Genomic DNA, 115,343 nt, shown 5'->3' on the forward strand with positions numbered 1-115,343 from the left:
TGCGCGTAGCCTGTTGGCGATAGGCAGGTAGATGAGGTTGGCAAACCCCACTCCATAGATGGTTGCCACAAATGCCACTGCGATCCCAGCTCCCAGTGCTGATGGGTCTTCGAGATGAAACATGGCCTGGATCAGGCCCAGCACGGCACCGATGATCCCGATGGTCGGACTGTACCCCCCCATGGCTTCAAATACCCTGGCGGCATGTTCATTACGCTCCTGCTCGATATCGATATCGGCTTCGAGCAACATGCGAATATCCTCCGTGGAGACCCCATCGACAATCATGCCAAGCCCTTGGCGAGTAAAGTTGTCTTCCTCCTGCTCGGCCTGATTTTCAAGGGCCAGCAGCCCTTGCTGGCGCGCAAAGACGGCCCATGACTGCAACCGTTCGGCCTGCGCCGCGAGATCTTGGTGGGGAGGGGTAAAAATCCATAACAGCTGGCGCAACGCCAGCAGAATGTACTTGGCAGGAGTCTGCAACGTGACAGCACCAACGGTACCACCCAGCACGATCAGAAAAGCAGGCCCGTCCACCAGCGTCAACAGGGAGCCGCCATGCCACAGTTGGGCAATGGCAATAGCCCCCAATGCCAGGAGCAGACCGAGCAAGCCCATGATTAGCGCCCCAACTCAACCAGAATACGCTGGGCCACCTTGTCCAGAGGGAGTGATTCGCTGGCAATCCCCGCTTTGGCTACTGCTTGGGGCATACCATATACCACGCAGGAAGCCTCATCCTGAGCCCAGATGGTTGATCCCTGCTCTTTCAGCAGTCTGGCGCCATCACGGCCATCTGCGCCCATACCGGTCAGCACAATCGCCAGTACCTTGTCGGCATAGGTTTTGGCCGCAGAGGCAAAGGTGATGTCCACACAAGGCTTGTAATTTACCTTGTCGTTGCCATCCACGATGCGAATGCGAGCCCCTGCACCACGACCTTCCAGCAGCATCTGTTTGCCACCGGGAGCAAGGTAGGCATGCCCTGGTTTAAGCACATCGCCATCTTCCGCTTCCTTGACGCCAATCTGACATAACCCGTTGAGACGGGCAGCAAATGCGGCAGTAAACGTGGCTGGCATATGCTGGATAAGCAGGATGGGATGGGGAAAATCCCCCGGCAACTTGGTCAGCACATTTTGCAAAGCAACAGGTCCGCCGGTAGAAGTACCGATTGCCACCAACTGATAACTCTTGCCACTGCGCTTGAATGAAGCACTTGGCACAGTACGTTGCAGGTCAGGCTGACGATCTGAAGTTCTGGGCGCAGTGCTGCCCAGAGGAGTACGAGCAACCGGTTCAGGTGCCTTGGGGCGAGCAGCGGATGTCATCAGGAAGCGCTTGCGAGAGATCTCCTTTACCCGCTGTTGCAATAGTCTGACCGCTTCATCTTTGTCTCTGGCAATGTCCTCAAACTTCTTGGGCAAGAAGTCGAGGGCACCGGCGTCCAGCGCATCAAGCGTAGCCTTGGCCCCTTCATGGGTCAGGGAGGAGAACATCAGAATGGGGGTTGGGCACTTGGCCATGATCTCGCGCACCGCACTGATGCCATCCATCACGGGCATTTCGATGTCCATGGTGATCACATCAGGGCGCAGCGACATCGCCTTGTCCACCGCCTCACGTCCATTCTGGGCCGTATCAATCACCGTCAGCATGGGATCCTGATTGATGATCTCGCTCACCCGACGGCGAAAGAAGCTCGAATCGTCGACAACTAATACCTTGACTGCCATTGTTGTTTTTCTAACTCCTTGGGCCTGAGCTATTAATGTCTACGCGCATATGCTTTGAGCAGACTCGGCACATCCAAAATAAGAGCAATTCCACCATCACTGGTAATGGTCGCCCCGGCCATGCCAGGGGTGCCTTGCAGCAGGTTATCGAGTGGCTTGATCACCACCTCTTCCTGACCAATCAGACTGTCTACCACAAACCCGATTTGCTGAGTGCCAATCTGCACGATCACCACATGTCCGGTATCCTGACGTGAACGCTTGTTGGCGCCACGAATCAACCATTTATGCAGATAGAAGAGCGGTATCGCCTTCTCGCGCACAATGATGGTGAGCTGGCCATCAACCATGTTGGCCTTTTTCAGATCCAGATGGAAAATCTCGTTCACACAACCAAGGGGAAGTGCGAAGGTCTGCTCACCCACTTCCACCATCAGCGTCGGCAGAATGGCTAGCGTCAACGGAACCTTGATTTCGAGACGGGTACCTTTCCCCCAGGTGGAATCGATGTGCACCGATCCATTGAGGCTGACAATGCTGGTTTTAACCACATCCATTCCGACACCACGGCCAGAGATATCGGAGATCTCGGCCTTGGTTGAAAAGCCCGGAGCAAAAATCAGGTTATAGGCATCGTTGTCGCTCATGCGAGCGGCAGTATCTGCATCCAGAACACCGCGACTGATTGCGATGGACTTGAGTTTCTCAGGATCCATCCCTGCCCCATCATCCTCGATGCAAAGCAGAATATGGTCACCTTGCTGGGAGGCGCTAAGGGTAATTGTCCCTTGCCGCGGCTTGCCCGCTTTCTCCCGCACATCCGGCATTTCGACCCCGTGATCGCAGGAGTTGCGAACGAGGTGAACCAGAGGATCGGCGAGCGCCTCTACCAGGTTTTTATCAAGATCGGTCTCTTCCCCCACCATCACCAGCTCAATCTCTTTCTTGAGGGTTCTGGCCAGATCACGCACCACGCGCGGGAAACGACCAAATACCTTCTTGATTGGCTGCATGCGGGTTTTCATCACCGCACCTTGCAGGTCAGCCGTTACCACATCCAGATTGGCAACCGCCTTTGACATCTCTTCATCATTACTGGCAATACCCAAGCTCACCAGCCGGTTACGAACCAGTACCAACTCACCTACCATGTTCATGATGACATCGAGGGTCTTGGTATCCACCCGCACCGTCGTATCGCTTTGCACGGCACTATTTTCTGCTGGCGCAGGCGCAGCCTTGGCGGCAGGCGCTGGTGCCTTGGCTGCTTCAGCGGGTTTTGCGGGGACTGCCGGTGCCGGTTTGGCAACAGGAGTGGCCGGTTTGGGCGGAGTCACCGCAGCAGGTGCAGCAGGTGCGGCAGGTGCGGCAGGTGCGGCAGGTGCGGCAGGTGCGGCAGGTGCGGCAGGTGCGGCAGGTGCGGCAGGTGCCATAGTACTCTGAGGCCCTTGACCACGACCATGCAATTCATCAAGCAGGCGTTCAAACTCATCATCATCGATAAGCTCGTCCACCTCTTTTTGCACGGACTTCAGAGGATTCACCTCTGGCGCCCCCATGTGCTGTCCCTGACCATGAAGCTGGTCCAGCAAGGCCTCAAACTCATCATCGGTGATATCGCCAGAGCCACCTGCTATCGGGGCTGCTGCAGCCGTCTTGGTCGGAGCCCCACCCACGCCGTGGAGCTCGTCCAGCAGACGCTCGAATTCGTCTGCAGAAATTTCATCGATCGAGCCGCCGCCATTGACAGGAGCAGGCTCGCTGCTGATGGCTGCGGGTTCAACAACTTCTGGAGCAACGTCTTCAACAACTACCGGTGCTGCAGGTTCAGATTCTACAGCAGCAGCCGCACTGGTAGCCGTGCGCAGTTGCTCTTCCCCTTCTGGCTTGCACAACTCATGGAGGTCATGAAGCAAATCATCTGACGCAGGGCTGGGTGCTTCGCGATTTTGAACCTGGGCGAACATGACATTGATGGCATCCAGCGCTTGCAGGATCACATCCATCAGCTCCGCAGTAACGGTTCGCTTGCCATTACGCAAGATATCGAACACGTTTTCCGCACCGTGGCATACATCAACCAGTTCACCGAGCGACAGAAAACCTGCCCCCCCTTTCACGGTATGGAAACCGCGAAAGATGGCATTCAACAGGTTCTTGTCATCGGGCCGCTTTTCCAAGTCGACCAGTTGTTCAGACAACTGTTCCAATATTTCGGATGCTTCGACCAGAAAGTCTTGCAGTATGTCTTCATCAACTTCGAAGGCCATGCGTCACTCCATTAGAATCCCAAGCTAGACAGCAGATCGTCCACATCATCCTGACCATTGACCACATCGGCACGAGCCTCGGGGTTCATGATAGGGCCCTCTGCTTCAATCCCGTTGACAGGAATACTACGAGTTGAATGCTCAGCAGAAGCCTCACCAAACATGGTCAGCATTTCTATTAATTTTGTTTCAACTTCCTGAACAAGCTTGATGACCTTGCGGATCATCTGACCTGTCAAATCCTGAAAATCTTGTGCCATCAGGATTTCTGTCAGCAGTTGCCGTAATTTATCGGCATCAGACTCTGAAGCCTTAATAAAATCATCAAGTTGGTGACATAAGGATTTGAACTGCCCCACGCTCATGTCACGAGACATTAGGGCATTCCAGTTCGGCATCACCAGCTGGATATTGTCATTCAGGCGATCCGCTATCGGCAAACTGGCTTCCACCGCATCCATTGTGCGATTGGCCGCTTTGTCGGTCATATCGATAACGTAGCTCAAGCGCTCCCGAGCATCGGGAATATCATGAGTAGCCAAATCGGGAATACGGGGATCGAGGCGAAATTCTTGAAGTGAATCATGCAGTTGTCGGGTCAGCTGACCTACTTTTTCAAACAGATCGGCTGCGTTGGGGGCACATACTTCGGCAAGCAGTTCATCGGCCAGCTCAAATTCGCCTTGCTCCAGATGAGCAACAAGCATCCTTGCCTGGTCGAGCGAAATCATTGCTCTCGTTTTGGCCATCATCCCTGCAGCTCCTTAGCCAATTCGTTCGAAAATTTTGTCGAGTTTTTCTTTGAGCGTTGCTGCGGTGAAGGGCTTGACGATGTAACCGTTGACGCCAGCTTGGGCGGCTTCAATGATCTGCTCACGTTTGGCTTCAGCGGTTACCATCAGTACCGGCAGATGCTTGAGCTTCTCATCGACACGGATGGCTTTAAGCAGGTCAATACCTTGCATGCCAGGCATGTTCCAGTCGGTAACTACAAACTGAAAATCACCATTTTTCAGCATCGGCAGCGCTGTATTGCCGTCATCCGCCTCATGGGTATTGTTGAATCCCAAGTCGCGCAGCAAGTTCTTGATAATCCGGCGCATCGTTGAAAAATCGTCAACAATGAGGATTTTCATGTTCTTGTCCAAAATTCCCTCCTAAATAGCCACCAGAGTGGCTCACTTACATGATGCTAAAAACGGGTTGTGTCGTGCGGATTATGCCTTAGAGTTTCATCTCAGTGTAGCCAGTACAAACACTTATAGATGCCAATCTCTCAAACGAGCACGCAATCTGTGCATTGCCTGACTGTGGATCTGGCTCACACGCGACTCACTGACATTCAAAACCTCGCCAATTTCACGCAAATTCAGCTCTTCATCGTAGTAAAGAGAGAGAACCAAAGCTTCTCTCTCTGGTAGACGACCAATTTGCTCGGATAATTGAATCTGAAATCGCTCGGCAGCCAATTCATCGAATCCCGAGCCGGAAGGGGCGTCATCGGGGTTGCCGATCACATCCTCGCTGACTCCCAAATCTTCGATGCCGATAATTTTGCCGCAGGAGACATCTTGCAGCATCGCATGGTAATCAGCGATGGATACCCCCATCTCGGCAGCAACCTCGGTATCTCGCGCGTCACGCCCGTGAGTCTGCTCGACATTCTCGATCGCCTCTGCAATAGCGCGACTGTTGCGATGCACAGAGCGGGGTACCCAGTCACCACGCCGGATCTCATCCAGCATGGCGCCTCGGATGCGGATCCCGGCATACGTCTCGAAGCTGGCCCCCTTGCTACCGTCAAAGTTGCGGGAGGCTTCAAGCAGCCCAATCATACCTGCTTGGATCAGGTCATCCAGCAAGACACTGCTGGGCAGGCGAGCCAACAAATGCTGGGCAATTCGCTTGACCAGAGGAGCATGACGCTCCACCAGCACGTAGGAATCCTGATGACGCAAGTACGCTTGGGCTTTATTCACGGGAACCTTCCTGTGTTGTGGCCGGTTTCTGCAACAAATTTTCCAGGAAAAACTCCAGATGGCCGCCCGGCTGGTTGGGAACCGGCCAGCTCGCCGCCTTGTTGGCAAGGGCCCGGAACGCCAGTGCGGCCGGTGACTTGGGAAACGCCTCGACAATCAGCTTCTGCTTGCGCACGGCGGCACGCAGATTGGTGTCATAGGGTACACAGGCGACCAGCTCCAAGGAGGTATCGAGGAAACGATCCGTTACCCGGGTCAGTTTGGCAAAGAGCTCCTGCCCTTCACGCAGACTGCGCACCATATTGGCCACCACCTTGAAACGAAACACGCCGTGATCCTTGGATAGGATCTTGATGAGGGCGTAGGCATCGGTGATGGAGGTCGGCTCATCGCAGACCACCACCATGATGTCCTGAGCTGCTCGGGTGAAGCTCAGCACCATGTCGGAGATCCCCGCAGCCGTATCCACCAGCAGGATGTCGACCTGGGTCTTCATCTCGCTGAAGGCGCGGATAAGCTCGGCATGCTGCACCGGAGAAAGCTCGACCATGGACTGGGTGCCCGAGGTCGCAGGCACGATCATCATGCCGTAAGGGCCTTCGACGATGATGTCGTCGATGGTGCATTCACCCGCCAGGACATGAGAGAGGTTGCGATGAACCCGCAGCCCCAGCATGACGTCGACGTTGGCCAGACCCAGGTCGGCATCCAGCACCATCACCCGCTTGCCTTGGGCGGCCATGGCTCCGGCCACGTTCAGGGTCACGTTGGTCTTGCCCACGCCACCTTTACCACCGGAAACGGCGATTACTTTTACTCGATTGTTTTGACGCATTTTGCGCAGACCACTCGCCTGATCCATATACATGTTACTCATAAAACTCCGAATCTTCGGCCTCGCCAAAGCCTGCGCCCCAGAAATAGGGCTCCTCTGTTTCTCGCTCCAGCGAGCCCATGGCAGCCCCGACGAGCTGCGCCGCATTGGCAACCTGAATATCTTCCGGAACCCTTTGTCCGTCAGTGATATAGCTGATGGGCAATGAATTCTGGATACACACGTTAATCACTTCGCCAAGATTCAGACTTTCATCCAATTTGGTAAGTATGCAGCCGCTTAATGGAATACGCCGGAAATGGTCAACCGCCTCCTGCATCACCCGACGCTGGGAAGTTGCCGACATCACCAGATAACTGCGGATCCGTACCTTGGCATTCTTGACCAGGGTATCGAGCTGCTCGGTCAACCGGATATCCCGTTGGCCCACCCCGGCCGTATCGATAAGTACCAGCCGACGGTGGCGGAACTGATAAAGGGCATTTGCCAGCTCTTCGGCATCACGCACCTGCCGTACCGGGCAACCCATGATGCGGCCATAGGTCTGCAGCTGTTCATGGGCACCAATCCGGTAGTTGTCGGTGGTGATCAGCGCCACCTGCTCGGCGCCATACTTCATGGCGAAACGGGCAGCCAGCTTGGCGATGGTGGTGGTTTTGCCCACCCCGGTCGGACCAAGCAGCGCAACCGCGCCGCCCTGACGCATGATCTCGTCCTCACTAATCTTGAGCTGAGCCGTCAGCACTTCGGCCAACTGGGCCATCGCCTGATGGATGGACATATCTTCGGGGATCAGTCCCGCAAGTTGATCGGCAAACGCATCATCAAAGCCCAGTTTCTTGAGCTCCTTGATCAACAGGGCCCGCATCGGTTCGCGGCGCTCCACCTCTTGCCACATCAGTCCGGAGATCTGGTGCTCCAGCAATTTACGGATGCTGGCCATCTCCTTGCGCATCCCTTCCATCTCCTGATCCCGCTGGGCAGGTTGAGGGGGGCGCTGGCCGGACGCAACCCGGGCTTTGGGCTTGGCAGGTTCGGGAGCTGCGCCCCACTGCCCCTGCTCGGCCAATGTTCTGGGCGCAGCATTGGCAGCGGCCAGACCGGCCGATTGGGTATTACCCAGTGGCGCCCCATTGCCCGGCTTGAGCTTCTGCTGGCGCGCCAGCAAGGCGGCCAGGGTATCGGCATAATGTTCGTTCTGCTCCTTCGCCGGCGACGGCTCGGGGCGGATCATCTGCCGTGCAGCAGACGAAATATTGACGCTCTCATCGTTCAGCTGACGACGAACCGGCGCATCTTTGGGCCCCGGGACCTGGGATTGATAATCGACTGCGGCGACTATCTCTACCCCTCCGGTGACCTTCTTGTTGGACATGATGACGGCATCCGGCCCGAGAGTCTCCTTGACCTCGGCCAGAGCCGTTCGCATATCCTTGGCAAAAAACCGCTTAATCTTCACCCGTCGTCTCCGCTAACTAGTTCTGCCCTACCGCACTGACGATGCGGATCTGCTTGTCGTCGGGCACTTCCTGATAAGACAGAACGCGCAATCCAGGAATGGCATTCTTGACAAATTTTGCCAGGGTATTGCGCAAGATCCCCGATGTCAGAAGCACGGCCGGTTGGCCTTCCAATTCTTGTCGTTGAGTGGCTTCCACCAGCGAACGCTGCATCCGCTCTGCCAGACCCGGTTCAATACCGGCACCATCACCGCCACCAGCCTGCAGGGATTGATGCAATATACGTTCCAATTCCGGCGCCAAGGTAATCACCGGCAGCTCGGGATCGGGGCCTGCAATCTCTTGCACAATCAGGCGACGCAGGGCAATCCGGCAAGCGGCCGTGAGCACTTCCGGATCCGGACTGCGCGGCGCGTATTCAACCAGGGTCTGCAGGATAGTGCGCATATCGCGGATTGGCACGCCTTCATTGAGCAAATTCTGCAATACCTTCACAAGGTTACCCATGCTGATCACTTCCGGCACCAACCCTTCGACCAGCTTGCTCTGATGTTTGCCAATCATGTCGAGCAGTTGTTGTACCTCGTCATGGCCCAGCAGCAGAGCCGCATGGTTGGTCAGGATCTGGCTCAGATGGGTAGCCACCACGGTCGCGGTATCCACCACCGTATACCCCAGCGTCTGTGCCTGAGAGACCATCTCCTTGGCAACCCAGACCGCTTCCAGCCCGAAGGCGGGATCCCGGGTCGCTATCCCCTGGATCTGGCCGAACACCTGCCCCGGATTGATGGCCATCTCCTTATCATGGTAGACATTGGCCTCGCCGGTACTGACTCCCATCAAGGTGATGCGGTATTGGTTTGGCGCCAGATCCAGGTTGTCGCGAATGTGGACGGCAGGGACCAGAAAGCCCAGCTCTTGCGAGAGTTTCTTGCGCACCCCTTTGATCCGGTTGAGCAGTTCGCCACCCTGATTGCGATCCACCAGCGGGATCAGCTGATAACCCACTTCCAGCCCGATGATGTCCACCGGCATCACATCGTCCCAGCTCAGCTCTTTCTGTTCATGAGGCTGCTCGGCTGTGGCAGGCAACAGCTCACCCTTGGCCGCTTTGGCGGCCGCCAGTTTCTCGCGGCGCAGCAACCACCAGGCGCCAGCGGCGGCAAGAGCCCCCAGACTCAGGAAGGCGAAATGCGGCATCCCCGGCACCAGCCCCATCATCAGCAGAATCCCGGCCGAGATGATCAGCGCCTTGGGATTGTCAAACAGCTGGCCTAGTACTGCGGTACCCATGTCCTGATCGGTATTCTGACGGGTCACTATGATGGCGGCAGCGATGGAGAGCAGCAGGGAGGGGATCTGCGCCACCAGACCGTCACCGATGGCCAACAGGGTATAGATCTCGGCCGATTCGCTGAAGGTCAGCTGGTGCTGCATCATCCCGATGATGAAGCCGCCGATGATGTTGATAAAGAGGATCATGATGCCCGCAATGGCATCCCCTTTGACAAACTTGGAGGCACCATCCATGGAGCCGTAGAAGTCGGCTTCCTGGGTCACATCCTGACGACGCTTCTTCGCCTCTTCCTGATTGATGAGACCGGCGTTCAAATCGGCATCGATGGCCATCTGTTTGCCCGGCATCGCATCAAGGGTAAAACGGGCACTCACTTCCGCGATCCGCCCGGCACCCTTGGTAATGACCACAAAGTTGATGATCATCAGGATGGTGAAAACGATGATGCCGACCGCATAGTTGCCGCCGATCACCACGTTACCGAACGCCTCGATCACATGGCCGGCCGCCGCACTACCATTATGACCTTCCAGCAACACCACCCGGGTCGAGGCGACGTTCAACGCCAACCGCAGCAAGGTAGCGAGCAGCAGTACGGTCGGGAAGGCAGCAAATTCGAGGGGGCGGCGGGTATAGACGGATACCAGCAGCACCACGATGGAGAGAGCAATGTTGAAGGAGAAGAGCACATCCAGCATCAGCGGCGGGATGGGCAACACCACCATGCCGAGCGCGGCCAATACCAGCAGAGGGGTGCCAAGGCCTTTGCCAAAAACTCCTCGGTACTCTTTGAACTGGCCCAATACTGCCTTGAATTCCATCGCGCTTCTCAATTTCAACCTGCTGGTGCCAGATTAAAGCAAACATCAAGCCAACAATACAAGACATTGAAATGCAATGGATTTATTTTAACTACGTCAGAACTTTGTCATTTGCGATATTCGGTCGGAATGGGGAGATCTTTAGCCAGCGGCTGGGGACGGCGCCCCTGACCACGGCGGAATTTCTTGAGCTGGAAGACATAGGCGAGCACCTGGGCAACCGCCGCAAACAGCCCTTCCGGGATCTCGTGGCCCAGCTCGGTTGAGTGGTAAATAGCCCGGGTCAAGGCTGGTGACGGCATTATGGGGATCTCGTACTCTCTGGCGATCTCCCTGATCTTCATTGCAATTTCATCTGTGCCCTTGGCCACGACCTTGGGCGCGGCACCGGGTTTGCCCGCATCATACTTGAGCGCTACCGAGTAGTGGGTCGGGTTGGTGATCACCACATCGGCCTTGGGCACATCCCCCATCATCCGGCGCATCGCCATCTGCATCTGCAGCTGACGGATCTTGCCCTTTACCTCGGGCTTGCCTTCGCTGTCCTTGAACTCGTCCTTGACCTCCTGTTTGGTCATCTTGAGCTGACGCATATGGTTCCACTGCTGGAACGGCACGTCGATGGCAACGATGGGAAGCAGGGCGCAGCAGAGGATGATCAACATCCAGAGAAACAACTCCAGCGCATCGATAATGCCGCCGGGAAACCCCTCCATTGAGAGGTTGAGCAGATGATTAAACTGACTGGATAACATCCACCAGGCAAACAGGGTGATGAACACCACCTTGGCGATGGATTTGACCAGCTCGATCAGCGACTGCACCCCGAACATTCGCTTGAGGCCACTGAGCGGACTCAACTTGCTCATCTTGGGCATCATGGCTTCGGTGGAGAAGTTCATCCCCCCCATCAGGGTGTTGCCGATAAACGCGGCAATCGCCACCAACGCGAACAACAGCCCCAGCGGAAGAACCAGTTCCCCCAGCAGCGCCGGCACCATGGCGATCATGGCATTGGGATCGAAAGCCTGCTCCCTGTCCAGAGTAAAGCCCATGGTGACAACCTTGATCATGGCAGTCGCCAGCGAGCCCTTGAGCATCAGCAGGCCAAAGACCGCCGAGAGCAGAACGCTGGCGGTCCCCAACTCTTTTGAACGTGCAATCTGCCCCTTTTCACGGGCCTGTTGCAGTCGTTTGCCCGTGGGTTGTTCGGTACGTTCCTGGTCGGTATCAGCCATGAGCGCCCCCGAAGCACTGGGTGTTGATCAGCTCGCAGCTGACCTCCTGCACCCGCTCCCACATCATGTCGAAGTGACCGAGGAACCCGCCGATAGTGAGCCAGAGGATGAGCAGACCCGACATCATGCTGACCGCAAAACCGATACTGAAAATGTTGAGTTGCGGCGCCGCCCGGGTCATGACACCAAAGGCGAAGTTGATTAAGAGCAAGGCGACGATGGCTGAGAGCGACATCACCAAAGCAGCCTGATACATCACACCCAGAAACGCACTCAGGGTTTTCATGGATGAAACCGAGAGGCCGTGCTCGGAGACAGGCAGTGTCTCGAAACTAAGAATGACCAGCCGCAGCATCACCAGATGACCATCCAGCGCCAGAAACACCAGGGTCGCCAGCATCAGATAAAACTGACCCACTACGGGGGCCGACTGGCCATTCATCGGGTCCACCAGGGTGGCAAAACCCAGACTGGTCTGCATGGCGATGACCTGACCGGCCATCACGAAGCTCTCCATCAGAAACTGGGTCATCAGACCAAGGGCAATACCGATCAGCAATTGCTGGCCCAATACCAGAAAGCTGCCGGCAGAGAAGAGTTCAATGGGGGGCATTTTCGGGAGCAGCGGGGCAATCAGAAAGGTGATGGCCAAAGCCAGCCCCATCCGTACCCGCGCAGGAGCGAGGCGACTGCCGAACACCGCCATCACCATCAGCAGGCTGCTCACCCGCGCCAGCGGCCAGAGGATGGAAGACAACCACTCCATGATCAGAGCGGTTGTGTAGGTCATCCCACCACCTCGGGGATTTGATTGACCATCAGTATGAAGAAGTCCATCAGACTCTGCATTCCCCAGTGAGCACCAATTCCCAGGGCTAGCAGGGTCACGATAAGACGGGGCAGAAAGCTCAGGGTCTGTTCGTTGATGGAAGTGGCCGCCTGAAAGATGGCTACCACCAGCCCGATAGCGAGGCTGGGCAGGATCACGGCGCTGACCATGATATTGACCAACCAGAGCGCCTCGCGAAAGACGTCGACAAAGGTTTCAGGACTCATGTTCGGGCTCCTTGCGCTCGACCGGCTAACCGGCACCCAGTCCGAAACTGTTGGCCAGTGACCCCAAAATGAGGTTCCAGCCATCCACCATCACAAACAGCATCAGCTTGAAGGGCAGCGAGACGATCATCGGCGAGAGCATCATCATCCCCATCGCCATCAGAATACTGGCGACCACCAGATCGATGACCAGGAACGGCAGGAACAGCATAAAACCAATCTGGAATGCGGTTTTCAGCTCGCTGGTGACAAACGCCGGGATCAGCACCCGTAGCGGCACATCGGCAGGTTTATCCACCTGCACGTTGGCGATCTCCATAAAGGTGTTTAGATCCTTGATCCGGGTCTGGGCCAGCATGAACTGGTGGATGGGCAACTCGGCTCGCTCCAGCGCCTCTTTTGCCTGAATGGTCTCGGCCAGATAGGGCTGCAAAGCCTCATCATTGATGCGATCCAGCACCGGCGACATGATGAAGAACGACATGAACAGGGCAATGCCGATCAACACCTGGTTGGAAGGGCTCTGTTGCAGACCGATCGCCTGGCGCAAGATACCCAACACCACAATGATGCGGGTAAACGAGGTCATCATGATCACCATGGCCGGCAAGAAGGAGAGCGCGGTCATCAGCGCCAGCACTTGCAGGGTCAGGCTGTACTCCTGAGAGCCATCCCCCATGGTCTTGACGGTCACCGCCGACATGGCGTCCTGTGCCAGCGCAGGCCAGGAGCAAAACAGTGGTATCAGCAGGCTGACCAGCAGCCCCGTTTTCAGCCATAAGCCGTTAGCTTTTTTCATGCTTGCCCATCAATTTGCCAAGCTGCTGGGAAAACGCCTGCGGCTGGTTTTCATCCAGCGGCTCCTCCAGCCGGTAGAGAAAGTTGACCTGCTGCGGTGTTACGCCGACCAGCAGTTGCTGTTCGCCCACCTTGACCACCAGCAGCTTCTCTTTGTAACCCACCGGCAACGAGGCGATGACCCGCATCTGGCCGCCACCCATGGCGGTCGCCAGCTTGCTCTTCTTGAGCAGAAAGCCCAGCACCAGAATGAGACCAATCACCATCAGACTGGAGAGCAACCAGGAGCTCAGACTAGGCACGTTGGCAGATGCCGCTGTCTCGGCAAAGGCCGGAACAGGCAGCAATAACAACAGGAGGCGCATCATTTGAGCTTCTTGATCCGTTCAATCTGGCTGATGACGTCAGTCAGGCGGATACCGAACTTGTCGTTAACCACCACCACCTCGCCATGAGCGATCAGGGTACCGTTGACCAATACATCCAGCGGCTCGCCTGCAACCCGATCCAGCTCCACCACCGAGCCCTGGTTCAGCTGCAACAGGTTGCGGATACTGATCTGGCTGCGGCCCACCTCCATGGCGATAGTGACCGGAATATCGAGAATGGTGTCGAGCTTGCGACGCTCCTCGGCACTGATGGGGGCATCATCTTTCAACTCTTCCAGCGGGGCTGGCTTGGCTTCCGCCGTCACCTGCTCCTCCAGAGCCGCAGCCCAGGCATCAGCCATCAGATCCTCTTCCTCAGTTCCGCTCATCTTGTTTCCTTATGCTACTTCGTGACCGTTTACCGTAATAAACCGTCAATTATCGCTGTTGATCTTCGATACTGCGCTCGAGCTCTTCCAGCTCGGCCTCGCCATCAATTCGTACCCCGCCCCGGGTAACCAGATGCATCTCCGTCTTGACCCCTTCCGGACGTTTGAGCTTGTCGGTGATCTTGAGCGCCACATTATCCTTGGTGCGGCCCATCTTGGCGTGGAAAGTGGGCAAGTCCTCCACAAAAACCAGCAGATTTTCCGGCATATCGACCGGAATGATATCGCCGGGTCGCAGCTCCATCAGCTCACGCAAAGTGAGTTCGGTCTCCAGCAGCTTGGCCCGCAGCTCCACCTTGACGTCCATGATCTCGTCACGCAGCGCCTTGCTCCAGCGTACGTCGGTATCCCCCTTGTCACTCTGCACACCGGCGTCCAGCAGCTCGCGGATCGGCTCCAGCATGGAGTAGGGCATCGCCACGTGGAAGTCGCCGCCGCCACCATCGAGCTCGATGTGGAACGAGCTGACCACGATCACTTCGGTCGGGCTGACGATGTTGGCCATCGCCGGGTTCACTTCGGAGTCGAGATACTCGAACCCCACATCCATCACTGGCGCCCAGGCATCCTTGTAATCCTCAAACACCAGTTTGAGCAGCATCTGGATAATGCGCCGTTCGGTCGGGGTAAATTCGCGCCCTTCAATCTTGGCGTGATAACGGCCATCGCCACCGAAGAAGTTCTCTACCAGGATGAAGACCAGTCGAGCCTCCATGGTGATGAGTGCCGTCCCCTTGAGCGGGCGGAAGCGCACCATGTTGAGACTGGTCGGCACAAACAGGGTATGAACATACTCGCCAAACTTGAGCATCTGCACGCCGTTGATCGAGACCTCGGCGGTACGACGCATCATGTTGAACAGACTGATCCGCATATGGCGGGCGAAACGTTCATTCACCAGCTCCAGCGTCGGCATGCGACCACGGACGATGCGGTCCTGGGAGGAGAAGTCAAACTGGGCTACGCCGGGGTCTCCAGCGCCGCCTATCTCTTCCTCTTCGACATCATCGACACCGTGCAAGAGGGCATCAATTTCGTCCTGACTTAACAGATCGCTCACGCTTCACCTACTGCATTACAAAGCCGGTAAACAGCACTTGTTCGATAACGGGGGAAGAGACCAGGTCCTTGAGCACCCGACGGCACTCTTCCAGTGAATCCTTGCGCAGCTTCTCCTTGCCTTCAAAGGTCATCAGCTGTTCGGCACTGGCTGCGCTGAATACCCGCAGCAAGGTGCCTTCAATCAGGGGGATATTCTGTTTGGCCAGCGTCTCGTCGGCGGTACCGCGCACCATCAGCTGGATCTTGATCTGCACCAGTCGATCTCGCTGGGCACCTGCGACGTTGAAGACAAAGGGGCGCGGCATACCGACATAGAGGGAAGGTTTAGGCGCTTCCTCCTTGGGTGTGGCCTCGGCTCCTTCCGCCGCTTCAGCGGGCGGTTTATCGGAGCCGGAGAGCATCAGGAAGGCGCCAGCACCACCTCCGCCCAGCAAAATAACCGCCAGGGCAATGATAATGATCAGCTTCTTTTTCTTGCCCGCAGCCGGGTCTTTTAGCGTCAACTCGTTATCGTCAGCCATCCCTTGTCCACCCTAGTCTCAAACTTGTTCGATATCATAAACTTACTCGGGATTGCATCAAGCATAGAAATCAATTCCGGAACCGTTTGTCGATTCCACCAGCAAACTGGGGTTGGAAGTGGTGAGTTCCCCTTCAACCAGCCCGTTACCGGAGCGCGGCTGACCACTACTCTGACCTTGCTGCCCCTGCCCGTTAAAGGTGGGCTGGCCCTGTTGCTGCTGTTGTTGCGACTGCTGCTGCACCTGCGTCTGACCAAGCTGGATCCCCTGCCCTGCCAGCATGTCACGCAGCCGGGGCATCGCCTGCTCCAGCATCTCGCGGGTCTGTCCATGTTGTACCACAAAATGGACGTTGGCCTGGCTGTCGGCTCCCATCTGGATCTGGATTTTCATCTTGCCAAGGCCGAGGGGGTCGAGCTGAATTTCCGCCTGTTGCAGTTTTTCGGCCAGCATCACATTGACCTTCTGGTGCAATTCGGCAGGCGCTTCCTGACTGGCCAGTTTCAAATGGGGTAAATTCTGCGGCTCACGGCGCAGTGTCGTCTCAGCGGCGGGCGCCCGGTTATCGGCTACCTGTGGCTGAGTCTGGCTATTCTGGCCATGCTGAACGGTCTGGTTCTGGCTGCTATCACCGCTCGATGTCGTCGCAACCAGGCTATTCTCCGCCTCACCGGCCTTCGGTTTTACCTCAAGCGAAACCGCTTTGCGCACCTCGTCGGAGCCCGTCACTTCCATCTGCTTGATGCCGGCTGAAATGGTCGACAGCGGTGCTTGCGGCCCCTGAGATTCAGCCTGTGCCAACACCTGCTGCGGCGCCACCATCACGGGGGCGGCAGCACTATCGGTCTGAGCCGTTGCATTTGCCGTCACGCTGCCTTGGGCTGCGGCACTTTCTGCGGCACTTTGCGCCGTCCTCACGGGCGCCGAACCTTGATTGGCGGCGGTGGCTGGCTGCTGGCTACCCTCGGCGGCACCCTTTTCTGTCCCCTTGCCAGCTGCACCACTGCCCTCAGCCGTGGCTGTAGCTGTAGCTGTAGCTGTGCCAGCCTCAGGCGGCTTGAGCCCCTCGCTGAAGGCCTTGAGCGCAGCCCCCTGAGTCGCGGCTTGCGTCGCCTGCCCCTTGTTAGTCAAAGCATTGCTGGCGGCGAGATCGGATTTGCTGTCGCCAGCCTCTTTTGCAGCGAGTGACTCAGCGGATTTGGCGGTGCTTGCCGACTCATCGACCGGCAGCACCTTGGCCAGCTGGGCCATTCGCTCTGCCCCCGTGAGGGGCTTGGTCTGCTTGCCATCTGCTCCGAGGGTTTCGCCCTTGGCAGAGGCTTTCTCCCCGGCCTGCCCATCCGCAGTAGTGGCGGCATCTTCACCTTCAGAGGAGAGAACGGCAGCAGAGGCATCGCCCTTCGCCACCACTCGCGCCGCTGAGGAGGATACGGTGGTTTCTGAAGTCGAATTGGCGGTCGTCGCCAGCGGCGACTGCGCCCCGGTCTGACCGGCAAGCTGTTGGGCAATCCTGGCAGCGGCAGGAGTCTGCTCGCTTTCATCAAGCGCAATCCCCTCCAGCTCACCCTCTTGCGGCAACGGATTGCCGTCTACCGCAGTGGCGCTCTGTTGGGCCGCCACCGCCAGCTGGGGAGTCACTAGCGAGGTATCGAGCTTGAGGGAGTCTTGCAGGCGCAGCAGAAAGTCGGTGGCAGGGACCTCCTCCACCTTGTTATCGGCGTCAGGATCCTGCTCCTTGCCGGTCTCCTCTTTGGGAGAGGCGCTCTCGGTCGCCAAAGATTTGGCTGATCGGACATGGTTACCGCCCTGAGTGGCCTCGGCAGCGCCCTGTTCGCTGTTCCGGGCCTTGGCAATCAGGGTGGCGAAATCACCCTTGCTGTCGCTGCCGGTTCCACCATCGATGCTTTTGCTCTCGACGGAACCGCTCAGAGGCGCTTTGTCCAACCCGTTGGCCGGAGCCGAAGGCGTTTGTGTCAACAGTGTCTGCATCATGATGGGATCCCTGAATTCTGGTGGCCCCCAAAGAGATGGCCGCCGACAATGTCCAGATCAAAGCAAGTTACAGGCCAGATTGATGAAAGCGTCGCAACATGGCGTACTCATCCAGCATCTTCTGCTCCTGACGCTGGGCTTTCTGCTGCTCGCGGCTCGCTTGCTTCTCCAGCAACAGCTCTACCGCCTTGCGCCGCTGCTGGGCTGCCAGCCACTCTTCACGGCGCTGTTCCAGCGCCTGACGCACCTGCAACACCCCTTCGTACTGCTGGGTCGCTGCCTGTTCGAGCTTGTTGATAAAGGCGTGATACTGGGTATTTTGCTGGGGCGAAATCCCCTGCAGGCCGCGATCGGTCCACTGCTGGTGATAGATCTGGCGGTACTGGTTGAGGGCATTTTGCTGATCCATGAACAGCTTGAGATCCTGCTGCGCCTTCACCAGAGCCAGCGCACACTGCTGCTCCGCCTCCACCAGCCGATCGGCCAACAATACCAACCCTTTACTCATCGTCGACCTCTCTGTTACCGACCATCATCAGCGCATCAATGGCATCGCCACCATCTGCAAGGCTTGCAGGCCATCATCGTAGTGAATAACCTCGCGCATCCCCTGCTGCAAGAACTGATCCAGATAGGGTTTTTGAATGATGGCGCGATCAATGCGCGGATCGGAACCCTGACTGTAGGCACCGATGGTGATGAGATCCCGGTTCTGCTGATAGAGGGAGTAGAACTGCTTGAGGGTGCGCGCCAGATCCATATGTTCCGGCGAGGTGACCATGGGCATAACCCGGCTGATGGACTTCTCGATGTCGATGGCCGGATAGTGGCCCGCATCGGCCAGCTCGCGCGACAGCACTATGTGGCCATCGAGGATCGCCCGCGCCGCATCGGCAATGGGATCTTGCAGGTCATCCCCCTCGGTCAGGACGGTGAAGAAGGCGGTGATGGAGCCCTGGCCGTCACTGCCGTTACCCGCCCGCTCCACCAGCGCCGGTAATTTGGCAAATACCGAGGGCGGATAACCCTTGGTCGCCGGCGGCTCGCCCACCGCCAGCGCGATCTCACGCTGGGCCTGGGCATAACGGGTAAGAGAGTCCATCAAGAGCAACACGTTGAGCCCCTGATCGCGGAAATACTCGGCGATGGCGAGCGCCGTTTCACACCCCTTGAGCCGCATCAGCGGCGAGGCGTCGGCGGGAGCCGCCACCACCACGGAGCGGGCTCGCCCCTCCTCTCCCAAAATGTCTTCGATAAACTCTTTCACCTCACGACCCCGTTCACCGATGAGGCCGACCACCACCACATCCGCCACCGAGCCGCGAGTCATCATGCCAAGCAGCACCGATTTACCGACACCGGAACCGGCAAACAGCCCCATCCGCTGGCCCTGCCCCACCGTCAGCACGGCATTGATGGCGCGTACCCCCACGTCCATCGGCTGATGGATCGGGCGGCGAGAGAGCGGGTTGATGCGGTGCTGGGCAAACTGCACGGTCTGGGAGGAGAGAATGGGGCCGAGGCCATCGAGTGGCTGACCGATGCCGTCGATGACCCGACCAAGCAGGTTCATCCCAACCGGAATGCCGTGCTCTTCGGTGATGGGCACCACCCGGGCACCGGGGATCACCCCCTTGAGCTGCTCGCTCGGCATCAGATAGAGGCGATCGCCAGAAAAACCGACCACTTCAGCTTCCAACGTCCCATCAAGGGTATCGATGCGGCAGAGGGCACCGATGGCTGCGCGGCAGCCAATGGCTTCGAGGGTCAGCCCCACCACCCGGGTCAATTTGCCGGCGACCGGCGGTTTGGGGGCGCTGTCGCGTACCTTGTACCCTTGCAACCGGTTCAGTAGCGAGCCGCTCATCTGGCCTCCTGAGAGCTAAAAAGTGCAGCCGGACGGCAACGTCCGGCATCGGTTATGGGCGTGAGTCCTGCGAAGCCGGATTCTGAGACGCATTGTCCCGCAAGAAGTTGCGCAGCAACTGATCGATGCGACCGGAGAGGGTCAAATCGATGCTGGATAGCTCGGTCGCCAGTTGCAGATCGCCGGGGGAGAGGGTGGGATCGCTTTGCAATCGCCAGTGGCGCTTGGCGCACTCTTCGGCGCCAAATGCCTGCTCGATGCGTGCGATATCGTCGGGATGCAGCATCAGAGTCACCCCCTGTTCGGCGGCGGGCAGCAAGGCCAGACCCTCTTTAAGCGCCTCCAGCAGAATGCGGGGGGAGGTCTCCGCTTCGTGACGAATAAGCGCGCGGGCCAGTTGCATCACCAGCGAGACCAACTGCTGCTCCACCGCCTGATCCAGCTCGTTAAGCGGATTGGCAAGGCGGGCGGCAAGCCCCTGCCAGTGGGCGATCTCCTGCTCCACCAGCTCGCGCCCCATAGCCAGCCCCTCCTCGCGCCCCTGTTCGAGACCGGCAGAGTGGCCCTGTTGCAATCCTTCCAGCTTGCCCTCTTCCATACCCTTGGCATAACCGGACTCGCGCCCCTCAGCCATTCCCTCTTCCCAGGCGGCCTGACGGATCGCTTCAAGCTCTTCGGCGGTGATGCTGGGGGTCGGCTCCTGTTCGGGCTCCGGCTCCACCACCTCCTCTTCCTGCTGATACCAGTCAGGGGCCAAGCCAAGAGCATTGGTAGGCGCTCCCGCCTCTACCTCGACCTCCATCTCGGGCCAGCCCCAAGTCTCAACCCGGGCATCATCACCCTCGGGGCGCACATAACCACGCAGTTTGTTGTTCATGCTTTGCGCGGCTCCTCACCACTGCCTGATGCGGGCTTGGCATCGCGGTTCTGTTTATGGGCCATGGCTTAGAGGAACTCCTCGCCGCCACCGGCGCCCAGCATGATCTCGCCGGCATCCGCCAGACGACGGGCGATGGAGAGGATTTCTTTCTGGGCCGCTTCCACTTCGGAGACCCGGATCGGCCCCATGGCCTCCAGATCGTCTGCCAGCATTTCGGCCGCCCGTTTGGACATGTTCTTGAAGATCTTCTCGCGCATCTGATCGTCGGAGCCCTTGAGGGCGCGTTGCAGCAGATCCCCCGGCACTTCCCGCAGCATGGTCTGGATGCCGCGATCGTCCACATCGATGAGGTTCTCGAACACGAACATCAAATCCTGGATCTGCTGACTCATCTCTTCGTCCGACTCGCGGATGGAGTCCATCAGCTGGCCTTCGATATTGGTATCCAGGTAGTTCATGATGTTGGCGGCTGCCTTCAGGCCGCCCATCTTGGCTGCCTGGGCACCGGCCGCACCGGCGAACTGTTTCTCCATGATGTCGTTCAACTCTTGCAGTGCCGCCGGCTGTACCTCTTCGAGGTTGGCGATACGCATCACCAGATCGAGGCGCACCTGCTCCGGGAACTGGCTCAGGATCTCGGCGGATTGCTCCGGCTCCAGATAGGAGAGCACGATAGTCTGGATCTGCGGGTGTTCGTTCTGGATGATGCTGGCCACCTGACGGGCATCCATCCACTTGAGCGAATCGAGGCCACGAGCGCCGGAACCGAGAATGATCTGGTCCACCAGGTTGCTCGCCTTGTCCTCGCCAAGGGCCGCCACCAACGCCTTGCGCACGAAGTCTTCGCTGCCGATACCGATGTTGGTGTACTTCTGGATATCGTCGATGAATTGACGGTGCACCGCTGCCACCCGATCGTGACTGAAGTCGGACATGGAGGCCATCGACATACCGAGCCGCTGCACCTGCTTGGGCTCGAGATGACGGAAGATCTGGGCGGCATCCTCTTCATTGAGGCTCAGCATCAGCACTGCAGCCATCTCCATCCCCGACATCTGGTCGAGGATCTGGCGCTGACTGTCGGTGATGTCATTGCCGGTGACTTGACTCTTCTTTTCTTCAGGCATCTTTGTTCGTTACCCATTCTTTAATGACCTGAGCGGCCAGATCCGGCTCGTTCGCCACCAGCGCACGTACCGCCTTGAGCAAGTCTTCGTCACGGTGCAGATCCGGCAGTTTCAGCTGGCCATCGCGTACACCAAATACCTGATCGTTCTCAACTTGTGCTGACAGCAGACTCAACTCGTCGTCGCCACCCAGTACGGTGTGGTTGTCGAAATCCACTTCCCCTTCCGGTTTGGCATCCGGGTAGAGCAGTCGCTTGAGCATGGGGCGAACCACGGTGACGATCAAGACGATGATCACCAGTACCGAGGCGGCAATCCGCACCGCACGCCAGAACCAGGGCTGATCGTAGAGCGGCACCTCGGCCACGGTATCCAGCTCTGGACGATTGAACGGAATCGCGACCACCTCAAGGGTATCACCACGGGTCACATCAAAGCCAAGGCCACCGCTCAGCAAACGACGCAATGTATCGAGTTCTGCCTGGGTGCGCGCCTCACGGGTCACAGCCCCGTCGGCACCGGGTACCGCTTTGTAATCCACGGCAACCGAGACGGTCATGCGGCGAATGCCACCCATCTGGCGACGGGTATGACTGACGGTGGTATCCAGTTCGAAGTTGCGGGTTGCCTCCTTGCGGGAACGGCCCGAAGCGGCAGCGCTGGCACCATCACCACCGGTCGCCTCCTCGGGAATATTGGAGGCAGCAGGGGGTTGGTTGGAGAGGGCGCCGGGCACCCCACCATTGCTGCCGCTGGCGCTGTTCTCTTCCATGGTCATTTCAGAGCGCACTGCAGGCAAGTCAGGGTTGTAAGTCTTGCGGGTCTGCTCCTGCTGGGAGAAGTCGAGGGAGAGATCCACTTCCGCCGTATAGTTGTCGGCCCCCAGCACCGGGATCAGGATGGCGTCAATTTTTTGTTTGTACTCCAGCTCCTGCTTCTGCTGCATGGCAAACTCTTTGCGAGTCTGGGCCGAGATCGGGTCTTGCGAGCCGGAGTTGAGCAGGCGGCCATTCTGGTCGGTGACGGTGACGCGGGTCGGCTCGAGGCCATGCACGGCGGAGGCCACCATATCGACGATGGAGTCTACCTCCCCCTGCCCCAGCGCCGCCCCCTTCAGGTTGAGTACCACAGTGGCACTGGGTTTGCGTTCGTTGCGGGCAAACACGTTGTCTTTCGGGATAGCCAGCAGCACCTGGGCCTTGGCCACATTCTGGAACTGCTCGATGGCGCTCGCCAGTTGACGCTCGCGGCTCAGCTTCAGACGTTCACTCTCCATCCGCTGGCTGACGCCAAAACTGGAATCTTTCAGCAGGATATCTTCACCACCGATGTTGCTATCGGTGGCATTGGCAAGACCGGCACGGGTCAGGGCCAGCTGGATAGTGGGGTAGCTTTCGGCGTTGACCAGCACGCTCTTGCCATCTACCTCGTAGGGGATCTTCTGCTGATCGAGGAAATCGAGAGTCTTCACCAGCTCCTGGGTGGTGTAGGTGCCGAGGGGACGCATGTCCGGCTCCTTGCCCCACAGCAGGATAAACACCGCAATGGCCAGACAGATGGCAAGCCCCAGGATCAGGGTGATTTGCCGCAGCACATCGGTATTGGACAGGAAGCCCAGCGCCGAACTCTTCTGCTCATTTTCATCGAGGGCGGCGGTGCCCTCATCGTTTATCAGCAGATCGCCGTTTTGGTCAGTAGCCACGATTTATGTCCTTATTGCTGACATGTTCATGATGTTCAGTCGTCATGGTTTATTGGCGTCGCTTATACCGGCATGTTCATGATGGTCTTGTAGGCATCGACCATCTTGTTGCGCACCTGTACCGTGGCTTCAAAGGCGATGGACGATTTTTGGCCCGCGATCATCACCTCGGCCAGATCCACCGACTTGTCACCCATATCGAAACGGGTACGCAGGTCATTGGCGGCGCCTTGCAGTTCGTTGACGTTGCCAAGCGCCTGTTGCAGCAGCAGACCAAAGTCGGAGGTTACCTGACGACCGGGTTGTGCCAGCGGCGTTGCGCCTGCTTCGATCTTGAGCGCCTGCATCTCTTGCATCAGGCTGCTTGCACTAATTTCCATTTTCCATCCCCAGACAAATCATTGACGCTGGCATGCAACAAGCAATTAGAGTGCCAATGCGTTAAAAGCGCGATGCGGATGAGTGGCCAGACCAGGCCGGACGGGTTCGACAACGGCAGGTGGCTCTGATTAAATCCGACTCTGACGCCCACTTTTGCTGGCTGGCAAGGAGTCCGCTCTGGATTATCGCAAACCCGTGTTCAAGGCGATGGACTACATCAGCCACCATCTGGATGACAATCCGGGCCTGGATGAGGTCGCAGCGGCGGCGGCCATCTCCACCTTCCACTTCCACCGTATTTTCAAGACGATGGTCGGCGAGACCATTGCCGGATTTACCCGGCGCCTGCGTATGGAGCGCGCAGCCCGTCGCTTGCTCGCCTCCCCCCAAAGCGACATCACCACCCTCGCACTGGCCGCCGGGTTCTCCAGCTCCCAGAATTTCGCCAAGGCCTTTCGCCTGCACTTCGCCATGAGCCCCTCGGAATACCGCCAGCAGCAGGGGGGAAACTGGAAAAGCAAGATTGGAAACGATCCCCTTCCCTTTGACACCTATGATGGCCTGGTCATGCACCCGGTCACCGAACACCCGGGTCTGTTGCAGGGGGCTAGCGTCAGGCAGATGCCCGCCCGGCGCGTGGCGTACATGCGCCGCCTGGGCCCCTATGGCAAAGAGACCTGCGAGCAAGCTCATCGGGATTTGCTCGCGCTGTTCGCCTCAGACGAGGTGATGACACCGGCGGGTACCCTGAGTCTCTATTGGGATATCCCCGATATCACCGATGAGACCCGTTGCCGTACTGACGTCTGCATCGAGCTGGGGCCAGAGATCCCCGCTGGGCGCCAGTTAACCACCCAGACCATCGCCGCGGGCCCCTATGCGGTTTGTCAGTTTATCGCTCGCGGCGATCAACTGGTTGCCTGCTGGGAGACGGCGTTTCGCTGGGTAGTGGGCCAAGGGCTGAACTGCGACGATCGCCCGTGTTACGAGCAATACCACTCAGGCACGGACCCCGACCGGGATCATTACGTGTTTGATATCTGTATCCCGCTGATCAACCGATAAGCCGATACCTCATTTCCATTTACCCACTTCGGGGCCTTCGGGCACCGAAGCGACGGAGTCATGCCCATGAAAATCAAAACGCTGTTTCTAGCCAGCCTGCTGGTGACGCTTCCCGCTGCCGCCAATGCCCAGTCACAGAGCCAGACGCTGATCTTTGGCGGCACCATCTACAGTGGTGATCCGGCGAACCCTCACCCGGAAGCGGTCGGCATTGAAGGTAAAAAGATAGTGGCAGTCGGCAGCTATCAGGAGGTCAGCGCCCGCCTCGGCAACCATGCCAAGCGTCTTGATCTGAAAGGAAAGTACCTGATGCCAGGCCTCATCGACAGCCATGTTCATGCGGCATTTGCCGGTTTTCAGGGGATGACAGTTAACTTTCCCGATGCCATGAGTGAGGTTGAGCAGGTGCAGCAATTTCTGACCCGCAGCAAGGATGATCCCCGCCTGACACTGGGCGATGTAGAGCTATACAGCAATGTCTCCCTCGACTACTGGCATCAGCTTCCCCTGCTCGATCAGCTGTTCAATGGCCCGCAATACCGGCAGATCCCGGTAGTGCTGGCCGGTTCGGATGCCCACACCGGTTGGGCCAATCAGGCCATGCTGCGCAAGGCTGGCATTGATGCCGACACCCTTGCCGGTCGTTATGCTCCGCTGAAAGGCAATTTTGGCCTCACCCCATCCGGCAAGCTCAATGGCTTTGCCTCGGAAGGCGGCTGGGATGCCATCCTCAAGGCGCTGCCCCCCGTCAGCGACGAGACGATTGCCAGTGCCATCATGACTGCCGCCAAACAGCTCAATCAGGTGGGCATTACCGCCTGGATGGACCCTATCAGCAACATTCGCCCCCTTGCGCCCATCTTCAATGCCGAGCCGGATCGCCGCGATACCGGCCTGCTGCCGGCGTACAGCATGCTCTCCCGGGAAGGCAAGCTGACCGGACATGTGTCCGCACTGGCACTGGTAGGGATACATGCATCACCCGCCATCATTGATGACGTATTAGCGCTGCAACAGCAGTTTCAAGATGCCCCGGACGTTAAACTGGTGGGGATCAAGATCCTGCAAGATGGTGTCATCGAGTATCCATCCCAGACCGCCAAGTTGAGCGAGCCCTACCTCAACCGTCCCGGTTACAGCGGCAAGGACGATCTGGACAAGCAGCGTTTCAACGAGCTGATCCGCACCGCGGATGCCCATCAACTTATCGCTCACTTTCATGCCATCGGCGATCGGGCCGTCCGAGAATCCCTCGATGCCATCGCCTATGCCCGGGCCCACAATCAGGATCACCGCCTGCTGCACAGCATCACCCATCTGGAGGTGGTGAGCCCGGCCAGCATTGCCCGTTTCAAACCACTCAATGTGGCCGCATCGATGCAACTGTTGTGGGCCGGGAAAAACGTGGCGACCACCCTGCTGCTTGAAGGAAAAGTGCCCCCGGCACTGCTAGCCCGCCTCTATCCGGCAGGCAGCTTGCTGCAAAGCGGCGCCATTATCGCCGGTGCCAGTGACTGGCCGGTCTCCAGCCCCAACCCTTTCCTCGCCATGTATACCGCGATCACTCGTCAAGGGGAGCTTGGCTTGCTGCCCCCCGCCAGCGAGCAGATCAGCCGTCAGGCCATCTTGCAGGCCTATACCCTCAACGCCGCCAAGGTAATTAGACGGGAGAAAGAGATTGGCTCCATCAGCGCGGGCAAGAGTGCTGACCTGATCTTGCTGGATCGCAATCTGGAACAGGTAGCAAGCGAAGAGCTCAAGGAGACCAAGGTGCTCTGGACCATGTTCAAGGGCAAGCAGGTCTATTCGGCCCACTGACACCGAGAGAACAAACAGGCCCGCATTGCGGGCCTGTTGGCAAGATCACGACAAGCGCATGGCGTGCAGTGAGCAACCGATAACGGCGGGATTAGCGGCTCGTTTCAGTCAAGTCCTTGTCAATCCAGTATTTGGAGCCGGAGATATTGGCATCGAGCAGCAGGCCCTTCTCGCCAATCTGGTAGATGGCCATGCCGCCGTTGTATTTGGCGGTCAGTTCGGCGCTCTCCTTGCCGGCCACCACGCCCACTTCGGAAGTGGCCTCCCAACCCTGGGTCACGAAGGCATCGAATCTGGCCTTGTCTTCAAACAGGATCACCTGCTGATAGAACTTGCCGCCAATCCCGGCCGCCAGACCCGCACCAAACATCTTCATATAGGTGTGCTTGCCGGTTTTGCGATTGACTGCCACCCCGGCCCCCTGATTGGTATGCAGCATCAGGGAGAACTTGCGCGAATCGAACACTGCATAGCCATAAGCCTTGTCAAACAACAACTTGGCTGATGGCTGCTCGTTGAACAACCGGATCAGCGCAGTGTCGGCCATGGTATTGAGCGCGATCCTCGCCTCTTTCGCCGTCTTGGGGTTGAGCATCTCGTTGAGCTCCTTGTCGGCTGCCTTCAGCCACTCCTTGCCGGTCGCGATGCTCTTGTCGGTCCAGACCCCGGCGGTATTGAAGGCATCCTCTCCCCAAGCCGAGATGGAAGCCCAGCTCTTTTTGGAAAAATCGCTGACATCCTGCCACACCTCCTTGCTGGTCTCGCTCACTGCCGCTCCCAGATCGGACGCTGCGGCCTTGAGCTTGGCCCAGTCGGCATAACAGGGTGAGAAGGCCAGACTCAGTGACAAGGCCAGCAACCAGTTACGCTTGTTCATTTTTTCACTCCCGTATTGTCGAGTGTCTGGGTTACCTGGGACGATCACCTACAACAGGCTACCCGCTGAAAATCACTCCCGCATTATCGGAAGGGGAATCCGGTTAAGCAATCATTGAGTCCTGTTTATACCGCCACAGCCCGACAGCAGTTAACAAAAAGGCTGCTCATCAAAGAGGAGCAGCCTTGTTAAGCACAGTAAAACCGGACGGGCTTATTCGACCATCATCACCTTGCAGGTGTTGGTACTACCCACGGTTTCCATCTTGTCACCGTGAGTCAGCAGCACCATGTCACCGCTCTGCAACAGCCCCTTCTCCTTGAGCACGGCCAGCGCGTCGCGGCACACTTCGTAGACCGGTTTGGTCTCGTCACCGTCAAACATCACCGGAGTGACACCACGATAGAGATTGGTCCAGGCCAGGGTCTTGTTGTGGGGAGACATGGCAAAGATCGGCAGACCTGAGCTGATACGGGACATCAGCAGCGGAGTGGTGCCGGACTCGGTCAACGCCACGATCGCCTTGACCCCTTCCAGGTGGTTGGCCGCATACATGGTGGACATGGCTACAGCTTCTTCAACGGAAGTGAAGGTGTAGCTCATGCGGTGGTTGGAGACGTTCAGGCTCGGGTGCTTCTCGGCACCGACACAGACGCTCGCCATGGAGGTCACGGTCTCGATGGGGAACTGACCGGCAGCAGTCTCGGCAGAGAGCATCACCGCATCGGTACCATCCAGCACGGCGTTGGCCACGTCCATGACCTCTGCACGAGTCGGCAGCGGCGCATTGATCATCGACTCCATCATCTGGGTCGCGGTGATCACCACACGGTTCAGACGACGGGAGTGGCGGATCAGCTTCTTCTGTACGCCAACCAGCTCGGGGTCACCGATCTCGACACCCAGATCGCCACGGGCGACCATCACAGCATCGGAACCGAGGATGATGTCTTCCATCGCCTCATCGGTGGCCACGGTTTCGGCGCGCTCGACCTTGGCCACGATCTTGGCATTGGAACCGGCTTCGCGGGCCAGCTCGCGGGCGTAGCGCAGATCATCGCCACAGCGCGGGAAGGAGACAGCCAGATAGTCCACATCCATGCGGGCAGCAGTCTTGATGTCTTCCTTGTCCTTCTCGGTCAGGGCCGGAGCGGAGAGACCACCCCCTTTTTTGTTGATGCCCTTGTTGTTAGAGAGCGGCCCGGCCACGGTCACCGTGGTGTGAATGCGGGTGCCTTCAACCTGCTCGACCTTCAGCTGTACACGGCCATCGTCCAGCAGCAGGATGTCGCCCTGTACCACATCGTCTGGCAGGCTCTTGTAGTCGATACCGACCTGCTCCTGACAACCTTCACCCTTGCCGAGCGCCGCGTCGAGAATGAACTTGTCACCGATGGCCAGATAGATTTTGCCATCCTTGAAAGTGGAAACACGGATTTTCGGGCCTTGCAGATCACCCATGATGGCGACGTGACGACCGAGCTTGGCAGCAATGTCACGCACCTGATTGGCGCGCAGGATATGGTCTTCAGCAGTGCCGTGAGAGAAGTTCATCCGCACCATGTCGGCCCCGGCGCGGATGATCCCTTCGAGGATCCCTTCGCGGTCGGTAGCCGGACCGAGTGTGGTTACAATCTTTGTACGTCTAGGCATGAAAGACTCCAATATGAAGTTGATATGACTTGAGATTCTGCCCCATCAAGCCCATGGCTCGATGCACCCGTTTACAAACCATCTGGGTGATTTTTGTTATTAAATTACAATACTACACCAAGGCGGGTGGCATAGACAGTCGGGGGCCGGAGCCCCCGACGGTTCAGGAAGAGTGCGGGGTTTCGAAGCGGGATTCGCGCAATCCCTCTTTTACTTTCTTCAGATTTTCGCGAAATTTCATCCCCCGGCGCAGGGTAAAACCGGTCGCCAGCACATCCACCAGCGCCAGCTGGGCGATGCGGGATGCCATCGGCATATAGACATCGGTATCTTCCGGCACATCCATGGAGAGCACCAGATTGCACTCGCGGGCCAGCGGGGAATCCTTGGCGGTCATACCGATCACGGTAGCGTCGTTCTCGCGAGCCAGCGCGGCGATTTCGACCAGCGCCTTGGTGCGGCCGGTGTGGGAGATCAGCACCACCACATCCCCTTCGCTGCTGTTGATGCAGCTCATGCGCATCATGACGATATCGTCAAAGCTCACTACCGGAATGTTGAAGCGAAAGAATTTGTTCTGGGCATCGCGGGCAACAGCGGAGGAGGCGCCAAGGCCGAAGAAGCTGATCTTCTTGGACTGGGTCAGGATATCGACGCAGCGGTTGATGGCAGAGATATCCAGGCTGTTTTTGGCGGCATCCAAACAGGCCATGGTGGATTCGAAAATCTTGGCGGTGTAGGTATCCGGCCCATCTTCCGCTTCCACATGACGATTCACGTAAGGGGTGCCATTGGCCAGGCTCTGGGCCAGATGGAGTTTGAAATCAGGAAAGCCCTTGGTATCGAGACGGCGGCAAAAGCGGTTGACGGTCGGTTCACTGACGTCGGCCATCTTGGCCAGAGCAGCGATGCTGGAGTGGATGGCGGTCTGGGGAGACGCCAGGATCACCTCGGCAACCTTGCGTTCTGATTTACTGAAACTTTCCAAGTTGTTCGTAATTTTATCAAGGGTATTCATCATCACCACCAGGCGTTTTTGTAATTTAGCTTCAGTGTCTTTGCACTCAATCTACGGCTAAGCAAGTTTCCATTCAAGCTAAGGACTATACAAGACAAGCGGTTATCGCAACTAACGCCTGCCATACAAAGTATGACTCATCTCTAATTATTTCGTACTTTTCGTTACAAAACGTCACCTTGCCATGAAAGCGCTTACAAATGTTGCAAAGCAACAACACTGTGAGCAGGCGCACGTTTGTATCGATCCGGCGGGTGAGCAAGCCTGAGCTCGGATAGAATGGGCCGTCATAATCCAACAATAATCTCGGGACACCAGAGTCGTCCCCATCCTGTAACGAAGGAGTTGTTATGCAGCATACCCATGCGCTGGTCGGCGATGTCGGCGGCACCAATGCGCGTCTGGCCCTGTGTGAGCTGGCCACCGGTACTATCTCTCAGGCAAAGACCTACTCAGGTCTGGCCCATCCCAGCCTTGAAGCCGTGGTACGCCTCTATCTGGAGGAACACAAGGTACAGGTGGCTGAAGCCTGCATCGCCATCGCCTGCCCCATCAACGGTGACTGGGTTGCCATGACCAACCACAGCTGGGAGTTCTCCATCAGCGAGATGCAGAGCAATCTCGGGCTGGCACGCCTGCAAGTGATCAACGACTTTACCGCCGTCTCGATGGCGGTGCCGGTATTGGCTGAATCGGATCGCATCCAGCTGGGCGGCGCGGCGCCAGTAGCTGGCAAGCCCATCGCCATCTATGGTGCGGGTACCGGCCTTGGGGTCGCCCATCTGGTCAAGGCGGGCGATCAGTGGCTGAGCCTGCCGGGTGAAGGTGGTCATGTGGATTTTGCTGCCAACACCGAAGAGGAAGATGCGGTGCTGCAAGTAATGCGAGGCGAATTGGGCCATGTCTCGGCAGAGCGTTTCCTCTCCGGCCCGGGCCTGGTCAATCTCTATCGCGGGCTGGTGAAATCCGATGGCCGTGAGCCAGAGCCGTTTGCCCCCAAAGACATTACCGAGCGCGCACTGGCCGGGGAGTGCCTCGATTGCCGTCGCACCCTGAGCCTGTTCTGCGTGCTGATGGGCCGCTTTGCCGGCAATCTGGCCCTCAATATGGGCACCTTTGGCGGTGTCTATATCGCAGGTGGCATAGTGCCGCGCTTCCAGGAGTTCTTTACCGGTTCCGGTTTCCGGGTCGCCTTTGAAGACAAGGGGCGCTTCAAGTCCTACCTCAAGGAGATCCCGGTGTTTCTGATCACCCATGAAGGGCCGGGGCTGCTCGGTGCGGGCGCTTACTTGCGCCAGTCGATGGGGATCACTATCTGATTGAAGAGGGGGGCGAGGCGGGATCATCCATGGTTCAGCCTCGATTCAGTGTGAATGGCATAAAGTAGCCGCACGTAACCAAGAGTGTTGTACTTCACAAGGAGTGGAAAGCGACTCTCATCCGCTGGATACGTTTGTCACCTGACAAGCCTGAACTGTTTCAACCGGCCTTTTGGCCGGTTTTTTTTATGTCTGATATCCGGGATTACTGGGCCAGCGCCTTCAGCTGCGCCTTGTCTGGCGGATTGTTCCAGTCGATGGGACCGTGGGTAAAACGGTACTGCAACCGTGGCAGACTGGTCTCCAGCCACTCTTCCCGAAAATAGGCATAACCCTGATCCCAATCCGGATCATTGGCCCAACCACTCTGCAGGAAGTAGAGGCGAGTACCCTGCCCTTCCGGCACAAATCGCAGGCAAACCTGGGTCTTTTGCTGGCGGATATGGGGTAGGCTGGGCGGGAAATTCCAGCTGAAACTGAGCAGGTCATAGGGCATGACGGCCATGACCCGGCACCCTTCACTGCCACGTTCACCCAATGGGGCACCAGGCCTGAAGTAGATCTCGAAAGGACCATTCGGTTCGGCCACCATCAAACATTCGGGAGCCAGAAAACTGCGCAGACCGCTTTCGGTAGTCCAGGCGTGCCAGACATCGTCTATGTGCGCCGGAACAAAAATGTTGCCTTCAATCAGTTTATTGTCCATAAATCAGCGATCCTCAAGCCATCCATACAAGGGACTCCGGCAGTATAGCCCCATGGCAAATACAATGGACAGTGCTTAATCACACCCTTGTCATTTGCATCGATTAACCTGCCTCTGTGCAGTTGCCTCAATGAACATTGGCTTGATCCGGGAGGACATCATGATCCGGCTCATGGAAGAACACGACATTCCCCAACTGGCCCGGCTGTTTTTAAAGAGCCGCCGCCACACCTTTCACTGGGTCGATCCCGCCCGTTTCCAACTCGAGGATTTCGAGGAACAGACCAAAGGTGAACGGGTGTGGGTAGCCGAACAGGGGGGCAATATCTGCGGCTTTATCGCCATCTGGCAGCCCGATCACTTCGTCCATCACCTCTATGTGTCAAGCGACTGGCACGGTCAGGGGATAGGGCGCGCCCTGCTGGAGCGGGGCCTTGCTGATTCGCCGCACGGCTCGCTCAAGGTTGCGACCCGCAACACGGCGGCAGTAGCCTTCTACCATCGGCTGGGCTGGCAAAACAGTGATGAGACAGGCCACTGCGATATCACCGGCCCTTGGTGCAAGTTATTTAGAAACTAGCGGGACGCCCGGCACCTGCGCTTTGCGGCTGAACAGGCACCAGCGGTGCCGGGGGGAAGAACCAGCGGTAGAGATCGAACCAGCCATCTCGCTGGGCAATCACAACCTCGTGCACCGGATCGCGCTGGAAGATCGCCACCTTGTTTTCGGTCAGCGGCACCCAGGCATAGTTGACCAGCGCATATTGCGACTGGATCAGGTTGTACTCATTGAGATAGGAGTCATCGTTACCCGATTCGTGCAGTTGGGTACGACTGTCGATGAGGTAAACAAGCTGGTTGAAGAAGGTAAGTTGAAAACCGGTCACCCGCCACTTCTCCCTGGTCGCCTCCTCCTCTTCGATCACGGTGATTTTGCCCCAGCGGCACACCCCGTGATAGTTGACTCCATTGGCCGACATTTTCAGGTCGTAATGGCAGCCCAGACTGTTGATAAACATCCCGACCACAAACAGCAGCACGACAAGCAGTGGCAACAGCAGCAAGGTATTTTTCAGCGTTCGTTTCATCAGAGATCCCTTACAGCGTTTTTTCGAGCTCTTTATAGGAAAGCACGCGAACCTGGTGGCCGGAGACCAGCACCAGCGATGCCGGTTTGACTGGAGGCACGTCGCTCCGAGCCTCCATCTGGCAAACAACGCCGGTCGGCGAGTCGGTACAGTGCACATGGAGCCACTCGAAATGGAGATAGCTGGCGACAAACGCCACCAGCACAGCCAGTAGCAGATTGACGTATATCAGGCCCCTTGCCAGCATTGGCCGCCCGATACCGCTGAGAAAGGCAAGTTTGGCGCGCTCACCAAAAGAACGGGGAGCAGCAGGCTCTTTGATGACCTCGTGGTCGGAGCTTGGTGATGTCGACGGTGGCTGCGCAGCCGCTGCAGGCGTGGGCTCGCTCATCGGCTCGGGCAAGGGCTCACTCTCTGTTGGCAGTGCCTTGCCGTAATAGCTCTTCATCTTGCAGTTCAGATGCAGGGAGTACCCTTTTTTCGGGGTACTTCTGATATCCAGCGTCTGGGGGGATGAAGCGAAGTGGCGGCGAATATTGGCGATAGCCACGTTCAGGGAGTTGGGGCTGATGGGGCGACCCAACCAGCCGATATCAAGCAACAGATCCTTGTCGCACACCTCGTCATGGTGATCGAGCAGATAGCTGAAAATGAGGCTCTCTGCCGATGACAAGCGCACCACCCGGGCGCTTTGCAAGTTTTCCTTGTCGGCACAGAAGATCAGCTCTCGCCTTTTGACATCAAAGACATAATCACCGAAGTGATAGGCTGATATGTTATTGCCTGGCGCAACCCCCGTCATACCAACCACCTGTTATTTGCATTCATCATGAAGAAGATGGGATTCCACACCTGATAAAGCCAGATGGCGGCTCAGGACTCGCTGTAATTAAACGAAATTCTAAAGGGTCGGGATCAGCGGCACAATAGATGCAGGCAGGCATGAGCGGGGAAAATGAAAATATGCGTCCAGCGCTGTCGGACAGCATATCGGGCAGAGCATGATGTTGCGAGTTTCGCCTATCACGGTCACGCCAATCTCAGCTGAACAGTGACATGGGTATGACGAAAAGCGCTGCTGGACAAGGCCCCTTGCCCCTCACGACATCTCGCCACGCCTCAAATTAATGGGAACCTGCCTGCCCCGCAGGATGATCCAACGGGGCGAAGTGAACTGACTAGACCCGAAACTGCTTGAGCAGGGTGTCGAGCTGTGCCGACAGCTGCCGCAGATCGCTGCTGGCCTCGGCAACCTGTGCCACTCTGGCCGCACTCTCGCTGTTGAGCGTCGCAATCCGGTTGACGCTGTGGCTGACCGCCTCCGCCACCGAGTGTTGTTCTTCCGATGCCTGGGCGATATACATGTTCATCTCGCGGATCAGGCTGACCTGATTTTTAATCTTCTCCACCGATGTCTGCACATCTGCCGCCTCGATGCCGGCGCGGGATGCCTTCTCCTGACTCTGTTGCATTCCGGCCCCGACATTCTGGGTCGCTTGCTGCAACCGTTTGATACTGGCACTGATCTCCTCCGTCGACTGGCGAGTACGGCCCGACAAGGTGCGTACCTCATCCGCCACCACCGCAAAACCGCGCCCCTGATCACCCGCCCGCGCCGCCTCGATGGCCGCGTTGAGGGCAAGCAAATTGGTCTGCTCGGCAATGCCGTTGATCACTTCGATGATGGTGCCAATGCTGCTGCTCTCGGTCGAAAGGGTGCGCATCAGGGTGGCGACCCGCTCCACCTCCCCCACCAGTTGATGGATGGCCTCATTGGCATGGCCCGCCAGATTGTAACCCTGCTCCACATAGAGGTTGGCCTCATCGGTAGCGCCAGAGGTTTTCACCGCGTTACCAGCCACTTCCTGCACAGCCTGACTCATTTCGGTAATGGCGGTGGCGACCTGATCCAGCTCGGATTGCTGGGCGTCACTGCCTACCCGGGTATCTGCCGAGAGGGAGTCACAGAGTTCGGCGGTTTGCAACACACCGGCAGAGAGCTCGTTGATCTCCGCCACCATCTCCTGCAACTTGGCAATAAAGTGGTTGATGTTGGTGGCCAGCGCGCCCATCTCATCCTGGCGGCTGATCTTCAGACGCCGGGTCAGATCCCCCTCTCCTTTGGCCAGATCGAACACCGCCTGATTCATCTGGTGAAGCGGCCTGAGCACATTGCGATGAATCAGCACCATCAACAGGGCGATGATGCAGAGATCGAGCACCAGGATCTGCCAGACGGTGGTGATCAACTGCTGGCGCAGTTGGGCCTGAATGGCGGCATCACTGGTTTGCACCAGTAATCGAGCCACGGTGTTTTTCTGGCCGCTGTCGTCATAGACCAGATCATATCCCCCATAAGCAGCGGTATCGGCAGGTATGACTGTCACGGGGGCAATGCTCCCCGCCGTGTCACGGGCAAACCCGGCTACCAGCTTGTCCTTGTTGACCACCAGCAGCGCACTCAGGATATCGGCCGCCAGCTCGGACTTGAGCGATGCCTCGATGAAGGCCGATTCATAATTCCACAGCGGGCCGGGCAGGGAGAGCTGCAGCCGGCCGATGGCCTGTTCGACCAGCGCACTCTGTTTGCTGTAGCTCTCCGCCCTGACCGCGTGGTAGTTGTAAGCGCCAAACAACACCAGTAGCAGACTCACCGACAGGGAGGTCAACACGGCAATCCTGAACGTCAGACTTTTCCAATCCATGGTTTCCTCCCGGTTTTACGGCAGCCGGCGCAGTGCCATTGAGCGGCACTTGCTATTGGTACTGTTACTGGTACTTGGCATTGATCTTGTCGATGGTGCCATCCGCCTTCATGGCAGCGAGGATCTCGTTAAGCTTGGTGATGAGCTCATCGGGCGTATCCTTGTTAAACGCCAAGCTCATCTGGGTTTCCTTGAACACGAAGACCGGCTTGGGTGAGGCCACCTTCTCCTTGCTGGCCAGATAGGGGGCCAGATACTGGCCGGTTGCCCAGAGATCGATGCGACCTGCCTCCAGTTTCTTCACGTTGGCGGTATCGTTGGCTGCCAACTGCAACTTGGCAAATCCCTGGGCCTTGAGATATTCGGCGGCCGCATCGCCGTTATAGCCACCCACCGAATACTGCTTGGCATCTTCCAGTGACTTGACCGTGATATTGGCGGTCGAGCTGGAGAAAAACACCCAGTTGTTATTGACCAGCGGCCCGACCCACTTGAACAGTGCTTCCCGCTCTGGAGTGCGGGTCGTGGAGTAGAGGGCGGTATTGGGAGTACCGAGGGTATCTTCGTACGCCCGTTTCCAGGGCATCAGGGTCAGCTTATATTCGACTCCAGCACGCTTGAACAGCTCTTCGACCACCTCGGTCGACAGCCCGACAATCTTGCCCCCCTCCCCCTGCATGTTGAATGGCGGGTAATCCTCGGTCATCACGTTCAGTGGCGCAGCCTGAACAGCGCTTATCGCCATCATGGAAGAGACTGAAAAAATTGCACTTTTCCACAGCAGTTGATAGTTCATTGCAACCTCGCTTTGCTTGCCATTCATCCCTGAACATCCGCCGTTACCGATGGCGGTGCACGTCTGACCCGCTGGGGTCATGCCGGCTTTCACGGCTCGCCGCCCACCCATGTGCAGCAGCAAACAGATCCGGATTTTGCCTGTGCGCAACGAAACGCAACCGGCGAGGGAGGCTCACAACAAATCGAGGTGGAAACAGGCCAGTGCAGCATAAGGGGAGTGCGGAGTGGGGCGGATAAGCCTCTGCCATACAACAGCGCCGTGGCAAAGAAAAAGCGCATCATGTTATGACAGGGGTCTGGGAGAGAAATGATAGAAAACGCCAACATCCATTTTCCCATACTGCTCGAGGAAACCTCAGAGCCAAACCTGTCCTTTAGCTAAGGTCACGAAAAGAGATACGTCAAATGAGAATGCTAACCCCCTCATCTGCTTCCAAATTAGATTCCAGATGAGCTCCGCCGAGCAGAAAAATAGCGCGAGATACCCGAAAAACAGAAGGCCACCGCGAGGTGGCCTTCTCCAAATCAGCAATCAACGTCTGGTGGAACTCAGTCCTTGGCCGCGTCCATCACACCTTCTTCGGAGTGCGCAGGCAGGATCAGGTTGAGCAGGATGGCGGCAACAGAGGCCAGGCCAACGCCGGCCAGCGCGAAGTCGCCAATCTTCATCTCCAGCGCACCGACACCGACGGTCAGAGTCACGGCGACGATGGCGATATTGCGTGACAGTCCCAGATCCACCTTGGATTCCACCAGCGTCTTGAGACCGATGGCGGCGATGGATCCGAACAGCAGCAGCATGATACCGCCCATCACCGGCATCGGGATGGAGGTAAGCAGCGCATTGAACTTGCCGAAGAAGGCCAGAATGATGGCAAACACCGCAGCCCAGGTCATGGTGACCGGATTGAAGTTGCGAGTGATCATCACGGCCCCGGTTACTTCGGCGTAAGTGGTCACGGGTGGGCCACCGATGAAACCGGCGAAGCAGACGCCGATGCCGTCACCGGCCAGCGTACGGTGCAAACCCGGATCCTTGGTGTAATCCTTGCCAGTCACGCCACCAATCGCCAACACGCCACCGATATGCTCGATACAGGGGGCGATGGCTACCGGCAACATGAACAACGCAGCAGCCCAGTTGATCTCCGGGGTTTCGAAGTGGGGCAGCGCCAGCCAGGGGGCGTTCACCATACCATCGAAACTCACCTGGCCCATGAATACCGCCGAGACATAACCGGCAATCACGCCGCACAGGATGGGGATCAGCTTGATCCACCCCTTGCAGAACACAGCTGCAATCAGGGTGACCGCCAGCGAGATACCGGCCAGCGTCAGCGCAGTCCCCGCAGGTACTACCTGCTCACTACCGGCACGGCCCATCGCCATGTTGCAGGCAACCTGCGCCACAGAAAGACCGATCACCATGATCACCGGGCCAATCACCACCGGGGGCAGCAATTTGTGCACAAAGCCCATCCCTTTTGCCCGGATCAGCGCAGCCAGAATGAAATACATGAAACCGGCGGCAAACAGGCCAAACATGGTGGATGGCAATCCCCAGGTCTGGGTGGCGTAGATGATGGGAGCGATGAAGGCAAAGCTGGAACCGAGGAAAATCGGGACCTGGCGGCGGGTGCAGAGCTGGAACAACAGGGTGCCCACACCGGCGCCAAGCAGGGCCATGGAGGGGTTCAGTCCGGTGAGCAGGGGCACCAGAACCATGGCACCGAAGGCGACAAACAGGATTTGCAGCCCGGCGACACTTTGCTTGACTAAGGAAAACATGGATGTCCTTAATTTTTTGATAACTGATGGAGATATTTATCACTTTTCAGTTATCACAAGACTTTTTCAAGGCGCGAAATGAACACAAATGCGTCACTTGTTACCTTTTACTGCTTGGGAAGGGCATGAAACTGGCTTTTTAGGCGGGATTCGTTGCTACAAGCATCGAGTATGCGATTTTACGCATTATTGTGACGAACGCCAATCGTTTTTCCATCATGTTTATTGTGTTCATGGTCAAAAATGCCGCCGCCAGGGGCGCGCTCTATAATGGATCCTGTGAATCAAGATGGACAAGGAGTCCCCATGTCACAGCCCCCATTCAAGGCCAGCCAGCGCAGATTGCTTATTGGCTCGGCCATCGCACTCGCCCTGTTTGCGAACCCGTTCAGTTATGATTTCGCCCAAAATGAGTGGCAAATGAATCAGGCCTATGCCAAGTCCTGCTTTATCGCCGGCACTCGCATCACGATGGCCGATGGTTCCACCCGCCCCATAGAAACGCTCCGGGTCGGTGAACGGGTGTTGGATCAGCACGGCGGCAGTAACCGGATCCTGGCGATCGAACGGGTCATACTAGGCAAGCGCAGACTCTACGGGATCAATGATCTGCCCCCGTTCTTTACCGCAGAGCACCCTCTGCTGACCACTCGGGGCTGGGCAGCCATCTCACCGGCCATGACACGAACCGAAAACCCGCAACTGGCGGTGCTGCCGCTATTTACCGGCATGCAGATAATGTGTCGCCCGGCACCTGTCATGGTGACGGGCAATCTGGCCCTGCAACCCCAGCCGGAATTACTGCTGGTTGAGTCACTCTGCTGGATCGAGGCGCCTCCCACTACCGCACTCTTCAATCTGCTGCTCGATGGCAGCCACAGCTACATCGCCAATGAGCTGATCGTTCACAACAAAGATGGCGATGGTGGCAGTGGGGGCAGCAGTGGTGGTGGCGACAGCGGTGGAGGCAGCAACAGCGGCGGAGGCAGCAACAGCGGCGGTGGCAGCGACAACGGCGGAGACAGCGACAGCGGCGGAGGCAGCAACAGCGGTGGAGGCAGCAACAGCGGCGGAGGCAGCAACAGCGGCGGCAGCGACAACGACGGTGGCAGCAACAGCAGCGGTGGCAGCGACAGCGATGGGGGCAGCGATGACAGTGGCGGCCAGGGCGAGCATGCCGGCGGAGAGCAGCATGGTGGAGGTGAACGGCATGCTGGTGGAGAAAAACATGCAGGGGGAGAACGCCATGGGGGTGGCCGCGGATTTGGCAATGGCGTTGATGACAACGGTGTGGATGCGGTCGATGCCAACGGGAACAAGCTCAGAGGCGATGGCACAGTCGATGACAACGGCGTGGATGCGGTCGATGCCAATGGCAACAGGCTCAGAGGTGACGGCACAGTCGATGACAACGGTGTAGATGCCGTCGATGCCAATGGCAACAAGCTCAGAGGTGACGGCACCATCGATGACAACGGTGTGGATGCCGTCGATGCCAACGGTAACAAGCTCAGAGGTGACGGCACGGTCGATGACAACGGCGTGGATGCTGTCGATGCCAACGGCAACAAACTAAGAGGTGATGGCTCGGTCGATGACAACGGTGTGGATGCTGTCGATGCCAACGGCAACAAACTAAGAGGTGATGGCACGGTCGATGATCGCCAGCAAGTGCTTACCGATGAGCAGGAGCGGGCGCTGCTCAACAACGGTTTTCGCCAACAGGGGCAACCATGATGCGTTATCTGCTAACACTCCTCCTGCTCGGCCTCGCTGGCTGCGCCACGGTCGACACTCCGCCGCTTTACCATCAGATGGATAAGGCAGATGTTCAACTGGCCAATCAGGCCCTTGCCAAAGCGCTAGAAACCCGCACCAAAGGGCAGAGCCTCACCTGGTTCAATCCGGCTAATCGTCACTCGGGTAGCGTCACCCCGCTACGCACCTTCCGCCATACCAGCGGGGAGTGGTGCCGCGACTATCGCGAGCAACTCTATATCGGCAAGGCGAGCCAGCAGTGGCAGGATACCGCCTGTCGCAATCAGCAAGGGCGCTGGCGGCCATTGCGAACTTAGTGAATGCCACGGGGTAAACGAAAGGGGGTAGCAGCGCTACCCCCTTGTCATCTTTACCGACCCGTTATCCGAGCGGTGAATATGCGGTTATACCCGACGATAGGGCAGGTAAACCGGCTCCCACATGTGGTTGAGGATATGCTGCTGCAGATCCTGACCGATCAGCGGGTGGGAGGGATCCCGGCGCACGATATCCTTGAGCACGGCGGTCGCCACATGCACCGAGATGCTGCGCAGCTCGCGAATGCGGGGATAGACGGCCCCTTTCGCCAGATCCACCTCACTCACGCACTCAGCTAGCGCAAAGGCGGCGGTAGTGAATACATCGGGCGTAATCTCGCGGAGCTGGCTGACGATAGCCGCCAGACCTACACCGGGGAAGATAAAGACGTTATTGCCCTGCCCGACTCGGAACTCCTGCCCCTCGTAGCTCACATCCTTGAACGGACTACCGGTTGCAACGATGGCTTTGCCCTTGCTCCAGCGGTAGATATCTTCCGGCAGCGCTTCACAGTTGGCGGTCGGGTTGGAGAGCGGGAACACCATGGGGCGCTCGCAATGCTGCAGCATCAGCTGGATGTGTTCTTCCTGGAAGGCACCGCCCGAGCCACTGGTACCCAGCAACACGGTAATGGGCACATGACGCAGCACATCGGCCAGATTGGCCTTGCCGGGTACCTCGGTATCCCAGCCTGCCAGCAGCAGCCCCGGCTTGGCGTAGCGACGCTTGTACTCGTCGAGCCCGTCCCGGTTGTCGCACACCAGCCCCTGGGTATCCAGAATGTAGATGCGATCGCGGGCCGCCTGCGGATCCATCCCCTCGCGGATCATCCCCGCGCAGATCTGATCCGCGACACCAACCCCGCCGGCGCCAGCGCCGTAGACCAGATAGTTCTGCTGGCCCAGGGTCTCCCCCTTGACCTTGACCGCGCCGATGATACCGGCCAGCACCACGGCACCGGTGCCCTGAATATCATCGTTGAATGACGGCAGTGACTGCTGGTAGCGGGCCAGATTGTTGAAGGCATTGGATTTGCTGAAGTCTTCCCACTGCAGCACGGCATTGGGGAAGTGACGCTTGACCCCCTGCACGAACTTGTCGATGAACTCTTCATACTCCTTGCCGCGAATGCGCTTGTGGGGGCGGCCCAGATACATGGGGTCATCAAGCAGTTTCTGGTTGTCGGTGCCCACATCCAGCGCGATGGGCATGCAGCAGGCGGGGTGAATACCGGCACCCAGGGTATAGAGCGCCAGCTTGCCGATGGGGATGCCCATGCCGCCAACACCCTGGTCGCCGATCCCCAGAATGCCCTGGCTGTCGGTGACGACTATGATGCGGATCGATTTGGCATCGAAGTGGCGGGCCTGACTGCCCATGTCATCCACGTTGTCCGGGGTGATGTAGAGGCCGCGCGGCTTCTGGAAGCGGTGGCTGAACTCCTGGCACGCCTTGCCCACGGTCGGGGTATAGATGTAGGGAGTCATCTCCTCCACATGGCGTGACAACAGGGCATAAAACAGGGTTTCGTTGCGATCCTGCAGGGCACGCAGGTTCTGGTACTTCTCGATATCGCTGCAAGCGCTTTTGAACCCCTCATACACTCGCTCGAGCTGGGCTTCAAAAGTTTGCACCTGAGGCGGCAACAAACCATCGAGATCAAAATCGGCCCGCTCCTGTTCGGTGAAGGCCGTGCCCTTGTTGAGGTATCGATTGTTAAGCAGATCAGTGCCGGTCAGTGCAACGGGGCGAAAATCCTGTCCCTGTGCATCTTTCCACAGCAGATATTGTCCGGTAGCCATAGTCATTCTCTTTGATTTACGTGAAATTGCCGTTCGGCAGGAGAGCAAGACTCATAATGAAATCAATCATATGACGTTTACTCGATCGGTTTTGTGAGCTTGGGCATACCCTGCGGCCAAAATAGGCGCCTGGCGGCCCCGGCGATACAAATATCCACGGCAAGGAATGAGACTCATGTTAGCATTGCGGGCAACCCAGCCCCTTTCACCGCATCACAGCCGGGAGTGACCTGATGCCCTCGCCTCTGCCAGCCTGCGCCCCCTTCTTCTTGTCATGCGCCTGATCCCGCTGCTTGCTCTGTGGTTGTTTCTGGCCTGCCAGTCGGCTCTCGCCGCACCGGGCCGGGTGCTCAACATCATCGTGGGTGAATGGCCCCCTTTTGTCTCCGAGCAATCAAAACAGCACGGTCCCGTGGCCCACCTTATCAGCGATCTGTTCAAAGAGGCGGGCTACGAGGTGAAGTTCCACTTCGCCCCCTGGGGTCGGGTCTATTCGCTGGCGACCAACAGCCAGCTCTACGACGCCACCGCCGTCTGGATGCACAAACCGGAGCGGGAGCAGGATTTTCTATTTAGCGAAGCGGTGCTGCAGGAGCAGTTTGTCTTCTTCTCCCTCAAATCACGGCAGCTGCAGGCCGAGCGCCTTGAGCAGATCATCGGCATGCGGTTGGGGGGCGATATCGCCTACAGCTACGGACCCGAGCTGGACAAGATGGTGGCCGACGGCAAGGTGAGCCAGCAGCGGGTTACCGACGTGAAGCAGAATTTCGGCAAGCTGCTGCGCGGGCGGATCGACCTCTATCCACAAGAGCTGCGAGTCGGTCTGGCCGAGTTGCAGAGCCAGCTCGACCCCGCCAGCGCGGCACTCATCACCCACAGTCAGACCCCTTTTCTGCGCAACGACAGCTTCGTGATGTTCCCACGCAAGATGCCGGATTCAGCCAAACTGCGGGATCAGTTCAATCAGCAGTTGCAGCAGGCCATCGCCAGCGGACGTTATAAGCGCTACTTCGAACGGCTGGCCCGGGGGGGCTATTAACCTTGGCGAGGCAAAAACAGAGAGGATAAAACAACGGTGGCAGCCCTTTGTGGCCACCACCTCTGTGATGCTTGTCAGCGGCCGGCATTAGCCGCTGATGCCCACCTCCAGCTTGAACGGCGTCTTGGCCTTGCTGCTCTCGGCCGCCCCCATCTGGTAGACCCGAATGGTATAAGTGCCCTTGGCGGGCAGGGTTGCCTCAAAGTTGTTCCCTTCCGTAGAGCCGATAAACATCGCCTCCCCCTTGCTGCCCGGCGGCAGAATATTGAAGTAGGGCTTGCCGGTCAGGATCACCACCATGCTCTGGCCCTTGTTGGCCGTCAGCTTGTAATCGAGGGTCTGGCTACCCTGAATGGTGCCGTTGATAGTCGCCCCTGACTCCCCCTTCTTGAACTGCACCTGCTGGGTCTTGATCCCGTCAGCCGCCTGCGCCACGCCCGCAATACCACCGAAGAGCGCAGATGCACATACCGCTGCCAGCCATGCTTTTCTCATCATTTGTCATCCCTTGTGTGAATGGAACCCCTGTTACTGTTGCTCAAGGTGGCCCAAAAAACCATCGCCGTTTGCGGCATCGCTCAATCAATTTGCCATCATGATCGACCCGCCATCAAAAGGGGCGCCGCAGCGCCCCTTCTCTTTACTCTTTGTCGACCATCAGCTTGATTTGCCCGCCTTGGGCTCATCGAGGGTGTGCTTCACCTCTTCATACCAGAGGTCGTGGTGCTCCTTGGCCCAGGTCTCGTCCACCTCGCCGGTCACCATCCCCTCCAGCGCCCCTTCCAGCTGGAACAGACCCATGTAGATATGGAAGATAAAGCCGCAGATAAGGATCAAGGCGCCTACGATATGGATGAAGCTGGCCCACTCCATCTGGCGGCGCAGCTGGCCGAAAATGGGGAAGTCGAGGAACAACCCGGTCGCCACCACAATGCCGCCAAACCAGATCAGCAACCAGAAGATCGCCTTCTCGCCGCCGTTGGAGAAGCCCGCCGAGGGGTGACTTCCCTTGTGCTTGCCGAGCATGCCGCCAAACTTCATGAACCACTGCACATCCACCATATTGACGATGTTGTGGCGGAACCACTTGATGAGTACCCCCATCAGGCAGAGGAAGAAGAGCGGCCCCACGTAGTTGTGGAACACCTTGGCAAACCAGATCCAGTTCTCCCACACCCCGAGGCTCACCACCGGCTTGATGAAGTACTTGCCGTAGATGATGGCCAGCCCCGACCCGGAGAGGGTCAGAAACATGGCCGCCGTGGTCCAGTGCAGCGCCCGATCCAGCCTGCTCCAGCGTTTGAGCTTGCGCCCGGTGCGTGGTTTGGAGAGCTTGGTCTGCCCCACCACCAGGTACATCAGGCCACACATGGCCAAGGATCCAAAGATGGCGATGGCACCGAGCGGCGACACCCACTTGGTCTTCACCTCGAACCAGAGCTGGCCCGGCACCGAGATGAGCACCCCGTGCTCCGGTGAGCGGGAGGTGGTCACCCCCTCCTGCCCATCCTTTACCGCCCGCCAGTAATCGGCGCCGGCAAAGCCGACCGCCTCTTTCTCGGCATCGGCGAAACTTGCGGTACTCACCAGCAGCAGGGCAGCAAACAGGGCCATTAGCCAGGTTTTCATGCCGCCCCTCCCTGCTTGTTCAGCTTGCTGGCATCGTGAAACAGCTCATCGCCATTACCCCAAGCCGCATCCTTGGCACCGCGATAGGCAACCCGCTCGCGGAAGATATCGGAGATCACCTGCGCATCCCCCGCCAGCAGCGCCTTGGTGGAGCAGAGCTCGGCACACATGGGCAGCTTGCCCTCGGCGATGCGGTTGGCACCGTACTTCTGGCGCTCCGCTTCGCTGTGATCCTCTTCCGGGCCACCGGCGCAGAAGGTGCACTTGTCCATCTTGCCCCGATCGCCAAAGGCGGCGGTCTTCGGGAACTGGGGGGCACCGAACGGGCAGGCAAACAGGCAGTAGCCGCAACCGATGCAGAGATCCTTGTTGTGCAGCACTATGCCGTCGTCAGTGTGATAGAAGCAGTCGGCCGGGCAGACCGCCATGCAGGGGGCGTCGGTGCAGTGCATGCAGGCGACCGAGATGGAGGTCTCTCCCGGCAGGCCGTCGTTGAGGGTCACCACCCGGCGACGCTGGATGCCCCACTCGAGGGCATCGTCGTTCTCGTTCTTGCACGCCGTCACACAGCCGTTGCACTCGATGCAGCGCTTGGTGTCACACATGAATTTCATTCTGGCCATGGGATCAGGCTCCTACTTTGCGAAAACGGCACAGGGTGACCTTGGTCTCCTGCATCTGGGTGACCGGGTCATAACCATAGGTGGTGACTATGTTGACCGACTCCCCCAGCACATAGGGGTCAGACCCTTCCGGATATTTGGATCGCAGATCCTTGCCCTCGAAGTGGCCGCCGAAGTGGAACGGCATAAAGGCGAGCCCCGGTTTGACCCGCGGGGTCACCAGTGCCTTCACCTTGACCCGGCCCCCTTCCGGCCCCTCGACCCACACATCCTGACCGTCGCGCACGCCGACATCGTTGGCATCCGCCGGGTTCATCTCGACAAACATCTCCTGCTGCAACTCGGCCAGCCAGGGGTTGGAGCGGGTCTCGTCACCGCCCCCCTCGTACTCCACCAGACGGCCGGAGGTGAGGATGATCGGGAACTCCTTGCTGACGTCCTTCTCCTGCACCGAGGCGTACTGGGTCGGCAGGCGCCACAGGCTCTTCGAATCAGGCCAGGTGGCGTAGTCGGCCAGCAGATCCCGGCGCGGGGTGTAGAGCGGCTCGCGGTGCTTGGGCACCTGATCCGGGAAGGTCCACACCACGCAGCGCGCCTTGGCGTTACCGTAGGGCACGAAGCCGTGCTTGATGGCGACCCGCTGGATACCGCCGGAGAGATCGGTCTTCCAGTTCTTGCCCTCGGCCTCTTTCTTCTCGGCCTCGGTCAGCTCATCCCACCAGCCGAGCTGCTTCATCAAATCGGCGGTGATCTCGGGATAGCCGTCTTCTACTTCACTTCCCTTCGGCCAGGAGTCTTCGGCGAGCAGCGAGACGCCCTGATACTCGATGCCGAAACGGGCGCGGAAACCGCCGCCCCCTTCCGAGACCGGAATGCTGGTGTCGTAGAGGATATGGCTGCCGGGATGTTTCATCTCCGGGGTGCCCCAGCAGGGCCACGGCAGACCGTACACTTCGCCACTGACCGGGCCGCCCTCGGCCTTGAGGTTGGTCTTGTGGAAGGTGTGCCAGTTCTGCTGGTGCGCCTTGAGCCGCTCCGGGCTCTGGCCGGTGTAGCCCACGCTCCACATGCCGCGGTTGTATTCGCGGGTGATGTCTTCCAGCAGTGGCTGGTTGTTCTCCACCTTGATGTGCTTGAACAGCTGGTCGGCAAAGCCGAGCTTCTTGCTCAGCAGATACATGATCTCGTGGTCGACCTTGGATTCGAACAGGGGCTCAATCACCTTGTCGCGCCACTGCATGGAGCGGTTGGTGGCGGTGACGGAACCATAGGTCTCGAACTGGGTGGTGGCCGGCAGCAGGTAGACGCCGTCGGTGCGATCGTTCATCACCGAGGCGACGGTGGGGTACGGGTCGACAATCACCATCATCTCGAGCTTTTGCATCGCCTTCTTCATTTCTGGGCCGCGGGTCTGGGAGTTGACCGCATGGCCCCAGTAGAACATGGCGCGGATGTTGGAGCCCTGCTCGATGAGATCGGCATTCTCCAGCACCCCGTCCACCCAGCGGGAGACCGGAATGCCGTTGTTGTTCATCGGCAGCTTGCCGTTGTAGGCCTTGTTGTCGAAGCGGGCCTTGATCCACTCGTAATCCACGTCCCATACCCGGGCCCAGTGCTTCCAGGAGCCCTCTTCCAACCCGTAGTAGCCGGGCAGGGAATCGGAGGTGACGCCAAAGTCAGTGGCCCCCTGCACGTTGTCGTGACCGCGGAAGATGTTGGTGCCCGCCCCGCTCTTGCCCACGTTGCCGAGGGCCAGTTCGAGGATGCAGTAAGCGCGGGTGTTGTTGTTGCCTGTGGTGTGCTGGGTACCGCCCATGCACCAGACCACGCAGCCGGGGCGGTTGTCGGCCAGCAGCTTGGCGGCGCCATAGACCTGCTGTTCGTTGAGGCCGGTTACCCGCTCCACTTCCGCCGGGGTCCAGCGTGCCACCTCTTTTTGCACCTCGTCCATGCCGTAGACGCGGGTGCGGATGAACTCTTTATCTTCCCAACCGTTCTTGAAGATGTGCCAGAGCATGCCCCAGATAAAGGCGACGTCGGTGCCCGGACGCAGGGAGAGGTACATGTCCGCCTTGGCGGCGGTACGGGTGCGACGCGGGTCGACCACCAAAATCTTGCAGCCGTTGCGCTCTTTCGCCAGCAGGATGTGCTGCATGGCGACCGGGTGGGCCTCCGCCGGGTTGGAGCCGATAAACATGATCGACTTGCTGTTGTGCATGTCGTTCAGGCTGTTGGTCATGGCGCCGTAGCCCCAGGTGTTGGCGACGCCAGCGACCGTGGTGGAGTGGCAGATCCGCGCCTGGTGATCCACGTTGTTGGTGCCCCAAAGCGACGCCATCTTGCGAAACAGGTAGGCCTGCTCGTTGGAGTGCTTGGCGGAGCCGAGCCAGTAGACGCTGTCGGGGCCGGACTCCTTGCGCAGGCGCAGCACCTCGTTGCCCACCTCTTCGATGGCCTGATCCCAGCTGATGCGCTGCCACTTGCCGCCCACCAGCTTCATCGGGTACTTGAGGCGACGCTCACCGTGGCCGTGTTCGCGCAGGGCCGCCCCTTTGGCACAGTGACCGCCCAAGTTGAAGGGGTGATCAAAGGCCGGCTCCTGACCGGTCCAGACGCCGTTCTGCACCTCGGCATAGACGCCGCAGCCCACCGAGCAGTGGGAACAGATGGTGCGCTTCACCTCGACCGGCACGTCGGCCGCCACGGTTTTGGCCTCGGCCCGCTGCATCATGGCTGGCGCCAGCCAACCGGCGGCCACGGCGCCACCGGCCACCAGACCGGAGTTGACCATAAAGGCGCGACGGGTCAGCCCCTGACCGCGAATGGCCTCATTGCCCTGCTCGCCCACTTGGGGCTGCTCGGCACGTTTTGTCAGTTTCATGAGTTCTCCTTCACTGATCCGGCTCAGTCGGTGCCGCGCAGGGTGCGATAAAAGTCGTGAACATGGGGGGTCTCCCGATAGCCCTTGTCAGGCTCGGTGTCGTGGGTCAGCACCTCTTTGCCCACCACCCGACCGGTGGCACCGGCCAATACGCCTATGGTGGCGACCACGCCAACTCCCTTGATCAGATTGCGGCGGGACGGGTCTTTCAGCTGTTCATCGCTCATTCTTGTGACCTCTGTTGTTGTTCTTGCTGGCGCCTGCGCGCCAGCTTCGCGTCCAATGGGATATCTCGTCTGCTCGTTTTGTTATGTGCAGCTCTTGTTATGCGCAGCTCTTGTTGTGCACAGACAGGGGCGTTCAGCCCGGCACCACGCAGGCGCCAAACGGCAGGCGCAATTCGTTTTCCAGCTTGAAGAAATCTTCGGCAAGGGCCCCGACCGCCCGGTAGAAGCTGCCCCCCTTCGCCTGCTGCTGATCGCGGCAACAGGCGAGTACCCAGGGGGCAAGGTGGCGCTCATAGAAGCGGTTGCGCTCCGAGTGCTGCTCGCCAATCAGTACCGCCATCACCTCACAGAGGGCGGCGAGATGATCTTCCGGCTCGCACACTCCGCTCTGGCGCTCGAAACCGAGGGACTGGAGGTCTGCGCGCAGCACCGCCAGCGGCAGCTCCATCAGGGAGCCAGTGAGATACCAGGAGGCAAACGGCACGATCTCCCCGCGCCCCAGCCCGATAAAGAGATTCTGATACTCCTCGGCAAGCTCGTTTTCGTGGTGGCTACTGGCCGCCAGCTGCACCAGCCCGAGCCCTCTGGCAAAGGGGCCTGGCATCGGCTGCAACCCTTGCAGCCAGGCGAGCTGTTCGCCACGGGGGGCGGCGCGCCAGAGACTCGCCAGCAGGGCGTAGAGATCGGCGCTGCTCTGTTCCAGTTCGGTCATGGTCAGTTCGCCAGCCTTTTCGTTATGTTGTTCACTCATCACTGGCCCTCACACCTTGAGCTGGGAGACGGGATCCGCCGCCAGCGCCGCAAACACATCCTTGACCCGACAGTCCTCGCACATCAGCAGCCGCTGGGCGGCCTCGTTCTGGAAGTGGGAGTGACCGGCCAGTTTTTGCTGGATGCGGCGGATCATCGAGGCGGGCGCGAACGGCTTGGAGCAGCGAATGCAGCAGGCCGCCTCTTCCGATTTCAAACTCTGCACGGCGCGGCGCGCCTCGGGCACAGGTTGCAGACGGGGCACCAGTACGATGGCCTGCTCGGGGCACGCCTTTTCGCACATGCCGCACTGGATGCAATCCTGCTCGATAAAGTTGAGACCCGGCGTGTGCCCCACCGCATGCAGGGCACGGCTCGGGCAGACCGCCACGCAACCCATGCAGAGGGTGCAGTCAGACTCTTTGAGTTCCACACTGCCGTAAGGGGCGCCGTGGGGCACCGCCAGCGGCTCGCAGCTCCCTTCGTTGGCCTGCCAGAGGGCATTGAAGGCGGCAAACAGGTTTTCCCGTTTGTCCCCTTTGAGCGGCTTCTCCAACAGGGCAAGGGCTGGCTGGCCGGAAACAGGCTCACTAGCATCCGGGTTAAACAGGGCGATGCGATCGGCAGTGAGACCGGCGCCCGCCAGCAGCACGGCGGCGCTCGCCAGCTCCCGCTCAACCAGCGCACGGACGCTTTCGGGGGCATCGTCACCCAGCGCAATGCGCACTGCGCTGGCGCCATAGGCAAGGGCGGTGAACCAGCTCTCAATGCCTAAACTCGCGCTCTCCTCCACCCAGACCGGCAGCCAGTTGGCGGGCAGGCGGGTGAGATCGGCTTCCACCCATTCGCGCTCGTTTTCACCGGCGATCAGCAACTGCGGCGCTTCGCCACCCGCCTCCTGATAATGCTTGAGCAATCGGAACAGGTAGTCACCGCTGGTGTTGGCATCGGGCTGGTGATAGGCAATCGCCCCGGTCGGACAGGCAGAAGCACAGCTGCCAAAGCCCTGACAGAGATGGGGATCGATCTGGATGCGACCATTGATGGGCTTGAGGGCATCGGTCGGGCAGACATCGAGGCAGCGGCTGCAACCGGGCACGCCGCGGGCGGTAAAGGCGCAGGCCTCGGGGTCGAGGCGAAAATAGCGCGGCTTGTCGAAAATACCGGTCAGCGCACAGAGCTCGGCAAGCCGTTCGGCCAGCCCATCGTCATCGGCCAGATGCAGATAACCGACCGGCGGGCGCTCCAGCGCAAAGAGCGGGGCGCGGCCCAGATCGGCCACCAGATCGAAGCGCGGTTCGCCATTTGCAGCGGTCTGCTGAGTAAAACAGAGCGCCGCCAGATTAACCCGCTCACCCTGACCATTGAGGCCGGTAAGCCGGAACTGCCCCAGATACCCTGTCAGGCTCGGTTCGCGCAGGGTCAGAGCTGCGAGGGATGTGGTGGCATCGAAAATGGTTTCGAGATCGGCCGCCTCGGCGTCATGCACCGCTTCGGTCACCAGCAGGGTGGGCTTCACCCCGGCGGGCAGCAGGCTGGCGGCGCGGCGAATGCGATCTTCCGGGCCGACCAGCAGCAGGCGCCCCTGACTCTGGTAAGAGACAGTGGCCGGGATCAGGTTGTCGGTCTTGACCGTATGCTGCAGGGCATAGGCGCGAGCGCGCGTGTTATGCGCGGCCGCCCCCACCCCATGGGCAAGATTGGAGGCCAGATTTGGCAATGTTTGTTCAGTGCTCACATACGCTCCTGTGCGCACCACCTCATGGGATGGGCGCTTGTTGGTAAGCCGAGAGAGCAAGAGGCGAGCCAACTCCCCCGGAAAAAAAGTGACTGACAGGGAGTCAGGATCCTGAGGGTTCCATCCCCCCACCTTTGGTTGGGACATTTTGTCCACCAGAGGAAACCAAAATGTCCCGATCGTCGGTGTGGGTTTGAGAATGGTTATCAGCCAGCTCGTCGGCGGCAGGTTCGCTGGCAACCGCCACAGGTTCGGCGGATCCGCTGGCCGGATTGGCCGATTCGCGGTCAGGAGCGATCACCTGATCCACCAGCCAGTTGCGCAGCCCGGCGGTCAGGGCCGCGGGCAGCAATTCGGGCTGGCTGAAATCCTGGGTGTAGTCGTCGAGCCCATCCGGTTTATGGCTGCGAAACATGGCCCGCAGCGCCTCCTTGTCAGGAAGTTTTGGCTTGCCCGGCTGGGCTGTTGTTAGCGGCGGTTCGCCACTCCCAGCCCCCTCAACGGCAAGAGGTTCACAGCTCCCCTTGTCAGTGCTGACTACGGGGCTATCCATCGCGGTATCTGGAGTTTCAGTTTCGTCGCTGCCTTCGATGGGGGCGGCAACCTCCTCGGGGCTAACCTCTTCCCGTGGCTGCAATGCCTGATGCTTGCGCGCCTCACTCTTGCGAGACGACCAGCGTTTGAGGAACTCACTCATGGGCGCTGTTTCCGGCCTTGTTTACGGCACAGGTTCCGGCGTCACTGCCACGCTCGCGGCCATCGGGGCCAGTGGCTTTAACGGCGCCACAGCTGGCTTGATCTACCGTATCGACACCGAGCTGATCCTGCGCCCGTCCCTTGCCCTTTTTGCCCTTGCGACGGGCCTCCAGCAGCTCGCCGTGACGACCGATAAAGGCCTCCACCCAGGCTTGCAGCGCTTCGGGCAGCGGGCAGGAGAGCACCTGCCGCTCGCCATCCATATAGGCAGCGGCCACGGTCTGGCTCAGGGTGAGGCCGTCGGCCACAAAGCCACTGTCCACGCGGCTTCCGGTGACAAAGAGGCGGGGCGAGCCGGAGCTCAGATTGAAGCGATAATCCCCCCGCTCATCGCGAAACAGGGTAAGGGGCAAGGCACCGGCTGCCTCAGGTTCGGCGGGGTGGAGCGCCGCAATCTCGAAACGGCGGCTCTGCCAGCGGCCAACCTGGCTGTCGATGGCCTTTAACTCCAGTTGCAGCCAGCGCTGCGGGGGCAAAGTATTGGTGGTGTCTTGCACTGTCACGGCTCCCATCAGAAGGTCTCTGCCGGGCCGCCCTCCCCCTTGAATCACCCCGTTCGGGGCAGATCAGAGCAGGAGATTTATGGCGGCCACGGCCATCAATGGGATAAGACTTAGCAAGAGTGGGGCCAAGGCAGGTTTGGTAGTTGATGGAGGCATTGCTGCGGGTTGGCGCGTTGTGCGGAATATGGATCGGCGCGGGCGTAGGTTGGTGCAGAGCGCAGCGAAGCCCAACATGCGGCGTCAAACCTATTCACCCGAGCATAATCGAGGGAATGGCAATAATCGAATAAGGCCGAATTATCCGATTATTGCCTTTGGAAATTGCTCGCGGTAAACGTTGGGCTTCACTTCATTCAGCACCAACCTACGATTTGGCCCATGATACGAAACTACTCTTCGTAATCATCATACTCTGGCTCTATATATCCAAAGTCGATGGTATTTATAGGACTTACAATTTCAACCTCATCTATAGATAGTTCATCAACCGGGCCATTTAGGTCACCAGAAATTGTAATTAAAATTTCCGACTCGAACTCACGCTCCACTCGTACAGTTACTCCTCCCATCGATACATGATCTCTATCAATAGAGTCATATACAGATAATGAAAAATCACCCTCTGCCTCGACAACAATATTAGCTGAGGCTTCTAACACGACCCAGTCTTCATCCTTATCAACTATACGAAACTCATGCTCAAGCAATGAGAAATCTTTGAACCAGCCATGACTACCATCAGCTTCCCAATAAAACGCTGAATCAGCTTCTTGATCTGGTGTAAATCCATCCAAAGCAGATTCTAAATGAGAATTTATTTCAGCAAGAAACTTCGTGGCTGAACCTGAATTTAAAGCTGTCTCAAGATTTGCTAACAACGTATATGGTGCATTGGTTTGGTTAAAAACTTCCAAACCGCGAGAAAAATCATCTTGATAGTTTATTCTCGTTGAATTCTGACAAAAATTTTTCCAATCTCCATCTTTGGCAATAGCTAGAACATATTCGTTATTCTTATCAGCCCAAGCTTCAACAGCCATAAGAACTATAGCGTCAGGAAATTCATTTTTCTTTTTCCCTGTCTCTGCAAATGGTGGCTCATTGGAAAAATATTTAGAAAGTAAGTCAGAAACTGAAACGTAACTCCCAGTTTCCAGAACCAAAGCGCCTGTGGAATCTATAAATTTATTCATCCGACTCTCAGCGAGTCCATTAACCTCTTTACTGTCAACAAGCATTTTCTTTGCATCATTCAATTCACTACCATCAAAGAAGAGATGGTCACCAGCCTCATTGAGGGCTTTTTCTAAAGCTGCACGTGAAGCACTAATTTTACTTTCTAAGTGCCGTTGAACTTCATTTTTCACCACATCGGGTAAAATGTATTCTATAGGGCTTTTTTTGAATTGTGATAGTTTTCCCAACAACCCTTTTTCCAGTTTTAATCCATTACCATCAAAAATTGATGTATCGACTAAAATAGCGCCATATTCAATTTCATCATCTGACATTTTTCATGCCCTCACAGAAATAATGTCAGCATTATGATTTAGGTCATACAACTCGTCCAAGGCATACTTTTAATCCAATAAATTCATAATTAAAACTTTAGAGCTCTACCTCACTTTATAACTACAAACATTATTTTTACATAATCTGGAACAAAACTTGCTGTATCCCTCCCCTTAGATCCCGGCAACCGGTCGCGAGGGGCCCATGACACCGACCTTTATCAAAAGCAATGCTGCCGCCCAGCTCACCATGGCCGTCGAGGTGATGGATGAACAGGGCACAATGAACGCCCGCCAAATCGCCTGTGAGCGGCCACTGACGGTCTACCTCAACTGGAAGGAGATCGTAACCCTGATGACGCTGGGGGCCCGCCCCGAGGCGCTGGTGCTGGGCTATCTCAAGAATCAGGGCTTTATCGAGGATATTTCGGCCATCGAGTCGGTGATCGTAGACTGGGAGAGCGAGGCCGCCGCCGTGGTGAGCAGCCAGCAGGCCGCCGATCTCGACCAGTCGCTGGAGAAGAAGACGGTCACCTCCGGCTGCGGTCAGGGCACCATGTATGGCAGCGTGATGAAGAAGCTCGAAGGGGTGGTCTTGGCGGCGCCCACGCTTAAACAGAGCACCCTCTACGCCCTGCTGAAAGCCCTGTCGGCCCATAACGAAACCTACAAGATGGCGGGAGCCGTGCATGGCTGCGCCATCTGTCGCGGCGCGGAGATCCTCTCCTTTGTCGAGGATGTGGGGCGCCACAATGCGGTGGATACTCTGGCGGGCGAGCTGTGGATGAGCGGCGAGAGTGGCCACGACAAGATCTTCTACACCACAGGGCGGCTCACCTCGGAGATGGTGATCAAGGTGGCGCAGATGGGCATTCCGGTGCTGCTGTCGCGCTCCGGCGTCACCCAGATGGGGCTGGATCTGGCCCGCCAGCTCGGCATCACCATGATTGCCCGCGCCAAGGGGCGCCATTTCGAGGTATTCAGCGGCCACGACCATATGGTGCTGGACGAGAAGCCGCCGGTGCTGGCGCCCAGTCCGGCTGGTCGCGGGATGCGAGATTAAGCCATGAATGAGTTTATGAACGTGAAGCAGGTGGCGGAATACCTCGATCTCAACGAGAAGAAGGTCTACCAGCTCGCCAACGAGGCGCGCATCCCCGCCACCAAGGCGACCGGCAAGTGGCTGTTTCCCCGCTCCCTGCTCGACCGCTGGCTGCTCGGCAGTTGCCACGAGGGGGTGATGAACGACCGGCTGCTGCTGGCAGGCTCGGACGATGTGCTGCTGCACTACGCCAGCAGCCGCTTGGCTCGGCAGCTCGGCACCCAGGCACTGGTGGGCTACACCCCGTGCGGCACCCGTCAGGGGCTGGCGATGCTGGCGCGCGGCCATGTGGATCTGTGCGCCATTCACTGGGGGCAGGCCGAGGAGGCCCACCTGCGCCATCCGGCGCTGGTGCAGCAGTATCAGGGTCACCGGCAATGGGTGATCGTTCATGGATTCAGGCGGGTGCAGGGGCTGGTGCTGCGCCAGGGGCTGCAACCCAAGGAGGCGAAAGAGGCGCTCGACTGGCGCTGGGCCATGCGTCAGGAGGGGGCTGGCAGCCAGCGCGCCCTGCAGGAGTGGCTGCAAACCCAGGGGGAGTCGCTGACCCGGCTGGAGCGCACCCTCGAGGTCAATAGCGAGCGGGAACTGGCTGCCGCCATCAGCCGTGGCGATGCGGATGTCGGGCCCGGCGCCCAGAGCACCGCCACCGAGTTTGGCCTCGGCTTTATGCCCTTGTCACAGGAGTGCTTCGATCTGGTGATGCCGCAGGGGGTCTTCTTTCGCACCCTGCTGCAACAGCTGATGGGCTGGCTGCAATCCCCAGAGGGGCGCGAGCTGGCGGCCCGCCTCGGCGGCTATGACCTGACCCAGAGCGGCAAGCTGGTGTGGAGCCCGCAGTAAATAACCTCTCACCCACCGACAAAACAGCCCGTCAACCATGTTGACGGGCTGTTTTTGTAACGGGCCTTTTTATAACAGCATCAATCGCTTGTCTCACGCCCCTCGGCATTGAGGGCGATGCGCCACCCTTCGAGCTGGGCCGGTTCGCCACCGCTTGGCAGCAGGGCGTGGCTGCGCAGCCGCACGGTAAAGCAGCTCCCCTGCCCCGGGGTGGAGTCCACCAAGAGCTCGCCGCCCCAGCGGCTGATGATGCGGTGACTCAGGGCCAGCCCCAGCCCGGTGCCGGTAGCGCGGGTAGTGAAGAAGGGGTCAAAGATCTTGTCGATAATGGCCGCCTCGATGCCGCTGCCGTTGTCGATCACCCGCACCTCGGCCCCGCGCAGCTGACCCAGTTCATCGACCCAATCGCGGCTCTCGACCCGGATCTCCCCCTGCTCTCCCAGCGCGTGGCTGGCGTTGACCAAGAGGTTTATCAGCACCTGCAACAGCTGCTGGCGATCCGCCTCGATGGGCTGCTGGGCCCTGAGATCGGCCACCAGCTCCACCTGCTGCTGACGCAGGGCGGAGCGCACCAGGGTCAGGCTCTCCTCGATGATGGGGTTGAGGTGCTGCCACACCGGCGCCGTCTCGTAGTCGCCGGGGCGCGAATATTGCAGCAGGCTGCGGGTGATGGCACGAATGCGCTCAATCTGGGCCAGCACCAGCGCCAGCTCCTCGCTGACCGGCTCGGCCGCCTCCCCCAGCTCCAGCTTCATCAGCTCCACATTGCCGAGGATCACCGCCAAGGGGTTGTTGATCTCGTGGGCCACCCCGGCCGAAAGCTCGCCAAGGGCCGCCAGCTTCTCGCTGATCAGCAGCTGCTGGCGCGCCTCGGTCAGCATATGGATATGATCTTCCAGCTCGGCGGTCTTGAACTCGAGACTTTGGGTGCGCTCGGCCACCTTATGCTCCAGCTCGTCGGCGCTGCGAGCCATCTGCTGCTGGTGCGCCTCCTGCCTGTCCAGCATGGCGTCGAACTGGCGACCGAGCTGGGCAAGCTCGTGGTCGGGGTCGAGGGCCAGCGGGCCGATACGGGCCGATTCCCCGGCCTGCACCTGCCGCACCACCTTGTGCATCCGCTCGATGGGGGAGAAGAGATCCCGCGCGCCGCGATAGACCAGCAGGCCGGAGAGCAGCAACAGCAGCACTACGCCGGATCCCAGCTCCACCAGATTGGTGAGGTAGGTGCGGATGATGGGCCACTCGAGAAAACCGACATAGAGCATGCCGAGCCGCTCGCCCCTGGCTCCCAGCAGCGGCTCGTAGCCAGAGACATACCAGGCGTCGTGGACGAAGGCGCGGTCAACCCACATCTCCCCCCGTCCCAGCACCTGCTCGCGCACCGGCGGCGAGACCCGGGTACCCACCGCCCGGCCCACCTGACGGCTGCTGCTGACCGGCACGTTGGTGCTCACCCGCAGATCGTCGAGAAACAGGGTAACGGTGCCGACGCTGCCATCCGGCAGGGTGTTCTTGGCGAACACCTGACCCTTGAGCTCATCCACCAGCCGGGTGCTGCCGTTGACAAGCTCGCCCCCCTCCAGCACGGCCCAAAGGGAGCCGTCGCGGCCCATCACCGGCGTCAGCGACAGGCTGATCAGCCCCCTGTCCTCCACCACCCTGGTGCCATCCCGTTGCCACAACACAGCCCGCTTGGCCAGTTGCGGGGAGAGGGCGAGCATCTCCTGCTGCGACCAGACCACGAAGTGACTGACGCTGCGTCCGGCCGTGAGGGCGGCGCGCTCTTGCGCCGTCAGCTGATCCAGCTCGGGGCCGCGGCGCAAGCGCAGAAAATCGAGACCATAGTTGGCCGCCAGCGGCATCACCCAGTCATGCAGCTGATCCGGCGATTCCCGCAGCCGCAGCTGAAAGGCCCAGGCATCGCGCAGATGCTCCAGATGCTCGGTCTGGCGCTGCTGCTGCACCGTGATGGCGTGGTGAGCCACCCCGAGATCGCTGCGCACCGTGGTGAGCAGGTTCTGCCAGCTGTAGGTGAGGGTCCAGTAGAGGGTGAGCGCGATCATGCCCACCAGGGTGAGCATGATGGGTACCGAGGTGAGCAGCAGCAGGCGCCAGCGCACTTTGGTGCGCACGCAACGGGGCAACAGGGCGCGCATGCAGCGGGAGAGCAGGGTCAGTTTCATCGCCACCCCATCCGATCAGCCTTCCTCATTCGATGGCCCACTCCTTGAATTTGCGATCCAGCGTCTTGCGCGCCACCCCGAGTACCCGGGAGGCGGCCGACTTGTTGCCATCATGGCTCGCCACCACTTGCAGGATGTGGGCTTTTTCTACCTCCGCCAGCGGCCACGCCAGCGGATAACCCTCCTCGCTCGCCCCCTGCTCGGTCGGCTTGCTGCTCTGCCAGTAATCCGCCGGGGGCTTGCCCAGCAGCAGGCAGCGTTCGATGAGGTTGCGCAGCTCCCGCACGTTGCCGGGCCAGGGGTAGGCCTGCATCGCCACCACATCCTCGTGGGTCCAGCTCAAGGAGCCCATCCCCATCTCGGCGGTGAGCTGGCGGGTAAAGTGGTGTACCAGCGCGGGGATATCGTCGATCCGCTCCCGCAAGGGGGCGACCGGCAGCGCTACTACGTTGAGGCGATAGAAGAGATCCTCGCGAAAGCGGCCCGCCTCCACCTCGGCCTTGAGGTTGCGGTTGGTGGCGGCGACGATGCGCACATCCACCGCCAATTCGCGCTCGGCCCCCACCGGGCGGATGGCCTTCTGCTCCAGCGCCCGCAGCAGGGAGGCCTGCATGGCAAGGGGCATTTCGCCGATCTCGTCGAGAAACAGGGTGCCCTGATGGGCGACCCGAAACAGGCCGTCGCGCCCCTTGCGGGCGCCGGTAAAGGCCCCCTGCACGTGACCGAACAGCTCGCTTTCCAGCAGCTCCGGCGCGATGGAGGCGCAGTTGAGGGGCACAAAGGCCCCCATCCGGCCGGAAAGTTGATGCAGGGCACGGGCCACCAGCTCCTTGCCGGTACCGGACTCCCCCTCCACCAATACGGCGGCATTGGAGGGCGCTACTCTGGCGATGAGCGTCTTGAGCTCGCGGGTCTTGGCACTGTCGCCAATCAGGGTGGGCGGGAAGAGCTTGCTCACCTCCCGGCGCAGCAGCAGGTTCTCCCGCTCCATCTGGCGGCGCTCGATGACTCTGTCCACCGCCTGCACCATCTGATCGAGGTTGAAGGGCTTGAGGATAAAGTCGCTGGCGCCGAGGCGCAGCGCCTTGAGGGCGGTCTCCATATCGCCAAAACCGGTCATGAAGATGATGTCGCTGCGGCGGGTGGCGGGGTCGATGGCCTCGTGCCACTCGATGCCGGAGCGCCCCGGCAGCCGGATGTCGGCAATGATAAGGTCAAAGTGAAGGCGGCAGCGCAGGGCTTCCGCCTCCTCCACGCTGGCGGCAGTCTCAATCTGGGCAAAACGCTTGGCCAGCGCCTTGGCCAGAAAGCTGCGCATGCCGGGCTCATCGTCAACGATAAGCAGGGAGAGGGCAGACCAGCGGCTGGGAGGGAGTGTCATGGAAAAAAGTACCTCGGATGCACGTACGGTCGGTGAATGTCCCGATAACCGGAACCTTAGTGGGACATTTTGTCCTTACCGTATCAAAAGCACCAACACCAATTATTAAAAGCGATAACAAGCTCACCTAATTGATTCTAATAAGCTTCTGTTTTTAAACGGCAAACCGTGAATGCACCGGCAAAGGAACAGTTTGGCACCCTGCTTGCTTACTCTTGCCCTCTCCTCAGCCACCCTGAAAAAAGTTGCATCACGATGACGATAAAAACTAGCCTCAAACGTTTTGCCCTCTCCCTCGCCGCCAGCCTGCTGATCGCCGGTGCGGCCCACGCCGAAGCGGATATTAATGCTACAAAAGCGCCGATCCGCCTCGCCACCACCACCAGCACCGAGCAGTCCGGTCTGCTGGGCTGGCTGCTGCCCCAGTTCACCAAAGAGACCGGTTATCCGGTGCAGGTGATGGCGGCCGGTACCGGCCAGAGCCTGAAGATGGGCGAGAACGGCGACGCGGATCTGGTGATGACCCACGCCCCCTCTGCCGAGAAGAAGTTCGTCGATGCGGGCTTTGGCATCGAGCCGGTACACCTGATGTATAACGACTTCGTTATCGTCGGCCCGGCGAAAGATCCGGCGGGTCTGGCCAAGCTGCACGACGCGGCCAAGGGGCTGCAAGCCATCAAGGAGCAGGGCCAGACCTTTATCTCCCGCGGTGACGAGTCCGGTACCCACATCAAGGAGAAGACCCTGTGGCAAGCCGCTGACGTCAAACCCGAGTTTGCCGGTTACAAGTCCATCGGCCAGGGGATGGGGCCGACCCTGACCATGGCCTCGGAGCTGGGTGCCTACACCCTGACCGACCGCGGCACCTGGCTCGCCTACCAGAGCAAGCTGGATCTCGCCGTACTGCTGGAGGGTGACAAGCGCCTGTTCAACCCCTATCAGGTGATCCTGGTCAACCCCAAGCGCTACCCGGATCTCAACACCGAAGGGGCACGCACCCTGAAGAACTGGCTGGTCTCCGAGCATGGCCAGAAGCTGATCGGCGACTTCAAGGTAGCCGGTCAGGCGCTGTTCGTAGCGGATGCCAACGGGAAATAATGGCAACGCTGACTCCTGCGATGACCTTGATGGCCCTCCCCCGATTCGCTGAGGGAGGCGCCTGATGCCGACCCTGCTCGACACGACCGTATGGACGGCCCTCGCCCTGCACGATGAGAGAGAGGCGTCATGCCGACCTTGATCGATACCACGCTGGCGGCCCTCGCCCTGCTGTTCAGTGGTGACACCGAACTGTGGCAAGTGGTGGGAGTCTCCTTCTCCGTCTCCTGCATCGCCCTGCTGCTGGTGTTGCTGCCCGCCTTGCTGCTGGGGTTTGCCCTGGCCTATCTGCCGCTGCCCGGCCGCTGGCTCTGGCTCTCCTGCATCAATACCCTGCAATCGGTGCCGACCGTGGTGATTGGCCTCTTGCTCTATATGCTGCTGTCGCGGGCCGGCCCCTTTGGCGACTGGAAGCTGCTCTTTACCCAGCAGGCGATGGTGGTGGGGCAGATGCTGATCGCCTTTCCGGTGATCGCCACCATGGCTCACGCGGCGTTTGTCCAGAGCGATCGGCGCGCCTGGGAGACCGCCCTGACCCTGGGGGTCTCCTGGCCCAAGGCGCTGATCGGCCTGATGCACGAGTGCCGCTTTGGCCTGCTGGCCGCCATCATCGGCGCCTTCAGCCGCATCGTCACCGAGGTGGGCTGCTCCATGATGGTGGGGGGCAATATCCTGCACTTTACCCGCAATATCCCCACCGCCATCGCGCTGGAGACCCAGAAAGGGGCCTTCACCCAGGGGGTGGCGCTCGGCATAGTGCTGCTCACCCTCGCCCTCTTGCTCAACCTGCTGCTGACCGCCTGTCGCGGCCACAGCTATCTGAAGAACTGACCATGCCCCCACTGTGTATCAACAGGAGTACCCCATGGCCCTGACCGCCCACCAGCTAACGATGCGCTTTGGCGAGCGCCAGCTGTTCGAGATTGACCGGCTCGCCATCGCACCGGGGGATGCCATCTGGCTGCATGGAGCCAACGGGGTGGGCAAGACCACCTTGCTCAAAATCCTGGCGGGGCTGCTGACCCCCACCCGCGGCCACACCAATCTGCCGGGGCGCTGGCAACAGCGGCTCAACCGGTTGCTCAAGCGGGATCTGGGGCCGGGCCGGGTCACCTATCTGCACCAGACCCCCTATCTGTTCGATCGCACGGTGCACGACAACGTGGCCTGGGCGCTCGATAAACAGCTCGGCAGCGAGATCCGGGTGTTCGAGGCGCTGCGCCGGGTCGAGCTGGAAGGGCTGGCGCGGGAGCACATCAGCATTCTCTCGGGTGGCGAACGGCAACGGCTGGCGATGGCACGCGCCTGGGCGCTGCAACCGGCCTTTCTGCTGATGGATGAGCCCACCGCCAATCTGGATACACATTCGGTTGCCCTGATGGCCGCATTGGCGCAAGATCTGCGGGAACATGGCAGCGGCCTGGTCGTCATCAGCCACCAGAGCAATGCCCTGACCGACCTGTGCGAGCGGCAATGGACCCTCGCCCGTGGCCAGCTGCAAGAGACGACCCCTTTAAAAATCATCGAGCGACATGACTTCAAAAAGCGACAGCCACTCTGATCCCGTTGCCGTATCAGCAGTGATCCTGGCAGGAGGCCGCGCCACCCGCATGGGGGGCGAAGACAAGGGATGGGTAGCACTGGCGGGACGCCCTCTTATCGACCATGTTTTGGCGCGCCTGCGCCCCCAGGTGGATGAGGTGCTGATCAACGCCAACCGCAGTCAGGCCCGCTATCAGGCGCTGGCCCCGGTCATCAGCGATGACAACAACGACTATCTCGGCCCGCTGGCGGGCATGCAGGCAGGTCTTGCCGCCGCCCGTCATGACTGGGTGCTGTTTGTCCCCTGCGACGGCCCCGCCCTGCCGCTGGATCTGATGAGCCGCTTTCGCGCCGCCCTGACCCCACAGACCGAGCTGGTAGTGGCCCACGACGGCGACTGGTTGCAACCCGTGGTCGCCCTGCTGCACAAATCCCTGCTCCCCTCCCTCACCGCCGCACTGGCAGAGGGAGAGCGCAAAATCGATATCTGGTTTGCCCGCCACAACATGGTGGTGGTGAGCTTTGCCGATCAGCCGGATGCCTTTATCAATCTCAACAGCCCTGCCGAGCTGGCCGCCTACGAGGCCCGTCTGCTTGCCTCGGCTATCGACCCCCAACAAGGAGTCACCTCATGACCCCGGCCCCCACTCTTCCCCTGCTCGGCTTCGCCGCCTGGAGCGGCACCGGCAAGACCACCTTGCTGGAGCAGTTGATCCCCCTGCTGGTGGATCGCGGCCTGCGCATTGGGGTGCTCAAGCACGCCCACCACGACTTTGATATCGACCAGCCGGGCAAGGACAGCTATCGCCTGCGCAAGGCGGGTGCCCAGCAGATGATGGTGGCTTCCCGCCGCCGTCATGCTCGCATCATTGAAACCGAGCTGGCCGAAGCCGATTTTCGCCAGCTGCTGGCCAGCTTCGATCAGACAGAGCTCGACCTGCTCTTGGTCGAGGGGTTCAAGCACGAGCACTTCCCGAAAATCGAGCTGCACCGCGCCGAGATTGGCAAGCCGCTGCTCTTCCCCGAAGACAGCGACATCATCGCGCTAGCCAGCGATCAGCCCGCAGAGACCACCCTGCCGCAACTCGATATCAACGATCTGGCGGCTATCGCCGACTTCGTCTGCCGCTGGCTTGACGGCTGCCAGACTCGCGAGCAGGAGGCTGGCAACGGCTTTTTGTCGGTCGAAGCGGCCCGCAACGCCATTCTGGCGGCCCTCACCCCAAGCTCCGCCTCCAGCGACAAACCGCTGGCCCAGTGCCACGGCGCCGTGCTGGCGACCGATCTGATTAGCCCCATCAATGTGCCACCCCACGCCAACTCGGCGATGGACGGCATTGGCCTGCGCAGCGACGATCTCGCCGCCGGTCGCTGGCAACTGGTGGGGGAAGTGCTGGCGGGCCAGCAGCGCCACGAGCCGGTGCTGGCCAGTCAGGCGGTGCAGATCATGACCGGCGCCCCGCTCCCCCCCGGTGTCGATACCGTGGTGATGCGCGAAGAGACTCGTATTGAGGGTGAGTGGGTCACGGTCACCGCCCCCGTTCGCGCAGGGCAGAATGTGCGTCAGGCCGGTGAAGATCTGGCAAAAGGTGCGGTCGCCATCTCGGCCGGTACCCGACTCGCCGCCCCCCAGCTGGGGCTGGCGGCATCACTCGGTCAGGCCTGTCTCACGGTGCGCACCCCGCTGAAAGTGGCGCTGTTCAGTACCGGCGACGAGGTGCAGACGCCGGGCGAGCAGCTCGCCCCCGGCCATATCTTCGACAGCAACCGCTTCACCCTGATGGCCCTTATCCGCGCCGCCGGTTGCGAGGTGATGGACCTTGGCATCATTCCTGATGACAAGACCATCCTGCGCCAGCAGCTGGAGCAGGCCGCCGCCAGCGCCGATCTGGTGCTGAGCTCGGGCGGGGTCTCGGTGGGCAACGCCGACTTTATCAAGCTGGTGCTGGCAGAGCTCGGCCAGATCGATTTCTGGCGCATCCAGATGCGCCCGGGCCGCCCGCTCGCCTTTGGCAAGCTGGGGCAGACCCCCTTCTTCGGCCTGCCGGGCAATCCGGTGGCGGCGATGATCTGCGTGCTGCAGTTTGTCGAGCCTGCCATCGCCCGCTTGCAGGGCAAGCGGTGGCAGCCGCTGCGCCTCTCGGCACTGGCAGACGAGAAGATGAAGAGCCGCCCGGGGCGCACCGAGTTTCTGCGCGGCATCTTTCATCAGGACCGTAACGGCCAGCTGCGGGTGCGCACCACAGGGCCACAGGGCTCCGGCATTCTCAGCTCCATGGCCGATGCCAACTGCCTGATTGAAATCGTACCGGATCAACCCGGGATCGCCGTTGGCGAGCGGGTCTGGATCCACCCCCTGCAGGGACGATTGGCCTGAATCCCGACGGGGCGTTGGCCGGATGCACGGCGCCCCGTCCCCCACCTGACAGGAGGCAGACCGTGCGTCTTGATGCCCCCCTCTCCCGACTCGATCTGCTGGTCTATGGCCGCTACCGGATCGTCCATGGCCTGCGCATTGCGCTCGCCTTTATGCTCACCTTTCTGCTGACCCGCGAGCTGAAACTGCCGGAGAGCACCTGGCCGCTGATAACCTTGGTGGTAGTGATGGGCCCCATCTCGTTCTGGGGCAATGTGCTCTCCCGCGCCCTGCAGCGGGTGGTGGGCACCATCTTCGGCGCCAGTTGCGGGGTCGTGGCGCTCTATCTGGAGATCTATTCCCTGCCGCTTACCCTGATCTGGTGCGGTTGCATCATGTTCCTCTGCGGCTATCTGGCCCTCGGCAAGCGCCCCTATGTGGGGCTGCTGATCGGCATCACCCTGGGAGTCACCATGGGGGCCATGCCGGGGGATATAGAGACGGCGCTGTGGCGCAGTGCCGACGTGATACTGGGCTCCCTGCTGGCGCTGCTCTTTTGCAGCATCTATCCCCAGCGGGCCTACAGCCACTGGCGGCTGCAACTGCACCAGATCCTGCAGCAGTCGGGGCGGCTCTATCACACCCACCTCTCCCCCAATGTGCTGGAGCGCCCTCGCCTCAAGCACAATCTCTCCCAGTTGCTGGCACAAACCGGCAAACTGCGGGCCCTGCTGGCCCCTGCGGCCAAGGAGACACGCCACAGCATCGCCCTGTTTGATGCGGTGCAGGTCACCATGCGCAATACCCTCTGCACTCTTGAGATGCTGGCCAACACTTACTGGAACGATCGGGAGAGCCACTTCCTGATGCAGAGCACGGCTGCGCTGCAAGCCTGCCATCTGGCCACCGAGGAGGCGATCAACCAGCTTGCCCTGATGATGCAAACCGGCGATGGTCGCTGCGCAGATGCCGCCATCGCCCGCCTGCACGAGGTGGCGACCCAGGTATCGCTGCCGCCCAACGCAGAGGCAGCCATCAATGGCTACCTCTGGCTCAACGTCCAGCTGACCGAACAGCTCACCCACCTGCGCCGCCTGCTGGGACTGATCCTCACCCCGCCCCATCGCAAGCAGCCCGACTAAACCCAATGCAAAACGCCCCGCAGTGGCGGGGCGTTTTGCTGTCTGACTGGCCACTTGGGCCATGAAGGCAGCAAATCTTAACTGGCATTGGCCAGCGGCTGCTCGGTGGTGAGGTAGAGGGAGAAATCCTGAATACCCGCCTGCAGGGCGGCAAAACAGTCGGGGTCTATCGCTGTGCCCAGATTCTCCGCCATCATCTCCAACGCCTGCGGCACAGGGATGGCGCCGCGATAGGGGCGCTTGGCGGTGATGGCATCGAAGATGTCGGCTGTGGTGATGATCCGCGTCTCAAGGGTAATCTCATCCCCTTTCAGCCCCTTGGGGTAGCCCTTGCCATCGAGCCGCTCATGGTGGGCGCCCGCCACTTGTGCCAACTCCTCGAAGGCGCCGATGCGGCTCAGGATCTCCTCGGTGTAGGCGGCATGCATCTGCACCGCCGCCCACTCCTGCGCATCGAGTTTGCCCGGCTTGTCGAGAATGGCGTTGCTCACCCCGAGCTTGCCCACATCATGGAGCAGGGCTCCCCGCTTGAGCCAGCGTCGACGCGGTTCGGACAACCCCATCTGGGTGGCAAGAATGTCGGTATAGAGCGCCACCCTGCCGCTGTGACCCGCGGTGTAGGGACTTTTGGAGTCCACCACCTGCCCGAAGGCCGCCGCGATTTCGTCCAGATAATCCTCATCCAGCGCCACCTCCCCCTGCCCGGCCGGGTGGACCAGCACCCACTCGGTCAGTCGGGGATCGGCCAGCCCTTGCCAGAACTCTTCGTCGGCCAGCGCTTCAAATTCGCGAACCAGCGCCGGATCAAACCAGCTGCCGCTGCGCTCGCGCAGCTCCTTGAGCGCCGCATCCGGACCTGCGGCCGCGTGAAATACATCCACCACCTGACAAAGCAGGGCAATGCGGGAGAAGAGCGGGATCGCCTCGCCTGCCAGTTGCAGGGGCCGACCTTTGCCATTCCAGTGCTCATCGAGGGAGAGGATGCCATCGGCCACCTCGTCACTGAAACGCAACTGGCGAGCGATATCTGCCCCCCGATGACAGCGGGTCTGGATCAGTTCGTTGGCAATCTGGTCGCCGTTGCGAAAGATATGAAACAGGCTGCGAAAACGTCCCAGCAGATCCGCCTGCAAGCCGGTGTGGCCCAGCACAAAGTTGACTACCTCGGAGAGGGAGCCATCCACCAGTTTGAAATCGCGTTTGAAGTGAAGATCGTCGGTGAGATAGAGCTCGCAGATGCGGGCGGCATTGCTGCTGCACCCAAGATCCTTAAGCAGGAGCGTGTAGTAGAGGTCATGGCGCAGCCGGGCGTCCAGTCCCAGCCGCTCCCCCAGACGGGAACCTATCCAGCAGCAGCGAATGCAGTGTCCTCTTGGTTGCCCCTCGGTCATATCGAGCGCATGACTGAGGGAACCAATCAACTCCGCCAATCGCAATCCATTCACCGTCATAGTCTACTCCCTTAGACATCATGGCGATTTTGCCAGCAGATTAGGTATACCCCATCTGAAGCTGGATCGATCTGGATTCAGTTGAATTTAGGCAGCAACCTTGCCCTGATTCGCCCGCTCTTCCAGCTCTGCGCGGCTCAGGGTAGAGACAAAGCGGCCATCGAAGTAGATATCCATCATCTCGCCACGCTTCTCGCCACGCATCATGCTGCGGCGGCCATCCAGATAGTGCACCTCCATCTGGGCGGTATGCTCGTCCGGGTAGCTGATCTCTACCTCGCGCACCCCTTGTGGCAGCATGGCCAACGGCACCTTCTTGAGGGCCGGATCCAGATGCTGGTTCACCTTGATCACCGGATTGGCTTTCATGTCCACCACAGCCGGAGATTTGCCGGTGATAGGGTTCTTGCCAGACCAGAACTCGATGGTATTGAAGACGAACAGGTCAGCGGTCGCGGCCAGACCGTAGACAGGGGAGAGCAGCATAAAGACCCCGGCACGAGCGTAGCGGTTATCCACCACGCTCAGGTTGCCCTTGGTGACCATGCCGGAAAGCCCCATCTGCCCCATACAGCCGCCCAGACCCATGCTCGCGACCATAACCAGCAGGGCCATTGCCCGCCCCTTCTGTTGTAATGCCATCGTGTTCTGTTCCTGCTCTGAAATAAATGAGGCGGCAAGCCTAATCAAGGGGCCAGAAGAGGACAATTCACAATGGCGGGACGATACAGGAGGGGTTCAGATTGGGGCACTGACTGCTCAAATATGAGTCAATGCCCCGGCATGACAGGAAGTCAGGGGGTTCAGATGGCCAGATCAGAGACGGTGCTGGAGACGTTGTTCGCCTCTCGGCGGATGTCGCTCATAACCTCATTCACCTCGCCCACCTGCTGTTTACCCAGCTCGGCGCTGCTGGCGACGTCGGACATCTCGGAGGTGACCTTGGCGGTCAGCTCCCGGTTATTTTGTACCACCTTGGCAATCTCGTCGGTAGAGAGAGACGTACGGGCCGCCAGCTGGCGAACCTCGTCGGCCACCACCGCAAACCCACGACCCTGATCCCCCGCCCGCGCCGCCTCAATGGCTGCGTTAAGGGCCAGCAGATTGGTCTGGTCGGCGATGCTGCTGATGGTGGAGACGATCGCCTCGATACTGCGCGACTGCTCGTTGAGCTGATTGATAAGGCCGATGCTGTGAGTCAGCTGACTGGCAATCAGGCTGGAGGTATCGACCACCGAGGAGAGCAGACCCGCGCCACGCTCGGCGCAGTTCAGGGTCTCCCGGGCCGCATCGTGGGCCAACATGGCCGCTTCCCGCACCGCATCGCTCTTGTTGATCCGCTCGGTAATATCGCTTGCGAACTTGATCACCTTCACCACCCGGCGGTTGTCATCCAGGATCGGGTTGTAGGTTGCCTCCAGCCACACCTTGCTACCGTGACTGTTCTGACGACAGAAGAGACCGGACTTGAACTGACCACGGCCCAGCTCATCCCAGAAGTGAGGCTGGTCTCGATAGAACTGATCGTCGCAAAAGATACGGTGATGCTTGCCCTGCACCTGAGCCAGCGTATAGCCCATGGTATGGAGGAAATTGCCGTTGGCAGCAATCACATCCCCGCTGGGGGTGAACTCGATGACCGCCAGCGACCGATCCAGCGCCGTCACCACCGCCTGCTGGCTGAGCAGTTGCAGGTGGTGCTCGGTAATATCGGCCGCGATCTTGATCACCTTGGTCACCACGCCCCGCAACTTGACCGGAAAATAGGTCGCTTCCAGCCAGATCGCCTCGCCCCGTTTGTTGAAGCGCTGGAACACCCCGGTACGGGAGCGCCCCTGCTTCAGGTCCGCCCAAAACTGCTGATAGTCGCTGCTCTGGGCATAGAGCTTGTCGCAAAAGATACGGTGATGCTGGCCGATAACCTCGGGCGCACTGAAGCCCACCACGTTGAGAAAGAGATCATTGGCGGCCAGCACAGTGCCATCCGGCGTAAAGGTGATGGTCGCCACGCTGCCGTGCACTGCGTCGAAAAATCCCTGCTGTTCCAGAAGTTGATCCTGGCACTGCTGCAACTCGGCTTTCAGTTTGCTATTGAACATCGAAACTTATCCTCCAGACTGGCACCCACCATGGCCAAACCACGCAGTGGATCAATAAGATAATGGTGGCGTGCTCCATCAGCATAGTTGGCGGCGTTGCCGCGATCCCATCTGACGCCATATTTATTGCTGTAAATCAAATTCACCGACCAAACGCCACTCATGCAGAGCTGCAATCCTTATTCCACCGCCGGTTGCCACTCCAGATAGGCCGGATTGGCGACAAAGCCGATCTGCTCATAGAGAGGGCGCCCCTGCTCGCTGGCATGGAGCCACACCTTGCCCAGCTGACGCGATCTGGCGAAGGCTGTAATGGCATCGAGCAGCGCCGTGGCGATCCCCTGCTGGCGCCATTGTGGCCGCGTATACATATTGAGCAGATACCCCTCCATCCCCGCCAGATTGCCGGGATAGGGTGGCCGTTCAAACAATGCCAGCGTCCCTGCCGCCACGATCTGTTTGCCGCCCTCTTGGGTATCGGCCTCAGCCAGCCATGATAAAGCGCTCTCTTCACTCATCGCCCGGGTAAAGTAGTCAAGGGTGGCCTGCCACAAGGCCGGGTCTGCCTGCGGCGTCACCAGCTCACCGACCTCACAAAACAGCTCCATGCGCAGCGCCACCAGTGCGGGTATATCTGCGGCCCTTGCCTGACGAATAATCATTGGCTGCTCCTTTTCTCTCATGGGGAATTTCGCCGGCCGTCATTATGACAAAGAGCGCCTTGTGGCGCTCTTTGTCATTGGGAAAATCACTGGTAAATCAATGGTTGCGACGTGTCAGCCAATAATCCAGGCTCAGTACACCGCCGCCCCAGATGATCAGGGTCAGCAGCATCCAGCCCCACAGCTGGTGATCGTAAAAGCCGCCAGCCCAGAGGGTCGGGTAGGAGATCACCGCCATGATATTGAAGCCAAACAGCAGCAAGGCGGCCGGGCGAGTAAAAAGCCCCGCCAACAGGAAGAGCGGCAACAGCAGCTCGGTCGCCGTACCCAGATAAGCAGCCCACAACCAGGGCAGCAGGGGCACCTGATACTCGGATTCAAACAGATAAAGGGTGGAATCCCACGCAGTCAGCTTGAGCCAGCCTGAAGTGAAAAAAACCGAGGCGACCCACAGCCGCGCCAGCAACAGCACACCAGCGCTGCTCCAGCGCGGCAAATCACCACTCGAGCTGGCCAGCGCCAGCCATTTGTTTGCCATCATGGCATTACCTCCATATCCACCAGCAGACCAAGAGTTACCAAGCGAGTGAGATGTTCACTGGCAGCAGGGTCGGCCGCAAGCAGATCGACCAGCGCCGTACCGGCGAGACAACCCTGTAGCAGCGCCCACTCACCCGCCGTCAGGGGCAAGGGGGCAACCCGGCAATCCGGCTGTTTCTTCAATGCCAACCTGACGGGGGCATCAAGCACCTCCACCGCTTCACCACAGTGCAGCGCCATCTGCCACAGGGCCAGCACCGGATAATCGCTGGCAACCAGCAGCAGATCCGTGGCTGGCAACAGCCGCAGCCGCTCCCATTGTTGCGGCGATAATGCGGCCAGACGCTCGGCTGGCCAGCAGCGTGATTCCAGCGGCAGCAGACTGGCACGCTCAAGCTGCCATTCGAACTGCGCCAGCGCCTCCAGCCAGGGCAGCCCGGTTGTAGTTGGCAAGCGGGCCAACCATTGGCCAAATCCGGCGCCATAGTGCATGACGCTCCCTTCCCTGAGCGGCTCGGCCAATACGAAGCCACGGGCCGCCGCTGCAAAAAAGTCATCCCCGACCATGGCCTTGACGGCGGGATAACTGCTCGCCAGCACCTCGCCAAGGCTCAGGATGAAGTGGTTGCGATAGACCTGCAGCACAGACTCGGCAGAAAAGAGCCGGGAACTGATGTGAGGGGAAATGGCGTCAGGCGCCCCCAGCAGACCCTCGGCAAAGTGCTGTTGCAGCTGTGCCAGTTCAGCCATGGGCCACCTCCCGTGGTGCACTCATGGCGCGCGCCTCATCCAGAATGGCGCCGGCCTGCGCCGCCTCTGCCAGCAAGACCGGCAGCGGCGGGATCTCGAGGTCCCACTCAATCAGGGTCGGAATGACCTGCTTGCGGCAGATCTGGCGATAGAGTTCCCACACCGGCTCCACCACAGGGGCGCTGTGGGTATCGATATAGAGGGAGCCTTCCGGCAGCTGCTTCTCGGTATAACCGGCCAGATGGATCTCCCCGACGGTGGCGAGATCGATCGCCGCCAGATACTCATCGCAAGAGAAACCGTGATTGAAGGCACTGACATAGAGATTGTTGAGGTCGAGCAGGATGCCGCACTCGCTGCGCTGCTGCAGCTCGGCCAGAAATTCCCACTCGCTCATCTCCCCGGCCAGTTGCAGATAGGAGGAGGGATTTTCAATCAGCATGCGGCAACCCAGGGTCTGTTGTACCTGCTGGATCTTGTCGCTCATGTTGCGCAGGGAGGCTCGGGTATAGGGCACCGGCAGCAGATCGTTGAAGTAACGCCCACCAATGCTGCCCCAGCTGAGATGTTCGGAGATCCGTACCGGTTTGATCGCCGCGGCCAGTGTCGACAACTGCTGCAGATGGTGCGGATCGAGCGGGTCGGCAGAACCGAGGGACATGCCAACGCCGTGAAGACTGACGGGGTAGTGCTGCGCCAGTTCGGCGAGCACCTGAAAACCGTGACTGTGCCGCTCGAAGTAATTTTCACTATGCACCTCCAGCCAACCGACTGCCGGCAGGGTTTGCCGGATCTCATCGTAATGGGGAGTGCGTAATCCGATACCAATCAAAGGGTTCATCGCAAGACTCGCTTTCGCCAATCAGAGAAGATGCAGGGGGCGGCCCGTTGGCCATCCCCTGCCCGATGTCTCTTACTTGGGTTGCAACGAACCGCCGACCAGCTTCTCGCACAGCCCTTTGGGCATCACCACAAAGGCATCACCCTGAGCATCTTCCTTGGCAGTACCGGCGCAGGAGCTGCTCTTGGTCGCACAGTCATTTTTGCTGGCCTTGACCACGCCGTAGCACTTCTCCTTTTCATCGGCAGCCATGGCTGGCGCCGCGATAAATTGGGCGCCCAGCGCCAGCAGACCGGTCATGGCGGAAGCGATAGCAGTACTTTTTTTAACATTCATGTTCATGTTCCTTTTGATGTCGTTGGATGTCGCTGATATCCCCGATTTGTCGCAACCGGGTACCTGCAATAGAACCGGCAAACGGGATATTCCCTTTCAAAAAAAAACACAAAAAGAGTTAAAAAATCCAAAGAAAGACACTCAATCAATTGATTTTAAACAGCTATTTCATCATTAAAAATTTCTCGACGACCACCCATTAATGAACGAGGAAAGTGCCATATGGTGCTTTCATCCCGTTAATCTTCTTCACTGCTTCCATCAAAAGAGATGCATCAGACATAACAAAGCCCCGCCAACAGGCAGGGCTGGATGCAACTTTAAAGAAACAAGAAATAAACAATCGGAGTGGTGTTGGGAGCCAGGAGTTGCAGCAAGCAGATAAAAAAAGAGACAGCTTTGGCTGTCTCTTTTTGCACATGGTGCGAATGGGGTTTAGTAGAAGATCCGCTCGCCACGCTCGCTCATTTTGAGCCACACCGGTTTGGTGCTGGTTTTATTCCAGATCCGGTGCAGATAGCTATAGAAGCGGGCACGATCGCTGCGAAACAGCATCACGGGGAAAGCCAGAATGCCCACCAGCAATACATAAATGCGACGAAGAATAATCTGAGTCAGGGAAAAGGGATGAAACATGATGTAACTCCTTACTGGTAAGACCACTGAGCAAAGATTACCCCACTCCATGTAGGATTACTACATCACCAACGCATTTTTTTATAAAAAAATGGTGAAAAATGGGAAATACTGAAAACGGGTTACGTTATTAACCAACAGTTAACAAACTTGCGAAAATCGTGCGCTTTGCCACAGTTATCAGGGGAAAAACATGCAGTAGGGAGACACGCATGAAACTGCCGGAAGTAGCACTGCTGGTGCTGATGGTTGCCCTGACACGGGCACAACTGGAGGAGTGGCAACTGAATCGGGAAGATGCCATCGTGCTGGCCGAACGGGGCGTGCCCACCGTCAGCCTGTGGCAATGCGGCACACTGAAGCAACGGATTGCGGATCTCAACCAGCACAGCGCCGAGGTGCAGTTTCAATATCGGGGGCAAAACATGGCGGATGTGAGCCACTATCTCGAGCGCGAGTGGAAACAGGCTGGCTGCGAACAGTTGCTGGTACAGCAAGGATACTGACCAAGGCTCAGACTCGAAGAGTGATGATTGAGATAAACAGAGAAAATATGGAGGCACGTTCCGGAGTCGAACCGGACTAAACGGATTTGCAATCCGCTGCATAACCGCTTTGCTAACGCGCCATGCTGACAAGACTGATTGTCTTGAAAGTGAGTTCCATCGTTGGTGCGATGGAAGATTGGAGCGGGAAACGAGACTCGAACTCGCGACCCCGACCTTGGCAAGGTCGTGCTCTACCAACTGAGCTATTCCCGCGTTACTGCTTTCGTGCCAGTTGCCTGACAACGAGGCGCATTATACGTACCACGAGCGCCAGCACAACCCCTTTTTCGCAATTTAAGCCCTGATGCAGACTGTTTGCTCAGGGTTTAAACGCCTTGCTGCATTTTTCTCCAGCCAGCTGTGACCCACCAAGCGAATTTGGGATAAAGTCGTTGAAATGATTACGCTTTCGTTCGAGACTTGAGCGGCTTAATAACCGGATTCTCAATTGAAAATCACAAGATGAAATGGATCTTCACGCTTCGTGGGCTCAGGCCGCAGTTAATGCTGGCTTTTTTCATGTTGGGCATGGTGCCCTTTTTGGTCATCACCCTCTTCTTCCTATACAGCCACGGCAAGGATCTCACCACCCAGACCTCCAACCATCTGGTCTCCGTTCGTAATATCAAGAAGAGTCAGCTCGAGGATTACTTCAACAACCTCAAAGAGCAGATCATCAACTTCTCCCAGCAGGATTTCGCCGGCAACAGTATCGGCCGTTTCTATGGCTTTACCGGCGCCTTCGAGAAGTTGGGCACCACACCGCAGGAGGCCCGCAGCCGTGCTCAGGCCCGCTATCTGCCCGGCTCCTGGGATCAACTGCGCAAACCGGACAGTCAGGTGGAGATCGAACCCTCCATCACGGCGCTTATCCTCGCCGACGAGATGTATGGCCGGGTGCACCAGCGCTTTCATCGCGGCTATGCCGACATGGTGCGCAAGTCCAACTACAGCGACATCTTTCTGGTGGACCTCAACGGTGATGTGGTCTATTCGGTCACCAAGCACCCTAACTTTGCCACCAATCTGCTCTCCGGACCTTATCAGGGCAGTGGCTTGGGCCAGACCTTCGCCAAGATCAAACGCCGCCTCGATGGCGGCCAGAAACCGCAGCAGATCTTCGAGTTCACCGATTTTGGCCGCAACGAGCTGACCGGGCAGGTGGTCGCCTACATGGCGGCCCCCGTGATGCAGTACGACTATGTGCGCGGTGTGGTGATTTTCGAGCTACTGCCGGACAAGCTCAACCAGATCATGGCGGAGCGGGAGGGGCTGGGCGAGACCGGCGAGACCATCCTGATCGGCCCTGACAAGCGGATGCGCGCCGATGCCTGGCTGGCACCGGAGTTCAGCGTCGAGAACAGCTTCAGCCCCAATTTCCGGCCGCTGCAAACACCCCTCATCACCAAGACTCTCTCCGGCGAGCAGGGGGTCGGGCTGTTCCACTCCTATCAGGATGACGAGGTGCTGGCCGCCTACACCCAGGTGAAGGTGTTCGATACCGAGTGGGCCTTTATCGCCGAGATCTCTACCCGGGAAGCCTATGCCCCGATCCGCCAGCTGGAAACTCTGGTAATTGTGCTGGGAGCGGGCTCGGTACTGCTGCTGATCCTCTTCTCCCGCTGGCTCTCCCACTCCATCACTGCGCCGCTGCGATCGCTGACCGAAGCAGCCGAGCAGGTGGCCGACGGCGCGCTGGATCACCCCATCGCCATCGAGCGCACCGGCGATGATATCGACCGGCTGGCCGAGGCGTTTCGCCATATGCAGCGCTCGGTGAAGGACAAGATCGAACTGATCGAACAGCAGACCCAGGAGCTGCAACAGCAGGTCAAGCTGACCCACAAGCAGAACCTCAGCCTGCAGCAAGCGGACAAGCTCAAGGATGAACTGCTGGCCAACACCTCCCACGAGCTGCGTACCCCCATTCACGGCATCAAGGGGATGGCCGAGTCCATGCTCGCCAGCCAGCAGGATTTGACCGAAGGGCAGCAAAAGCAGCTCGGCCTCATCATCAAGAGCGCCGACGGCTTGGCCCGTCTGGTGGACGATCTGCTGGACTACCACCAGATGCGCTACGGCCAGCTGGAGATCCACTCCCAGCCCGTCTCATCCAAGGGGGTTATCCGGCTGGTGCTGGATCTCTGCCAGCATCTTGTGCAGGCCAAACCCCTCACCCTGGTGGATATCAGCCCGGCCGAACTGCCGCCGGTACTGGCCGATGAGCAGCGGCTCGAACAGGTGCTCTACAACCTGGTGGGCAACGCCATCAAGTACACGCCGCAGGGCAAGGTGGTGCTCAGTGCCATCGTCGAGAACAACTTCCTGCGCATCAAGGTCACGGATACCGGCATCGGCATCGCCCCCGACCATCTGGAACATATCTTCGAGCCGCTGGTGCAGATGAGCCCGGAGGTAAGCAAGCAGGGGGCCGGCCTTGGCCTCTCCATCACCCGCCAGCTGGTGCACCTGATGGGGGGCGAGCTGTTCGTCGAGAGTGAGCCGAGCGTCGGCTCTACATTCGCCTTTACCCTGCCCCTTGCCACCGGCAAAGCGGCCAATCTGACACTCGACAGCCGCCAGATCGAGCATCAGCTGGTGCGCCAGCAACCGCTGATCCTGCCGGACTGGGAGAGCGATGATCTGCCCCCTCCCCCCGAGGATGCGCCGCTCATTCTGGTGGTGGATGACGAGCCCATCAACCTGCACATCCTGCGCCATCTGCTGCAGCCCTGCGGCTACCGCATTCTGCCCAGCAGCGATGGCCACGATGCGCTGGCCAAGCTGGCCGAGGAGCCGGTAGACCTCATTCTGCTCGATGTGATGATGCCCACCCTCTCCGGTTTTGACGTCTGCCGCCGCCTGCGCCAGCAGCACCCGAAAGATATGCTGCCGGTGCTGCTGCTCACCGCCCTTAACCAACCCAAGGATATCGAGGAGGGCTTCGGGGCCGGTGCCAACGACTATCTGGTCAAACCCTTCTGCAAGGAGGAGCTGTTTGCCCGGGTCAAGGCACTGCTCGAGGCCAAGGCCGGACGCGCCTCACTGGTGGAAAACCGGCTCTTGAAGCAGGAGATCGAACATCGCCTCACCCTGCAGGATCGGCTGCATCAGGATCAGCAGCGGCTGCTGGCCCTGCTCGGTGAAGGGGCCGACCCGATGATCTTTATCGACGAGCAGGGCACAGTGCTGTTTGCCTCCCGGGTGCTGGCGCGCCTGCTGGGACAGGAGCCGGAAGCCATGGAGGGGCAGTCCCTCAATGAATGGCTAGCCACCCCGCTGCAACAGCAGTGGCCCGACCTTGCCAGCGAGCGGGAACACAATCTGGAATTTTTAGTGGCCGGGCAAAAAGATGTGCTCAACGCCCGTGCCCTGCCCATCGCGCTCGGAGGACAAGCCGCTTTCGCCCTCACTCTGAGTACCGAGCTGCGTCAGGATGAGAACCGGGTAATGGCGCTGGAGAACGCCCTCAAGAACCTCTCGCGGCAAGCCATCATCGAAGATGAACAGCTGCTGGGCGAGCTGAGCCGCCTGGGTGGCGAGTTCCGTTCGCTGGCCGACGACCTTATTCGCCAGCAGGATGACGAGCCGCTGCGCCGTGCGCTGGTAGAGACCATGCAGCTTACCCTGGATGCCTGGCAGCAGGGGACCGGCAAGGGCAAAATCGTGCTGGCGGAGAAGAGCAAGCTGTGGCGGGTCTATATGGACAGATCCAGCCCGCAGACCCGTACCCTCGACAAATACCTGAGTCTGGACACCCTGCCCAAGTCGCCACGCTGGAAGACGGTCGTGGCCACCACCGAGTATGTGCTGGGCCACTGCCCGCTCAATGACCACCAGCGCCAGCAGTTGCAGCACAGCGCCCAGACCCTGCGTCAACTCGCCAACCGCAAGCCGTGACACGGCGCCCTAAACGGGCGCCGGATCACAATTGGCAATCTGGTTTCTTTTTATGCAAAACAAAGCCTCGCCCGACCCCGAAACCGAGAGCAGATCCAATTCACAAATTTGTCATATACGCCATTTTCACAGCCACTTTTTACGCGAAAGCAAATAACGCAAAGCAATGATTTTAAACATATAAAAAACGATTTTGACGAGATTGACGTAACACCGTCAATTTTTACGAAAACAACGAAATCAATAGTTGTTGTTTTCCTGTTAATTCTGGTTTGCTTAGGGCGTTGGAAAACAGAACGACAAAGGTTAGACACCTGACCAACACAGAGGGCCGATTTCATCAGCATGCGAAACCGGTGCTCACACAAAACAAGGCGAACCCTCGGGAATGCCAAAAAATAAGAAAGGAAAACATATGCTTGCCAAAGTATCCAAAATCTCTACCGCTGTAATGCTGGGAACCATGATGCTTGCCGGTGCCGCCGGTAACGCCATGGCCGCAGAAAACAAAACCGTGCTGACCATGGTTGCACAGCAGGAAACCGCCTGGGTCAAGAACTTCAACCCCTTCCTGCAAGCGGGCTTGCTGCACACCACCCGTCACTTCATCTATGAACCGCTGGTGATCTTCAACGATATGCAAGGGGGCAAACCCGTCTATCGTCTGGCCACCAACTATGCGTTCAGCGATGACCTGAAATCCGTCACCTTCGATCTGCGTGACGGCGTGAAGTGGTCTGACGGCGAAGCCTTTGATGCCGATGACATCATCTTCTCCTTCAATCTGGTCAAGGCCAACAAGGCGCTGGATGAGCGCTCAATCTGGACCCAGATCAAGAGCGTCGAGAAGCTGGCCCCCAACAAGGTCAAATTCGACCTGACCGAGGTCAACACCAACGTGGTGAACGATCTGGTGCTGGTACCTATCGTGCCGGAGCATCAGTGGAAATCGGTGAAAGATCCGGTTGCCTTCACCAACGACAAGCCGGTTGGTACTGGCCCCTTCACCGAAGTGGACAACTTCTCCGCCCAGCTCTATACCCAGTGCCGCAACCCGCACTACTGGGATAACGCCAACCTCGCCATCGACTGTCTGCGTATGCCGCAGATGGCCACCAACGACCAGGTGCTGGCTGCTGTCATGAAGGGTGACATCGACTGGTTCGGCTCCTTCGTGCCGGATATCGAGCGCCTCTACGTCGGCAACGATCCGAAGAACAACAAATACTGGTTCCCGGCCTCCGGTACCGTGGCGTTCAACGTCAACTTCCAGACCAAGAACCCGGGCAATAACGAAGCCTTCAACGATATCAACTTCCGCCGCGCCTTCTCCATGGCGATGGACCGCCAGTCCATGGTGGATATCGCGGGCTACGGCTACCCCACCGTCAACGAGTACCCGTCAGGTCTGGGCAAAGCCTTCGACTCCTGGAACAACCCGGAAGTGGACAAGAAGTACGGCAAGTACAACAAGTTCGATCTGGAAGGGGCCAAGGCCCTGCTGAAAGAGGCAGGCTACAAGGATTGTGACGGCGACAAGTTCCTCGACACCCCGAGCTGCAAAAAGATCGAGTTCAAGGTACTGGTACCGAACGGCTGGACCGACTGGGTCAACACAGTTCAGATTGGTGTAGAAGGGCTGCAGGCGCTGGGCCTGAACGCCAAGACCGCCACCCCGGAAGCAACCGTCTGGACCGAGAACCTGATCACCGGTGACTTCGATGTCGCCCTGCAGGGTTACTTTGCCGGTGCCAACCCGCACAAGTACTTCGAGACTGCATTCCACTCCCGCAACATGGGTGACCGTGGCAACCGCTTCGCCGCGCCCCGTTACAAGGATCCCGAACTCGACAAGCTGATCGATGACTTCACCCAGACAGCCGATGCGGCCAAGCAGAAGGAGATCATGTTCGCCATCCAGGATCGTGTTGGTGCCAACCAGACCATCATTCCGGTCTTCAACAACCCGACCTGGTACGAGTACAGCACCAAGCGCTTCAACGGCTGGTTCAGTGCTGATAACCCGGTAGCCAAACCTCAGCTCCACCCGGACACCCCTGAGCGTCTGCTGCACGTGTTGTCCCTCAAGCCAAACAGCTAAACAATCCCGGCCCCCTGCGGGGGGCCATCTTCCCCGTTAATCCCCTTCCTGCCCGACTTTGCCGGGGTTGGGGTAGCTATACCCGACGCGGGGCAGACTTGCAGTAAAAGGTACTATCATGGGATTCATACTGAGACGCTTTTCCTTCTATCTGGTTGCCTTTCTGGTAGCCGCCACCATCAACTTCCTGTTACCCCGTGCCATGCCAGGGGATCCTGTCTCCGTGATGTTTGCCCGCGCTGGCGCCATGATGGAACCCGCCGCCCTAGAAGCCCTCAAAGCCACCTTCGGCTTTGTCGACGGCCCCATCGGCACCCAGTTTCTCACCTATGTGAAGAGTGTCTTCACCTGGGAGCTCGGCACCTCGGTGCGCTTCTACCCGCAGCAGGTCTCTGACGTGCTGGGCCGTGCCATCGGCTGGACCCTGTTTCTGGTCGGCACCTCCACCATCCTGAGCTTCTCCCTCGGTTCCATCGTCGGCATCTTTGCCGCCTGGTATCGCGGCGGCCGGATGGACAGCATTCTCTCCCCGCTCACCCTGGTGATGCAGGCTATTCCGCCTGTGGTGGTCTCCCTGCTCGCCCTGTTCCTGTTCGGGGTCAGCCTCGAATGGCTGCCCATCGGCTACGCCTACAGTCCGGAGATCAAGGCTGACTGGGGCTGGGAGCACATCAAGAGCATCATGACCCACGCCATCATGCCGGTGCTGACCCTGGCCGTGGTGCAGGTGGGGGGCTTTCTCATCACCATGCGCAACAACATGATCAACCTGCTGGGCGAGGATTACATCACCATGGCCAAGGCCAAGGGGCTCTCCAGCAACCGGGTGATCTTCAACTACGGCGCCCGCAACGCCATTCTGCCCAGCGTCACCGCCCTCTCCATGGCGCTCGGCTTCGTCATCGGTGGATCTCTCATCACCGAGGTTATCTTCAACTATCCCGGCCTGGGCCTGACCCTCTATCAGGGCATTCTGGCCCGCGACTACCCGCTCATTCAGGGGCAGCTGCTCATCATGACCATCACCATGCTCAGCTTCAACTTCCTGGCCGACGTGCTCTACGTCTTCCTGGATCCCCGTCTGCGTACAGGAGGCAAATAAGATGCGTATGCCGACCATTCTCAAAATCCTGCTGGGCAACAAGAAGGCTGCCTGTGGCCTCGCCATCGTGGTTGCCTTCGTACTGATGGCCATCTTTGCCCCCATTCTGGCCAGCAACGAGCCGACCAAACGGGTGGCTCGCCCGCACCAGCCGCCCAGTGCCGAGTTCGTGATGGGTTCAACCCGCATGGGCCACGATATCTGGGCCCAGTTCACCAACGGCGCCCGTATCTCACTGATGGTGGGCTTCAGCGCTGGCCTGCTGGTCTGCACCCTGGCCGTCGCCATCGGCATCACCGCCGGTTACTTCGGCGGTCTGGTGGATGAGTGCCTCACCTTCCTGATGAACGTGGTGCTGGTGATCCCCAACCTCCCCTTGCTACTGGTGCTGGCGAGCTTTATCGGGGAGGCGTCACCGGCGGTGATTGCCGTGATAATAGGGTTGACCTCGTGGGCCTATGGCGCGCGGGTTATCCGTGCCCAGACCCTGGCCCTGCGCGAAAAAGAGTTCGTTATCGCCGCCGAAGTGCTGGGCGAGCCGGCCTGGCGCATCATTCTGGTGGAGATCCTGCCCAACCTCATCTCCATCATCGGGGTGAGCTTCATCGGTTCCATCATCTACGCCATCGTCACCGAAGCGACCCTGGAGTTTCTGGGGCTTGGCGACCCGACCGTGGTGAGCTGGGGCATCATGCTCTACAACGCCCAGACCTCCAGCGCCATTCTGGTCGGCGCCTGGTGGGAGATCCTGGCCCCCTGCTTCGCCATCGCCACCCTGGGTGCCGGTCTGGCTCTGCTCAACTTCGCCATCGACGAGATTGCCAACCCGCAGCTGCGCTCCCACAAAGGGTTGAGCCGCTGGAAGAAACTTGCCACCCCGGTCGCAACACCACTCTCTGCCGCACAGGAGAAGACAGCATGAACAAGCATCCACTGCTGTCAGTACGCAATCTTTGCGTCGACTACATCACCGAAAATGGCGACGTGCGCGCCGTCAACTCGGTGAGCTTCGATATCAGACAGGGCGAGATCTTCGGTCTCGCCGGTGAGTCGGGCTGCGGCAAATCCACCGTCGCCTTCTCGGTGGCCCGGCTGCACAAGCCGCCCGCCTACATCAGCGGTGGCGAGATCCTGTTCAAGGGGGAGAACATCCTCCACTACAACGACGAGCGGCTGCGCTCCTATCGCTGGCAACAGGTGTCGGTGGTGTTCCAGTCCGCCATGAACGCCCTGAACCCGGTACTGCGGATGGAGGAGCAGTTCTGCGACGTGCTGCTGGCCCACAACCCCGGCATGACCCGTTACGAGGCGATCAAGCGCGCCCAGGAGCTGCTCACCATCGTCGATATCCACCCGAGCCGGCTCAAGGACTACCCGCACCAGTTCTCCGGCGGCATGCGCCAGCGGCTGGTGATTGCCATCGCCATGGCGCTCAACCCCGAGCTCTTGATCATGGATGAGCCGACCACGGCGCTCGATGTGGTGGTACAGCGGGAGATCCTGCAGAAGGTCTATGCCCTGAAAGAGAAGTTCAACTTCTCCATTCTGTTCATCACCCACGACCTCTCCCTGATGGTGGAGTTCTGCGATCGCATCGGCATCATGTATGCCGGTGAACTGGTGGAGGTGGCTCCCTCCAAGGCGATCCTGACCGCGCCGCTGCACCCCTATACCAGAGGGCTGGGCAACTCCTTCCCACCCCTGCACGGGCCGAAAAAGGTGCTGGAGGGGATCCCGGGCACACCGCTCAACCTGCTGGAGGTGCCGGTCGGCTGCCGCTTTCAGGCCCGCTGCGGCAAAGTGCACGATCGCTGCCGTCAGGAGTACACCAGATTGGCCGAGATCCGCCCCGGGCAACAGACCGCCTGCCACCTCTATGAGGAGCAGGGACTGCAACAAGATTCCGTGATCTATCTGGACAAGGCCGCTGGCTGTTAAGGATGTCTGTCATGCAAATCGCCAAAACCGATGCACCCATCATCGAAGTCCAGCACCTCTACAAGGACTTCCCCATCAACTCCAATGCCATCAAGAGTGGCAAGATGCGGGCCCTCTCCGACATCACCTTCAACCTGCACCGGGGCCGTGCCCTGGCGGTGGTCGGGGAGTCGGGCTCCGGCAAGAGCACCATCGCCAAGATCATCGCCAAGATGTACAAGCTCAGTGCCGGGCGCATTCTCTATCGCGGCCACGATCTGGAGGAGTTCAACAAGGGCACCGCCCTGCTGGACTATCGCCAGAGCGTGCAGATGGTGTGGCAAGATCCGTTCGGTTCGCTCAACCCGACCCACACCATCTATCACCACATCGCCCGTCCCCTGCTGCTGCACAGCAAGGTGATCGACAAAAAAGAGCTGCCCGACATGGTCTACGCCCTGCTGGAGAAGGTCGGCCTGACCCCCGCCAAGGCGACCGCGGCCAAGTATCCGCACCAGCTCTCCGGCGGCCAGCGCCAGCGGGTCAACATCGCCCGCAATCTGGCGGTGGAGGCGGAAGTGGTGCTGGCGGACGAACCCACCTCCATGCTCGACGTCTCCATTCGCATCGGCATCCTCAACCTGATGGAGCAGATGAAGAACGAGCTTGGTGTCTCCATGCTCTACATCACCCACGACATCGCCACCGCCCGCTATGTGGCGGAAGATCTGGCGGTGATGTATGTGGGACACATGGTGGAGTGGGGCGAGGTGGACGAGATCCTGCACCACCCGCAGCACCCCTACACCCAACTGCTTATCTCGGCGGTGCCCGACCCAGAGAAGAGCATCCATGCCGAACTGGAGGGTGGCCGCAAGGGGGAGATCCCGCTCTGGACGCCGGAGTCCTGCGGTTGCCCCTTTGCCGGGCGCTGCAATCAGGCGATGCCCCGCTGCAAGGAGGCGCTGCCCCCCATCACCAAGCTTGCCGACAACCACTTCGTGCGCTGCTACCTCTACGAGTGAGGGTGAGCCTTGAACCGGCCGGACAACCCTGTCCGGCCATGCCTCGATACGGGGCGGCCACAGCCCCGTGATGTGCCTCACCGCCCGGCGGTGAACCACAGGAGTAATACCTTGATGGAACTCTTGATCAATCAGGTGGGCTACGAGAGCGACGGACACAAGGTCGCCCTGTTGCAAACCTCCCCTGCCCCTGATCTCGGCGGCTATGTCAGGCTGCAACGCCTCGATGATGGCCAGATCCTGTTTGAAACCCCGCTGCAACCGGCTGGCAGCGTCTCTGGCTGGCAAGGCCGCGCTTACTGGCGTGCCGACTTCTCCGCCTTCAAGGAGCCCGGCCACTATCGGCTGGAGGCGATCACTGCCCAAGGCATTGTCCGCTCGACCCGCTTTGCCATCGGCCAGGATCTGCTGGCCAGCCACTGCCTCTCCGATGTCATTCACTACGTCAAGGGGCAGCGCGCCAGCGGCACCTTTGATCGGGCCGACCGCAGCGCCCGCCTGTTTGGCACCGAACAGCACAAAGATGTGCACGGCGGCTGGTTCGATGCCAGCGGCGACATGAGCAAGTACCTGAGCCACCTCTCCTACGCCAACTACCTCAACCCCCAGCAAACCCCCATGGTAGTGTGGGCCCTGCTCAAGTGCCGGGAACTGCTGGCCCCGCGCCGCGATATCGACGGGGTGAACCTCTGCAAGCGGCTCAATGACGAGGCGCTGCACGGCGCCGATTTCCTCTGCCGGATGCAGGATGAGTCGGGCTTCTTCTACATGACCCTGTTCGACAAGTGGAGCAAGGATCCCGCCCAGCGCGAGCTGTGCGCCTATGCCACCCAGCAGGGGATCAAATCCGCCAACTGGCAGGCGGGTTTCCGCCAAGGGGGCGGCATGGCCATCGCCGCGCTGGCCCGCGCCGCCCGCGAGAGCGTCAGCGGCGACTTCGATGCCAGCCGCTACGCCGAGGCGGCCAAACGCGGCTACCTGCACCTGTGCGAGCACAACCTCGCCTATCTGGACGACGGGGTCGAGAACATCATCGATGACTACTGCGCCCTGCTGGCGGCGGTGGAGCTGATCCGCACCTTCGGCGCCGAGTGGCTGACCGAGGCGAGAGCCCGCGCCAGCAAGCTCTGCGCCCGCCAGCGCATCCATCCGGAGCTGGGTCACTACTGGTCGGCCAACGAGGATGGCTCGCGCCCCTACTATCACGCCGCCGAAGCGGGTCTGCCGGTGCTGGCGCTGCTGGAGTATTTAGACGTAGAGCCGGATCAGGGGCGCAAGGCCCAGGTACAAACCGTGATGGAGCAGGCGCTGGCCGCCGAGCTGGCGCTATGCGCACGGGCGGGCAACCCCTTCTCCCTCGCCCGCCAATATGTCAAAGGGGTGGATGAAGCGCCGCGCGTCAGCTTCTTTATGCCCCACAACAACGAATCCGGTTACTGGTGGCAGGGGGAGAATGCCCGCCTCGCCTCTCTGGCGGCCATGGCCTTTGCTGGCGCCCGTCACTTCCCCCGCCAGAGCCAGCCGCTCATCACTTACGGTCAGCGCCAACTCGACTGGATCCTCGGGCAAAACCCCTTCAACGCCTGCATGCTGGCGGGCCACGGCATCAACAACCCCGCCTATACCGCCGGTTATCCCAATGCGCAGGGGGGTATCTGCAACGGCATCACCTCAGGGTTTGATGACGAAAATGAGGTGGCCTTTATTCCGGAGGAGTACAAGGATCGGCTGGATCAGAACTGGCGCTGGGGCGAGCAGTGGATCCCCCACGCAGCCTGGTTTGCCCTGGCCATCACTTGGCTGAATGCGCAGGGAAATGGAGGTCACCATGATTGAGTACTGGGTAGGAGTCGATGGCGGTGGCACCCACACCCGCGCCCGCATTCGGGATCGGGCGGGCAAGCTGCTCGGTGAAGGGCGCGCTGCTGGCTCCAATCTGGAGCTGGGCATCCCTCATGCCCACGCCAATGTGCTGGCCGCCATCGCCAGCGCCCGCCTTGCCGCCGGGATCGCTATCGAGAGTGAACAGCAGATGGGGGTCGGGCTGGCGCTCGCCTCCGCCGAGCTGGCCGACTGCTATCACGCCCTGCTCGAGATGCCCTTCCCCTTTGCCAGCGTCAGGCTCACCTCCGATGCCTTCGGTGCCTGCCTCGGCGCCTTTGGCGGCCGTGAGGGGGCCATTCTGATCGCAGGTACCGGCTCGGTGGGGCTGGTCTATCAGGAGGGGCAGATCCGCACCTGCTCCGGCCGCGGCTTCCCCATTTCAGACATAGGCAGCGGCGCCTGGCTGGGGCTGCACGCCATCCAGCAATCCCTGCTCTGCCACGATGGCATTCTGCCCCCCAGCACCCTCGCCATCCGCCTGATGGATCGCTTCAAGCGGGATCAAGCCGAGGTGGTTCGCTGGGCCGCCCGCGCCATTCCGGCGGACTATGGCCACTTTGCCCCCTGGGTATTCGATGCCGCCAGCGATGGCGACGAGCTTGCCAACCAGCTGCTGGACGAAACCTGTGAACAGCTGCGGATCCTGCTAGAGGGGATGACCCAGCTCGGTGCCAGACAGATCGCCCTGCTGGGGGGGATTGGCACCCGCCTCGCTCCCCGTCTCGGCCAGCTCAACCTGATCCCCCCCCAGGCAGATGCGCTTGATGGCGCCATCCTGTTTGCCCAATCAGAGGATTTTCCATGTCTACACCCCTGATCCACACCCAGGTCGCCCGACGTGACGGCGAGGATGTCTGGTTCACCTTCACCCTCTCCCACATGCCGGATACCAAGTGGAAGCTGCACTTCTGTCTGGCTCGCCATATCGACCCCGACTCCTTGCAAGGGGGGGAGCTGGAGCGCCAGAGCGGCAGCTACAAGGTGATTGTCCCGAACGCTGGCAGCTGCGAGCTGCGCTTTTGCTGCCGTCAGACCCCCATCAAGAAGCTCTCCGACATGCCGCAGGGCTTCTTTCTCAGCCTGCCGGAGGCGACCACGGGTGCCCAGCTGCTGCCGGTGACGCTGGCGGCGCAGGATCTCGGACTGGAGAACCCGCCGGTAGCCCGCCCAGATCTGCCGGATATCGAGCCTCTGCCCGGTATAGTGCCGCAACCTGCCCATCTGGTACTGCTGGAGGGGAACTTCCGGCTGGCAGAGCGGGCTCATGTCAGCGCCCCCCGCGATGTGCCGAAATTGCTGGCCCACTTCAACGAACTCACATCGCTGGCGCTGGAGCAGGATCACGACGCAGAAATCCGGCTGACCGAGGCCAAACTGGCCCCCGAAGCCTACCAACTCACCATCACGCCGCAGGAGGTGGTAATTGCCGCCGCCGACGAAGCGGGCTGGCGCCACGGGCTGGTGACTCTGGCCCAGTGGTATCTGCAACATGGGGAGAGCCTGCCCTGCGTCACACTGGAGGATGCCCCGCGCTTTGGCTTTCGCGGCATTTTTCTCGACTGCGCCCGCCACTTCCACACTCCGGCAACCATCAAGCGCCTGCTCAAGCTGATGAGCCTCTACAAGTTCAACCGCTTCCACTGGCACCTGACCGATGACGAGGGGTGGCGGCTCGAGATAAAAGCCTTCCCAGAGCTGACCGACGTGGGTGCCTGGCGCGGCCACGATCTGGCGATCGACCCCCAGCTCAGCGGCGGTGCCGAACCCTATGGCGGCTACTACACCCAGAGCGAAGTGAAGGAGCTGGTGAGCTATGCCAGTGAGCTCGGCATCACCGTCATTCCCGAGATCGACATCCCGGGCCACTGTCACGCCGCCATCAAGGCGTTGCCCGAGCTGCTGATCGAAACGGCAGATCACTCCCGCTACCGCTCGGTCCAGCATTTCGATGACAACGTGCTCAATCCTGCCCTGCCCGGCACCTACCGCTTCCTGGAGGCGGTGCTGGACGAGGTGTGCGAACTCTTCCCCGGCCCCCAGATCCACATGGGGGGTGACGAGGTGCCGACCGGGGTCTGGACCGACAGCCCCGCCTGCCAGCAGCTGATGACCGAACAGGGCTACGCCGACTGCCGCGAGCTGCAGGGCCATCTGCTGCGCCACTGTCAGCGCTATCTGGCCGCCAGAGGCAAACAGATGATCGGCTGGGAGGAGATCCTGCACGGCGACAAGGTGAGCCGCAAAGCGGCCATCTGTGCCTGGACCAGCTTTCAGGCGGGGCTGGATGCTGCCGCAGCCGGTTATCCGGTGGTGATGGCGCCCGCCCAGTTCCTCTATCTGGATCTCGCCTGGAGCGCCGATATTCATGAACCCGGCCTCTACTGGGCGGGGACCCTCAATCTGGAGCAGATCTACGCGTGTGACCCTGCCCCAGCCGATTTCCATGCCAACGATAACATCCTCGGGGTGCTGAGCCCCTTGTGGTCAGAATTGATCACCAGCCGTGATCGTCTCGACTACATGTTGTTCCCGCGTATGCTGGCCACGGCCGAGGTGGCCTGGAGCGATCCCACCCACAAGGGCTGGGAGCACTTCGCCGCCCGCCTGCCGGGTCAGCTGCAGCTCCTCGATCAGTTGCAGGTGCGCTACCGGATGCCACAGAGGTAATGTTGTCTCTACTTTGGCGGCCAATCGGCCGCCTTTTTTACGATTAACCAACAAAACATCAACTTCCCCCTACCATTCATCCGCCATTATTGGCAAAATCCAGCCCCCAATGAAGCTGGTCTGCCTCCTGCTGGCGCGAGCCTGCGGCCACCTCCAGATCTGCCACAATAACAACGACAACATTATCAACAAGAACATCGGAGCGTATTCCTATGGCCCGCAGAGATGTCCATACCCTGGATAGCGAAGTGGAGTTTCCTGCCGACGTACAACTGGTCTCCACCACTGACCTGCGCGGGGTGATCACTTATGCCAATCCGGCTTTTTGCACCATCGCCGGCTATAGCGCCGACGAGCTGGTCGGTCACAACCACAATCTGGTACGCCACCCGGACATGCCCAAGGCCGCCTTCGCCGATCTCTGGGCCCGCCTCAAGGAGGGCAAACCCTGGCGCGGCATCGTCAAAAATCGCTGCAAGGATGGTCGTTACTACTGGGTAGATGCCTACGTCACCCCCATCTACGAAGGCAACAGGATCAGCGGCTACCAGTCGGTACGCTGCAAGCCCGAGCCCCAATTCAAGCGCATCGCCGCTCAGACCTACCAGGCACTGCTCAAGGCCGAGCGCGGCACCAGCCGCCGACTCCCCTCACTCGTCAGTGCCCGCCTGCCACTGCTCGCGCTGTTACTGCTCGGCTTGCTGGGCTGGGCCGCCAGCAGCCAGGGCCCGATAACCGCCCTGCTGATGCTGCTGCCCCTGTTGCTTATTGGCGGAGCCTACTGGCGCGAGCTCTTTGCCCTGCCCCACTATCTACAGCAACTGGGCCGCGAATATGACAGTCTGACCCGGCTGGTCTACTCCGGTGACAACCCCGGCGCCATTGCCGATTTTCATATCAAGATGCTGCAGGCCCGCATCCGAACCGTGTTGGGGCGGATCAACGATGCCACGGCACCTCTGCAAATCCTGGCCATCAATCTGAAGCAGGCCTCTCATCAGGCCTGTCTCGATATCAACGAGCAAGATGCCCAGACCCAGCAGATGGCTACGGCTATGACTCAGATGGCCAGCACGGCCCACGAGATCGCCCGTAACATTCAGGACTCCAAGGGTCAGGTCAACGAAGCTCGCAATCGTTGTGAACAAACCAACCAGCAGTTGAACCAGACCGAGCAACAGATCGAACAGCTCGCCAAACAGGCAGAGCTGGCGTTCAACTCGGCAGTAGAGCTCGCCAGCGAATCCGAACGGATTGGCAGTGTCATGGGCGAGATCCAGGGCATCGCCGAGCAGACTAACCTGCTGGCCCTCAACGCCGCTATCGAAGCCGCTCGCGCCGGGGAGCAGGGCCGTGGTTTTGCAGTGGTCGCAGACGAGGTGCGTACTCTATCGACCCGCACCCACAAGGCGACCGAGCAGATCCAGGGCAGCATCAAGCAGATCCAGCACACTCTGGGACGTTGGAAGGGGATGATGCAGGAGAACCTGCAACAGACCCGCGCATGTGCCGAGATGACCCGCCAGGGCGCCAGCAGCCTCCATACCGTGCTGACAGAGATAGAGCTGGTCACCGAACACTCCACCCAGATCGCCACCGCTGCAGAGCAGCAACAAGCGGTCGTGGAGGAGATCAGCCGCAGCATCCACCAGATATCCGCATACTCCCACGCCAACAGTCAGAAGATGCTGGATGTCGATCACTCCAGTCAGGCTCTGCTGGAACGGGCCAAGCAACTGAAGGGGCTTAGCCAGACCTTCGGCTGAATCATTGCCAGCCCCATGACAGAAGCGCCACAATGGCGCTTCTGTTGTTTTTGACGAATCGGGTTTATGAGCATTGAATCAAGTCCTGTCCCATTGAACAAAACTGCCCGTATCGAAGTGATCATCGCCTTGATCCCGGCAGGCCGGGTGGTCAGTTACGGTCAGGTGGCCGATCTGGCGGGGCTGCCAGGACGGGCAAGACTGGTAGGCAAGGTGCTGCGGGAAACCGACAAGGTACTGCCGTGGCATCGGGTGCTGGGCGCAGCGGGCACTATCTCGTTACCGAAAGGATCGCAAGGCTTTGCCGAACAGACGGGACGCCTGCAGCAAGAAGGGGTCGTGGTGATCGGTGGGCGGGTCAGAATGAAGGAGTGGCAATGGCAGCCCGATCTGGCCGAGCTGCTTTTTCTACTGCCATTTTGAGGGGATCACAGCCGGATCACTCCAGCGGCGCCAGGATCTCGTCGCTGCGCACCTGCACCGGTATGGTCTCATCCGCTCGCTGCAGCAGCACCAGCAGGCTCTGCCGGTCAACCTCCAGCACATAGGCCGCCCCTTCACGGGTCATGCAGCTCATGCCTGGCCGGATCTCGTTAATCTCCATCTCAACCTCCTTGTCTACTTCGCGATTGACGACAGCTGCACTCCTTGCAGCTGTCTCAGTATACCGCTATCCATAAGCAAAGAGGCCCCTTGTCGGGGCCTCTTTTCATCAGGCTTTTTTAGCCTTTGGCAAACTCTCTTGCCAGGTACCATTGTCGTAGTGAGCGGTCCAACCGGTCGCCTTGCCGTTGACCTCGCTCATCACGTACTGCTCCTTGGTCTTGCGACTGAAACGTACGATGGCGGGGTTGCCGTCCGGATCGGTGAGCGGGGCACCGGCCAGATACTTGTGCTTGGCGGAGATGCGATCCTTGAAGCGCTTGAGCTCTTCCACCAGCGGCGCGCGGGTCTCGCGGGATTTGGGGAAGTTGCTGGCCGCCAGAAACAGACCGGCAGCCCCGTCACGTAGCACAAAGTGGGCATCGGACTGGGTGCACTTAAGCTCCGGCAGCGGCACCGGATCCTCCTTCGGTGGCGCGATATCACCGTTTTTCAGGATCTTGCGGGTGTTCTTGCAGGTCTCGTTGGTGCAGCCCATGTACTTGCCGAAACGGCCGTTCTTGAGCTGCATTTCGCTGCCGCAGCGGTCGCACTCGATGCTCGGCCCTTCGTAGCCCTTGAGCTTGAACTGGCCCTTCTCGATCTCGTAGCCATCGCAATCCGGGTTGCGACCACAGACGTGCAGCTTGCGGCTGTCATCGATAATGTAGGCATCCATCGCAGTGCCACAGACACCGCAGCGGTGCTTGGCGCGCAGCGCTTCTGTTTCCGCCTCTTCGCCGTCAGTGGCGGAGACAAACTCGTCGGCAGAGACCAGGTTTATGGTCTTCTTGCAGCGCTCTTTGGGCGGCAAGGCATAGCCGGAGCAGCCGAGGAACACGCCGGTGGTGGCGGTACGAATACCCATCTTGCGGCCGCAATCCGGGCAGTCGATGTCGGTCATCACCATCTGGTTGGCACGCATGCCGCCCTCTTCGGGCGCCTTGTCGGCCTTCTCCAGCTCCTGGGTAAACTCGGCGTAGAAGGCGTCCAACACCTTCTTCCACTCCAGGCTCCCTTCGGCGATGCCATCGAGCTTGTCTTCCATCTTGGCGGTGAACTCGTAGTTCATCAGCTCGACGAAGTTCTCCACCAGACGATCGGTGACAATCTCGCCCATCTTCTCGGCGAAGAAACGGCGGCTCTCGACCCGCACATAACCACGATCGACGATAGTGGAGATGATGGAGGCATAGGTTGACGGACGGCCGATGCCACGTTTTTCCAGCTCGCGCACCAGCGCGGCTTCGGTGAAACGGGCAGGCGGCTTGGTGAAGTGCTGGCGCGGATCCAGCTTGACCAGTTTCAGCACCTCGCCAACGGTCACCGCCGGCAGCTGGCTATCTTCGCCCTTGCGACCCATCGGCGGCAGTGCCTTGGTCCAACCGGCGAAGCGCAGGGTACGGCCACGGGCCTTGAGCTCGAACTCACCCGCCTTGACGGTCAGGGTGGAGGAGTCGTATTGAGCCGGGGTCATCTGGCAAGCAACGAACTGACGCCAGATGAGATCGTACAGACGCATGGCATCCGGCTCCATCCCTTCCAGCATCTCGGCAGTCACCTGTACGTTGGAGGGACGGATCGCTTCGTGCGCTTCCTGGGCATTGGCCTTGGCGCCATACAGATTCGGCTCGGCTGGCAGATAGGCCGCGCCATACTGCTCGCCGATATATTCACGCACCGCCTCAACCGCCTCTTTGCTGAGGTTGGTGGAGTCGGTACGCATATAGGTGATGTAACCCGCTTCATAGAGACGCTGGGCCATCATCATGGTCTTCTTGACCCCGAAGCTCAGACGGGTAGAGGCCGCCTGCTGCAGGGTAGATGTGATAAACGGCGCGGACGGTTTGGAGCCGGTCGGCTTGTCTTCCCGGTTCACCACCTTGTAGTCGACCCCTTCCAGGGCTGCGACAGCGGCAAAGGTCTCGGCCTGGGTCACCGGCTTGAAGTCAGCCCCATTGCGGCTGACCACTTCCATCCGCAGATCGCTCTTGTCGGCGGTCAGCAGGTCGGCATTGAGATCCCAGAACTCGACCGGAACGAACGCCTTGATTTCGCGCTCTTTATCGACGATGAGACGCACCGCAACGGATTGCACTCGACCGGCGGAGAGACCGCGGGCCAGCTTTTTCCACAGCAGCGGGGAGACCATGTAACCCACCACGCGGTCGAGGAAACGACGGGCCTGCTGGGCATTGACGCGGTCAATATTGAGTTCGGACGGCTGGGCAAACGCCTCCTTGATGGCGCTCTTGGTGATCTCGTTGAACACCACGCGCTTGTAGCGGCTGTCGTCGCCACCGATGATCTCGCGCAGGTGCCAGGCGATCGCCTCTCCTTCTCTATCCAAGTCGGTTGCGAGATAGATGGTGTCGGCTTTCTCGGCCAGACTTTGCAACTCGCTGACCACCTTCTCCTTGCCGGGCAAAATCTGGTAGTTGGCCTGCCAGCCAGCGGTCGGATTGATACCCATCCGGGCAAACAGGGCCTTGCGATCCTTGGCAGCCTTCTCGGATTCGCTCAACTTGATGCCGCGAATGACAGGTTTCTTGGGCTCGGTGCTGGCGCTGCCGCTGGTGGGCAGATCGCGAACATGACCAACGCTGGATTTCACCACGTAGTCCTTGCCCAGATATTTGTTGATCGTCTTGGCCTTGGCCGGAGACTCCACTATGACCAGTGATTTGCCCATGCTGTAACTATTATCCTCATTGCACCCGACGGGGTTGGTGTGCGGTTTTGTGGGGCTGTATAAGAGATTTGGCGCGAAAAAGCAATCTTGTGAGCAAATTTGCCTGACCAGCCCGAACCACACGGCTTCTTTTATTGCTTCTTTATTTATTAATGCGAAGGCAACAGGCCGGACGCAACCGCTTTTTCAATTTTCTGCCATACCGCCCCTCTTTTTATATCTGAAACGACATAAAAACGTCTGCTGGTTACCGGCTTGTTACAAAAACATAAAATCTCTTTATAATGGCCCAACCCCGACGCATTGCGCGCGGAAGGAACCGCTACCCATCATAAAAATCGAAAGGATGTACTCAATGAAGCACTTCGAGGTCAATTTCGACGGTCTGGTCGGCCCGACTCATAACTATGCTGGCCTCTCCTACGGCAACGTTGCCTCCCAGAGCAATGCCCAGGAGGCTTCCAATCCGAAAGAGGCCGCCAAACAGGGGCTGCGCAAGATGAAGGCGCTGACCGAGCTTGGCATGACCCAGGGGGTACTGGCGCCACAAGAGCGTCCCGATCTCGCCACCCTGCGCCGCCTAGGCTTCACCGGCAACGATGCCCGGGTGCTGGAGCAGGCCGCCAAACAGGCTCCTGCCGTGCTGGCCGCCTGCTATTCGGCTTCCAGCATGTGGACTGCCAACGCCGCCACCGTCTCTCCCAGTGCCGATACCCAGGATGGCCGCATTCACTTCACCCCCGCCAACCTGACCAACAAGTTTCACCGCTCCCTGGAGCCTGACGTCACTGGTCGCATCCTGCGCGCCGTGTTCAACAATGATCGCCACTTCAGCCACCACCTCCATCTGCCGGAAAATGACCACTTCGGCGACGAGGGGGCAGCCAACCACACCCGCCTCTGCCGTGCCTATGGCGAGGCGGGGGTCGAGCTGTTCGTCTATGGCCGCAGCGCCTTTGACTACTCCCGCCCGGCGCCGAAGCGCTACCCTGCCCGCCAGACCCTGGAGGCAAGCCAAGCCATCGCCCGCCTGCATGGCCTTGGCGAGGAGAGCGTGGTGTTTATTCAGCAAAACCCGGAGGTGATCGATCAGGGGGTATTCCATAACGATGTGATCGCGGTGGGCAACCAGAACGTGCTCTTCTTCCACCAGCAAGCGTTCCTCAACACCGAAGCGGTGCTAGCCGAGATCAGCGACAAGTTTGGCGAGGGGGATTTGCACTTTATCGAAGTGCCGACCGCCGAGGTATCCGTGCTGGATGCGGTGAAATCCTACCTGTTCAACACCCAGATCCTCACCTTGCCGAGCGGCGAGATGGCCATCATCGCCCCCACCGAGTGCCGCGACAATCCGGCGGTGTCGGCCTATCTTGGCAAGCTGCTGACGCAGGAGACCCCGATCAAGGCGGTCCACTATATGGATGTGAAACAGAGCATGCGCAATGGTGGCGGCCCGGCCTGCCTGCGACTGCGGGTTGCCATGAACGATCAGGAACTCGCCGCGGTCAATCCGGCCTGCCTCATCAACGACAGCCAGTTTGCCCGCCTCGATGGCTGGGTAGATCGCCACTACCGTGACCGCCTGACCCTCGATGACCTGCGGGATCCGGCACTGGTGCAGGAGTCCCGCAGCGCACTGGACGAACTGACCCAGATCCTGAAACTGGGTTCGGTCTACCCGTTCCAGCGCTAAATGTGATGCCCGGGAAGACCGCCAACGCTGGCGGTCTTCTGCTATCGGCCTTCTCTTCAGCGCGATCGCCAACTTGCACGGATGCTGTTTTGTGCAGAAAAGCAGCGCACAACTTGCTGATAAGCTTGAATTTTGAGCTGGATGTATCAAAAAATCGACGAACAGTCACTTTTTACTGCCAGATGCCTCATCAAGGGGTTCACAAAGCCTCTGGATCTGATAGTATGCGCCTCGCACTTGGGGAGGGGTTCCCGAGCGGCCAAAGGGATCAGACTGTAAATCTGACGGCTCTGCCTTCGAAGGTTCGAATCCTTCTCCCTCCACCATTTCAAGTGCAAAAAGTAGTGACAATCAGGAAATACCTCGTGGAGGGGTTCCCGAGCGGCCAAAGGGATCAGACTGTAAATCTGACGGCTCTGCCTTCGAAGGTTCGAATCCTTCTCCCTCCACCATTTCCCCGATTGCAATGGCTGAATACAATTTGCTTTGCCCCTGTGGAGGGGTTCCCGAGCGGCCAAAGGGATCAGACTGTAAATCTGACGGCTCTGCCTTCGAAGGTTCGAATCCTTCTCCCTCCACCATCATTCAAGAAAACCCGGCCTCTCGCCGGGTTTTCGCTTTTTTCCATTCTCATCACATTTTTCCGACCTTGTCAGATCTGACAGTTGCAATTGCGTCCGATATTGATGATTGTGGCACCATCAATAACAGGGTATTCACATCATGTTTGAAGTCTGGGACGAGCACGGTCACGCCACCGGTCTGACACTGCAGGCGCTCAAAGTCAGAATCAACAACGACTATCAGGGCGATCTGATGGTGCGCTACAGCAACAAGCTGGGACTTCCCACGACCCTCTTTCTGACCATTCATCAGGGCGTTGCCTATCAACGCTTCAAAGCGGGCTCGCCAAAACTGGATTGGGAATGGCTGGCCAGCGCAGGCAATGGCCACAGCCCCCGCAATTTTATGAGCGAACAGTTTCCCGATTTTCAACTCGCACTGGATAATTGAACATCAGCAACTATCGCTAACCCACCATCAAAGATTCCCCAAAAGCTGATTTTCCATTCGCATGATATTCCTGCCAAATTGCATGATGACGTGGGGGCGAGTACAATCTCGCACCCCGAATATCCGGCGCTTCTTCTTTAGATAACTCCGGATATGCCGTCATCGGGTCGCGCTGCATTGAGCCTCCTCTCGGAGGGCATCTTGCACCGCAACTCAACCACTACGATGCCATCAGGTGGCATCGTCCTGATTTGCAATCAGATATAAAGAGTCCGCCATGTTTAAACCAGAATTGCTCTCCCCCGCAGGTTCCCTCAAGAACATGCGTTACGCCTATGCCTATGGCGCCGATGCCGTCTATGCCGGTCAGCCCCGCTACAGCCTGCGGGTGCGCAACAACGAATTCGATCACGAAAACCTGCAGTTGGGCATCAACGAAGCCCATGCACTGGGCAAGCAGTTCTATGTGGTGGCCAACATCCAGCCCCACAACTCCAAGCTCAAGACCTTTATCCGCGACATGCGCCCCGTGGTGGAGATGAAGCCGGATGCGCTGATCATGTCCGACCCCGGTCTTATCATGATGATGCGTGAAGCCTTCCCGGATATGCCCATTCACCTCTCGGTGCAGGCCAACGCGGTCAACTGGGCCACGGTGAAGTTCTGGCATCAGATGGGCCTGACCCGCGCCATCCTCTCCCGTGAGCTGTCGCTGGACGAGATCGAAGAGATCCGCATGCAGGTGCCGGAGATGGAGCTGGAAGTGTTCGTCCACGGCGCGCTGTGCATGGCCTACTCTGGCCGCTGCCTGCTCTCCGGCTACATCAACAAACGTGACCCTAACCAGGGCACCTGCACCAACTCCTGCCGCTGGGAGTACAAGGTGCACGAAGGTAAAGAAGATGACGTGGGCCAGATCGTCCACCGTCAGGAGCCCATCGCCATTCGCCCGGACAACACCCTGGGCCTTGGCAAACCGACCGATGCGCTGGTGCTGCTGGAAGAGTCCAACCGCCCGGGCGAGTACATGAGCGCGTTCGAGGACGAACACGGCACCTACATCATGAACTCCAAGGACTTGCGCGCCGTCGAGCACGTCGAGCGACTGACCAAGATGGGCGTTCACTCCCTGAAAATCGAAGGGCGCACCAAATCCTTCTACTACTGCGCACGTACCGCTCAGGTTTACCGCAAGGCCATCGACGATGCGGTAGCGGGTCGTCCGTTCGACCGCAGCCTGATGGGCACCCTCGAAAATCTGGCCCACCGCGGCTATACCGAGGGCTTCCTGCGCCGTCACAACCACAGCGAATACCAGAACTACGACTACGGCTACTCCGTCTCCGACACCCAGCAGTTTGTCGGCGAGATCACCGGTCGCAAAGGTGACATGGTCGAGGTCGAGGTGAAGAACAAGTTCCTGGTGGGCAACAACCTGGAGCTGATGACCCCGCAGGGCAACGTCCGTTTCAATCTGGAGCAGATGGAGAACCGCAAGGGCGAGCTTATCGATACCGCGCCGGGCAACGGTCACGTGGTCTATGTGCCGGTCCCGAAAGATCTGGATGTGAACTACGGCATTTTGCTGCGCAATCTGGGCGACAGCCAGGATACCCGCAACCCGCACACGGCGGCCTGAGATGGCGCTGCTCATCACCGACAAGTGCATCAACTGTGACATGTGCGATCCCGAGTGCCCCAACCAGGCTATCAGCCTGGGTGAGGAGATCTACGAGATCGACCCCAGTCGCTGCACCGAGTGCGTCGGTCACTATGAGAAGCCGACCTGCATCAGTGTCTGCCCTATCGACTGCATCATCTGGGATCCCGCCCACGTGGAGACCGAAGATCAGCTGATGGAGAAGTTTGTGCGGATGCACAGGCAGTAGCTGATGCACAGACCGTAAAACGAAAAAAAGGCCGAGCAATCGGCCTTTTTTGATCCTGCGTGCAGCGGCTGGCTATCACTTGCCGACCAGCCGGATCAGTTTGTCCAGCTCACGCTGGGCCTCCAGCATCCGGGTCTGGGACTCCTCCAGCCTGGCCTGCCGCTTGGCAATCTTCTCCGGTTTGCCACTGACTCTCGCCTCCTGCAACTCAAGCAGACGCTCATCCACCTCGCCACGCAGTTTGTTAACCCGCTCTTTCTGTTCCTTGAGCAGACCTTCATCGGTACAGTTGGCCTTGATATTGCGCGCGGCCTGTTCCAGCCCGGCAATCTGCCCGGCGTTATTGTGTGCTTTGGCAAACACCAGCTGGTCGTTGACGGCCTGCAGACGAGCCTTGCAACCGACCGCCTCACTGCCAAAGGCCTGACCCGCCAACAGCAGCAAGCCGGCTCCCAATACTTTCCACATCTCGATTCATCCGGTCTTGTTTGCGAGCTGACCATAAAAACCTCGATCGGCAGCAGGGTCAAGCAAGCGGGAAAAAGGTGCGACAGAAGTTGTGCAACATCACGCAATTGGCACCCTGTTGGTTCTACAATGGCGCTCTTTCCAATCGGGAGTCTGTTATGAATCAACAAATTGTGGTCATTGCCAACGGTGCCCCCTATGGCAGCGAATCCCTGTTCAACGCCCTGCGTCTCGCTATCGCCCTCAACGAACAGGGTGGTGCCAGCCTGAAGCTGTTCCTGATGTCAGATGCGGTGAGTGCAGCACAGGCCGGTCAGGCTCCGGCCGAAGGGTACAACCTGCGCCAGATGCTGGAGATCCTGCTGGCACAAGGCGTCACCATTCGCCTGTGCAAGACCTGCGCCGATGCCCGTGGCATTACCGCCCTGCCGCTGATCGAGGGCATTGAGGTCGGCACCCTGCCGATGCTGGCCCAATGGACCCTGGCTGCCGACAAGGTGCTGACGTTCTGATCTCCCCCTCCGGATCTCTTGCCCCTTTAGCTCTCACCTGACCCTCCATGGCCCCCGCCATAAGGGGGCATTGCGCACGCCGCCCGCCTCACTGACTACACTATCAGTTGCCACGCCAGCTTGTTTGTCCCACCTCACGGACAGCGTAACGCCCAGTAATAAACCGAGGACGACGATGAATCCGACCGAACAGACCCTGCTTGAGCAGATGAGGATCACCGACTTCGAGATTGCCCATCGCAAAGAGTTATTGCTGCTCAATGAGCAGGATGTGGCGCGGCTGGCAAGTTATTGCAGCAAGATAGAGCCACGGATCGACGCCCTGGTGGATCGCTTCTACCAGCAACAGACGGCCATCACCGAGATCGCCCTGTTGATCGGGGATGCCGATACCCTCATACGGTTGCGCACCGCGCAACGGCGCTATGTGCTCGATCTCTTCAGCGGCCATTACGATCTGGAGTACGTCAACAACCGGCTGCGGATCGGGTTGGTTCACAAGCGGATCGGGGTCGAACCCAAGCTCTATCTGGCCGCCATCAACACCCTCAAAGCCCTGCTGATCGAGGATATGTTCGAGCAGATCCACGATGAACCGGAGCGCCTCGTCATGCTGGCCGCACTGGACAAACTCTTTCTGTTCGACATCACTCTGGTCTTCGAAACCTACATTCGCAGTCTGGTGTCGGAAATAGAGTCATCCAGAGAGAAATCGGAGAACTATGCCAAGAGTCTGGAGCAGAAAGTACGCGAGCGTACCAAACAACTGGAGGAGCTGAACCGCACCGATGCCCTGACCGGATTGCTCAACGTTCGCCACCTCAACGAGCTGTTGCTGCTGAGCCTGCGCACCTGTCAGCGCCGTGCCGAACCCATGGCCATCGCCTATCTCGATATCGACAACTTCAAGCAAATCAACGATACCGAAGGTCACCAGCGCGGAGACGAGATCCTGCGCATCGTCGGCAACTGCATCCGTCAGGTCTTTCGCGCCGAAGACAGCTGCTTTCGTTATGGCGGAGATGAGTTCTGCCTGATCCTGCCCAACTGCAACGAGAGTCAGGCGCGGGATATCTATCTCAAACGATTGGTCAACACCGTCAAGGAGCAGCTGGGCGATCTCACCCTCAGTATGGGCATAGTGCAGACCGGGCCGGAGCACTACGACGACGGGCTAAACCTGATCCGCCTCGCCGACGAGAGGATGTACGCAGCCAAGAAGGCGCTCAAAGAGAAGACGCCGGGTAGCACGCACTGAACATTCAGCATCACAGATCCCCGCATTAACCGGGTCAGCTCCGCTCAACCACAGACGTGGCCACTGCGGGACGCTGTACTCTGGCGCCCCACTCGTAAAGCGCAAAAATCGCCACACAAAGCAGCGCCATCAGCACATAGAGCCACTGACCGCTCCACTGCTCGAGGATCCAGCCTCCCAGCAAGGCACCTGCGGCCCCTCCCAACCCGGCCAGTGCGCTGGCGCCAAAATAGCTTCCCTTGAGGTGGGTGGGGGCCATCTGGTCGATCAGCACGTTGAGCAGGGGGAAGAGGATGGTCTCGCCGATGCTGAGCAGTAGCACGGCGCCAAACCAGTGGCTGCGCACCATCGGGTCCCCCAGCGCGAAGAGCAGCTGGGCCGCCAGAAAGAGCGCCATGCCGATATGAAGCCGTACCCGCACCGGCCAGCGTGACAACAACCGCAGCAGCGGAAACTGCAGCAGCACCACGGTCAGGGCATTGGTCGCCACCAGCAGGGCAACCAGCTCGGCCACCTGCGGCATACCGGCTCGGGTCAGGTATTGCACCAGCGGCGAGTGAAACTGGGAGTAGACCAGCACCATCAGGAGATTGGCCATCACCAGCAGCAGGAAGGCGCGATCCGCCAGCAACACCTTGATGGCATCCCGCAAGCCGGGCCCGGCAGTCCCCGGCTTGCCTGTGCTGCCAGCCCGGCGAAATCCCCAGCCAAAGGCCAGCGCCAGCAGCAGATAGCTCACCACCAGAAACAGGAAGGTCTCCTGCTGGACGTTGATCCCGAGGGTCACCCCGAGCAGCGGCCCCAACGCGGCTCCCAGGTTGAGCAGAAAATAGCGCAGGTGCAGTGCCAGCTCCCGCGCCTTGGCCGAGGCCAGACTGTCGGCCATCAGCGCCTTGCCGGGGGCATCGATGAGCCCTGACGAGAGGCCGCTGCCCATCACCCCGACTCCGAGCCAGAACACCGCATGGGAGAAACCGAGCAGGCCGAAACAGATCATCGCCACCAGACAACCGGCCAGCAGTATGCTGCGCCGCCCGAAGCGATCAGAGAGCCAGCCGCCGTAAAAACTGACCAGGGTAGAGAGGGCCATTGAGCCACCCAGCAACAGGCCGATGAAGGTGGCCGAAAGGTCATACTCCCGATAGAGCAGAATGGAGAGGAAGGGCCACACCATGTAGTAGCTGGTACGCACCATAAAGGTGCCCAGAATGACGATCCAGACCAGCGGGGTAAATTGCCTGAAGGTGCTCCATGACATCGCTATGCTCCATGCCCCGCAGCTCTTACCACAAGATCCTGTCATAAACGGGGAAAGCATTCAGTTGTAACAGAGGGCCTCAATAGAAACAACCCTCGCTCACCAACAAGGTGCAACCGGATGCAAAAAGGCCAGCCGATGGGCATCGGCTGGCCTTTTTATCGCGGGATTTCCCTCTGGCTAGAGCCAGAGGGCCAGGCTTAGCGCCAGGGGCTCTGCTGCCACAGCTGCCCAAGTCCTGCCTCCAACGCCTGCGCGCCCTGCTGCCCCAGCTTCTGAGTCAGGCTTTTTGGCTTGCGATAGCTGATGCCGATCACCTTGTGGTGGCTGGCCTGCGCCAGCAGGTAGTCATCGCTGGTGCAGAGGGTATCCACCAACCCCAGCCCCTTGGCCTGACTCGCCAGCCAGTGTTCACCGGTCGTGACCTGATCGATATCGAGTTGCGGGCGATGTTCGGCCACAAAGGCCTTGAAGCGCTCGTGGATCGCCGCCAGCTCCTCACGAAACTTCTCGCGCCCCAGATCGTCGTTCTCGCCGAACATGGTGATAGTGCGCTTGTACTGGCCGGCGGTGTGCATCTCGAATTCGATATCGTGCTTTTTCAACAACTTGTTGAAGTTCGGCATCTGGGCGATCACCCCGATGGAGCCGACGATGGCAAAGGGGGCAGCCAGGATCTTGTCCGCCACACAGGCCATCATGTAGCCACCGCTCGCCGCCACCTTGTCAATCGCCACGGTGAGCTTGATGTCACGATCGCGCAGCCGCTGCAACTGGGAAGCGGCCAAGCCATAGCCATGCACCACGCCGCCACCGGATTCGAGTCGCAACAGCACCTCGTCGCCGGGCTGGGCGACGCCGATCACCGCGCTCACCTCCTCGCGCAGGGAGGCCACCTCTTTGGCATCCATGCTGCCGTTGAAATCGAGCACAAACAGGCGACTGCGCTCATCACCGGCCTTGGCGCGCTTTTTCTGCTCCTCTTTCTGCTGCTTTTCCATCACCTTGCGCTCGGCCTTGCTGGCAAGCGCGCTCTTGAGCGCAAACTGCCCCTGCTCCAGCTCGCTCGAGAGATCGGTCACCACCAGCTCCCCCTTGCGCGCTTTCGGCTGGCGAGTGCTCACAATCATCAGGATGATGGCGCCGATGGCCAGCAGGAAGGTCACTGTCTTGGCCAGAAACAGGCCATATTCGGTCAGAAATGTCACGATGGACTCCAGAATGGATCGGTTTTCGTCACATTCTAGGGAGTTTGATGGAGGCGCGCAAAAAATCGCAGCCAGTGCCAGGAAAAACCAACCCGAGCATCACAACCTCTCTATTTTCTTCACATTTTTCTTGCCGCTGGCTGGTCAAACAGGCGCGCGGATCAGTACACTTGGCGCCGATTGCCATGCACTTATGGCCGGAATTTGTTAACAGGAGTTGTCATGCTCGATTATCAGGCGCCCCGCGATCTGCTCAAGGATAAAGTCATTCTGGTCACAGGTGCCGGCGACGGGATCGGCCGCGAAGCCGCCCTCACCTACGCCGCTCACGGTGCCACCGTGATCCTGCTCGGCCGCACCAGCGCCAAACTCGAAGCCGTGTATGACCAGATTGAAGCCGCCGGTTATCCGCTGCCCGCCATCGTGCCGGTGGATCTGAAAGGGGCCACCGCCGCCCACTACCGCGGCATGGCCGAAACCTTCGCCCAGCAGTTTGGCCGCCTCGACGGCGTGCTGTTCAACGCCGGTCTGCTCGGCACCCTCTCTCCGTTTGAACACATTCAGGAGAAGGAGTGGGACGAGGTGATGCAGGTCAACGTCAAATCGGAATTCCTGCTGACCCAGGCGCTGCTGCCGCTGCTGCGCCAGACAGCCAAGGCGCAGGGCGATGCCTCCATCGTCTACACCTCCTCCAGCGTGGGACGCAAGGGGCGCGCCTACTGGGGCACCTATGCCATCTCCAAGTTCGCCATCGAGGGGATGATGGAAGTGCTGGCCGACGAGCTTGAGAACACCGGTGTGCGGGTCAATACCCTCAATCCGGGCGGCACCCGCACCAAGATGCGCGCCAGCGCCTTCCCGGCGGAAGATCCCATGAACCTCAAGACTCCGGCCGACCTGATGCCGCTCTACCTCTACCTGATGGGGTCGGACAGCCGCGGCAAAACCGGCCAGACCTTTGTGGCTCAGCCAAAATAAACAAGTTGCGTGGCCCAGCCCAAATAAATCAATAAAATACCCAGAGTGTTGTGCGGCAGGGGTTAAATTGAATAGGGGGCACAGGCTCCCTGTTCGAACCACTGACCATCCTATCTCCAATCAGGTTGAACTATGTTTCGTCCCAAGAGCACGTTTGAGCAATGGCGGATCTTTCAGGCGGTGGTCGACTGCGGCGGCTACGCCCAGGCGGCCGAGGCGCTGAACAAGAGCCAGTCCTCCCTCAATCATGCGGTTGCGAAGTTGCAGCAGAGTCTGGGGGTGCCCTTGCTGGAGGTGCGCGGCCGCAAGGCGGTGCTGACGCCGGCGGGCGAGATCTTCCTCAAGCGGGCCCGTCAGTTGAGCCAGCAAGTAGAAGAGCTGGAAAATCTGGCCAACAACCTGGAGCGGCAATGGGAGCCGCAGATCAACCTCTATGTTTCGGCGCTGCAGCCAAGGGATCGCCTCTATCGGGCCTTGGCCAGCTTCTATCCCCGCAGCCGGGGTTGCCGGGTCAACCTGCACGAACGCATTCACTGCCACTTCAACGCCCTGCAACCGGGGGACCTGATGCTCTCCGAGCACCTGCCCGGCGATCGCACCGGTCTGCTGCTGGACGAGGTGTGCCTGCTGCCCCTCTGCGCCGCCAGCCATCCGCTGGCGCAAGAGGAGGGGCCCATCCGCAGCGATGTGCTGACCGGCCACAACCAGATCAGCCTGCATCCCCCCATTCACCGCTCGGTGGACTGGAACGATGCGGATGACACCGGCTGGAAGGCGACCCACTACCACGAAGTGCTCGCCATGCTGCGCCTCGGCCTCGGCTATGCCTGGCTGCCGCGCCATCTGGTAGAGCGGGAGCTGACGGAAGGGTCACTCATACAGCTGGATCTGGAAAGCGGCAACGAGCGCCACCTCTACACCTATCTGCTGACCCTCTCCCCCGAATCTCTCGGCCCCGCGACCGAGCTGCTGCTGCGCTGCCTGCGCAACGAGTATCAGGGCGAATCAGTGCCGCTCCCGCACGTTCAGTCCCAGCACGATAAATAACAGCCAGATCCCCCGTCAGACGTTGGGCACCCGCCAGCTGGCGGCCAGTGCCACCAGAGCCAATCCCAGCGCAACCATAAAGACCCCGTGGAAACTCCACACCTCCGCCACCACACCGGCGATAGCCCCCGCCATGATGGAGCCGGTGCGGATGCTGTTGGCAAACAGGGTAGTCGCCACCCCGGCCCGCCCCGGCATCAGATCCTGAAAGTAAGACATGCCGATCCCCGCCACGATACCGATGAAGATGGCGTTGAACAGCTGCAAGGCGATCAGGGCGTATTGGTCGGTGAGGGTCACCAGACCTGTGTAAAAGGCCGCGCCAGCCAGCACCGCCAACAACATCATGGGGCGCTTGCCAAAACGGGCCGTGTAGTAACCCGCCAGCAGCATGAAGGGGATCTCAAGCGCCGCCGCCGTGCCCATCAGGATGCCGGCAAGCTTCTCATCCATCCCGAGCTCCCGGGTGATGTAGAGCGGCATATTGATGAGATACATGCTGTTACAGGTCCACATCAGGGTGGAGGCGATAAAGAGCGCCCGCACCGCCGGATCCCGCCAGCTGCTGACCCGCTCTGTCTCTTCAGCCATCTTGGGCAACGGCAGAGAGGGGAGCCAGCGCCACACCACCAGGGCACAGAGCAGATAGGCTAGTGCCGAAGCCAGATACATCAGCTCGAAACCGTAGCCGATGGCCAGCGCGAAGGCGATGGGCGGGCCTATGACCCAGGCCAGCGAAAACTGGGCCCGCATCACCGAGCTGAACATGTCCGCCCGCCGGTTGCGGCTGTCGGAGTACTCCCGCGCCAGCGCAAACAGCTGGGGACTGGCAGTGGCCGCCAGCGCAGCCAGCATAACCCCCAGACTCGCCAGCAGCCAGTAGTTGCGGTTCCAGGCAAACAGCAAGGAGAGCGCCACTCCGGCAAAACAGCAGCGCATGATCAGTCGCTTGCGATCCCCCTTGTTGTCGGAGCGATGGCCCAGCCACTGGCTGACCAGAATGCCCACCACGGCGTTGATGGTATAGAAGAGCCCGACCAGAAAGGGGCGCACCTGCACCTCTTCGGCCAGAAACAGACTTAAGGTAGGCACCTGCAGTGCCACCGCGACGCCGGTCATAAAGGTCACGGCAAGAAATGAAAGGGAGACGGGGTCAGGGCGTTTGACCGCCGCTATCGACAAGCTCATAGGGTTACCACTGATTGGAAGGACGATACGGGCTAACGGGCGGCAGCCGTATGAAAATTCGGCGCCTATCTTATGTCACTATCAAGAGCGGGCTCAAGGATGGCATAAGCGGGTGTGCGCCTTGCGAGGGAGGCCGCGACCCCGTAGAGTGAAAGCCCATCCTGCCAGCACAAGGAGTTCGCATGTTTGATTTTGATCAGGAAGTAGACCGCAGTGGCACCATGAGCCTGAAATGGGACAAGTACAAGGGTCAGGATGTGCTGCCCATGTGGGTTGCCGATACCGACTTTGTCTCCCCCCCGTCCGTGATTGAGGCGTTGACCAAACGGGTCGCCCACGGCATTTTCGGCTATTCACGCCCCTCGCCGCGCCTGATCGAACTCATTATCGAACGGATGGCGACCCGCTATGGCTGGGCAATCGAGCCCGAATGGCTGGTGTTCCTGCCGGGCGTCGTGCCGGGGCTCAACCTTGCCTGCAAGGCGTGGAGCCAGCATGGCCGCGGTATCATCACCCCCAAGCCGGTCTATTACCCCTTCCTGCAGGCGCCGGGCTTCAATGATCGCCCCCTGCTCACCGTGCCGATGATTGAAGAGGCAGGTCGTTGGGTGCTGGATCTGGCAGAGCTTGAGCGTCAAGCCCCCGCCGCAGATCTGCTGCTGCTCTGCAACCCCCACAACCCGGGCGGCACCATCTTCACCCGTGACGAACTGCTGGCCATCGATGCCATCGCCGCGCACCACAATCTGGTGATCTGCTCCGATGAAATCCACTGCGATCTGCTGCTGGATAAAAACGCCCGCCACATTCCCTACGGCGCCATCAGTGCGCAAGCGGCCGAGCGCTGCGCGGTGATGATGGCCCCGAGCAAGACCTTCAATATCGCCGGTCTCTGCTGCTCCTTCGCCATTATCCCCAACGCCCGTCTGCGCTTCAGGCTGCAACAGGCGATGCGCGGCATCAGCGCCGACGTCAACCTGCTGGGCTTTGTCGCCGCCGAAGCGGCCTATGAGGGTGGCGAACAGTGGCTGACCGAGCAACTCGACTATCTGGCGGCCAATCTGGCCCTGATCCAGCAAGCGGTTGCCCGCTGGCCCGGCGTCAAGCTGGCCAACCATCAAGCTACGTATCTGGCCTGGATTGATGTGAGCGCCCTTGGCCTTGCCGATCCCATCGCCTTCTTCGAGCAGGCCGGCGTTGGTCTCTCCCCCGGCGCCCAGTTTGGCGACGGTCAGTTCGTGCGGCTCAACTTCGGCTGCACCAGGGCACGACTGACTGACGCGCTGGCGCGGATGGAGCGGGCAATCCTCAACAACAAGCCCTGATCAGCCAGCAACGGGATGGGCAAGCCCCATCCCTTTTACCCTGTGTCATCAGCCAGCGGTCAACTCAGTCTACGGTCAATTATGTCTCTACGGATCTTGCATCACCTTCTGCTCCCCCTCTGTGCACTCTCTGCGCTGCTCCCCTTTGGCAGCCAGGCGCTGACTATCGGAACGGGCCCGCTCAACGGGGTCTACTACCCGACCGGTGGCGCCATCTGCCGGGTGCTCAATGCCGGCCATGCCCTGCATGGGGACAGCTGCACCGTGCAGAGCACCCGTGGCTCGATGGCCAACCTCAAGGCACTCGACAAGGGGGACGTACAGCTGGCGCTGGTGCAGTCCGATGTGTTGCACCACGCCCTGCACGGCACCAGCCCCTTCAGCGGGCAGGGGGCCAACAATGAGCTGCGCAGCCTGTTTCGCCTCTATCAGGAGTCGTTAACCCTGCTGGCCGCCCCCAATAGCGGCATCACCACCCTGGCAGATATCGAAGGGAAGCGGGTCTATCCGGGCAACAAAGGCGCCGGTGAGCAGATCACCAGCCAGGCCCTGATGGCGGCCATGGGATGGCAACCCGGGCAGTTTGCTGCCTATCAGCTCAAATCGGACAGCGAACCGCTGGAAGGACTCTGCGATGGCTCGCTGGATGCCGCGTTTGTGGTTGCCGGTCACCCCAGTCTGGCGGTCGGCGATCTGATCAGCCGCTGCAAGGTGCGCCTCATCCCCATCGAAGGGGAGCAGATCGACACGCTGCTCAAACAACACCCCTACTACCAGCGCAGCCGTATCGCCGCCAACCTCTATCCGGGACAGACTACTGCCATCAACAACATCGGAATGAGTGCCGAACTGGTGGCGCTGGCCAGCCTGCCGGACCCCATCGTCCGTACCGTGCGCGATACCCTGCTGGCCCGGGTCAAACAGTTCAGTCGGCTGCATCCCGCCCTTAGCAAGGTGACCCCCGAGCAGTTGCAGGCGCAAACCGAGCTGCCCCTCCATGCGGGGATGTCGGATCAACCGCCCGCCCCCTTGCCACTGACCCCCGAGCAGTTAACCGCGGAACAGCTGACGCCGGAGCCGTTATCACCAGCGCCATCGGCCTCGGAGGCGGTGCCCACGACAGGGCCGGTGAGCGCCGCCAGCGGGGCGACTGCGCCCTCTGACGCGACCGCCACCAGCAGTGCTGCAGTGGCAACAGAAGCAACAGAAGCAACAGAGGTTAATCCCTTGCCCGAAGAGGCACTTGAGGTCACCTCCGAGCTCACTGCTACGCCGACCACCGAGGGGGAAAGAGTGGCTCCCTCTGCCGCAGCGTCAACGGTTCCATCACCCTCGGCTGCCGTTTCGACTCAGTTGCCGCAAAGCGCCTCTGCGGCCACTGCGCCGCAAGAGCAGGCAATCCAGCCTGCCAGCGGCGCGGTGACTGGCGAAACCTCGCATCAGGATAAAACCGATACACTGCCCTCCCCTGCTACCAGCGCAGCCACACCACTGCAGCCCTGAGTGGGCAGCGCCAACAAATACATCAGGGCAGCTTCGGCTGCCCTGATTGTTTACGCGCGTTCGATAGTGACGCAATTGATGGCGGCGCAGTCACCCCGATAGGCCTGCTCACCTTGCCGCCCCGCTACGGCTCCATCACCCGGGTCAGATAGGGGTTGGGCTTCTGGATCTCCTCCTCCACCCAGTGCAGCAACTGCTTGATGGCCCGAGACAACACCTGATTCTGGCGCACCACATAACCCAGACTGGTACCGGGAAAGTCGCCGAGGCTGGTGACCGGCGCGGTGAGGTTGAGGCGCGGATGCAGGGAGAAGTCCGGCACGATGGCGACACCAAAGCCCGCCTCGGCCCAATCCAGCTGGGCGTCCACGCTGCCCACCTCCATGATGCGGCAAGGGGGTAACGCCAACAGCGGCAGAGATGGATCGATCAGCGCCCGGGTGCGGGTGTCGTGACCGAGCAGGATCAGGGTCGGCTCATCGAGGGGATCGCTCTCCCCCGCCACCGCCCGCGCCTGCCAACGGGCAAGGCCATGACCCAGCGCGCACCAGGTCACCTGTTGCAGCTCGGTATAGAAGAGCGGCTCGCTGCGCTTTTGCGCCATGACAAAACCCAGATCCGCCTTGCCCGCCTTGACCAGCTCGGCAGCCTGATCCGAAGTGGTGTTGAACAAAGTAAGGTCGATGCCGGGGAACTCCCGCTTGAAGCGCTGGAACGGCTGGATCAGCAGCAGGCGGGAGATGATGTCGCTGGCGGCGATGGCCAGCGTCCCCTGACTCAGCTGGTTGAGGGCATTGAGATCGGACTGACAGAGCTGCAACTCGGCAATGGTGCGCTCGGCGCTTTGCAGCAGCCGCTCCCCCGCCTGCGTCAGGCGAAACGGGCTGCGCTCGATCAGCCTCACCCGGGTCGCCTGCTCCAGCCGCTTGATATGCAGGCTGACATTGGGCTGGGTCATGTGCAGCTCGGTGGCTGTCTGGCCAAAATGTTGCAATCGGGCCAGGGTGACAAAGGTTTGCAACCAGTGAATATCCAGCATAAGAGTCCCTCAACCCGCAATGTGCGGGGCTTGCCAGGCAAAATCGGACGGTTTGCCGCTTAATTGGCCATAATTATATGGTTCTCTTATCGGAATTATAAAGATAATTAATTTTTCTAATCCGCATCAGGCTCCTAGGATGGACGCCTAACGTCTTAGGAGAAAGAGTCATGTCGTCTATCGTAGTCGTAGGTGCTAACTGGGGTGATGAAGGCAAAGGCCGCATCGTGGATTATCTGGCAGGTCAAGCTGGCGCCAGCATTCGCTTCCAGGGCGGCAACAACGCTGGCCACACCGTGGTCAACGACCTTGGCACCTTCAAGCTGCACCAGGTTCCGAGTGGCGTATTCAACCCGGATTGCCTGGTTGTCCTCGGCCCGGGCATGGTGATCAGCCCCGAGAAACTGACCGTCGAGCTCGAGGAAGTCAAAGCCTCCGGCGTGACTCCGAAGCTGGCCATCTCTGACCGCGCAACCCTCTGCCTGCCGCTGCACGCACTGGAAGATACCCTGGAAGAGCAACGTCTGGGTGACGGCGCCTATGGCTCCACCCGTCAGGGCATCGCTCCTGCCTACGGCGATCGCGTGATGAAGAAAGCGATCCTGGTCGGCTGGCTGAAACAGCCGGACGTGCTGGTCGAGCGCATCCAGTTCATGCTGGACTGGAAACTGCCGCAGATGAAGGCTATCTACCCCTCCTTCGAATTCACCCAGACTGCCCAGGAGATGGCCGACTGGCTGCTGGAAGTCTCTGCACCCTGGATCGACGCCGTTTGCAACGTCAGCATGCCGCTCAAAGCGCTGCAGGCTGAAGGCAAGACCCTGCTGTTCGAAGCCCAGCTGGGCGCTGGCCGTGACCTGATCTACGGCGAATACCCCTGGGTGACCTCCTCCCACGTATCTGGCGCCTACGCCGGTATCGGTGGCGGTCTGCCGGGTCTGCGCCCGGAGCGCGTCATCGCTGTGGCCAAGGCATTCAGCTCCTCTGTCGGTACCGGCACCCTGCTGACCGCCATGGAGAACCAGGACGAGTTCCGCAAGATCACCAATGAGTTCGGCGCTACCACTGGCCGTCCCCGTGATGTCGGTTACTTCGACGCCGTCGCCACCAAGAACGGTGTCGAGCTGCAAGCCGCCACCGAAGTGGCCCTGACCAAGCTGGACTGCCTGACCGGTCTGCCGGATCTGAAGATCTGCGTGGCCTACGAAGGTGCCCACACCGAGAACCCGATTTGGCCGCAAACTGCAGCCCTGAAGCCGGTTTACGAGCAGATGGAAAGCTGGAGCGAAGACATCACCGGTTGCCGCACCTTCGAAGAGCTGCCGCGCGCTGCCCAGCAGTACGTGCTGCGTATCGAAGAGCTGCTCGGCGTACCGGTTCCGATGGTTTCCGTCGGCCCGGGCCGTGACGAGATGATCCTGCGCTAAGCCGCACCTCTTATCGTCAAACAAAAAACCGGCATCCCTGATGCTGGTTTTTTTATGGCTGCTATTTACCTTATCGCCATAAAAATCACCCAAAGGCTCAATTAACTCACCAATCGACCTCACATTGAGCAGTTCTGCAATAACATTCTACCCTGCCCTCGTTAAAGTGAACCCGTTACCACACGAGGAGTCACCCGATGAAATTGCTCAAACAGAGTGCCCTGTTGCCACTGCTCTGCCTGACGGCCATGCCGGCCTTTGCCATGACCCTGAAGAGCACGGACATTCACGAAGGCCAGCTGATGGACAAACAGTTCAGCTTCAACGGCTTTGGCTGCAGCGGCGACAACCACTCGCCCCAGCTGAGTTGGCAGGATCTGCCGGCAGGCACCAAGAGTGTTGCCATCACCGCCTATGACCCAGATGCCCCCACCGGCAGCGGTTGGTGGCACTGGCTGGTGGTTAACCTGCCTGCCACCCAGAGCGAACTGGCCAGCAATGCCTCCGGCAAGCTCAAGCAGGGATTGGAGATCCGCACCGACTTTGGCAGCCAGGGTTATGGCGGCCCCTGCCCGCCCGCTGGTCACGGCATGCACCGCTATCAGTTCACCGCCTGGGCCCTGCCCCATGATCTCGAGGTAAAGGCTGATACCCCGCCGGCTATGGTAGGCTACATGCTCAACAGCATGGCGCTCGGCAAGGCCACCCTGACCGCCACCTTCGTCACCCCCTAGGAGCCAACCGGATGAGCACTCCCCTGCTGCAACAGAGCCACTATCTCGGGATCCGCCAGCAGCCCCTGCATCGGGTGCTCATCTATGCCCCGACCCTCATCTGGGTCACCCAGGGGAGCAAGCAACTATGGTGGCGCGAGCGGCGTCTGTCGTTTGACAGGGAGCGGTGGCTGCTGATCCCGGCAGGCCACCAGCTCACCTTCGTCAATCAGCCGGAGCAGGGCAAGTTTCGCTCCCACGCCATCACGCTGCTCACTCCGCCGCCACCAGAATGGCTGGCCGAGTCAGCCCCTTCCCACGCCGATCTGGAGGAACCCGCTGTCAAGGTCACCCCCGGGCTCGCCTTCTGCTTTGAGCTCATCAGCACCATGGCCGAACGGGGACTGAGCGAAGCAACACAGGCCGAACTGCTGCGCGGCTTCTATGCCGAACTGCGGGCCGCCAACGCCCTCGGGTTACTCTTTCCCGCCAGCACCATGACCCTCGCAGAGCGGCTGGCACGCTACCTGGCGGTGGAACCCGGAATCGACCACACCCTGGAGGCGGTGGCCCCCCACTTCTCCATGAGCCGCGCCTCCATGGTGCGCAAGCTGGCCGCCGAAGGCCGCAGCTTTCGCCAGTTGCTGGCTCAGGTGCGCATGAGTCACGCCCTCAACCTGTTGCAACAGGGCCTGACCCCGCTGGAGGTCGCCCTCGCCTGCGGTTATGACTCCCCCAGCCGCTTTGCCGCCCGCTTCAAACAGGAGTTCGGCCTGACGCCCCACCAATACCTGCACACCTGCCCATCCACCCTGCTCAGTCACGCCAGATAGTCGATAAGTAACTTTTCCGAAGAGAGTTGCTGCCAGCAGTTGTATATCCTTGGGCTGCGCAATGGATGGCAACATCCATCATGCAAAAGACCTCCATCCGGAGGCCTTTCTGTTTTCACTCAAGTTGCACTCACACAATACCCACCACACGGCAGGTACGGGCTAGTCTTAGCCGTTCGTGAGCCGCAAAGAGAGGCGTTTGGCCAGTGCCTGGAAGTGCTGGCTCACCTCAGCCCCGAACAGGGGGTCGCCAATGGCGCGGTTCTGCCAGTTTTGCTCCAGATGACGCCAGTCATCCTCGGTCAGGGAGTCACGCAGATGGGGGAAGATCACCCCCTCTTCATAGTTCATGTGTGCCTCTTGCAGCTCCACGAAGCGCTCCAGCTTGGTGGTGAACTGATCGAGGGGGATCACCGCATCCATCAGGATCATCTCCACCATCTCCTTGAGATCGGCCCCGGCTTCCAGCAGCTTGACGTGCTCCTCCTGCAGGCGGTTGGCGACCTCACCCTCCACCACCCGATATTTCAGGTAGTAGTCATAGATGAGGTCTTCCTTGGGATGGTGGTACTTGTCGGAGACCTCCCGCAGGTAGTCGATGACATCGCGCACCAGAAAATAGCTGATGGGCTCTTCGGCACGGATGGCTGCCAGCTTGTGCTTGAGCAGCTCCAAAAGTCGGGCGATGTTGAGATGGTCCTTGTGCAGACTGGATAACATGGGCACTCCTTGGCTCTGAATTAATCTTATGTCCCTGAGTATACGGTCATTTGTCGCCCGAACTTTGCACTCAATCAAGTGGGATGCAGACAGATTTCCACTCTATCGGACTCTTGCCCTGTTGTTCCAGCAAGCGATTGGTCTCGCTAAAGTGACCGCAACCGATGAAACCGCGGTGGGCAGAGAGTGGGCTCGGGTGCGGCGCGGTCAGCACATAGTGGCGCTGGCGGTCGATGAAACGTCCTTTCTTCTGGGCGTGGGCACCCCACAGCAGGAACACCACGCCCTGACAGCTGGCATTGATCTGCTCGATGACCCGATCGGTAAAAGTCTCCCATCCCAGATGGGCGTGGGAATGGGCCTGACCGGCCTGCACCGTCAGCACAGTGTTGAGCAGCAAGACCCCCTGTTTGGCCCAGGATTCGAGAAAACCGTGATTGGGTGTGACGAAACCAGGCAGGTCACGCTGCATCTCTTTATAGATGTTGACCAGTGAGGGGGGCGTACGCACGCCGGGCAGAACGGAGAAGCAGAGACCATGCGCCTGATTGGGGCCGTGGTAGGGGTCCTGGCCCAGGATCACCACCTTGACCTGATCCAGCTCGGTCAGCTTGAAGGCATTGAACACATCGGTAGCTGGCGGGTAGATCACCTTGCCCGCTTCCCGCTCGGCTCTGACGGTTGCCAGCGTACTCTTGAAATAGTCCTGCTCTTTCTCAGAGCCAATCACATCACTCCAGGTCAGCACCCCGGCCTCCTCACTTGATACGGCGAAGGGCTCAGGATAGGGGGCCAGCCCGCAAGACGCAACCGTGGCTCACGCTTTCCAGAGCCTGGCTAGGCGCCCCGAGCGCTCCAGCTTGCGCAGGCCGGTATTGAACAACAGCATCAGACGGCGTGCCTCGGGATCAGCCTTGCGCATCAGCAGGTATCCCGGTTGCGACCAGATGGGGTCGGCGGCACCGGTCAGTGACAGCGATTGGGGATGACGAACGAGCGCCTGCTGGAACAGAGTCTGTGCCACCTGCTCATCCATCACCAGATAGTGGATCCGCCCGTCAAGCAGCTTGCCCATGCTCTCCTCATCAGAATCTGACCACTCGAGGGTGAGCCCGGCTTGGCGGGCGGCAAAACCATCGCCATAGAAATAACCACGGGTCACCCCGACCGACTCGTGTTTCAGCTCACCCAGATTGACCACGGGTGTACCGGTCAGCGTCATCAGGCGAGTGGTGAAATGGCCGAGCGAGGCGGAGAGATAGAAAAGCTGCTCCCGCTCGCGGGAGCGAAACCAGGGCATGGTGACCACATAGCGCCCCTCCAGAGTCACTCGGTAAGCCTCGGCCCAGGAATAGAAGTGAAAGCTGACATCGAGCCCCTCTTCGGCAAAGGCCTGGCGCACCACCTCACAGAGAAAGCCCTGATTGGGCAGCGCCTCACTGATATAAGGTGGCCACTCGCCCACAGCAATACGCACCGTCTCGGCCCGTACCGCAACACTGCTTGCCCAGCAACAGAACAGGGCCAGCCATGCCCACTTTCGCCACCCATTATTCACCCGGCACTCTCCTCGCTTTTTTTGCTGAGTGTAGCCAACCCCTCAATTAACCTCAGAAAAAGCCCAAAAGATGCAGTTAAATTACTAGATTAACGAGATAAAAGATGCATAATTTGGATATCTTACAAAATCAGAAAAATGACCTATTTTTGATTCAACTCAAGAATTTAATCCCATTGAAATGGCACTTTGTCAGGTTTTATTGATCTAGATCAATTTTGGTAATATTACCACCGTGGTATATATGACCCCATCAAAGAAAAGGTGTAAGGCAAGGGCCCTTTAAGTCATCGCCAT

105 protein-coding genes and 5 tRNA genes (1 of these 110 cut by a window edge) are annotated in these 115,343 nt (G+C 59.6%); 43 read left to right on the forward strand and 67 right to left on the reverse strand.

The window, feature by feature from the left end:
* The 24 genes from I6L47_RS07695 to fliE all read right to left on the reverse strand — a co-directional run.
* On the reverse strand, positions 1-618 hold the 5' portion of the coding sequence (locus I6L47_RS07695; RefSeq protein ID WP_019444726.1) for a flagellar motor protein. Its footprint begins 120 nt before the window's first position; only the first 618 of its 738 coding nucleotides appear in the window; the start codon lies at positions 616-618; its stop codon lies off the left edge, out of view.
* Between the two features lie 2 nt (positions 619-620).
* On the reverse strand, positions 621-1,736 hold the full coding sequence (locus tag I6L47_RS07700) for a chemotaxis response regulator protein-glutamate methylesterase (RefSeq protein WP_216949033.1): 1,116 nt from the start codon (positions 1,734-1,736) through the stop codon (positions 621-623).
* A 32-nt stretch (positions 1,737-1,768) separates the two neighbouring features.
* Positions 1,769-4,006, reverse strand: a complete 2,238-nt coding sequence (locus I6L47_RS07705; RefSeq protein ID WP_216949034.1) for a chemotaxis protein CheA — start codon at positions 4,004-4,006, stop codon at positions 1,769-1,771.
* A gap of 11 nt (positions 4,007-4,017) precedes the next feature.
* Positions 4,018-4,758 carry a protein phosphatase CheZ gene (locus I6L47_RS07710; protein ID WP_005353668.1) on the reverse strand — a complete coding sequence of 247 codons (741 nt, stop codon included), beginning with the start codon at positions 4,756-4,758 and terminating at the stop codon, positions 4,018-4,020.
* A gap of 12 nt (positions 4,759-4,770) precedes the next feature.
* Positions 4,771-5,154 (reverse strand): chemotaxis response regulator CheY, encoded by a 384-nt coding sequence (gene cheY / locus I6L47_RS07715; protein ID WP_013723552.1) that lies wholly within the window; start codon positions 5,152-5,154, stop codon positions 4,771-4,773.
* A gap of 111 nt (positions 5,155-5,265) precedes the next feature.
* Complete coding sequence (locus tag I6L47_RS07720; RefSeq protein WP_019444723.1) at positions 5,266-5,985, reverse strand: RNA polymerase sigma factor FliA; 720 nt, start codon at positions 5,983-5,985, stop codon at positions 5,266-5,268.
* Positions 5,978-6,853, reverse strand: a complete 876-nt coding sequence (locus I6L47_RS07725; RefSeq protein WP_013723550.1) for a MinD/ParA family protein — start codon at positions 6,851-6,853, stop codon at positions 5,978-5,980. Before I6L47_RS07725 ends, I6L47_RS07720 begins: the two co-directional genes overlap by 8 nt.
* Position 6,854: 1 nt before the next feature.
* Positions 6,855-8,279: a flagellar biosynthesis protein FlhF gene (flhF, locus tag I6L47_RS07730; RefSeq protein WP_103251224.1), complete on the reverse strand. Its 1,425-nt coding sequence runs from the start codon at positions 8,277-8,279 to the stop codon at positions 6,855-6,857.
* 16 nt (positions 8,280-8,295) lie between these two features.
* Complete coding sequence (gene flhA, locus I6L47_RS07735; protein WP_216949035.1) at positions 8,296-10,398, reverse strand: flagellar biosynthesis protein FlhA; 2,103 nt, start codon at positions 10,396-10,398, stop codon at positions 8,296-8,298.
* Positions 10,399-10,505: 107 nt separating this feature from the next.
* Positions 10,506-11,636: a flagellar biosynthesis protein FlhB gene (gene flhB / locus I6L47_RS07740; protein ID WP_005334720.1), complete on the reverse strand. Its 1,131-nt coding sequence runs from the start codon at positions 11,634-11,636 to the stop codon at positions 10,506-10,508.
* On the reverse strand, positions 11,629-12,426 hold the full coding sequence (fliR, locus tag I6L47_RS07745; protein ID WP_139463821.1) for a flagellar biosynthetic protein FliR: 798 nt from the start codon (positions 12,424-12,426) through the stop codon (positions 11,629-11,631). The genes flhB and fliR overlap by 8 nt, the downstream gene beginning before the upstream one ends.
* A complete protein-coding gene (gene fliQ, locus I6L47_RS07750; RefSeq protein ID WP_005334727.1) occupies positions 12,423-12,692 on the reverse strand; it encodes a flagellar biosynthesis protein FliQ in 270 nt (89 codons plus the stop codon). Before fliQ ends, fliR begins: the two co-directional genes overlap by 4 nt.
* A gap of 25 nt (positions 12,693-12,717) precedes the next feature.
* Complete coding sequence (gene fliP, locus I6L47_RS07755; RefSeq protein WP_216949036.1) at positions 12,718-13,491, reverse strand: flagellar type III secretion system pore protein FliP; 774 nt, start codon at positions 13,489-13,491, stop codon at positions 12,718-12,720.
* Positions 13,478-13,858 (reverse strand): flagellar biosynthetic protein FliO, encoded by a 381-nt coding sequence (gene fliO, locus I6L47_RS07760; RefSeq protein ID WP_005362049.1) that lies wholly within the window; start codon positions 13,856-13,858, stop codon positions 13,478-13,480. Before fliO ends, fliP begins: the two co-directional genes overlap by 14 nt.
* Entirely contained in the window at positions 13,855-14,247 is a 393-nt protein-coding gene (gene fliN, locus I6L47_RS07765; RefSeq protein WP_005298791.1) for a flagellar motor switch protein FliN, read from the reverse strand. The genes fliO and fliN overlap by 4 nt, the downstream gene beginning before the upstream one ends.
* A 49-nt stretch (positions 14,248-14,296) precedes the next feature.
* The gene (fliM, locus tag I6L47_RS07770; RefSeq protein WP_005334736.1) at positions 14,297-15,367 is read right to left on the reverse strand and encodes a flagellar motor switch protein FliM; all 1,071 of its coding nucleotides are present in this window, start codon (positions 15,365-15,367) and stop codon (positions 14,297-14,299) included.
* A 7-nt stretch (positions 15,368-15,374) separates the two neighbouring features.
* Positions 15,375-15,890, reverse strand: a complete 516-nt coding sequence (gene fliL, locus I6L47_RS07775; protein WP_043822474.1) for a flagellar basal body-associated protein FliL — start codon at positions 15,888-15,890, stop codon at positions 15,375-15,377.
* Between the two features lie 57 nt (positions 15,891-15,947).
* The gene (locus tag I6L47_RS07780) at positions 15,948-17,882 is read right to left on the reverse strand and encodes a flagellar hook-length control protein FliK (protein ID WP_216949037.1); all 1,935 of its coding nucleotides are present in this window, start codon (positions 17,880-17,882) and stop codon (positions 15,948-15,950) included.
* 67 nt (positions 17,883-17,949) lie between these two features.
* Positions 17,950-18,390 carry a flagellar export protein FliJ gene (gene fliJ, locus I6L47_RS07785; protein ID WP_005334746.1) on the reverse strand — a complete coding sequence of 147 codons (441 nt, stop codon included), beginning with the start codon at positions 18,388-18,390 and terminating at the stop codon, positions 17,950-17,952.
* Between the two features lie 27 nt (positions 18,391-18,417).
* A complete protein-coding gene (fliI, locus tag I6L47_RS07790) occupies positions 18,418-19,749 on the reverse strand; it encodes a flagellar protein export ATPase FliI (protein WP_005334747.1) in 1,332 nt (443 codons plus the stop codon).
* A 52-nt stretch (positions 19,750-19,801) separates the two neighbouring features.
* Positions 19,802-20,626, reverse strand: a complete 825-nt coding sequence (gene fliH, locus I6L47_RS07795; RefSeq protein ID WP_216949038.1) for a flagellar assembly protein FliH — start codon at positions 20,624-20,626, stop codon at positions 19,802-19,804.
* A 68-nt stretch (positions 20,627-20,694) separates the two neighbouring features.
* On the reverse strand, positions 20,695-21,756 hold the full coding sequence (fliG, locus tag I6L47_RS07800; RefSeq protein ID WP_005334749.1) for a flagellar motor switch protein FliG: 1,062 nt from the start codon (positions 21,754-21,756) through the stop codon (positions 20,695-20,697).
* The gene (gene fliF / locus I6L47_RS07805) at positions 21,749-23,458 is read right to left on the reverse strand and encodes a flagellar basal-body MS-ring/collar protein FliF (RefSeq protein WP_005334750.1); all 1,710 of its coding nucleotides are present in this window, start codon (positions 23,456-23,458) and stop codon (positions 21,749-21,751) included. Before fliF ends, fliG begins: the two co-directional genes overlap by 8 nt.
* Positions 23,459-23,520: 62 nt before the next feature.
* The gene (gene fliE, locus I6L47_RS07810; RefSeq protein ID WP_005353687.1) at positions 23,521-23,838 is read right to left on the reverse strand and encodes a flagellar hook-basal body complex protein FliE; all 318 of its coding nucleotides are present in this window, start codon (positions 23,836-23,838) and stop codon (positions 23,521-23,523) included.
* A gap of 154 nt (positions 23,839-23,992) precedes the next feature.
* Between fliE and I6L47_RS07815 the strand changes: the two genes are divergently transcribed.
* Together I6L47_RS07815 and I6L47_RS07820 are read left to right on the forward strand one after the other, a co-directional pair.
* Positions 23,993-24,904: a GyrI-like domain-containing protein gene (locus tag I6L47_RS07815; RefSeq protein ID WP_216949039.1), complete on the forward strand. Its 912-nt coding sequence runs from the start codon at positions 23,993-23,995 to the stop codon at positions 24,902-24,904.
* Positions 24,905-24,970: 66 nt separating this feature from the next.
* Positions 24,971-26,722: an amidohydrolase gene (locus I6L47_RS07820; RefSeq protein ID WP_216949040.1), complete on the forward strand. Its 1,752-nt coding sequence runs from the start codon at positions 24,971-24,973 to the stop codon at positions 26,720-26,722.
* Positions 26,723-26,813: 91 nt separating this feature from the next.
* Here the strand turns inward: I6L47_RS07820 and I6L47_RS07825 are convergent, their stop codons facing one another.
* From I6L47_RS07825 to I6L47_RS07835, 3 genes are all read right to left on the reverse strand, one after another.
* Positions 26,814-27,599 (reverse strand): hypothetical protein, encoded by a 786-nt coding sequence (locus I6L47_RS07825; protein WP_005353696.1) that lies wholly within the window; start codon positions 27,597-27,599, stop codon positions 26,814-26,816.
* 213 nt (positions 27,600-27,812) lie between these two features.
* Positions 27,813-29,252, reverse strand: coding sequence for a pyruvate kinase (gene pyk, locus I6L47_RS07830; RefSeq protein ID WP_216949041.1), 1,440 nt, complete (start codon positions 29,250-29,252; stop codon positions 27,813-27,815).
* 163 nt (positions 29,253-29,415) lie between these two features.
* Positions 29,416-30,270 carry a MurR/RpiR family transcriptional regulator gene (locus I6L47_RS07835; protein WP_005334759.1) on the reverse strand — a complete coding sequence of 285 codons (855 nt, stop codon included), beginning with the start codon at positions 30,268-30,270 and terminating at the stop codon, positions 29,416-29,418.
* A 350-nt stretch (positions 30,271-30,620) separates the two neighbouring features.
* Here I6L47_RS07835 and glk point away from each other — a divergent pair, with 350 nt between their 5' ends.
* Positions 30,621-31,589: a glucokinase gene (glk, locus tag I6L47_RS07840; protein WP_184233058.1), complete on the forward strand. Its 969-nt coding sequence runs from the start codon at positions 30,621-30,623 to the stop codon at positions 31,587-31,589.
* A gap of 205 nt (positions 31,590-31,794) precedes the next feature.
* Here glk and I6L47_RS07845 read toward each other — a convergent pair whose 3' ends face one another.
* A complete protein-coding gene (locus I6L47_RS07845) occupies positions 31,795-32,295 on the reverse strand; it encodes an SRPBCC domain-containing protein (RefSeq protein ID WP_216949042.1) in 501 nt (166 codons plus the stop codon).
* A gap of 160 nt (positions 32,296-32,455) precedes the next feature.
* Between I6L47_RS07845 and I6L47_RS07850 the strand changes: the two genes are divergently transcribed.
* Positions 32,456-32,875 carry a GNAT family N-acetyltransferase gene (locus tag I6L47_RS07850; RefSeq protein ID WP_031227549.1) on the forward strand — a complete coding sequence of 140 codons (420 nt, stop codon included), beginning with the start codon at positions 32,456-32,458 and terminating at the stop codon, positions 32,873-32,875.
* Here I6L47_RS07850 and I6L47_RS07855 read toward each other — a convergent pair.
* From I6L47_RS07855 to I6L47_RS07875, 5 genes are all read right to left on the reverse strand, one after another.
* Complete coding sequence (locus I6L47_RS07855) at positions 32,865-33,383, reverse strand: hypothetical protein (protein WP_005353702.1); 519 nt, start codon at positions 33,381-33,383, stop codon at positions 32,865-32,867. The two genes, I6L47_RS07850 and I6L47_RS07855, sit on opposite strands and share 11 nt — an antisense overlap.
* Before the next feature lie 10 nt (positions 33,384-33,393).
* Positions 33,394-34,080 (reverse strand): helix-turn-helix domain-containing protein, encoded by a 687-nt coding sequence (locus I6L47_RS07860; RefSeq protein WP_254204837.1) that lies wholly within the window; start codon positions 34,078-34,080, stop codon positions 33,394-33,396.
* 481 nt (positions 34,081-34,561) lie between these two features.
* Positions 34,562-36,088: a methyl-accepting chemotaxis protein gene (locus I6L47_RS07865; RefSeq protein ID WP_216949044.1), complete on the reverse strand. Its 1,527-nt coding sequence runs from the start codon at positions 36,086-36,088 to the stop codon at positions 34,562-34,564.
* 64 nt (positions 36,089-36,152) lie between these two features.
* Complete coding sequence (locus I6L47_RS07870) at positions 36,153-36,884, reverse strand: ABC transporter substrate-binding protein (RefSeq protein WP_005334783.1); 732 nt, start codon at positions 36,882-36,884, stop codon at positions 36,153-36,155.
* A gap of 551 nt (positions 36,885-37,435) precedes the next feature.
* Positions 37,436-38,674 (reverse strand): uracil-xanthine permease family protein, encoded by a 1,239-nt coding sequence (locus I6L47_RS07875; RefSeq protein ID WP_005334784.1) that lies wholly within the window; start codon positions 38,672-38,674, stop codon positions 37,436-37,438.
* Between the two features lie 306 nt (positions 38,675-38,980).
* Between I6L47_RS07875 and I6L47_RS07880 the strand changes: the two genes are divergently transcribed.
* Positions 38,981-40,411, forward strand: a complete 1,431-nt coding sequence (locus I6L47_RS07880) for a Hint domain-containing protein (RefSeq protein WP_216949045.1) — start codon at positions 38,981-38,983, stop codon at positions 40,409-40,411.
* A complete protein-coding gene (locus I6L47_RS07885; RefSeq protein ID WP_040065365.1) occupies positions 40,408-40,749 on the forward strand; it encodes an RT0821/Lpp0805 family surface protein in 342 nt (113 codons plus the stop codon). Before I6L47_RS07880 ends, I6L47_RS07885 begins: the two co-directional genes overlap by 4 nt.
* Positions 40,750-40,836: 87 nt before the next feature.
* Here I6L47_RS07885 and I6L47_RS07890 read toward each other — a convergent pair whose 3' ends face one another.
* Positions 40,837-42,552 (reverse strand): NAD-dependent malic enzyme, encoded by a 1,716-nt coding sequence (locus I6L47_RS07890; protein ID WP_005334789.1) that lies wholly within the window; start codon positions 42,550-42,552, stop codon positions 40,837-40,839.
* 274 nt (positions 42,553-42,826) lie between these two features.
* Here I6L47_RS07890 and I6L47_RS07895 point away from each other — a divergent pair, with 274 nt between their 5' ends.
* Positions 42,827-43,591, forward strand: coding sequence for an ABC transporter substrate-binding protein (locus tag I6L47_RS07895; RefSeq protein WP_216949046.1), 765 nt, complete (start codon positions 42,827-42,829; stop codon positions 43,589-43,591).
* A gap of 87 nt (positions 43,592-43,678) precedes the next feature.
* Here I6L47_RS07895 and I6L47_RS07900 read toward each other — a convergent pair whose 3' ends face one another.
* From I6L47_RS07900 to I6L47_RS07945, 10 genes are all read right to left on the reverse strand, one after another.
* The gene (locus I6L47_RS07900) at positions 43,679-44,089 is read right to left on the reverse strand and encodes a hypothetical protein (protein WP_013723543.1); all 411 of its coding nucleotides are present in this window, start codon (positions 44,087-44,089) and stop codon (positions 43,679-43,681) included.
* A 159-nt stretch (positions 44,090-44,248) separates the two neighbouring features.
* Complete coding sequence (locus I6L47_RS07905; RefSeq protein WP_005334792.1) at positions 44,249-45,220, reverse strand: formate dehydrogenase subunit gamma; 972 nt, start codon at positions 45,218-45,220, stop codon at positions 44,249-44,251.
* On the reverse strand, positions 45,217-45,843 hold the full coding sequence (fdh3B, locus tag I6L47_RS07910) for a formate dehydrogenase FDH3 subunit beta (RefSeq protein WP_005334799.1): 627 nt from the start codon (positions 45,841-45,843) through the stop codon (positions 45,217-45,219). The genes I6L47_RS07905 and fdh3B overlap by 4 nt, the downstream gene beginning before the upstream one ends.
* A gap of 4 nt (positions 45,844-45,847) precedes the next feature.
* A complete protein-coding gene (locus I6L47_RS07915) occupies positions 45,848-48,724 on the reverse strand; it encodes a formate dehydrogenase subunit alpha (RefSeq protein ID WP_216949047.1) in 2,877 nt (958 codons plus the stop codon).
* A 23-nt stretch (positions 48,725-48,747) separates the two neighbouring features.
* Entirely contained in the window at positions 48,748-48,951 is a 204-nt protein-coding gene (locus tag I6L47_RS07920) for a transcriptional initiation protein Tat (RefSeq protein ID WP_005303194.1), read from the reverse strand.
* 133 nt (positions 48,952-49,084) lie between these two features.
* Complete coding sequence (locus I6L47_RS07925) at positions 49,085-49,702, reverse strand: molecular chaperone (protein WP_216949048.1); 618 nt, start codon at positions 49,700-49,702, stop codon at positions 49,085-49,087.
* Positions 49,703-49,711: 9 nt separating this feature from the next.
* A complete protein-coding gene (locus tag I6L47_RS07930) occupies positions 49,712-51,439 on the reverse strand; it encodes a 4Fe-4S binding protein (protein ID WP_216949049.1) in 1,728 nt (575 codons plus the stop codon).
* A 103-nt stretch (positions 51,440-51,542) separates the two neighbouring features.
* Positions 51,543-52,136, reverse strand: coding sequence for a DUF3306 domain-containing protein (locus I6L47_RS07935; protein ID WP_216949050.1), 594 nt, complete (start codon positions 52,134-52,136; stop codon positions 51,543-51,545).
* Positions 52,129-52,707 carry a DUF3305 domain-containing protein gene (locus tag I6L47_RS07940; RefSeq protein WP_201965617.1) on the reverse strand — a complete coding sequence of 193 codons (579 nt, stop codon included), beginning with the start codon at positions 52,705-52,707 and terminating at the stop codon, positions 52,129-52,131. Before I6L47_RS07940 ends, I6L47_RS07935 begins: the two co-directional genes overlap by 8 nt.
* Positions 52,708-53,087: 380 nt before the next feature.
* A complete protein-coding gene (locus tag I6L47_RS07945; protein ID WP_216949051.1) occupies positions 53,088-54,209 on the reverse strand; it encodes a PIN domain-containing protein in 1,122 nt (373 codons plus the stop codon).
* Between the two features lie 205 nt (positions 54,210-54,414).
* Here I6L47_RS07945 and I6L47_RS07950 point away from each other — a divergent pair, with 205 nt between their 5' ends.
* Entirely contained in the window at positions 54,415-55,272 is an 858-nt protein-coding gene (locus I6L47_RS07950) for a formate dehydrogenase accessory sulfurtransferase FdhD (protein ID WP_216949052.1), read from the forward strand.
* Positions 55,273-55,287: 15 nt separating this feature from the next.
* Positions 55,288-56,154, forward strand: coding sequence for a helix-turn-helix transcriptional regulator (locus tag I6L47_RS07955; protein ID WP_216949330.1), 867 nt, complete (start codon positions 55,288-55,290; stop codon positions 56,152-56,154).
* An 80-nt stretch (positions 56,155-56,234) separates the two neighbouring features.
* Here the strand turns inward: I6L47_RS07955 and I6L47_RS07960 are convergent, their stop codons facing one another.
* Positions 56,235-58,337 carry a cache domain-containing protein gene (locus tag I6L47_RS07960; protein ID WP_216949053.1) on the reverse strand — a complete coding sequence of 701 codons (2,103 nt, stop codon included), beginning with the start codon at positions 58,335-58,337 and terminating at the stop codon, positions 56,235-56,237.
* 25 nt (positions 58,338-58,362) lie between these two features.
* Entirely contained in the window at positions 58,363-59,718 is a 1,356-nt protein-coding gene (locus I6L47_RS07965; protein WP_128815377.1) for a sigma-54 dependent transcriptional regulator, read from the reverse strand.
* Between the two features lie 255 nt (positions 59,719-59,973).
* On the opposite strand from I6L47_RS07965, the gene I6L47_RS07970 reads away from it, so the two are divergent.
* From I6L47_RS07970 to I6L47_RS07995, 6 genes are all read left to right on the forward strand, one after another.
* Positions 59,974-60,816: a substrate-binding domain-containing protein gene (locus I6L47_RS07970; protein WP_216949054.1), complete on the forward strand. Its 843-nt coding sequence runs from the start codon at positions 59,974-59,976 to the stop codon at positions 60,814-60,816.
* Between the two features lie 129 nt (positions 60,817-60,945).
* Positions 60,946-61,647, forward strand: a complete 702-nt coding sequence (locus tag I6L47_RS07975; RefSeq protein ID WP_019446238.1) for an ABC transporter permease — start codon at positions 60,946-60,948, stop codon at positions 61,645-61,647.
* 34 nt (positions 61,648-61,681) lie between these two features.
* Positions 61,682-62,377 carry an energy-coupling factor ABC transporter ATP-binding protein gene (locus tag I6L47_RS07980; protein ID WP_005334830.1) on the forward strand — a complete coding sequence of 232 codons (696 nt, stop codon included), beginning with the start codon at positions 61,682-61,684 and terminating at the stop codon, positions 62,375-62,377.
* On the forward strand, positions 62,349-62,993 hold the full coding sequence (gene mobA / locus I6L47_RS07985) for a molybdenum cofactor guanylyltransferase MobA (RefSeq protein WP_216949055.1): 645 nt from the start codon (positions 62,349-62,351) through the stop codon (positions 62,991-62,993). The genes I6L47_RS07980 and mobA overlap by 29 nt, the downstream gene beginning before the upstream one ends.
* Entirely contained in the window at positions 62,990-64,735 is a 1,746-nt protein-coding gene (locus I6L47_RS07990; protein WP_216949056.1) for a bifunctional molybdopterin-guanine dinucleotide biosynthesis adaptor protein MobB/molybdopterin molybdotransferase MoeA, read from the forward strand. The genes mobA and I6L47_RS07990 overlap by 4 nt, the downstream gene beginning before the upstream one ends.
* A 62-nt stretch (positions 64,736-64,797) precedes the next feature.
* Positions 64,798-65,856 (forward strand): FUSC family protein, encoded by a 1,059-nt coding sequence (locus I6L47_RS07995; RefSeq protein WP_216949057.1) that lies wholly within the window; start codon positions 64,798-64,800, stop codon positions 65,854-65,856.
* Positions 65,857-65,933: 77 nt separating this feature from the next.
* Here I6L47_RS07995 and I6L47_RS08000 read toward each other — a convergent pair whose 3' ends face one another.
* From I6L47_RS08000 to I6L47_RS08040, 9 genes are all read right to left on the reverse strand, one after another.
* The gene (locus I6L47_RS08000) at positions 65,934-67,307 is read right to left on the reverse strand and encodes an HD-GYP domain-containing protein (protein ID WP_139463454.1); all 1,374 of its coding nucleotides are present in this window, start codon (positions 67,305-67,307) and stop codon (positions 65,934-65,936) included.
* Between the two features lie 87 nt (positions 67,308-67,394).
* Positions 67,395-67,949, reverse strand: coding sequence for a DUF3332 domain-containing protein (locus I6L47_RS08005; protein ID WP_216949058.1), 555 nt, complete (start codon positions 67,947-67,949; stop codon positions 67,395-67,397).
* 161 nt (positions 67,950-68,110) lie between these two features.
* Positions 68,111-69,406 carry a PAS domain-containing methyl-accepting chemotaxis protein gene (locus I6L47_RS08010; protein WP_216949059.1) on the reverse strand — a complete coding sequence of 432 codons (1,296 nt, stop codon included), beginning with the start codon at positions 69,404-69,406 and terminating at the stop codon, positions 68,111-68,113.
* A 179-nt stretch (positions 69,407-69,585) separates the two neighbouring features.
* Positions 69,586-70,068, reverse strand: a complete 483-nt coding sequence (locus tag I6L47_RS08015; RefSeq protein WP_216949060.1) for a GNAT family N-acetyltransferase — start codon at positions 70,066-70,068, stop codon at positions 69,586-69,588.
* Positions 70,069-70,165: 97 nt separating this feature from the next.
* A complete protein-coding gene (locus tag I6L47_RS08020) occupies positions 70,166-70,609 on the reverse strand; it encodes a DoxX family protein (RefSeq protein ID WP_021229847.1) in 444 nt (147 codons plus the stop codon).
* On the reverse strand, positions 70,606-71,358 hold the full coding sequence (locus tag I6L47_RS08025; protein ID WP_216949061.1) for a DNA-binding domain-containing protein: 753 nt from the start codon (positions 71,356-71,358) through the stop codon (positions 70,606-70,608). The genes I6L47_RS08020 and I6L47_RS08025 overlap by 4 nt, the downstream gene beginning before the upstream one ends.
* Entirely contained in the window at positions 71,351-72,199 is an 849-nt protein-coding gene (locus tag I6L47_RS08030; RefSeq protein WP_216949062.1) for a DUF692 domain-containing protein, read from the reverse strand. The genes I6L47_RS08025 and I6L47_RS08030 overlap by 8 nt, the downstream gene beginning before the upstream one ends.
* 72 nt (positions 72,200-72,271) lie before the next feature.
* Positions 72,272-72,535, reverse strand: coding sequence for a DUF2282 domain-containing protein (locus I6L47_RS08035; RefSeq protein ID WP_005334862.1), 264 nt, complete (start codon positions 72,533-72,535; stop codon positions 72,272-72,274).
* 435 nt (positions 72,536-72,970) lie between these two features.
* Entirely contained in the window at positions 72,971-73,171 is a 201-nt protein-coding gene (locus tag I6L47_RS08040) for a YbfA family protein (RefSeq protein ID WP_005334863.1), read from the reverse strand.
* Between the two features lie 212 nt (positions 73,172-73,383).
* On the opposite strand from I6L47_RS08040, the gene I6L47_RS08045 reads away from it, so the two are divergent.
* Complete coding sequence (locus tag I6L47_RS08045; protein ID WP_005347702.1) at positions 73,384-73,677, forward strand: hypothetical protein; 294 nt, start codon at positions 73,384-73,386, stop codon at positions 73,675-73,677.
* Between the two features lie 48 nt (positions 73,678-73,725).
* Here the strand turns inward: I6L47_RS08045 and I6L47_RS08050 are convergent.
* Both I6L47_RS08050 and I6L47_RS08055 read right to left on the reverse strand, forming a co-directional pair.
* Positions 73,726-73,799, reverse strand: a tRNA-Cys gene (locus I6L47_RS08050).
* Between the two features lie 57 nt (positions 73,800-73,856).
* A tRNA-Gly gene (locus I6L47_RS08055) sits at positions 73,857-73,932 on the reverse strand.
* A gap of 249 nt (positions 73,933-74,181) precedes the next feature.
* Here I6L47_RS08055 and I6L47_RS08060 point away from each other — a divergent pair.
* The 11 genes from I6L47_RS08060 (at position 74,182) to I6L47_RS08110 (ending at position 90,504) form a co-directional block, all read left to right on the forward strand.
* A complete protein-coding gene (locus tag I6L47_RS08060) occupies positions 74,182-77,619 on the forward strand; it encodes an ATP-binding protein (RefSeq protein ID WP_216949063.1) in 3,438 nt (1,145 codons plus the stop codon).
* Positions 77,620-78,034: 415 nt separating this feature from the next.
* Complete coding sequence (locus I6L47_RS08065) at positions 78,035-79,720, forward strand: ABC transporter substrate-binding protein (protein WP_005362139.1); 1,686 nt, start codon at positions 78,035-78,037, stop codon at positions 79,718-79,720.
* Positions 79,721-79,838: 118 nt separating this feature from the next.
* Positions 79,839-80,822: an ABC transporter permease gene (locus I6L47_RS08070; protein WP_216949064.1), complete on the forward strand. Its 984-nt coding sequence runs from the start codon at positions 79,839-79,841 to the stop codon at positions 80,820-80,822.
* A gap of 1 nt (position 80,823) precedes the next feature.
* Positions 80,824-81,744, forward strand: a complete 921-nt coding sequence (locus tag I6L47_RS08075) for an ABC transporter permease (RefSeq protein WP_005362141.1) — start codon at positions 80,824-80,826, stop codon at positions 81,742-81,744.
* A complete protein-coding gene (locus I6L47_RS08080) occupies positions 81,741-82,760 on the forward strand; it encodes an ABC transporter ATP-binding protein (RefSeq protein ID WP_005334876.1) in 1,020 nt (339 codons plus the stop codon). Before I6L47_RS08075 ends, I6L47_RS08080 begins: the two co-directional genes overlap by 4 nt.
* An 11-nt stretch (positions 82,761-82,771) precedes the next feature.
* Complete coding sequence (locus tag I6L47_RS08085) at positions 82,772-83,764, forward strand: ABC transporter ATP-binding protein (RefSeq protein WP_005353824.1); 993 nt, start codon at positions 82,772-82,774, stop codon at positions 83,762-83,764.
* Positions 83,765-83,878: 114 nt separating this feature from the next.
* Positions 83,879-85,600 carry a glycoside hydrolase family 9 protein gene (locus I6L47_RS08090; protein ID WP_216949065.1) on the forward strand — a complete coding sequence of 574 codons (1,722 nt, stop codon included), beginning with the start codon at positions 83,879-83,881 and terminating at the stop codon, positions 85,598-85,600.
* The gene (locus tag I6L47_RS08095) at positions 85,593-86,465 is read left to right on the forward strand and encodes a BadF/BadG/BcrA/BcrD ATPase family protein (protein WP_115521216.1); all 873 of its coding nucleotides are present in this window, start codon (positions 85,593-85,595) and stop codon (positions 86,463-86,465) included. Before I6L47_RS08090 ends, I6L47_RS08095 begins: the two co-directional genes overlap by 8 nt.
* On the forward strand, positions 86,450-88,315 hold the full coding sequence (locus I6L47_RS08100; protein WP_216949066.1) for a beta-N-acetylhexosaminidase: 1,866 nt from the start codon (positions 86,450-86,452) through the stop codon (positions 88,313-88,315). Before I6L47_RS08095 ends, I6L47_RS08100 begins: the two co-directional genes overlap by 16 nt.
* A gap of 212 nt (positions 88,316-88,527) precedes the next feature.
* Positions 88,528-90,081, forward strand: a complete 1,554-nt coding sequence (locus I6L47_RS08105) for a PAS domain-containing methyl-accepting chemotaxis protein (RefSeq protein WP_216949067.1) — start codon at positions 88,528-88,530, stop codon at positions 90,079-90,081.
* A 66-nt stretch (positions 90,082-90,147) separates the two neighbouring features.
* Complete coding sequence (locus I6L47_RS08110; protein ID WP_216949068.1) at positions 90,148-90,504, forward strand: MGMT family protein; 357 nt, start codon at positions 90,148-90,150, stop codon at positions 90,502-90,504.
* 16 nt (positions 90,505-90,520) lie between these two features.
* Here I6L47_RS08110 and I6L47_RS08115 read toward each other — a convergent pair whose 3' ends face one another.
* Together I6L47_RS08115 and topA are read right to left on the reverse strand one after the other, a co-directional pair.
* A complete protein-coding gene (locus I6L47_RS08115) occupies positions 90,521-90,685 on the reverse strand; it encodes a hypothetical protein (RefSeq protein ID WP_005334891.1) in 165 nt (54 codons plus the stop codon).
* Positions 90,686-90,793: 108 nt separating this feature from the next.
* Positions 90,794-93,415 carry a type I DNA topoisomerase gene (gene topA, locus I6L47_RS08120; protein ID WP_107683628.1) on the reverse strand — a complete coding sequence of 874 codons (2,622 nt, stop codon included), beginning with the start codon at positions 93,413-93,415 and terminating at the stop codon, positions 90,794-90,796.
* A gap of 355 nt (positions 93,416-93,770) precedes the next feature.
* Here topA and astB point away from each other — a divergent pair, with 355 nt between their 5' ends.
* The 7 genes from astB (at position 93,771) to I6L47_RS08155 (ending at position 98,011) form a co-directional block, all read left to right on the forward strand.
* Positions 93,771-95,108, forward strand: coding sequence for an N-succinylarginine dihydrolase (gene astB / locus I6L47_RS08125; RefSeq protein ID WP_113740423.1), 1,338 nt, complete (start codon positions 93,771-93,773; stop codon positions 95,106-95,108).
* Between the two features lie 241 nt (positions 95,109-95,349).
* Positions 95,350-95,434 (forward strand) — tRNA-Tyr (locus I6L47_RS08130).
* Between the two features lie 41 nt (positions 95,435-95,475).
* Positions 95,476-95,560: transfer RNA gene (locus I6L47_RS08135), tRNA-Tyr, on the forward strand.
* Positions 95,561-95,604: 44 nt separating this feature from the next.
* Positions 95,605-95,689: transfer RNA gene (locus tag I6L47_RS08140), tRNA-Tyr, on the forward strand.
* A gap of 142 nt (positions 95,690-95,831) precedes the next feature.
* The gene (locus I6L47_RS08145) at positions 95,832-96,122 is read left to right on the forward strand and encodes a hypothetical protein (RefSeq protein ID WP_216949069.1); all 291 of its coding nucleotides are present in this window, start codon (positions 95,832-95,834) and stop codon (positions 96,120-96,122) included.
* Between the two features lie 277 nt (positions 96,123-96,399).
* On the forward strand, positions 96,400-97,761 hold the full coding sequence (gene yegQ / locus I6L47_RS08150) for a tRNA 5-hydroxyuridine modification protein YegQ (RefSeq protein WP_106842767.1): 1,362 nt from the start codon (positions 96,400-96,402) through the stop codon (positions 97,759-97,761).
* Between the two features lies 1 nt (position 97,762).
* Complete coding sequence (locus I6L47_RS08155) at positions 97,763-98,011, forward strand: YfhL family 4Fe-4S dicluster ferredoxin (RefSeq protein ID WP_005334896.1); 249 nt, start codon at positions 97,763-97,765, stop codon at positions 98,009-98,011.
* A 75-nt stretch (positions 98,012-98,086) separates the two neighbouring features.
* On the opposite strand, the gene I6L47_RS08160 is transcribed toward I6L47_RS08155, so the two are convergent.
* Positions 98,087-98,479 carry a DUF1090 domain-containing protein gene (locus tag I6L47_RS08160; protein WP_005334898.1) on the reverse strand — a complete coding sequence of 131 codons (393 nt, stop codon included), beginning with the start codon at positions 98,477-98,479 and terminating at the stop codon, positions 98,087-98,089.
* A gap of 158 nt (positions 98,480-98,637) precedes the next feature.
* Here I6L47_RS08160 and I6L47_RS08165 point away from each other — a divergent pair, with 158 nt between their 5' ends.
* Both I6L47_RS08165 and I6L47_RS08170 read left to right on the forward strand, forming a co-directional pair.
* On the forward strand, positions 98,638-98,991 hold the full coding sequence (locus tag I6L47_RS08165) for a DsrE/DsrF/TusD sulfur relay family protein (RefSeq protein ID WP_216949070.1): 354 nt from the start codon (positions 98,638-98,640) through the stop codon (positions 98,989-98,991).
* A 175-nt stretch (positions 98,992-99,166) separates the two neighbouring features.
* The gene (locus I6L47_RS08170; protein WP_100653208.1) at positions 99,167-100,249 is read left to right on the forward strand and encodes a diguanylate cyclase; all 1,083 of its coding nucleotides are present in this window, start codon (positions 99,167-99,169) and stop codon (positions 100,247-100,249) included.
* A 34-nt stretch (positions 100,250-100,283) separates the two neighbouring features.
* On the opposite strand, the gene I6L47_RS08175 is transcribed toward I6L47_RS08170, so the two are convergent.
* A complete protein-coding gene (locus tag I6L47_RS08175; RefSeq protein WP_216949071.1) occupies positions 100,284-101,507 on the reverse strand; it encodes an MFS transporter in 1,224 nt (407 codons plus the stop codon).
* Positions 101,508-101,707: 200 nt separating this feature from the next.
* The gene (gene sohB / locus I6L47_RS08180; RefSeq protein WP_216949072.1) at positions 101,708-102,715 is read right to left on the reverse strand and encodes a protease SohB; all 1,008 of its coding nucleotides are present in this window, start codon (positions 102,713-102,715) and stop codon (positions 101,708-101,710) included.
* Positions 102,716-102,937: 222 nt separating this feature from the next.
* On the opposite strand from sohB, the gene I6L47_RS08185 reads away from it, so the two are divergent.
* Positions 102,938-103,693: a YciK family oxidoreductase gene (locus I6L47_RS08185; RefSeq protein ID WP_005334909.1), complete on the forward strand. Its 756-nt coding sequence runs from the start codon at positions 102,938-102,940 to the stop codon at positions 103,691-103,693.
* A 132-nt stretch (positions 103,694-103,825) separates the two neighbouring features.
* Entirely contained in the window at positions 103,826-104,740 is a 915-nt protein-coding gene (locus I6L47_RS08190) for a LysR family transcriptional regulator (protein ID WP_216949073.1), read from the forward strand.
* Between the two features lie 15 nt (positions 104,741-104,755).
* Here I6L47_RS08190 and I6L47_RS08195 read toward each other — a convergent pair whose 3' ends face one another.
* Complete coding sequence (locus I6L47_RS08195) at positions 104,756-105,928, reverse strand: MFS transporter (RefSeq protein WP_158109567.1); 1,173 nt, start codon at positions 105,926-105,928, stop codon at positions 104,756-104,758.
* 182 nt (positions 105,929-106,110) lie between these two features.
* On the opposite strand from I6L47_RS08195, the gene I6L47_RS08200 reads away from it, so the two are divergent.
* Both I6L47_RS08200 and I6L47_RS08205 read left to right on the forward strand, forming a co-directional pair.
* Positions 106,111-107,253 carry a MalY/PatB family protein gene (locus tag I6L47_RS08200; RefSeq protein ID WP_216949074.1) on the forward strand — a complete coding sequence of 381 codons (1,143 nt, stop codon included), beginning with the start codon at positions 106,111-106,113 and terminating at the stop codon, positions 107,251-107,253.
* Positions 107,254-107,334: 81 nt separating this feature from the next.
* Positions 107,335-108,756 carry a TAXI family TRAP transporter solute-binding subunit gene (locus I6L47_RS08205; protein ID WP_216949075.1) on the forward strand — a complete coding sequence of 474 codons (1,422 nt, stop codon included), beginning with the start codon at positions 107,335-107,337 and terminating at the stop codon, positions 108,754-108,756.
* Between the two features lie 124 nt (positions 108,757-108,880).
* Here the strand turns inward: I6L47_RS08205 and I6L47_RS08210 are convergent, their stop codons facing one another.
* Positions 108,881-109,795: a LysR family transcriptional regulator gene (locus I6L47_RS08210; protein ID WP_005353868.1), complete on the reverse strand. Its 915-nt coding sequence runs from the start codon at positions 109,793-109,795 to the stop codon at positions 108,881-108,883.
* A gap of 170 nt (positions 109,796-109,965) precedes the next feature.
* Between I6L47_RS08210 and I6L47_RS08215 the strand changes: the two genes are divergently transcribed.
* From I6L47_RS08215 to I6L47_RS08225, 3 genes are all read left to right on the forward strand, one after another.
* Positions 109,966-111,222, forward strand: coding sequence for an adenylosuccinate synthetase (locus I6L47_RS08215; protein WP_005347796.1), 1,257 nt, complete (start codon positions 109,966-109,968; stop codon positions 111,220-111,222).
* Between the two features lie 197 nt (positions 111,223-111,419).
* Complete coding sequence (locus I6L47_RS08220) at positions 111,420-111,956, forward strand: YbhB/YbcL family Raf kinase inhibitor-like protein (RefSeq protein WP_005353872.1); 537 nt, start codon at positions 111,420-111,422, stop codon at positions 111,954-111,956.
* An 11-nt stretch (positions 111,957-111,967) separates the two neighbouring features.
* The gene (locus tag I6L47_RS08225) at positions 111,968-112,768 is read left to right on the forward strand and encodes an AraC family transcriptional regulator (RefSeq protein WP_019445688.1); all 801 of its coding nucleotides are present in this window, start codon (positions 111,968-111,970) and stop codon (positions 112,766-112,768) included.
* A gap of 168 nt (positions 112,769-112,936) precedes the next feature.
* Here I6L47_RS08225 and I6L47_RS08230 read toward each other — a convergent pair whose 3' ends face one another.
* The 3 genes from I6L47_RS08230 to I6L47_RS08240 all read right to left on the reverse strand — a co-directional run bounded on the left by I6L47_RS08230 (position 112,937) and on the right by I6L47_RS08240 (position 115,046).
* Positions 112,937-113,488 carry a hemerythrin domain-containing protein gene (locus I6L47_RS08230; RefSeq protein WP_216949076.1) on the reverse strand — a complete coding sequence of 184 codons (552 nt, stop codon included), beginning with the start codon at positions 113,486-113,488 and terminating at the stop codon, positions 112,937-112,939.
* Between the two features lie 70 nt (positions 113,489-113,558).
* The gene (ung, locus tag I6L47_RS08235; RefSeq protein ID WP_005353881.1) at positions 113,559-114,236 is read right to left on the reverse strand and encodes a uracil-DNA glycosylase; all 678 of its coding nucleotides are present in this window, start codon (positions 114,234-114,236) and stop codon (positions 113,559-113,561) included.
* Between the two features lie 69 nt (positions 114,237-114,305).
* Positions 114,306-115,046, reverse strand: a complete 741-nt coding sequence (locus I6L47_RS08240) for an ABC transporter substrate-binding protein (protein ID WP_216949077.1) — start codon at positions 115,044-115,046, stop codon at positions 114,306-114,308.
* Positions 115,047-115,343 lie beyond the last annotated feature (297 nt).

Origin of the sequence: Aeromonas sp. FDAARGOS 1417, from assembly GCF_019046985.1 — a bacterium.
GTDB classification, from domain to species: domain Bacteria; phylum Pseudomonadota; class Gammaproteobacteria; order Enterobacterales; family Aeromonadaceae; genus Aeromonas; species Aeromonas veronii.

Bases quoted from the DNA above. Each gene is read 5' to 3' on its own strand.
- I6L47_RS07700 (WP_216949033.1), bottom strand. From the start codon at position 1,736: ATGGCAGTCAAGGTATTAGTTGTCGACGATTCGAGCTTCTTTCGCCGT.
- I6L47_RS07705 (WP_216949034.1), bottom strand. From the start codon at position 4,006: ATGGCCTTCGAAGTTGATGAAGACATACTGCAAGACTTTCTGGTCGAA.
- I6L47_RS07710 (WP_005353668.1), bottom strand. From the start codon at position 4,758: ATGATGGCCAAAACGAGAGCAATGATTTCGCTCGACCAGGCAAGGATG.
- I6L47_RS07725 (WP_013723550.1), bottom strand. From the start codon at position 6,853: ATGTATATGGATCAGGCGAGTGGTCTGCGCAAAATGCGTCAAAACAAT.
- flhA (WP_216949035.1), bottom strand. From the start codon at position 10,398: ATGGAATTCAAGGCAGTATTGGGCCAGTTCAAAGAGTACCGAGGAGTT.
- flhB (WP_005334720.1), bottom strand. From the start codon at position 11,636: ATGGCTGATACCGACCAGGAACGTACCGAACAACCCACGGGCAAACGA.
- fliR (WP_139463821.1), bottom strand. From the start codon at position 12,426: ATGACCTACACAACCGCTCTGATCATGGAGTGGTTGTCTTCCATCCTC.
- fliQ (WP_005334727.1), bottom strand. From the start codon at position 12,692: ATGAGTCCTGAAACCTTTGTCGACGTCTTTCGCGAGGCGCTCTGGTTG.
- fliP (WP_216949036.1), bottom strand. From the start codon at position 13,491: ATGAAAAAAGCTAACGGCTTATGGCTGAAAACGGGGCTGCTGGTCAGC.
- fliO (WP_005362049.1), bottom strand. From the start codon at position 13,858: ATGATGCGCCTCCTGTTGTTATTGCTGCCTGTTCCGGCCTTTGCCGAG.
- fliN (WP_005298791.1), bottom strand. From the start codon at position 14,247: ATGAGCGGAACTGAGGAAGAGGATCTGATGGCTGATGCCTGGGCTGCG.
- fliL (WP_043822474.1), bottom strand. From the start codon at position 15,890: ATGGCTGACGATAACGAGTTGACGCTAAAAGACCCGGCTGCGGGCAAG.
- I6L47_RS07780 (WP_216949037.1), bottom strand. From the start codon at position 17,882: ATGATGCAGACACTGTTGACACAAACGCCTTCGGCTCCGGCCAACGGG.
- fliJ (WP_005334746.1), bottom strand. From the start codon at position 18,390: ATGAGTAAAGGGTTGGTATTGTTGGCCGATCGGCTGGTGGAGGCGGAG.
- fliI (WP_005334747.1), bottom strand. From the start codon at position 19,749: ATGAGCGGCTCGCTACTGAACCGGTTGCAAGGGTACAAGGTACGCGAC.
- fliH (WP_216949038.1), bottom strand. From the start codon at position 20,626: ATGAACAACAAACTGCGTGGTTATGTGCGCCCCGAGGGTGATGATGCC.
- fliG (WP_005334749.1), bottom strand. From the start codon at position 21,756: ATGCCTGAAGAAAAGAAGAGTCAAGTCACCGGCAATGACATCACCGAC.
- fliE (WP_005353687.1), bottom strand. From the start codon at position 23,838: ATGGAAATTAGTGCAAGCAGCCTGATGCAAGAGATGCAGGCGCTCAAG.
- I6L47_RS07820 (WP_216949040.1), top strand. From the start codon at position 24,971: ATGAAAATCAAAACGCTGTTTCTAGCCAGCCTGCTGGTGACGCTTCCC.
- I6L47_RS07825 (WP_005353696.1), bottom strand. From the start codon at position 27,599: ATGAACAAGCGTAACTGGTTGCTGGCCTTGTCACTGAGTCTGGCCTTC.
- pyk (WP_216949041.1), bottom strand. From the start codon at position 29,252: ATGCCTAGACGTACAAAGATTGTAACCACACTCGGTCCGGCTACCGAC.
- I6L47_RS07835 (WP_005334759.1), bottom strand. From the start codon at position 30,270: ATGAATACCCTTGATAAAATTACGAACAACTTGGAAAGTTTCAGTAAA.
- glk (WP_184233058.1), top strand. From the start codon at position 30,621: ATGCAGCATACCCATGCGCTGGTCGGCGATGTCGGCGGCACCAATGCG.
- I6L47_RS07845 (WP_216949042.1), bottom strand. From the start codon at position 32,295: ATGGACAATAAACTGATTGAAGGCAACATTTTTGTTCCGGCGCACATA.
- I6L47_RS07850 (WP_031227549.1), top strand. From the start codon at position 32,456: ATGATCCGGCTCATGGAAGAACACGACATTCCCCAACTGGCCCGGCTG.
- I6L47_RS07855 (WP_005353702.1), bottom strand. From the start codon at position 33,383: ATGAAACGAACGCTGAAAAATACCTTGCTGCTGTTGCCACTGCTTGTC.
- I6L47_RS07865 (WP_216949044.1), bottom strand. From the start codon at position 36,088: ATGGATTGGAAAAGTCTGACGTTCAGGATTGCCGTGTTGACCTCCCTG.
- I6L47_RS07870 (WP_005334783.1), bottom strand. From the start codon at position 36,884: ATGAACTATCAACTGCTGTGGAAAAGTGCAATTTTTTCAGTCTCTTCC.
- I6L47_RS07875 (WP_005334784.1), bottom strand. From the start codon at position 38,674: ATGTTTTCCTTAGTCAAGCAAAGTGTCGCCGGGCTGCAAATCCTGTTT.
- I6L47_RS07880 (WP_216949045.1), top strand. From the start codon at position 38,981: ATGTCACAGCCCCCATTCAAGGCCAGCCAGCGCAGATTGCTTATTGGC.
- I6L47_RS07885 (WP_040065365.1), top strand. From the start codon at position 40,408: ATGATGCGTTATCTGCTAACACTCCTCCTGCTCGGCCTCGCTGGCTGC.
- I6L47_RS07890 (WP_005334789.1), bottom strand. From the start codon at position 42,552: ATGGCTACCGGACAATATCTGCTGTGGAAAGATGCACAGGGACAGGAT.
- I6L47_RS07895 (WP_216949046.1), top strand. From the start codon at position 42,827: ATGCGCCTGATCCCGCTGCTTGCTCTGTGGTTGTTTCTGGCCTGCCAG.
- I6L47_RS07900 (WP_013723543.1), bottom strand. From the start codon at position 44,089: ATGATGAGAAAAGCATGGCTGGCAGCGGTATGTGCATCTGCGCTCTTC.
- I6L47_RS07905 (WP_005334792.1), bottom strand. From the start codon at position 45,220: ATGAAAACCTGGCTAATGGCCCTGTTTGCTGCCCTGCTGCTGGTGAGT.
- fdh3B (WP_005334799.1), bottom strand. From the start codon at position 45,843: ATGGCCAGAATGAAATTCATGTGTGACACCAAGCGCTGCATCGAGTGC.
- I6L47_RS07915 (WP_216949047.1), bottom strand. From the start codon at position 48,724: ATGAAACTGACAAAACGTGCCGAGCAGCCCCAAGTGGGCGAGCAGGGC.
- I6L47_RS07920 (WP_005303194.1), bottom strand. From the start codon at position 48,951: ATGAGCGATGAACAGCTGAAAGACCCGTCCCGCCGCAATCTGATCAAG.
- I6L47_RS07925 (WP_216949048.1), bottom strand. From the start codon at position 49,702: ATGAGTGAACAACATAACGAAAAGGCTGGCGAACTGACCATGACCGAA.
- I6L47_RS07935 (WP_216949050.1), bottom strand. From the start codon at position 52,136: ATGAGTGAGTTCCTCAAACGCTGGTCGTCTCGCAAGAGTGAGGCGCGC.
- I6L47_RS07940 (WP_201965617.1), bottom strand. From the start codon at position 52,707: ATGGGAGCCGTGACAGTGCAAGACACCACCAATACTTTGCCCCCGCAG.
- I6L47_RS07945 (WP_216949051.1), bottom strand. From the start codon at position 54,209: ATGTCAGATGATGAAATTGAATATGGCGCTATTTTAGTCGATACATCA.
- I6L47_RS07950 (WP_216949052.1), top strand. From the start codon at position 54,415: ATGACACCGACCTTTATCAAAAGCAATGCTGCCGCCCAGCTCACCATG.
- I6L47_RS07955 (WP_216949330.1), top strand. From the start codon at position 55,288: ATGAACGTGAAGCAGGTGGCGGAATACCTCGATCTCAACGAGAAGAAG.
- I6L47_RS07960 (WP_216949053.1), bottom strand. From the start codon at position 58,337: ATGAAACTGACCCTGCTCTCCCGCTGCATGCGCGCCCTGTTGCCCCGT.
- I6L47_RS07965 (WP_128815377.1), bottom strand. From the start codon at position 59,718: ATGACACTCCCTCCCAGCCGCTGGTCTGCCCTCTCCCTGCTTATCGTT.
- I6L47_RS07970 (WP_216949054.1), top strand. From the start codon at position 59,974: ATGACGATAAAAACTAGCCTCAAACGTTTTGCCCTCTCCCTCGCCGCC.
- I6L47_RS07975 (WP_019446238.1), top strand. From the start codon at position 60,946: ATGCCGACCTTGATCGATACCACGCTGGCGGCCCTCGCCCTGCTGTTC.
- I6L47_RS07980 (WP_005334830.1), top strand. From the start codon at position 61,682: ATGGCCCTGACCGCCCACCAGCTAACGATGCGCTTTGGCGAGCGCCAG.
- mobA (WP_216949055.1), top strand. From the start codon at position 62,349: ATGACTTCAAAAAGCGACAGCCACTCTGATCCCGTTGCCGTATCAGCA.
- I6L47_RS07990 (WP_216949056.1), top strand. From the start codon at position 62,990: ATGACCCCGGCCCCCACTCTTCCCCTGCTCGGCTTCGCCGCCTGGAGC.
- I6L47_RS08000 (WP_139463454.1), bottom strand. From the start codon at position 67,307: ATGACGGTGAATGGATTGCGATTGGCGGAGTTGATTGGTTCCCTCAGT.
- I6L47_RS08005 (WP_216949058.1), bottom strand. From the start codon at position 67,949: ATGGCATTACAACAGAAGGGGCGGGCAATGGCCCTGCTGGTTATGGTC.
- I6L47_RS08010 (WP_216949059.1), bottom strand. From the start codon at position 69,406: ATGTTCAATAGCAAACTGAAAGCCGAGTTGCAGCAGTGCCAGGATCAA.
- I6L47_RS08015 (WP_216949060.1), bottom strand. From the start codon at position 70,068: ATGATTATTCGTCAGGCAAGGGCCGCAGATATACCCGCACTGGTGGCG.
- I6L47_RS08020 (WP_021229847.1), bottom strand. From the start codon at position 70,609: ATGATGGCAAACAAATGGCTGGCGCTGGCCAGCTCGAGTGGTGATTTG.
- I6L47_RS08025 (WP_216949061.1), bottom strand. From the start codon at position 71,358: ATGGCTGAACTGGCACAGCTGCAACAGCACTTTGCCGAGGGTCTGCTG.
- I6L47_RS08030 (WP_216949062.1), bottom strand. From the start codon at position 72,199: ATGAACCCTTTGATTGGTATCGGATTACGCACTCCCCATTACGATGAG.
- I6L47_RS08035 (WP_005334862.1), bottom strand. From the start codon at position 72,535: ATGAATGTTAAAAAAAGTACTGCTATCGCTTCCGCCATGACCGGTCTG.
- I6L47_RS08040 (WP_005334863.1), bottom strand. From the start codon at position 73,171: ATGTTTCATCCCTTTTCCCTGACTCAGATTATTCTTCGTCGCATTTAT.
- I6L47_RS08045 (WP_005347702.1), top strand. From the start codon at position 73,384: ATGAAACTGCCGGAAGTAGCACTGCTGGTGCTGATGGTTGCCCTGACA.
- I6L47_RS08060 (WP_216949063.1), top strand. From the start codon at position 74,182: ATGAAATGGATCTTCACGCTTCGTGGGCTCAGGCCGCAGTTAATGCTG.
- I6L47_RS08065 (WP_005362139.1), top strand. From the start codon at position 78,035: ATGCTTGCCAAAGTATCCAAAATCTCTACCGCTGTAATGCTGGGAACC.
- I6L47_RS08070 (WP_216949064.1), top strand. From the start codon at position 79,839: ATGGGATTCATACTGAGACGCTTTTCCTTCTATCTGGTTGCCTTTCTG.
- I6L47_RS08075 (WP_005362141.1), top strand. From the start codon at position 80,824: ATGCGTATGCCGACCATTCTCAAAATCCTGCTGGGCAACAAGAAGGCT.
- I6L47_RS08080 (WP_005334876.1), top strand. From the start codon at position 81,741: ATGAACAAGCATCCACTGCTGTCAGTACGCAATCTTTGCGTCGACTAC.
- I6L47_RS08085 (WP_005353824.1), top strand. From the start codon at position 82,772: ATGCAAATCGCCAAAACCGATGCACCCATCATCGAAGTCCAGCACCTC.
- I6L47_RS08090 (WP_216949065.1), top strand. From the start codon at position 83,879: ATGGAACTCTTGATCAATCAGGTGGGCTACGAGAGCGACGGACACAAG.
- I6L47_RS08095 (WP_115521216.1), top strand. From the start codon at position 85,593: ATGATTGAGTACTGGGTAGGAGTCGATGGCGGTGGCACCCACACCCGC.
- I6L47_RS08100 (WP_216949066.1), top strand. From the start codon at position 86,450: ATGTCTACACCCCTGATCCACACCCAGGTCGCCCGACGTGACGGCGAG.
- I6L47_RS08105 (WP_216949067.1), top strand. From the start codon at position 88,528: ATGGCCCGCAGAGATGTCCATACCCTGGATAGCGAAGTGGAGTTTCCT.
- I6L47_RS08110 (WP_216949068.1), top strand. From the start codon at position 90,148: ATGAGCATTGAATCAAGTCCTGTCCCATTGAACAAAACTGCCCGTATC.
- I6L47_RS08115 (WP_005334891.1), bottom strand. From the start codon at position 90,685: ATGGAGATTAACGAGATCCGGCCAGGCATGAGCTGCATGACCCGTGAA.
- topA (WP_107683628.1), bottom strand. From the start codon at position 93,415: ATGGGCAAATCACTGGTCATAGTGGAGTCTCCGGCCAAGGCCAAGACG.
- astB (WP_113740423.1), top strand. From the start codon at position 93,771: ATGAAGCACTTCGAGGTCAATTTCGACGGTCTGGTCGGCCCGACTCAT.
- I6L47_RS08145 (WP_216949069.1), top strand. From the start codon at position 95,832: ATGTTTGAAGTCTGGGACGAGCACGGTCACGCCACCGGTCTGACACTG.
- yegQ (WP_106842767.1), top strand. From the start codon at position 96,400: ATGTTTAAACCAGAATTGCTCTCCCCCGCAGGTTCCCTCAAGAACATG.
- I6L47_RS08155 (WP_005334896.1), top strand. From the start codon at position 97,763: ATGGCGCTGCTCATCACCGACAAGTGCATCAACTGTGACATGTGCGAT.
- I6L47_RS08160 (WP_005334898.1), bottom strand. From the start codon at position 98,479: ATGTGGAAAGTATTGGGAGCCGGCTTGCTGCTGTTGGCGGGTCAGGCC.
- I6L47_RS08165 (WP_216949070.1), top strand. From the start codon at position 98,638: ATGAATCAACAAATTGTGGTCATTGCCAACGGTGCCCCCTATGGCAGC.
- I6L47_RS08170 (WP_100653208.1), top strand. From the start codon at position 99,167: ATGAATCCGACCGAACAGACCCTGCTTGAGCAGATGAGGATCACCGAC.
- I6L47_RS08175 (WP_216949071.1), bottom strand. From the start codon at position 101,507: ATGTCATGGAGCACCTTCAGGCAATTTACCCCGCTGGTCTGGATCGTC.
- I6L47_RS08185 (WP_005334909.1), top strand. From the start codon at position 102,938: ATGCTCGATTATCAGGCGCCCCGCGATCTGCTCAAGGATAAAGTCATT.
- I6L47_RS08190 (WP_216949073.1), top strand. From the start codon at position 103,826: ATGTTTCGTCCCAAGAGCACGTTTGAGCAATGGCGGATCTTTCAGGCG.
- I6L47_RS08195 (WP_158109567.1), bottom strand. From the start codon at position 105,928: ATGAGCTTGTCGATAGCGGCGGTCAAACGCCCTGACCCCGTCTCCCTT.
- I6L47_RS08200 (WP_216949074.1), top strand. From the start codon at position 106,111: ATGTTTGATTTTGATCAGGAAGTAGACCGCAGTGGCACCATGAGCCTG.
- I6L47_RS08205 (WP_216949075.1), top strand. From the start codon at position 107,335: ATGTCTCTACGGATCTTGCATCACCTTCTGCTCCCCCTCTGTGCACTC.
- I6L47_RS08210 (WP_005353868.1), bottom strand. From the start codon at position 109,795: ATGCTGGATATTCACTGGTTGCAAACCTTTGTCACCCTGGCCCGATTG.
- I6L47_RS08215 (WP_005347796.1), top strand. From the start codon at position 109,966: ATGTCGTCTATCGTAGTCGTAGGTGCTAACTGGGGTGATGAAGGCAAA.
- I6L47_RS08220 (WP_005353872.1), top strand. From the start codon at position 111,420: ATGAAATTGCTCAAACAGAGTGCCCTGTTGCCACTGCTCTGCCTGACG.
- I6L47_RS08225 (WP_019445688.1), top strand. From the start codon at position 111,968: ATGAGCACTCCCCTGCTGCAACAGAGCCACTATCTCGGGATCCGCCAG.
- I6L47_RS08230 (WP_216949076.1), bottom strand. From the start codon at position 113,488: ATGTTATCCAGTCTGCACAAGGACCATCTCAACATCGCCCGACTTTTG.